The sequence below is a fragment of the Shewanella sp. ANA-3 genome, assembly GCF_000203935.1.
In the GTDB taxonomy this organism is placed as follows: domain Bacteria; phylum Pseudomonadota; class Gammaproteobacteria; order Enterobacterales; family Shewanellaceae; genus Shewanella.
The window spans coordinates 57,672-173,014 of record NC_008573.1 but is presented as its reverse complement, the minus strand read 5'-3'; the positions used below and the strand labels follow the sequence as shown (position 1 = coordinate 173,014).

Sequence of the window (115,343 nt, the reverse complement as noted above, 5' to 3'; positions counted from 1 at the left end):
CATAGAACTGCTCAGTCCGACATGAGCAAATGCTGAAGCACTCAGGAATAGACTTGTTACGACTAAAACGTTGTTAAATAATTTCATGATATTTCCTTTTATATTGTTTTTAACGATCGAAAAACGGTTTACATAAATGATTTAATATTGGCTTAGCTAACATCTTGGCGCCAAGCTTATAACTCAGTGTACGAACGAGGTCTTAGAACCACGCGCTAAAACCAATAACAAACTGGGTTTCTTGTGTATCTTCCCCTTCACTTCGGGCGTAATCGGCGGTATTACCGAGCTTCTGACGCCAATCAACACCGATATAGGGTGCGAACTCTCGAACAATCTCGTATCTCAATCGCAGCCCTGCACTGACGTCAGATAAGCCTGAGCCTATTCCAAGTTCAGCATCGTCCTTACCAAATAAATTAACTTCTACTTCAGGTGTGAGTATCAATTTTTGAGTGATTAACAGTTCATATTCCGCACTCAACCGCATAGCCGTACGGCCTTGTTCACCGATGAATAAGGCCGCGTCAATATCAAAAAAATATGGCGCTAACCCTTGAACCCCAATCACAGCCCAATTACGGTTCGGCGTCGGTTTGATATCGGTTTTAATACCGAATTGTACATCCCAGTATGGTGCGATGGGCTTACTGTAAAGAGCCTGAATTTCAAGGTCTTGCTTATCACTATTTGAATATTCACCTTCGGTTTTAAGCCACAACTTATTCAAATCGTAACCTAACCAGGCTTGTGCACTAAACTGGGTAGGATCTTGCGGATCCACGCCTTTTTCAAATTGATCCAGCATGACTTTTGTTAATAGAGGATCATCATTACCGCCGGCAAACACAGCTGAGCTAGCCAATGAGGCGCTCAGACTCAACAGTCCCAATGCCACTAAATTCGTTTTATTCATCTGTATACCCCTTTGTATACCCCTTATTTCACCACGACTTTTCTGAACATGCCTGGCATGTGGAATAACAAGTGGCAATGATATGCCCATTGCCCTTTTGCATCGGCGGTGACTAAGTAACTGATCTTAGAACCCGGCTGAACTAATACCGTGTGCTTACGGGGAATAAAATCAGGGTCGCCTGTCTCTAACTCACTCCACATACCATGCAAATGCATAGGGTGAGTCATCATCGTGTCGTTCACTAAGGTGATCCGCAGTCTTTCTCCGTATTCAAACTCTAATGGCGCGGCGTCCATAAATTTCACCCCATTCACAGACCACATATATCGGTTCATATTGCCGGTTAAATGCAGTTGAATTTCGCGGCTAGGTTGGCGCGTGTCGTAGGTAGGATGTAAGCCTTTAATATCGCCATAAGTTAATACTTTGCGATTAAATTGTTGTTGATGGTCACGCAATCCAATCCCGGGATCGTGTAAACCACTTTTTGGCGCATCTGCACGCATATCCACTTGTGGGCCGAACTCGGTGTCAATGTGTTTAATTTCATTGTTACTGCCAAAGCCTGCAAGCCCTAGTCCTGAGACTGTCGCTTTCGCAGCGTCCATGGCCATTTTGCTGTGATCCATGCCTGACATATCACCGCCACCCATAGCCATCTTGCTGTGATCCATGCCTGACATATCACCGCCACCCATAGCCATCTTGCTGTGATCCATGCCTGACATATCACCAGCGCCCATGTCCATTTTGCTATGATCCATACCGCTCATATCCATATCACTCATATCCATGCCCATATCACTGTGGCCAAGGACTGGCCTTGGATCCATTGGGGGAATAGGAGCATGTAAACTGGCATCTGAGGTAAGGTTACCTACCGTAAAGCCGGTGCGGTCAATACTTTGAGCGAAAATACAATAGGCATTATCAACCTCTGGCTCAATAACCACATCATAGGTTTCAGCAACACCGATTCGAAATTCATCCACAGATACCGGTTGAATGTTCTGACCATCACTGGCGACAACACTCATTTTGAGACCCGGTATACGTACATCAAATATGGTCATAGCAGAACTATTTATAAAGCGTAAGCGCACCTTCTCACCTTGTTCAAACAACCCTTGCCAGCCCTGTTGCGGAGGATTGCCATTCATTAAATAGGTGTAAGTTGAACCCGTAACATCAGATATGTCTCTGTCACTCATGCGCGCGTTATTCCACATCGAACGAGCGTTCCACGTATTGGCTAAGCCATTTTTATTCACGTCAGAGAAAAAATCCATTACCGTACGCTCACGGTAATTATAGTAATCGGCTTGTTTCTTTAATTTGGCATAAATGTTTTCAGGGGCTTCGTCAGACCAATCTGACAGCATGATCACATAGTCACGGTCATATATAACCGGATCGGGGGTCGCTGGATCAATCACAATAGCGCCGAATAAACCGGTTTGTTCTTGATAGCCTGAATGACTGTGATACCAATATGTGCCACTTTGCTGGACGGTAAATTGATACTCAAATGTTTCACCGGGTTTAATGCCATCAAAGCTAAAGCCAGGCACACCGTCCATTTCGGTGGGTAAAATAATACCGTGCCAGTGAATAGAGCTATCATGGTCGAGATTATTTTTTACTCTTAAGGTGACTGTTTCACCTTCTTTCCAACGTAATAACGGCGCGGGCAGTAATTGGTTTACCACAGTAGCTCGAGCAGATTTCCCGGTAAAATTAACCATTTTATAGTCAATTGTTAAGTCAAACACTTTGCCAGAGAGCTGGCTCAACGATTGGCTTAACGCATTGGCAACGGCATTTTTAGGGAAAGGGATCGACATCAATGCCAACATGGCGGATGCACCAAACACAAACCGGCGTCGGCTGTTGTTGAGTTCACTGTTTGTCATTTGAATCATGGGTTTTATCATGTATTGCGATTTCATTGTACAGACTCCTCAAGCGAGTTCACTTGGGCGTAAACTTCACTACTGCCATCTTTTTTCAACAGTAAGACTTGATATGGCATAAATTTATCTTGGTACTCCATGCCAGGGCTGCCCACTGGCATAGCGGGTACGGTTAAGCCGATAGCATCTTTAGGAGGGGTGGCTAAAAAACGACTAATGAATTTTGCAGGGACATGCCCTTCAAACACATAACCTTGAGATGACACAGCGGTATGGCAAGATTGCATTGAAGCAGGAATGCCCTTTGACTGTTTAAACTCATAAAGGTTGTTAATATTGTGGGCACTAACACTAAATCCACGCTCACTAATATGCGTTAGCCATTTCTCACAACAGCCGCAATTAGCATCTTTATAAACGGTGAGTAATGGCTCCGTAGTGCCGGGCTCTGCTGCACGGGCAATTAATATCCCTCCCATAGTTTGCAGAATAAAAATAGTACCTATGACACGAAAAAAACTAATAGAATTGCGATATAGAGCAGACATAATATTGCCTCCAAATCAAATTTCGTCACATTAAACAACGCGGTTTAATGTCAGTTTATTAACCAAAAGGTTAAAAAATTGAAACTACATGATTGGCTAGGACAGCTAGCAAAAAAAAGGCGTAACTGTGCCTATGTTAGGCAAATATTGGAGGACGGTATAAAGAAGAACGATACTGAGGCATTAGTGCTGAGGTAAACATTGTTGCAGCATTAACTAAATTGACTTCTGATTTAAGCGTTGGCATCGCCATCGTTAAAGCGACTGATAAACATGATCCGACAGGACAATGGCACGCTTGGGCGCAGCAACTATCATCCGCACCATCACTCATATCCATATCCATGTTCATGTTCATGTTCATGTTCATTTGCATACTAGCGTCATGACATGCTTTGCCATTTTCAGCAGGCATATTTGAAGTCGTCATTGAATTCATTGGCATAGTACCAGGCATAATCACAGACGCAAAAGTTTGACCGACAAACGTCAGTAAAACAAACATCATGATTAAGTGGATTCTACGCAAAATATATCTCCAACGATTTTCAAATAATAGTAGTGAAAAATACTGCATTTAGCAATGAAAATTTATTTGAAAAACATAATTCCCGATCCCGATTTCAGATAATAAGTGCGACATTCATGGAAAGGTGTAGAAGAGGAAGCCAACTGCTAAAAGTGGGACGCTCTTCTCGCCAAAGAAACAAGCAGTACTACCATGAATTATCAGCAGTTGACCGAAGGCAGAAGATACCAGATTTCTGCTCTTTTGGAACGGGGGATTTCAGTTTCTGAGATTGCTAAAACCGTTCAGTGCCATCGCTCCACGGTATATCGGGAGCTTAAACGTGGCAGCAAGGGCAGTCATTATTGCCCAAACGAAGCTCAGTCAGGTGTTATCACTCAAAAAACGCACATTAGCGCGTAAATACAGAATACCTCAGGAGCGTGTTGATTTTATCCGCCTCCTTTTAGAAGCGGATTGGAGTCCAGAGCAGATTTCCAGTGTATTAACTAAAGTCGGTGCCGCTGTCAGCTATGAGTGGATCTACCGATTTGTTGCGCAGGATAAACGCTCGGGTGGCAAGTTATATCGCCACTTGAGGCAAGGTCACAAGCGGTATCGTCGCGGTAAAAAAGAGAAAGCACCAGCGATCAAAAATGCGGTTTCTATCGATGATAGGCCAAGCATAGTTGACAGTAAGGAGCGATTTGGTGATTGGGAAATCGACACCGTATTAGGCAAGCACGGCACGGGGGCGATGGTGACTATTTTAGAGCGTAAAACACGATTTTACTTGGTGAAGAAAGTGCCATCCAAGTCAGCGGATGATGTCACTAGAGCAACCATAGAACTACTCATGCCTTACAAGGAGCATGTCCATACCATCACGGCAGATAACGGGAGAGAGTTTGCAGGCCATGAAACCATCGCAAAGGAGTTGGAGGCTGATGTTTACTTTGCCCACCCTTATAGTTCTTGGGAGCGTGGAGCCAATGAGAATGCTAACGGTCTTTTAAGGCAATATGTGAAGAAAGGAACCGACCTAACAACGGTAACAGACAGTGATATTGAATTCGCTTTATCGCGGATAAATTATCGACCGAAAAAGTGTTTAGATTTCAAGCAACCAGCGATTGTCTTTAAAGAAATGGTATTGGCTGCTTGATATTGGCGAGTGTCGCACTTCGCAGTTGAATTAGGGACAAACCTATCCAGTCGAACGAATTTCATTCGATTATGGATGATTTATATCAATCAATAATCTCGCATTAAGTCGACTTAAGAACAAAATAGCTAAATGTTAACAGAATTTACAAAGCATAATCTCACCCTGTGATACTCTGTGAGTTAGGGAGATATTTATGCCCGAACATGGATAAATGCAGCGTGTAACAACATCGGTGCAAAGGCAGCTTGCTAGCCACCTTTGGTTGACGAGCTAAGCGTGTAGCGAGATGTTATCACGTGAACCAGACTAGGCAAGTCTGATTCACTGAGCTAAAAAAATAATGATACAGGCACACCAAAGCGCTGACTGAGTGCTTCTATGTGGTGTCTATTAAGCTTCTTTCCTTCTGCGGGGCGTTGTTGCCTAAATGAATGAACCTTCCGTCTCAGATGCGATCAGATCCTGTGAATACCACGCAGAAACCGCTATCAGATGGGCAAATCTAAATCTCGCATTACCAATTGGCCGGAATATAACAAGGCGTTGACCAACCGAGGCTCACTGACTTTTTGGATAGACGAGCAGGCGCTCAACCTCTGGTGTCACACTGAACACCATGGTGGTCGAGGTCGGGGATTTCAATACAGTGACACGGCGATATAAACCGCCTTAATGCTCAAAGGTTTGTTTAATCTCCCCTTGCGAGCACTAGAAGGTTTTCTCAACTCAGTGTTTAGTTTGATGAGTCTGCAATTAACTTCACCTGGTTACAGCTGCATCAGCAAGCGGGCAAAGACAGTCAAAGTTAACTACCGCCCCCCTTGCCGAGGCGCGATTGCTCACTTAGTTGTCGATGCCACAGGACTGAAAGTATATGGCGAAGGTGAATGGAAAATGCGTAAACATGGTAAGGAAAAACGCCGAACTTGGCGTAAGTTGCACCTTGCGATAGATGCGGCCACACATGAAGTCATCGCAGCCGAAGTCAGTTTAGAGAGTGTGGCAGATAGTGAGGTTCTCCCAACGTTATTAAACCCACTAAGGCGCAAGGTAAAACAAGTGTCAGCTGACGGTGCTTATGACACCAAAAAATGTCATAAGCTGCTGAAACGCAGAGGGTGTAAACCTACGATACCGCCGCGAAAAAATGCAGGTTATTGGGAAGAAGGTCATCCCAGAAACGAGGCCGTCAGCGCTCTGAAAAGTGATGAACTCAAACAATGGAAACAAGAGAATGACTATCACCAACGCTCCCTGTCAGAAACAGCTATGTATCGTTACAAGCAACTGATTAGCCCGAAATTGAGCCTGCGGGACTACAACGGCCAAGTCGGCGAGGCACTGGCTGGTGTGAAAGTGATGAACAAAGTCATAGGACTGGGTATGCCTATTCGCCAGAGGGTCAATTAATACCAGGAACCCTTTTAGGAAAAGGCATACCTAAGATTGATTTAGGCAACAACGCCCTTATCAGATGTTGCTCTTCACTTCTAATATTTCAAATAAAAACTGTGCCTTCCCTTTTTGACCGCTCGCCGCGGGATACACCGAAAATTTAACGACTCCCGAAGTAGCCACCGGGTTTAACGTTACCGTTTGACCTGGCTTTACCACTTGACCAAGTACCTGAACACTTATTTCTGCGTCAGTGCGTAACGTAAATAAAGCATCTTGCGGTCCCGAAGCGAGCTGGCTTTCAACTGTTCTCAGATCATTAATGACGACTTCACTGACAGGTTTGTCTGCAGAGCTAGCTAAATCCCTAGATACTGCAAGAGTGGTTAATGAGCCTACATTTACTATGTTAGGCGGCTGATAAGTAAAGCTCTTGCTACTAACGCCTTGGTTGCCAAAAACGTCGGTAGCTTTCACCGTTAAAGTATAAATCTCACCGGATGTAAGTGATGGGAAAAGCCTTGGATATTGCAATGAATACACGTTATTGCCTTTACTTACAGTGGCCAAGTAAACCGTGTCGTTAGCTGAACCGCCGGAGATAATAACACTATCGATGGTGTAGCTTGATTCATCTGCAATGGACACTACCAAGTCATCTAGCCCGACAATTTCATTGAATACTGCACTACCGGAATTGGTAATGCTTATTGTTGGTGTGGCGTTTTCTACTTTGAATGTTTGAAGCGGGGACACAGTGGTAGGCCCGTGATTCTCGACCATCTCTAATTCTAGTGAATGGTTTCCAGTCGGCAGAGAATTTAAGTTAAAGACGTATTCCCAATTAACACCGTTGCGAATTGAACTAATAGGGTTTAAATATTTTGTACCATATTTAATTCTAGCGGCCTTCATGACTAACCTTTCAAACCAACTGCCTGCACCCGGTAGATAAACAAATGCAGTAAGAGTGTTAGTTGTCGTATCAACTTTAAAACTGGTCATTTGCGGGTATTGAGCATCGTTATAGGTTGATTCGCCGTAGCTGTAATTCGCGTAAAGTGTTCCCATCGGCAGGCCCACTGACACAACACCGATAGCATCGTGCAAATAGCCATATCCACCTTTGGTCATCTCATATGTTAAACCCGTTAAGCTACAAATTGACTCACCTGCTGGAATGTCGCAAGAATATCCACGAAAACTTGCGCGTTGCACGTAATCCCGCGGCTGCACCCGAAGCTCAAAATCAGTCATTGTAGCTGGCAAAATCGAATTATGATGCATGATCCCTGTCGTAATAGACATTCGAACGTCATTTAACAAAAATGTTGCTGACGTCAACACTGGGGATTTTGAAGCAGTTTCAGACAATGACAAATTGTATTGGATAGTGCCTGCCATCCATCGACCAAAGTCAACCCACTTAATTTGGTTTGCGTTGTTATATCCAAATGGCGCTGTCATATCAAAATAACCGTATTCACCATTAATTATAACATTTGTCGCTCCCACTGAGTTCGCGAGAGCAAGCCCCCCTTTCACTCCAGCGTCTCGAACGTTATCTACTGGTACTCTATATAACAATCGAACGGGGTTGGTTTTGACTGTCATGCCTGGAGTATAAGCTACAAAACCTACAAATGAACTAGATACACTTTCAGCCAAGTTTGCATCCGGGTCGAAGACTGCAAAAGGAGAAGATGGAGCCCCACCATAGTTGTCGTAATAGAATGTTTTGACAGTTGAACGAGTGATGTTACCTGCTGCATCATATAGCTGAGCCTGCATTGAATATGGATCAGAAGCGTTATTTGACGGTAATATATTTGATAAGTCTGTTTGTGCATTTATCACAGCTTTGAATGCTGCTTGGTCTATGACCATGGGTCTTGTTAATACGATGGAATCGGAATTTAGTTTTTGTACAATGACAGAACCTGAAACCGCACCTTTTACATCCGTTATCCAAATTTTCGAATCTTCGCCGGTGTTTTGTGTATTTAGCCACCAAATCTCATTCGACCCTGTTTCGGCACCATAATTGCTTGTTCCATTTCCATACCAGTCTCCAATGATAGGTCCCTCAGTATCAACTTCAACAACCTTTGTATACTGATCAATTGTTGTACCAGAACTGTTAATCGTTTCGATTTTAAGGCTATACAAACCATCCATCAATTTGGGGATAGTTATTGATTTTCCGTAAAATTCTCGTCCAGAAAAGCTTAACCTGTCAGAAACTCGAATAAAATCTGTGGTGTTGTTGAACACCGTCACTCCACTGGTGTTGATGACTGATAGCTTAAGTTTGTTATCAAGCCCTCCAGAGAGGTAAACCATCGCATCAGTTTGAGGGTTAATGAGCGAGCCCTCAGTGGTTTTCACTGTAGCGTTGGTGTCTGTATACGAAAAGCCTTCTACTGCCGCGTTAGCCATGCCAGAGCAGATGACGCTACACAGCCCTAAAAGTAGTGATTTATTAATTTGCATGGCCTGCCCTTTAATTGGTAGAAGTGATTTGCGGAATGTCGATCATGAAGCTTGCCTGCCCTTTCACACCAGGAGAAGCAGAGTAAACAGGAATAACAACTTCACCTGTGATGCTGGGGATGATCGTGATTTGTTTAGTTTCCCCAGGTTGCAACACGCTACCAAGGATATTGACGTTGATTTTGGCGTCACTGCGTAACGTGATAAATGCCGTTTGAGCACCGGACGCGAGTTGTCCTTCAGCCGTTCTGAGCACACCAGTTTTAATTGATGTAATTGGGTCGTTTTGCGTGTTCTGCAGTTGTTTATTAACAGCCAAAGTCGTCATTTGCCCAACTTGCAATAAGTTGGCAGGCAAATACAAGAAGGTTGAAGTTAACGTCGATGCGTTCCCTGCTGTATCTTGAGCGGTAATATTGATAGTGTAAGTTTCATTCGCTTCCAAACTAGGGAATAAACGAGGGTAATTCAGGTCGTAAATACCATCACCTAAATTATTTGTAGAAACATAAACTGAATCCTTAGCAGCCCCTCCAGATAGCACAACCGAATTGATATTGGCTTCACTATCATCAGTAATGCTGATACGTAAACTCTCTAAACCATTAATGGTGCTTCCGTTTGTGATTTGCGCTCCAGAAGGCGATTGCAATCGCAAAACTGGAGGCGTAGTGTCGTTTAGATAATTGGATAGAATCGACTGTGTTACCCGATTACCATAGGTGTCATCTGCGTAAAACGAAATATTTTGACGACCACTTGGTAATCGATTGAGTTTAAAAGTAACTCGATGACGGCCGGTGCCGGTGATCACCCAAGAATCGGGAGATATTGCGAAGCCTAAACTAGATTGCAATCGGAAAACCTCTGTCTTCCACATTCCAGAACGCCAATCGCTAGTAGTGTTCGTGTCGTACACGTTTACAGTTATTGAATCATCAGTAACATTGACCGATTCGATTGTGGGAGCAATAAAATCCCAATATGTATACCAATAATTAAATTGAGCACTAAAACGTCCATCACTGACACCGTTCACACTTGAGTAGACCACATAGCTGTAGGGTGTATAGCCAAAACCAGACTCAAATACTCTGTTGATTGTAACATCGCAATAGGTTTCACCAATTGGGATAACACAGGAGCCTAAACCTGAAACAACGGCTAATTGTTCATAACCCATTTTTTCACTGTTTAGACGAAGCCTTACCACTTTTGTGTATTTGCCAACACTGATTCTTTCGCCCCCACTGCCACCTTCCTCACTAAACCATTGTACAGTGTCAGGTTGCTTAGTAGGCGAACGATCAACACCTGGGCCTAGGGTGAACTTGAAATCAGAAAGGTAATTGACTGAGTGAATGCCACTTTTCGTCAGCGCAACCCAATATGGGTTTACTGTAGGATATGAGACAGTAAATTCGTTATAGACAAAATCACCCTCTCGATAACCATAACTACTCCAACCATAATCCCCGTTTGCTTCCAACGTTTCAGAATAGGGCCGTCTATAGCGGACTTTTATCGGATTGTTGTAGATGGTCATCCAAGATGTGTACGGCTTCCACGTAGCACTTGAAGCATCATAAATGTCGCTACGAACTGGTAAGGGATATGAGGCTTTTTCGATAAACGAGCGAGCAGTAAAATCTGAATAATTACCTGCTGCATCAAAGACCCTAAAACCAGCCTGATACCAACCTCTATCACTGGGTAAAACCTCAGATGGTAGGGACGAAAGGCTCGCAGTGGAAGTATCTAAATCCAATTGAGCATTAATCGAATTTATTAATGAAAGGCTCACATCATCTTTCACAATGTAGAGAACATTTTTGAGCCCAGCACCTGTATCTTGAATACCTGTGAGTTTTAATTGGCCGAAATCCATAGGGCTATATGAAGCTAAAGTTCCACCGAAGGATCTATAGTTAAAAGCTAAATCAGAACTATTGGCTGTTGGTGCTTGAGTATCTATTGTCACCGGAATAGACCAAGAGCCAATCACATTCCCATCAACGGTTAACAAGTCAGCCTGTAAGGTATAATTTCCCTGTGAATTAGGCGCAACTATAGAGATCTGTTTTCCGTAAAAGTCTTTTCCTTGAAATGTAATTCTGTCGGAAACACCAATCACACCCGTATTGACTTCGTTAAGCTTGACCCCACTAGAAAGCCAATATAGTTTTAGCTTTCGGTCAAGACCGGCAGACACATAAACATTCATTGAATGTTCAAGAACCGGGTTGATGGCCATAGCCGAAGCAGGTGTCAAAGTCGTCTGTTCTTGCATAACAGACGTAAAGGTCATACCTTCAATTTCCGCAAATGCAAAATGTGGCAAGGCTAATAACGCAGCCGCTAAAAGTTTGTAGCGATGCTGACTGAAATTCATAAGTAGCTCCTTCATCGAGAGCGATTACTTTAACACAGATAATTAAGTTTGCATGTTATTTAATCTAAGTTAAGATCTAACATAAACCATAGTTCTAGGTAGGAAATTCATGAAACTTATCAGACTGATTAAAGCCGTATCCATTTGTGCGATTGCTTCAGCTACGCTAAATGTCTACGCCAAAGATGATGGCAAGAAACGGCCAACCCTAAACGAATTGATGGCTGAAAATGCTTACATCGAACTTGCTGAACGTAATGAGCTCAGCAAGCCAGTTGTCTCTTCATGGGAACAAAAAACGATGAAATCAGAAGGTGGGAAAACCACGGAGGTTGTTGAGTCTTGGAAAGTCGAAACACGTATATACAGTAAGCCTAAGAGTGACAAACCTTAATCAGTTTTGCTAACTGCCCATGAACCTGCTCAGCTAATCCCCGCGAATTGGTAAGCACGATACTTTTGTCACTGAGAACCACGCGATAAGCGTTCATTGTACTTTCAATTTTAAGTTCATCATTGGCTAAGTTGAATTCTCGACTCCAAATGCGCCCCCCCCACAGTGTCAACTCGAGCAGGCAATCAGACTCGTAAAGATAAGACATATAGACCTTCTTCTTTAATCCAAGCGCCACCAACGCCCCCCCCCCAAGTACAACTATCCCAGCCCAAGGAGTTAATGAGTTATGGAGGTTGACGATCACAGACAACGTGCTGAAACCCACAATTGAGATCAACGAATAAAAAACTGAGCGAGGGTAAGGTGTGAATGAAGTACCAAACCATACTCGGATTTTAGGGTTGTTGTGACAAATTCTTATCGCATTCACAAAATTACATCTCCATATTTGAATTAGGATGGATTATAGTAGCGTCAATAACACAAATCTATAATGCTAAGGCATATGTAAATTGTTTATTTCATATTCAGAATTAGTGGACGAATGCGGTAAACGACTAGAGTCAGAAATGCCAGTAGTGCTAGTTCAAATTATTCATGCCCGAGGTCACAGCGCGGCCTACCATTTAAAACTGGGAGTTATCCCAGAATCAAATGACAAGATCATTGTTAAGTACCAACTTCCAAGCATGACCGATAATCCATCGGTTGCGCAGACGTGGATAGAGACTCTTCTGTCGCATTATCCTCAACTGGCTATCCACACCTACGGCGCTTTCAAAACTCATTCCTTGCCGATTGAAAACGCCTAGCACTACTGCTGGACAGGATAGTACGGCAGCTGTGTAAAGGTTTGAACGGTATTTAACAGGCAATGTGAGTCAATGTTAGGGTAATTTCGTGCAAATACATCCAATGCGTAGACCCCGAGTAAGTAAGCATCATCAAAGCTCACAGGAACAGCTTTTGGCTTCTTGCCACCCTCATTGATTGAGAAGAAAAACCCATTCTGTTGTCGCTTGACCGAGATGCTTTTGTTTTTCTGTGGGCCATGTGACTTAAACTCAATGAATGGAATGAATCCGAATAGCACGGCTAACAAATGCCGATATTCAGTCGCGGTGATTTGAATTATTGTCTTATCCTGCCAATCAAACTTTTTAGTGCCATCCCCCATTCCGTTTGCGCCTTCAATGTTCAAGGTGTGAAAACCTTTCTTAGTGACAGATGCGACGATGGTCAGCGCAGCGGCCTTACCGTGGATTTTTACCGATTTTTCAAATTCTGGAGCAGCTGCAGGCTGAACATTTTGAGCGCTTTGTGCGGATTGCTCTTCAAATCCGCGGCGATTGTCATGCTGGGGTTGGTACTGCTGATATTCATCATAATTTGCGGCCTCGTGGTGAGGCCCAATATTCATAGGGTTACCTTGGCGCGGTTGAAAATAATGCGTCTGCTGTTGCATTGGAGCAGATTGAGATTGGGCTTGTGGGGTTGCGTTGTAAGCGGGTTGGCTGTAATAGCTGTTATTCATTTTTAAATCTCCACTAATCATCATGACTATGATTAGACCAGACATTTCAAATGACGCAAAAATTGGCCTTTCGACTCAATAATACAACTCGACTTTACGCCACAACTTCAAATTGTCAGTATGACCGCTCATAAGTGGTGGCGAATACGAAGCCCCATAGCTAACGACGCTAATCAGTTCACTAGGCACCCCTTTGGTGACCAATTCGTTTTTTACTCGCTCCGCACGTTTGCGTCCAAGAGCAAGATTGTAATCAGCTGAGCCACTAATATCAGCATAACCAACAACCAGCACTCTACCGTGGGTTTTTAAAAGATAATCACGGTGCTTAGCCAAAACATATTGAGCCTCGGCAATATCGGAATAGCCGACAGCATCATACTCAAAATAAAGCGTTCTATCGGTGGGTTGGTGAATAATGATTTGGGCATCAGCATTGAATTGTTGCAGATCACGCTTTTCATCATTTGCAGCTGGCGCTTGCGTTGGCAGATAGCTATCACTGTAAGCAGATGAAACTGCTGCACGGTAAACATCACGATAGTAATTCATCATGGAGCTACGGCCATCATTAACAGCCGCATCTCTCGCCTTTTCCAATTCGAAAGCAAGATCGAGATCGCCTATTTTTCTCCCAGCATCAGCTGAAAGGTTCCGAACATCGTATCTTTGTTGATGCCTTACATTGATATTTTGATCATAAATTGTTTTACTACAGCAATCAGAAATTTCAGGTTTTTCAGTTGATACTGATACAGCACACGCTGAAAGCATCATGGCGAACAGTGATACTGTTGCTAGTTTGTTGATTTTCATCATATGGCCTACACAGTTTTCTAAACGCAAAGTTTTTAATATATAATAACATTTTTTTAGAAGAGTTCTAAGTTTTCAAATGAATCAGAAGAAAGGGAATTTCGGAATTTTACGAGGTAGACGGTGACTAACGCCGCATTCGACATTAACTCTTTTGATGTTTTGTACAACAAACTGACTCTTGAATTAATTGAACTAGCCAGTCATCTTCCTGATGCAGCTAGCAATCAGTCATTTTTTTATAAAATAACTCCTTCACCCCAAACATTTGATAAATTCAAAGTAGAACTATTTTCTGACATCAAAGCGCGAGGGTGGATAGCATCTTCCTTAACTCAAATGACGCTTTCTGAAGATTCAATCGGCAGAACCAGTATAACACCAGGTGTTATCATTTTCCCTCATTCAGAATATAACCATATAAATCAACTGATTGAAAAAATAAATAATACGAAAGATAACATTCAAGCGTTACTATCAACGCATGACCTACACAAGTTAAGAGCAACGTTAGCCCGGCAAAATACATTGTGCTCACTCGTTATGCTCACAAGAAAAATCCACGTTTTAAAATGCGAAGAAAAATCTACCATTTCAGTCTCTTGGTACATGAGAAGTGGAATGCGCGTTTTGAAAGAAAAGGATTTTTCAACAAGAATACAAAAAGCAGTGCAAAACAACATTCTGGAATTTTCAAAAGGAAATGAATATCTAGAAATTTTTCAAAAAAACCAAAAATCACATAGTTTTCGAATAAAAAGAAACATAATACCAACAACGATTTACAACATTTGGAAAGCTGGTAGTAGTAAAGAAAAACTGCAATACAACGGCCAAACACCTCTTTTCGTTTTCTCCGATTACGACATAAAGGTCAAACACTTAGAAAGTAATTACGGTACTAAGACACGTTCAAAACGCAATGATGCAACGCCTGACACGGATCTTCTCATTCCAGAATTACACATTTACATGTCAAAGATTAACAAGGAATAATTAACCTATAGAATATTTGAATTGTGTTTGTGAGAGATTTCGCACATACTCATAGATGAAAATCGTACTGAGTAGACAACTACCCTCTCAGGAATTTTACGAGCCTAGCCAGCGCGAAGCCGTCAAAAAATCGAGAAAACATCATGAATAGCAACAACGTACTTAAATTTCCGGTTACTGCACCACTAACGCACGTACCCAAGGATAACATCAAAAAACCAGAGCAAGTTGCTTCGGAGAAGATGATAACCTCACGGAAAGGGGTGCAGTTTTTATCTTATGAAGATTGGGTGGAGTATATAAAAGATCTCGGAGTTACCAGTCGTGCAGAATGGCTTAGATACGTCGAGGCTAATGAAATCCCTCCATATCTACCAGTGTCGCCATCATTATTCTATGGCCGTAGAGGATTATGGCAAGGTTGGGGGGTGTTGAACCCTAACGCACCTGTAATACCGCAATCGGAAGAAGATGACATTCATAGTCGCGGCGGCGTATTTGCTAGTTATGAGACATCTTCCGAATATGCCAAAGCATCTGGCATTAAAACAATGGCCGAATGGGTGGAGTATCACCAGAAGAATGAAAAACCTAAAAACATTCCTTCTGATCCTCGTTCTTTCTATACAAGAAAAGGTATGTGGCAATCTTGGAACCATTTCCTAGGAAATGAAGAACCTTATGATTACCACCAAAAAGGTACTCTTGAGAAAGTGAAAAGATGGTTTAAAGAAAATAACATCACCACTTCAACTCAATTTTTAGAAATGGCTGCAAATAAACAACTGCCTGACTTTGTGCCAGCAGCACCGACCATGTTATTCGGTGTCAAGTTCAAAGACCTTCTTGCTAAAAGACAAAAGTACGTCACTTTTAACCAAGCTAGTAAAGAAGTTAAGAAGTGGAATTGCAGCAGTATGTTGGAATTTAGAGCTAAACATCGCGAATTGAAAGCCAGTGGCAACAAACTAGCGACTCAAATTCCGTCTGCACCAGATCGCGTTTATAAAGACCTTTGGAAAGGCTGGACAAACTTCCTTCAAGGTTAATTTCCTAAAAAAAGCTGGGACATTCCCAGCTTTTTTATATCTTAATTTCAAAAATCTTCGAAAAGCCATTTTTAAAACGATTGTATATCAATAACTTGAAATCGTGTGTTCAAGATAAATTCCCAGCTTATCAAGCGCCTCAAAACTCATAAAGATCCTTGACATCTCTCCCGCATTTTTATGATTCATCGCTTTAGAATACTGGTCAAAAGCCTTTTGAAACTCCTGATTTTGCTCCAACCTCAAAACATTTTTATAAGCACGATCAATCACATCACCTCTCACTGTTATTGTTTTGCTGGCAACAATTCTAAATATCGGCTCCGACTGGCCTTCTATCACTCCTTGTTCAAAGGCTAAATCACTCCCGGTAACTTCATACGGGGACAAATTCAAAACCATCACAACTTCCCAAGGCTTTTCAATCTTGCGGCCTGACTGCATCAAAGCATCGTAAAGCGCATATTGAATCGATTTGATACTTCCTGTGTGCGCAAGCGAATCGGCGTCGTCGAATCCATGAACAATTAACCTGGACACACCATTACCACGATAATCAAACTCACCCGCAATGACATCTGTATTAGTTAACAACATAGTAATTATTAGCAGCGCGGCACTAATTTTTTGCATATAAAATCCATCCCTACTTCGACGGCATTGCCTGAATTGTTCCGCTCATACCTATGGGTACTTGCGTATTTTTCAAATTGTTGACAGATACGACCTTTTTACCAACTAAGATTAATGCTCCATCCATCCTTTTAATCATCTGTTGGTCAGGATATTTAATCTGTTGTTGAGGCTTATGTGACAGTACGGCATCAAAGACCTTATCTGGCCTTGAGCTAACATCATCTACCGTACCTAAAAAGGAACCCTTTACCCCACGGCGCCCGTAAGCGTCAGCGAGCATGACTTTGTATCGTATGACCCAATAATCCAAAAAGGTTTCAGTAGACACAAACTGATAGTCGGAGGGCATAGTGTTCTCATGATTGCCGGTGATCACAAACAAACTATTAGGAGTGCCATAAATTCTATCTTCTTTTTCTTTCAAATAGCGTCCATCAATCGGTGTCCAGTGGCGCCTATTCTGCGACGATAGATGAACATCCGTTTCCAACTGTTTTAACAGCATGGACTCGTCATAAGGACGAATGCTAACGGTTATATCTGCTTTAATCTCAATACCTGCAGGCAACACGTTATAGCCGAATTCAACACTATTTACAGAATACATATAAGAACTTGCAGTAACGACCTCATGCAATACCGATTCGTCATTAGATGATGACCTGATCAATACGCCCTGTTGTGCTGTAGGGTTTAATTTAGAGTAAATTGCTTTTCTCGCCGCTCGGTCAATTAGATCCGCCTTGAAATTGTTGAGTGACATTTTGCGGCCCACTGGTTTACCACTTAAATAACTCACACCCCATAAATCGGTTGCTGACTCTGTAACTGTTATCTCTTCAGCATTGGCAATACTGACTGAACTAAAACAAGCTGCCACTAATAGGCTAAATATCTTCAAAATTTTTCCCCTACCACTACATTTCCATCCATGCTACATCACTATTCAAAAACAACAAATTTCCCAAAAAAAACGGCGGTAAAAACCGCCGAATTTAAAACCTCAATCAATCAACGCTCCATCGTTGGCACGTTGCTATTGGAAGTGTCCATAGATGGTCCACCGCTACTACTGGAACCTGCGACAGAGTGACCGCTGGCCGCAACACCACCCACCAAATCAACACTGTTATAACTCACGTTTGAGGGTTGGACGTTGTTCCCAAATCCGCCCATTACAGAGAAATTGAATCCAGCTTGATTACCATCGAAGGCGAAAGGATTGTTCTCAACAACTGTACTTCCCGATTGCGTAGAATTTTCGGCAGGAGTTTCGACATAACGAACCTCTGGTTCACTTCTTTCAGGACTTGCTGTACTTACCGCATCACCCTGAGCCGTACTTGCTGGAGCTGCGCCTTGTTGGCTCACCGTGTCACCTTGAGCCGTGGCCGCTGGGGCTGCGCCTTGTTGGCTCACCGCATCACCCTGAGCCGTAGTTGCAGGCGCTGCGCCTTGTTGGCTCACCGTGTCACCTTGAGCCGTGGCCGCTGGGGCTGCGCCTTGCTGGCTCACCGCATCACCCTGAGCCGTAGTTGCAGGCGCTGCGCCTTGTTGGCTCACCGTGTCACCTTGAGCCGTGGCCGCTGGCGCTGCGCCTTGTTGGCTCACCGCATCACCCTGAGCCGTAGTTGCAGGCGCTGCGCCATGTTGGCTCACCGTGTCACCTTGAGCCGTGGCCGCTGGGGCTGCGCCATGTTGGCTCACCGTGTCACCTTGAGCCGTAGTTGCAGGCGCTGCGCCTTGTTGGCTCACCGTGTCACCTTGAGCCGTGGCCGCTGGGGCTGCGCCTTGCTGGCTCACCGCATCACCCTGAGCCGTAGTTGCAGGCGCTGCGCCTTGTTGGCTCACCGTGTCACCTTGAGCCGTGGCCGCTGGGGCTGCGCCTTGTTGGCTCACCGCATCACCCTGAGCCGTAGTTGCAGGCGCTGCGCCTTGTTGGCTCACCGTGTCACCTTGAGCCGTGGCCGCTGGGGCTGCGCCTTGCTGGCTCACCGCATCACCCTGAGCCGTAGTTGCAGGCGCTGCGCCTTGTTGGCTCACCGCATCACCCTGAGCCGAAGCCACTGGGCTTGATGGGAATTGTGTCTCACCTATGGGAAATTTTTCACTTGATGGCGATGAATTGCTTGCGGTTAATTCCATACCTCGCTCGACATTCGCCCTTACCGAATCTGGAAGAGAACCTAAAATTGCTGCTTTATCTTCTGGCGACATCTTATTGGCAATGGACTCAAGTTGCATGTTCGCACCTTGACCGTTAAATCGGGTGTTCTCCATCCTAGATTGAGTTGAACCTTCTCCCTCACCAATGCGGTGGAATCCATCCATTAGATGAATCCGTTCGCTTGAGCTTAGCCCACTCATTACCGGACTATTTTTGGTTGCATCGTCATAGTCAGTTGCATGGTCATAACTTGTACCTGTTCTTGTATGTGCGTCCGAGTTGCGTGATGTTGATAATTTCTGATCAAAGTCCTGTAAGCCTTGAAGCGTCTGAACTAATCTTTCTCTCACAGGCTCCGATAACCCTTCTTGTGCCATTGCTTGAGTCACAATATCTTGAGCACGATCAGTTACGAGTTTCATATCTAGCACTTCGTCTTTAGATGGATTGCCATCTCTTTGCAATCGACTAAATTCAGCGCTTGGTAATGGATTTTTAGTATCACCGTCTGCCGCAATTACTGATGCCAGAGCAACAGCTTTTTGAGTCTTCATATCCTTGTCGGAGCCCAACGTCGAAATAACTTGAGCCGCAGCATTACCCGCATGGGATTGCCGATCTACAATATCTTGACTAGCATACGCTTCGTTCACACGACCAAAGGCTTGTTGTGCATTTTGATATACTGACTTCTCGCTTGGGCTCAATTGACCACTGTCAATGGCCTTACCCAGTAATCCATCGGCCGCGTTAGCCATCGCAGCGATAACTGGCGCCACTTGAGATGCGTGATCGCCGGTGTAATAACTTGATTGTCTATTCGCAAAATCATTTAGCACCCTAGACAATTCAGCTGGAGACTCTGCAGCTGATTTCATCACCTTCATAACGTCATCAACAACCTTTGGCGATACCGCACCAAAAGTTCCCGACTTAAGCTCTTGCCCCAAAGTATCGATGATATTGTTCACACCAGCGGTTCCGCCGACCTTTTGGCTTTCTTCCAACTTCTTCCAAAGGTCATCAATATTCCTGTCTAACTTATCAAGTTTATGCTGCTGTTCAGGTGTCCATTTTGCAGGCGACTCTAGATGTTGATTATCGTAATCCTCTTTAGAAGGCTTAAAGTCCTTAGCTCTTTGTGCTGCCTCATCTTCTACCTTTTGACCTTCTTTGTTAATGCGCTGACCTGTTGCTCCAATACCTGCCTCTTGATCAGACTTGAACTTTTGTTGCTCGCTCGTTAGGGCTGGCTTGTCGTAATCCGATATTTGTGACTGACCAATTTGTGTGAATCGGTCACCTACAGCCATCGCTGTCGTGTTGGCAGATTCCGTTCCATTTACAGCGGCAAATCCGATAGCCGAACCTACGGTAAGATGTCGAACCGCGTCAGCCATCATAGGGTCTGATTGAGTACGTGACATTATATCCGATAACATACCGACAGATCGGTCAGCTATTGAGCCTACATCATTGAGAGGAATTGGTTTTCCATTCGCAGACATAAGAGTCTGCGAATTATTAACAATCCCCTGTAGAGCATTATTATCTCGAGCCACGTCATATAATGATTGATTAGCGGCATAGTCCTGTTTCATCGCATTCAACTTGGCTTCTTCTGCTGTCCCAGCCCCAGCACCAGCGGCTTTAGCATCTAAAGCACTCATTGTGCTTATAAAGTCGAGCGTATCCAAGCCATTCGTAGCAGCATCCCAATCGTTTCCATATTTGCCTCGCATCGCGCCATCAGCGGCATTCTGAGCAATTTGGCGTAACGTATCCGTTTTAGTAAATAATCCCGAATTATTGGTAGAAATCAGCTCGCCAAACTTAATGTTCGCACTACTACCAGCCGAACCTGACGAAGTAACACCATCACGTAATTCACGAGATCTAGCCTCTGCCTGTTGCAATTGTTCGCCTGTGGTTCGCTGCTGTGATACAGCTTCATCTCTAGACTTTGCATCTTGATAAACTGCAGAAGACGTATCTACTTGAGTTGAGTTGTAGGTCTTGCGGTTTGCCTCCGTATTTTGTTCTTGGTATGCCTTGGCGACGCTCTCTTTCTCTGCAGACGTTAAAGTGCTTGTGTTGGTTTCCCCCTCTGATTGAAGCTGAGACCTAATTGTGGATTGTGTTTGCGACCATGTAGCATCGGCTTTGGCATTAACACCAAGCGTACTAAGCAATGTCGATACCGGATTAATACCTTTAGCGCTTTCTGTTTTTGAACTTCCGCTATGGCCAAGCGCCAGTCCTACCCCAAAACTCGTCGCAAACTCATTGGCTTCCGTTTCATTCATAGACGCCAAGGTGTTCAATATTTTCGCTCTTACTTCGCTAGATCCATGTTCGCTTCCCTTTCCTATTAGAGAAGTTGCTGCGAAACCAAGAGTTTCTTCATACCCTAACCCTGCTTGAGCGCCATTTTGGAAGACATTTCCGGTTCCTACCGAAGTGATTAACCTTTCATTAGCAGCACCAACCGCTTGCCTTGCCGCTGTATCCGATTGTGTAATACTGCTAACGTCAGATATTGCTTTACTAAGGGCAGTTGCCCCTGCAGATAGAGCGTTATAGGTTGCCCCCCCCGTACTAAGCCCAGCCATATTTCCGGCACCCTGACGGCTTTCCATCCACTCACCATTCGATGTCATTGTCTGACTATAACCACCTGACGAAACGGTTTTACCATCGCTATTGACCGTCTGTGGTGATACGCCCTTGGCATCCATGTTGGCGCCCATTTGGGCTTTTTGTGTTGCCCCCATCATAGTATGCACACCGCCGAAGACAATCATCATAGCCAGCGCTGGCACCATCGTTTGAATGATTGCCGCTTGAGATACAAAAGTCTCAAGTGTGGTGTAGGCGCTATCCATTCCCCCCAGAGAATCGATACTCCAATTTCGCATGCTAGGCGCAATCATGCAGTTCTGAACCGAGCTCGAATCATTCCCTGGCAGAGAACACATCAGCTTATTGAAATAGTGGTTGGTATACATGTTGACGCCGACTTGGATAATCGGCCAAAAGTTCACAGCGAGTAGAAATGAATAGAGCTTTCCGGCCATCATGATCCCTTTGGAGCCGAAGGTCAGGAAAACCGGAAGCAGCGGAGCAATGAGGAAAATAAAACACTCAAACCAAGTGATAAGTGCAGGGGCAGTTTCCAAGAAAAATGAAGACTGAGCTGCTTGGCTTAAGTGACGCTGTTGAATCGCATCAAATTCTTGCTGAAACGCCAATCGTTCAGAGGGCTCTAACTCTACATAGCTAGCCCCAACTTTGGCCATCATTGCTTTTACAAAGTTGGCTCGATACAAATTTATGAGGTTAGCAGTATCCCCTGTTAAGGACTCGAAGACTTTCTCAACTTGAGACTCTTCTGCCATGTTATACATTATGGCGGCTCTCCCCTTCATTTCTTCGGCCCAAGGACTGCTGTCAGAGAGATCATTGCCTAACTTGGCATAAGCATCGGTACAGGTAATTTTGGTGTATGACTTGGTGTTAACATCATAGTAAGGCGTATACCAGCTTCCCGAGGTGACTTTTAATTTAGTGAAGTCAAACGCCCCAGTGACACTCTCGTCGTGATTTACCTCCTGTACCGCCTGTCCCGTCGGATTTTTACCGTTCCGAATGTCTTCGAAATAACAGTTTTTAAAGTACGCACCCAAATTTTCACCGACAGAACGATAACTCGCATCTGCCTCAGAAGTGCCGACAAATCGGGCTTTAAGTAACGCTTTTAGAGGGTCTATGTTGGTGCCTGGCTCGGTGTCATAATCAGGTGTTATACTGGCATATGCTTCTGACATCCCTTGAGCAAAACCACCACCAATCATGGTAGCTAATGCAGCTGGCGCCACAATCCCAAAGGGCAAAGTAAATGACTGAGACACTTCGCCCGTTCTGACTGACTCAACGTAAAAATCCACCTTCGGGGTGAACAAAAACATGTAAGTGAACAAGGCGATGAAAAACTCCTTTACATGGAATTTATCAGGGGCAAAAATTTGCTTGAAAGCAGACACTAGCAGGGTAATACCCAATCCAATCGCAATAAGATTGCTATTTGCAATGCCGCCATCACTGAATGCCAATTCCGCCGATTGCGCCATCTTTATCAATAAATCGAGGTCACCGAGAGAGTAGATAGTTAACATGAATTACTTACCTCTCATACTTGCACTAAAGTTGATCTGACTTAATAGTTCCTGCTCCATTTCACGTCTTCTGTTGGCCATTTCTTCCCTTTCGAGGCTCAGCGCGTCGATTTTCTCTAACAACTTTGATGAAAACGCGCCGCGCTGACCTTTATCAGTCGAAGCCATCTTACTCGCGGCAATTCGTAGTCCGTCAAGCAACTGCTGGGTTGCATCTATGGCCATCGCTTCGGAGATAAACTTACAATTACCTGTATTGATGACATTGACTGTTGAGGCTCGTTTAATAATGTCTTCAAATTCACTTCTCATATTGGCCATGATCTGTGCTTGAGAATCACTATAATTTCCTTTCTGAGCATAGATGGCCATGATGCTCGAACCGACTAAGTTAGAATCGACTAAGCCACAAATTGCATCACCATAAAATCGATAGAACGAATCCAAATAGCGTGGATCGCTAATTGGTACAGTCGCGACCTTAGCCGATAGACACTTGCTATCGGCAAATTGGGCCTGCTCACAGACCACCATTTGTTTAGCTACAGCCATTGATGTAGTCGCTTGAGGCTGATACAAGTCTTTCAATGAAACTTGTGGGCTAAATGACTGACTGACCGCATCACTTCCTGCTGAAGCCGATGCAGTTAATGTGCTGTCGAATTTATAAATTTCAGTCCCTAAAATAGTCATTAACATTTGAGCGACGACATGGCGGTCTGAGGATAGGGTTGGGACGGTAGTTTCAGACTGCATGAAGGTTTCATACACCGAGTTGAACTGCATCTCGTCGCCAGCCTGAGTCAACTGTGCAGCTTTCGAGTGGGAGTCTATTGAACTGCGCTCAACCGTCGATGAAGCGAATGAATCAAACCAAGCACCCGCCGAATCATTGTAGGCTTTCCACATTTTACGGTCACTTTGTACCTGAAGTGATGGCCACTGTTGCTCGGCCAGATCAGCCCATTCCTCGCAATCTTTGCTGATAAAATCATTTAACGCATTGAGGCGTTTCGCTAGGTCTGCGAGAATTGCATTACAGTCCGGGCATAACATTCCCATTGCTAATTGGAATGCGTACATCGGGGCGGCGGCGGCGATAGATCTTGCCATCTGAACAAGCTCTTCACGTTTTATAATGGACAGAGAGCCGCCGAAGAAGTCGATCCCCTTGCAGGATGATTGAAGGTAAGGAGCCCTAACCGCCACAATCTTTTCGTTAGTGGTTTTAATCCGTACCGACGCACTCCCCAGAGAAAATCCGTCACGTTTAGCGCCTGAATATGAAGTTGCACCGGAGCTGGCAGACAACATCTGATCCCATAAATTGTTTAACCCGCTTGCAGCTGTCGCTGATAACGGGCAACAAAGTAAAGCAACTATAACTTTCTTTTTCATTCTTGTTCACCCTCGCTATCAGGTTTTCCGAGCATAAAATTCCGCATCTTGTTAATGAGGTAGTCTGGGTCTTCATACACTTTTTGCGTGTCAACCTTGGCTTCTGCATCGGTCATATACAGAGCTCGTACCTGCTTCACATTATTAAGTTCTGCTTGGCTAATAATTTTCTCGCGGCTAGCGAGTTCGATGATCCTTTCACTGAGAGAATCCATGCCGATTAGCCCAGAACCCAACAGGAAGTAATCACCCGTGTTGTTGGTTAGATACAGTGTTGGTGTCGCCAAGACGTCGAAGCGCTGCGCCATGTCGGAAGTCGCCACTCGATAATCGCCTAATGCTAAAAAGTCATCATTTGGAACGGTGCCGCCATCGAGAGAAACGGGCATGATCGACCATCCATATTCCTTTGCCAGACGGATTAGGTAGGGAGTTTGCTTTGCGCAATACGGACACTGAGAGCCGTAGAAATAAATGAGGGTGGCTTTCTTGCCGATGGCTTCAATTAACTTCCATTGGTTTTCAGACTGAGCGCCTTTGAAAGTTTGCAGCGTCACGTCGTTTTCAGGACGGCGTAACCCTTCATCGAGGTAAGGGTCAAACATTTGTTCGGAAATATAAGTAGCGGCAAACTGGTTGGCGCGATCTATTGCGGCACGCTGGATGTAAAGGTAGCGTTTAACGTCTTCTGGTTTTCCAGTGTTAAGCGCCAACTCCTTTGCCTTGGGCAAGTTTTCTTGGAACCACTTAACGCTCATGGCCTCTACTGAATTTTTACTCGTTTCAGTCTCAGTTGGTGCAGAAGATGGCGTTGGCACTATAGGTTCTTCCTCTTCCTTTTCTTCGGGCTCAGGAATGTACTCGTGCCAATACCAGCCCTTTTCGCGTTGTTTATAGAAGTTACCACCATCATTGCTATTTGCAGGATCTTCTGCCACAACTGGCAGAGCCAGAGCCGCAAAAATCAAAGCCATCAATTTATTTACTTTCATTACGCCAACACACTTTTTATATTCTATAGGCTAAATATATCACGCCTCACTGGATGAAAAAAAGCCGCCTTAATTGCAGGCGGCTGATTTATTGTTTTTCACGTTTCTCGGGCGACAAAAAAATCATCACTAATATCAAAGTCATCTTCCATTGGACTTCGAGGTTCTGCATCTGCTTCCACTTTCTCCCTTTCACTTTCGACTTCTACCTTCGGCGCCAACACAGTGCCTAGATTAAATCCCTGCTGTCTCACCATTAATCCAAATTCCATCAGGGTCATCATCTCGCGGGTCAGTGCCTTTGGCCCAAACTGATCTAAATGAGCGAAAATTAGCGGGTGAGTATCATCGGCAATCCGAATGTGTCTCTCGATTGTTTTGGGCATCCCTCACCTCAGACTGCTTTTAACTTTTGATAATCGCCTCGCGCTATGGCTCCACGAATGAATTGCTCGCCTGCGGTTTGCAAGCCACGGGCAACAGCTGTCAGAGAGTCATCAACGACTTCGATTTTGTGGAAAGGGAATGCGCGCTGAATCGAAGGCAGGTATACCGCTGCGGCACCACCGGAGACAATAATCAGGTCAATGTCCTGACCATCACCTACTTTGTTGACGACACTTGTTAATGCTTCGTCAGTAACAGACCGAATCGCGCTAGTCACATCAAATAGATCGCACTTAGGGAATTTCATCGCTTTACCGTACAGCTTAAGCTCACCACTGATAAAGGCTTGGTCGATCAACTCAGGGTTAATCTGTTTGATGTTGAAACCTTCGAGTTGCGAGCGCAGCGCGACTTCGACTGCACCAATCACTTTGGACATCCCAGTTTCAGAATCACCAGAACGATTTGGACTGACCTTCAATCCTTTCGACGTAATGAAGTCGGTGGTCATATAACCTGGGTCAATGGATAACATGGTTTTATCTTTGCACTGGGCAAAGCGTTCATTTCCGCCTTGGCGCAAAAATGACATCAACGCACCAAGCGGTTGTTCAAAAACCAAGACCTGACGAATGGTGACCTTGCGACTCGGTGTGATTTGGTGAGTGCCGGTATAAATCTTGGCGAGTTCATCTTTCCTGAACATGACACTCACTGGCAGACCAAGCACTAACACATCTATATCGATGTGATTTGATTTGCCTAAAAATGACAGGGCGCCAAACAATAACGCTTTATAGCGGTCACTCGTGATAAACGATTCTGTGTTGAGAACGCGAACATTTCGCGAACCGACCGAGGTCCCTACGTCTGAACCAACCTCATAGGTGATTCCATCGACTTCCACGTTTGTTACATCGCGTTCCTCGCCTGCTAAACCCAGATTAATATCCGATTTAATCGGAATAGGCAGGGACGGGAACGTCTTCACTGAGTAATTGCCTAGCGATTCCTTGTGTACACAAGTCGTTGTGCCATAGCCAACATCGACTGTGATGATGACGGGATTATTCATAAATACCAACTCCACACCAAATGACCCCCAATCTGGGGTTTTAAGAGGGTTTTAAGAGGCTTCCAAAACCTTTCCAGCTTGCTCTTGAAGATTATTCTTACCATTCCAATACCAATCTGGGATCCATATAATACACAATATATTTGGCTCGTGTATTATTTATTTTGTGTGTATATTATGCACTTTGTTATCCATAACATGTCGCTAGTGAATTAATCAAAACATGAAATGGCTAACGAACTGAAGTGCAACTAAGTCTGGCTTAGTAGCGAAATTCCTACTCTGGATTCTTCGAAATTAAGCAGTTTTAACGGCTTCCAAAATCAGTAAATCAACGCTCTGAAAGCGCAAGTTGGCTCACGAACTGGGAAAAAACCTGAAGTGGCCAACTGAATCGCAGACGTGAGAAAGGATTTCTCAGGGGGCTTGCCCATGAATCGGTGTGTATATCACGCGAAAAGCATGAGTTGGCCAACGAACTGAAAATCTTCAAAGGATGGCCAACACCGGAGGCACCTGGGATTTATCCCAAACTCAACTGGCAGAATGACGATTAGTGAGCGACACGAGTTCGCCAACGAACTGGGTTTCTGCATGAGTTGTCCCCGTAGGCCGAAAACGGATTACTGAAGACGAACAAACAGTAGGTAAATGAATGAATGACTACTCAGGTACTTCGGGTAGCTCTGAGAACGGGAAGCCCGTACCCGCATTAGGGTTCCAGTTGGTGAATACCATCAGAAGCCTAGAGGGGTTGATTGAAGCCGCTCAGTTTCAGGCAAAGGTCATTGTCGATGATTACTGGCTGAAATGGAGATCTTCAAACCGTCAGTTGCGCAGTGATGACGGTGGGAAGTTTAGTGGCGGTGAGATGGCCCCCCGGGTCGTTGTAAAAAACGAAAAGGTGTATTTGGTCTGGACGAGGTATCGACCAGGGCGAGTTGGAAACATCAGCAAGTCTTGGGGCGATGACGTTAAACCGACCCAGCGCGGATACACCTTAGACCAGTTAACCCGCAAATCCCCAGAGTGGGAGGCGCGAATGATTGAAGACACAGAGAATCGATTGGCTCCGTTGAGAGAAACCCTTGAGTGTCTACATGAAGCAAAAGTCAAACTACGTCGCATAGAGCGAAAACAATCCTAGGAGGATTATATGAGTCAGACCAACGAGAACCCACAAGTTGCATCAAAGCGTACTCAGAAACCATCTGCAGTTCGTCAAGTTCAGCAGCGTAAATTCATTCTGAAGGAAATGGATTTCAAGAGCAGCGCCATCCAGCAGCTGTTTAGCAATGATGCTCGTCAGCAGAATATCAAATACAGCATTGCCCGTATCGCTGGTCTATTTGTGTTGACGTCTAACAACAAAGAAATCCGTGACCGTTTAGATGCGTGGTTTGTAGCTGAGCAAGAAGAAGCTGTTCGTCGCAGCACCCTTCTCAACACAATCCACAACAATGAGTTGTCTACCTCGCTTGGCAACAATGCCGATTTTGACGTGGTGACACCAGAATCGTTCAGAGTGACGTTCCAAATCGAGCACCCAATCTACTGGCGTGTAATCGACGTAATTTCCCAGATTGATGAATCTATCGCAGCTATTGAAAACCTCTGGTTAGCTGGCGTGATTTCTGAGTCAGTCAGCAACAATAGTCGCGGCATTGCGATGAACACCATGACTCGTTTCTTTGGTCGCATGAGAACTGTAGCTACAGATTCAGCTGACCGTAAGGGCGGAATTTATTCGTTAGACGCTTACAACAAAATCATGCAAACCATCACCCGCAACAATCCAGATGACCAGTCAGCCAATGACGACTCAGGGGCTGAAGAAATTGAGCAGGATTCCGGAAACCTGGTAGTGAACGCATAATGAAGAAAATAGCCAAGCTAGTTAGTTTGGCTGTTCGATCCTTCTTACTGGATGGCAAAACCCCAGATAAGAATGCGGTACGGATGGCTTTTGGTGGGATTGAAACTAAAGCGGTCAGCGAAGAGTTGGCAGAGACTTTCTACCCTCCCGTAGCTGACGGTGTAGCAGTCGTGAATCAAGCGAGAATCATTAAATCCAATAATGACCTAATCGATATGTCGATTCGTGAACTGGGTTTGACTGATATTCACCGTGACACGTTCAATCCTGCCAACCTATCTGAATACAATCAAGTCTATAACGCACAGACATTGGTTAGGGATGTGGTAGCGAATTTCCTTTCTTACGCTCACTTACTCCCAGCCTCAGAAAACCATCATCACGCAGCTGTTGGTGGTTTAGCACGTCACAGTCTTGAGGTGGCTCTGTTCTCCCTGCGTCACATGGCGTCGGTTGATATTAGAGAGACCAAATTTACCGACGAATTGCACGGAAAGAAAATCCGTTGGCAATATGCGGCGTGGGTAATCGGGTTAGTGCATGACATCGGTAAAGCGCTGCATGATATGACCGTGCAGGCCGATGATTCAGTCTGGAACCCACAACTCGAAAATATCTATGATTGGTCAGGGCGCAACCAAGTATCCCGTTATCAAGTGACGTGGAACTATGCAGACCGTCACGGCAAGCACATTGGGCTTGCATCATCCATGCTCAACACGGTACTGACCAAGGCAGCTAAGCAGTATTTGTTTGGCACTCAAGATGACCTTCAGGTCGCCATCTATGAAACCTTATCAGGCAGTATCGAAGTTAATAACTCACTGCGAGACAGTCTAAAAAAAGGCGAAGCGCGTTCCGTCCACAAAGACATGATGTGGCAATGGGACAGATTAACCGGTGCTCGCAAGATGCCACTGGAAGCAGCGTTTATTAAGCGCTTACAAATGATGCGTCGCGGCTGGAAGGTAAACGAAGAGAAAGCCGATATTTGGTGCCTGGGCGCCGAAGATGTGTACGTGTCTTACCCAGCAAGTTTCAACAAGGTGATGTCATCGCTCAAGGAAGATGGCTTTAACGTCCCAATGCAAGTCGGAAAAATGCTTGAGATGCTGGTAGAGCGTCAGCTATTTGAACCGCTGTTTGAGGATTACACCAGTGGCCACTTGCACCCTGTTACGAATCCAGAATGGACGGCAGGGCCAATCAAAGTCGTTAAGCCAAAATGGGCAGGCATCGTTTATGGCGAGGATATTCCGCAACGCGGCATTCATGGAAAAATCTCATTAACCCGTGACGATTCGCTGTTAATCCATTACGCCGATACGGGGCTAATCACCCTGACAGATACCCGTGAGCCAGACCCGCAAACTCCGGCTAACAACACGGCTGCACCAACCCAACCCGCTCCTGCGCCAACCCCTACTCCTGCGGTAGCACCGGTACAGCAGAATGGGTCGCAAACAAATCAAAGTAAGGCTCAGACAAAGAAACCGAAGAAGCAATCAGCTCGAGCGAGCACCAACACTCCGGCACCAGCACCAGCACCAGCAACAACGCCAAGTGAGCCAGCGCCAGAGAAATCGCAAGTCGAAACTCAGGTAGAGCCAGAACAATCCAATACCAGAGCTCCGGCGCCAGACACCAAGGGTATCGTGTTTAAGAACATGAATGACACTCCGATAGTCAGTGAGCCAGCGGAGGCGGCAGTAGAGATAACTGAGCCAATAGCTCAAGAAATGCCTGTAGAAGTGTCGAAGGAAAAGACCTGTATTGAGCTTTTAATCGAATACCTGTTAACGGCTAACAACACACTACACCGAGCAAAGCTGGATGGTGACGTGCTGACATTGAATGCCAGCCTATTCGAAGAAATTGACCAGCAAATGAGAGGGCTTGGTTTTGCCGAGGGCGCCGTGCTGAAGGATTTGATGGATAACAAGTTACTTATTCCAGACCCTAAAGCGCCGCGTAAAGTTATTCATGTCGTTAACAAACAAAAGTTCTACCAGCTGAAGCTAGCCGACGTTCTTGCCAAGCCAGTGGGTGACATGCTGACTGAGCTTCAAGCTAAGGCCGATGAACGCAAAGCTAGAAAGCAAAAGAATAAAGCCCTAACCACCGAAGTCATTACAGAGCCGAATAGCCTGCCCACGCAGGAGTCGTCTATCAAAGATGTGATAGATGGCCCGAAGACAGAAGTCCCGGAGCAAGAATTATCTCCGTTAATGCCTAACGAAGTACCACCAGAATCAAGCTGTCATAGCCTAATGGCAGAAGTCCCGGAGCAAGATTTATCTTCATTAATGACTGACGAACTTCCACCGTTGTCCGAGTACGCGCGGGAGATGTCTTTGGCCACGCCGGAGAATGAGCTGCCATGGTTTACGCCGGAAGAGCAATCGATGTTAACGACTGACATGGAACCTACCGTCCCCGTCGCTGAAGCGGCCATTGAAACTGCCGTTGAGCCCGCCACCACGTCTGCGAGCTTTACCCCTCCTGCCGAGCAGGTATCGACACTTTCACAGCTAAAAGTCGCCACGGGTAACAAGTCTCCGAAGGAAAAGAGCAAGTACCCGCCTGAGTTGCAAGTGTTCATTGGTTGGGCGATGGCTCGCGCAGGCAAGTCCGGTATAGACCTCCGCCCTGGGGTGATCCGAATCCAAAGTTTCGCGTTAACCACTTACGAGCAAGAAGTAGGGTTAGCAAAAAAAGAGGCGACTAGCCTCAAGCGCACAGCAGGCGACAACGCCTCAATTGCGACAGACAGTAACCAAGTTGCATGGATGGTATTTGAGACAGTGGGAATAGAGCATGAGTAAAAGCATCGAGACTAACGGCTTATTCATGGAGAACATGTATAGGCCGATTTATGAAATCCAATCCAGTTATGCTTGGGCTGGAGCCTCCTTGTTCACGGCAGGCTCGTGGGTATACCACGGGGTAAGTGGACACGATGTATCGATGGTCGCAGTTTCGGTTATAGCGGCCACAGCAGGTATGTCGGTTAAGCGCTTAAAAGAAGCCTTACCGCAAATACGTCGCCAGATTAAGTTGGTATATAACTATCAATACCTCATTGAATCTAGCGCTTTGTGGGAGCTGAGCAAAACCCAGAGGGATAAGGCCTTCTTTGGTCGCGGCTTTGAGTGGACGATCACCGAAGCAAACCGAGCTTATCAGCTGGTGGGTAAACGCCCAGAACACGCTAAGGGTTTCTTGCCTTGGGCAGTGCGAAGAGCACTGAAGAAAGTCGAAGCAGATACCGAGAAATTAGAAGGTCGGCCGTGGATTCAGGGGTGTGGTGACGAGCAGGATTTGTGGCTGGATGCGTCGCTATTCTGGTCTCACAGTTTCTACACCGGATTACCAGGTGCGGGTAAAACAACGATGTTAACGCTTAACAGTGTTGGCGCCCTTTACCGTGGTAACTCTGTATTAGTGTTAGACCCTAAGAACGATCCAAACTGGAAGAACAGATTACGCGCAGAAGCGAAGCGTTTAGGCGTCCCGTTTTATTACTTCAACATTGCTGAGCCAAGTCAGTCGGTGCGTATCGACCCACTGGTGAACTTTACAGTGACGACCGAGATTGCATCGCGCTTAGCTAACGTCCTAGAAAAAGGTTCAGGAAGCTCTGAGGGTTTTCGCTCCTATGCCTGGGACTCATTCTACGTCACGGCTGAAGCATTACGTTTTATCGGTAAGCGACCATCAATCAAGATGGTCGCTGATTACATGCTAAACCGCAAAAGCGAATTAGCCCTAGCAGCCTTAAGCAAGATTATGACTATGCATTACGGGCCAGATTGGTACGCGAACATGGCGACCCAAATTGCCGAGGAAGGCCGCGGCAGTTTGCTACAGGGTTTAATCATGCGCTACCAACAGGTGTTAATCCCTGACGACAAAGGTGAAGACGCGGTATCGAGTTTTATTGGTTTCTTAACGCACGACCAATCTCACCAAAGTAAGATGTTAGCGACCACCAAGCCGATGTTAACCCAGTTAACCGCTGCGCCGCTGGACAAGATGTTAAGCCCTGACCCGAATGATACGGAAGACGAGCGTCCTATTATCGACATCAAGAAATTCATTGATACGGGCGGCGTGTTGTACATCGCCACCGATTCATCGGGTAATCCTGCAATTTCAGCAGCTACATCGAAACTCATTATGGAGGATACCTGCGCGGCAGCTGCTTCACGTTACAACTACGAAGGCGGAAAAGGGGTGCGTGTGTCGGTGTTTGGTGACGAAATCCACTCTGCACTCTCCGACGGCCTAATTAACTTAGCAGCGATGGGTCGTGGTGCAGGCTTTGAATTGCACCTATCTACGCAGGGTGTTCCCGATTTGATTGATAAAGCCGGTGAAGCAGTAGCGAGCCGGGTCCTGTCTTTAACCGCTAACTGGTTCTGTCTGCGAGCTCGAGATGATATCACCAGGGAGCGATTTGCGGCGCTACTCCCGGAGTATCCAATTAAGTCAAAGCAATGGCAGTTAAGCTCTAACACCGATTCGACCAGTAAGCTCCATAACTTCTCGGGCTCGGTGGGTGAGCGGATTATGGAAGCTGACAAGCCAGCGTACCCTCTTTCATTGATGTCGGAATTACCTAAGTTGCAGTACGTCGCACGTCTGGCCAACGGTAAGACCTATCAATGTCGTATTCCGATTTTACTGTAGTGAGTGTTGATTATGGACGATGTAGTTGAGAGTAAGACCCTGCACGGCAGGTTGATTTTAGCGGCTGGGGCATTAATCAGTATTTATGTACTGATTTTCATGCAGCCCCAAGAGCATAACGAGATGTTACGAAAGGAAATCTCAAATATCGAAAAGGCCATTAGCACTGAGGCGACAAAGGTTGTGGTGTTCAGGGCGAAGAGTTGGTACGAAGCGACGATGGTGGAATCTGGTTTAGCCGCGTTCATCGACCAGTATCACCAAGACACTGGCTTAAAGGGGGACCAGTTGTGGCGTACACCGCTTACACGGATTGCTCAAAACATCAAAACCATTTGGTATCAGTGTTTACTGAGAGTATCCCTGCTGATTTTCTGGTTCTGGATGGCCATTGGTTTGATAGCCGCGTCAGCGGTTGACGGATTGATGCAGCGGAAAATTAAGCAGCATGAGTTTACGGCGCCTTCGACGGGTTACTTCAGGGTAGCGCTCTGGTCAGGGATATTGGTCGCAATTCTGTTAGAGCTTTACTGCATTACCCCTGCGTTAATCTCCAATGAGATATTCCCGCTATTTCCACTATTCGCCGCAGTCATTATCGGTTGGTTGTTGAAAACCACCTTGGCTAACAGCGCGAAGAACATGTAACCCCCTCTTCCGTGTGTCATCTTTAATATAGATAGCACGCGCCATACAAATAACGTGTTGACAGTAACAAGCAAACAGTTAAAATTTGACCGTCACATTTAACGGAGATCCACAATGAACCAAAGCGCTAAAACCGAAAAGAAAGGACTGATCCAGCAGTTTAAAGAAGCCCCTGTTGCCGTAAGAGCGTTTTTCGCACTTATCGTTGTCGCGGTAGCTTGCTCATTGCTGTTTGCTGGAGAAGCAAGTGCGGTATCAGCATCTGGCGCGACCCTACACACATTCTTCGACCAAATGTGGGACGAGGTAAAGGGTTTAATGACGGGTGCGCCTGCTAAGGCAATCATGGGTTTGTCGATTTTAGGCACTATCGCATTCTCAATGATTAAACCAAACCTAATTGGTTTCTTAGCATCTGTAGTCATAATTCTGGTACTGGCTAACGCGCCTACAACTATCGACGGCAGTTTAACTGTAACCGTAGAAGCGCTGAAAGCTGGCCTAGTGCACTAATAGCGACAATTTTTGCGGTATCAAGGAAGGGTGCAATCTTATATGCACCCTTTTTTTTCAAGGGGTGAGACATGAGTGAAGCGAGATTTCCTAAGCGTTGTAACGGCGCTATCAAAGTTGGAACTATCCACTGGGACTCAATCAAGCTGGCGGTGATTGTGATGGTTTTTGGTCTTGCATCAGGTCACATCAACTTAGGCATTATCGCGGCAATTACCAGCATGGCCGTAGTAGAAACACTGTTTAAAAAGTTTGGGCGTGGCGTATTAAAGCATCTGTTATGGGTAAACGGTTTGTGGATTTCCAAAGGGCCGGAAACCCTCATGTCACCAGCCATTCGTCGATTAATTAAGTAAGAGGTCAACATGCTTTGGAAATCGAAGATTAAAGAGAGTTACGACAATCTCAATATCTCTAACAAAAACATAGGTCGTTCTAATCTGGCACTAAGCATTAGCGTGGTACTTTTGCTGTTCATGGTGATGACCAAGCAGACCGAAGTCATTGTCATGCCAAACGACTTTAAAGAGCCGATTGTCATGAACGGCAATAGCGTGACTCAAGAATTCAAAATCCAATGGGGCCTGATGATTGCAACCATTATCGGCAACATCACCCCCAAGAATGCTAAGTTCGTCATCGACAGGGTGACCAAGATGATCCCGTTAGAACTTAACCCCGATGAAGCGGAAGCGACGATGGCCGCAGCTATCGAAGAAATGGCGCTTAGGGGTGTTAGTCAGAAGTTTGTCCCGTCTGACGCGATTTATTCATCTGTCACAGATTACGTATGGGTTGTGGGTGAACAAACCACAATCTCATTAAAAACAGGCGCAGCTGATACTACTGCGTACACCTTTGAATTAAAAATCGGGATCCGAAACGGCAATCCCATGATTCTGGATATTCAACAATATCCAGCTGCTGTTAACCCTGCTCAACGTGAGCGTGAAATTCTCCAAGGTAAAAACGCAACAACGGCCTTGGATAAAGACAGTGTGATTAAAATCGAGTCACGGTGAGACCTATGAATAAAAGACCCCTTTCAACTGCAATCCTTCTTTCATTAATGATCGCTCCTGCTTTTGCGGCTGACGATGACATTTATTCGTTACCGACTGAATCGGTGAATCCGCAACGAGTACCTGTTTTGGGTACTGATTTCAATCAAGCAGAAGAAAAGCTACAGGCTGAATTAAACAGCCCTTATGCGAATCAACCTCTGTCCATCGATACGAGCAAAGAAATTGGTACCCAAACTGCATTATCGGTTTCGCCCAATGAACAAGTGCTCTATCAACAGCCAGTGACCCAGCCGCCATCGCAGCAACCGATGCAACAAGCAGATCATCAACAAGTCCCCACTTACGGCGGCGCGAGCCCTGTTAATCCGACGGCGATCTCCCCTGCCAATGCCGGAGAAGTCATTAGCCGTCGTGATGACTCAATGGACTACTTACGCAAGCAGTACAAAAGCCATCAAGTGATTGCATTGAAAGCCGGTGGCACAACGACATTGCCAATTTCGCTGTCAACCACTAACCGAATCGCGACCTCTTTCAAAAACGCCAAAATAACCACGTCAGTACCGAGTGATGCGGCGCTGGTTTACGGTGAGCAAGGTTTTGTGTACGTCACACCTGGCGTTAACGCTGGCGCGATTGACTTGATAGTTGAAGAAGATGGCGCACCAGAGACCGCAGTATCACTCTACTTGGTGCCATTAAACGTCCCGCCAGTGCTCGTGGAGTTAACCGTTAGCTATAACGCGAGTCAACGCAATGCAGCTTTGCAAGCCGTGTCTATCTACAGCGAGAACGAAGCTAAGGAGCTGGAATCGGCAAAACAAGCAGAGCGTGAGCGTATTACTAATAACCAACCCGTCGCTGACAGCCATGTTGACGATGTAATGACATTACTGGAAGTTGTGGCTAAAGCCGAAGTTCCGGCAGGTTACGAACTGCTTGAAGGTGACACCATTCCGGCGGAAGTGCGTTACCCGTGCGATATTCGCCAAATGCTCCCCCTTTACCATGAAGTGAAACAACGCTTAATTGGCTCCAAATTGGTCGTTGACATCATGGAGGTCAGAAACGATGTCAATGGCTTACGTTCATTCCGCGACGAGGCCTGCATGGGGCCAGGTCGTGAAGATGTGATGGCCGTTGGTGTGTTAGATAAAGCGACATTAGGCCCAAGGGAAAGCACCGAAGTGTACATTCTGCGTGACCGCAGCTACTTCGAGCGCCAAATGAAAGTTCCACGTCGTAGTCGTGTAGGAGGTTAACATGCAAGCGTTACAGGATTTAAAAACCAAGTGGCTTGCGCTTCCATCGAATCAGCGCACTATCGCGTTAATCGTGATATTGGCAATACCTGCTTATCTTGTGGCTGAAGCCATTTTCCCTTCAGCGCCGAAAACCCCTGTCAGCTCAATCCCAGCCAGAGCGAAGCCTATGTTTATGAGTACCATGGGGAGCGAGCGCTTGGAGTCCACCCAGACTTCCGGCCAGCTCATAGCTATGCGAAAGAAAATTCAAGAGCGTGAAAAAGCGATTGATGCACAGTACACCGAGCAAAAAGCTAGTGAAAAGCGAATTCAGCAACAGGTCGATACCCTGCAAATGTCTCAGCTTGAATCACAAAAACGCCTCGAGACCATCGCGCATCAAATGCAAATGCTGGTTGAACAACAAAGCAAAAATGCCGCAACAGCTCGAGACAGTGTGAGCGCGAAAGGAGCTCGACCAGAAAATATCGCCCAGCAAGCACCTTCATTGCCAAGTACCGAGTTTAGCCTAGACCCAATGGCAAGCCTTAAGTCGAATGTCGCCATGACCCCGCCAGCGTCAAAGACTTTAACCATGAACCGTGGTGACGTGAGTTTAGGTAAGGCCGCTGCCACAGGTGATGAAGCAAATGTTGGTAATGCGTCAACAGCCAAAAACCAAGTCGCAGCCAAAGCAAAACAAGCGATTTCTCAAGAGAACACAGGTTCTATCAAGAAAACTGAAAAAGAGCCTGAGACATGGTTGTCAGCTGGCACAGTAATACCAACCGTCTTGCTTACGGGTCAACATGTACCTACCAGTTCATCGGCGCAATCAAACCCAGCTCCAGTGTTATTAAAAATCGTAGACGTTGGGGTGATGCCTAACGGTTTCACTATCGATCTAGTGGGTTGCACAGTGATTGGCGCGGCCCGTGGTAGTGCCAGTACCCGTCGTGTCGAAATCCGCGCTGAGAGTATCAGCTGTATCGACCAGAGAGGTCGTGCGATTGAACAGCCGTTCATTGCCGCAGTGCAAGGTCAAGACGGTCATAGCGGTATCCCAGCCAAGTTAGTAACACTCTACGGTGAAGTGGTGAAGCAATCCTTCTGGGCAGGCATCTATGGCACTGGCGCCCAAACCCTCACACAAGCCGCGACCAATCGAGTGTCTGGTGATGTGGTTTATGACGGCACCTATTTCAAAAACACGGCGACCAGCTCACTTGCTGGTGGCTCAAGTACCGCATTCGATAAGATTGCTGACTTCTACCTGCAGTTAGCCGACGAAGCCAGGCCGTATCTGGAAATGCACGGCGGCATTGAAGGTGTTGACCTCATTGTTCAACGCGGTGTTAGTCTCAAATATAAGGGTTAAGCAATGACAACCGAAAACGTAAATTCTGAAAAATTGGAACCGACTATCGGCGCTCTGGCTGAGCCAGAGCAAGCCGCTCCCGCTGAGGTTGCACAATCCGTCGCTGAGCCAACGCCAGCGACACCCGCGGCTCCGCAGGGCTTGTCCCCCGTCAAAATGATCATGGTGATGGCAGGCCTAGTGCTGCTATTTGGCGTGATGAAATTTGGCATGAGCTTCTTTGGCACGGGTGTAAGCGCCGAACAAACCAATACTCAATCCAAAATCGTAGTAGCAGATTTAGGTGAGATGTTTCAGCAATGGTCAAAGGAATCGGTTAACCAAGCGGATTTAAGCTCGGCGGCTCAAGAACTGGGACAGCTCTACTTTGACATGGGATACCTCGTCATAGATAGCAGTATGACGCTGCGCATTCCTGAAGAGTTCAAAATGGACATCCCAAGAGCAGAGGTGTTGCTCCGCATTAAGCAAATTCGTAGCGAATACCAAGACGAAGGCAAAGTACCGCCATCGCCACAGCAGCTGCTTCAGATGGCAGGGAATTAATTGTTTATGGCTGACATGGAAATCGCTCAAGCGTTGTTGGCAGCTAGTGAACAAAACCAGCTAGCCCAGATTATTGAGACTCACAATCTGGGTGAGCTCCCACACTCACTGCGATTAGCCATCAACATATTTGAGATTAACGCAGATAATATCCAGCAACACCCCGAGGCAGCGCAGTCCCTTCTGCGTTGCCCAATTCCAACGACATTTGGTGAGACTGAATCAATCAGGCGCACCATATTGTCACTGCTCACCCAAAAGCACAGTTAGGCAGGATGTATGGCCAGTAAGAAAGCAGCCAAAAAAATCACCGGCGATGACGAAAATGTTATGGGCTTACGCCAACAGCGTCCCATCCGTGTTCATTTACGTCGGCACTTTAGCGAGAGCAAATCAGAGTTAACTCGTGCCATTGAGCGGTCACAAGAGATCTATATAATCGCGCTTTGCTTAGGGGCGCTTGACTGCCTTTATTGGCAGGCTATGGGCTTAGGGGAAATAAAACTGGCCAAGGGCATTAGCCGCTTACTGGCTAAATCCTATCAACATCACCCAATACGGGTTAGCTCAACACCTATTTGACGTTATCAGCAAGGAAATCATGGACGTAGCAACATCTTTTATTCAACTTGACCAGCCTTTGTTTATGCCTGGGATCACCGGGACAACCAAGGCTTTATCAGCGTTAATAACTGACATCGATTGGCCAACCGGCGCGACATGTGCGATGCAGGAAGAGGACGGCGAAATCATTTTCTGGAAAGCGCCAGTGGAGACCGTCATGTCAGTGCCTGACGACGCGGAAAGCCGTGGGGCTCTGCCGTCACTTAGCTTCATTCATTTAGTGCTCAGCTGCGTGAGTAGAATATAGTTCCTCATACTGAGTATTAAAGTTTCTATCCTTGGGGTGACTTGTTCACCCCTTAACCTTGGTGATTGTATTTTCAAATTAATATGACTTAGCATTGTGCAACTGCGAGTCGAATTTGGGGAGTTTCAATCACCATGATCGTTAACGATTTTTGCATTCGAGAAGTTAAGGTTTATCGTGATCCTGAGCTAGCTCTATCGATCGATAAGGAAACTGGCGAAGAAATTTTAAAGTTAGCTGAACTTGAAAATCAGGAAAAAATAGCTGTTCACGTATTACTAGATCCTGAGGGACGGTTGGTAAAGCCCGCATGTTTATATCTCTATTGGAAAAAGGATGAAGAGCAGGCCAAGAGCACCGCTACAGATGCTAAAGCGCTGCTGCTCTATTTCAGATTTCTCCATCAAAACAACCTCAATTATTGGCAGTTTCCTCATTCAAAAAGTCGTAAGCAGACATTTAGGTTTGCTGATTTCTTAGTGAGTGCCATTCAATCTGACGACATAGCAATATCAACGGCTAAAACCTACCTGAGAGTGATAGTTAACTTCTACAAATTTTTGGGAAGGAACAATCTAATTGAGTTTTCAGAACGGAACAAACCCTTTGACTTCGAAATAGTGTCTTTACGTCAATCAGGGATGTTGGCCCACACTCAACGAGTCATCACCGTACAGACCACCAACTTGATGAAAAAGCTTCCCAAGGAACAGGCAAAGCACATTAGTAGGAAGCTTTCGCCTTTAACACAGGAACATTTGAGCGCATTTCTGGATACCCTCTCAACAATACCTGAAGACAAAGCTTTGGTTTTTGAAGTCGCTCTAGCTACAGGAATGCGATTACAGGAGGTGCTCACTATTCCTGAGTCAATAATTTTTAACCCTGAAAATACCTATCCAATTCCCATATCAATAGGCCCCCAAAACGGTGTAAAAACAAAATTTAGCAAACAGCGTTACGTCGAATTCTCTGCATCACTGATGCTTAAACTCCATCAATATATGTGGTCTTCAGTTAGACAGAGATATGTTTCTAAGGGAAAAAATAACGAAGGAAAATTGTTTATTAGTCGTCAGGGAACGCCATTTAACGCCAATACCATTGAAAAATCATTTTCGGATATCCGACGTGTTCTTTCGCAACGGTATATGGATTTTAACTATGCTATTCATGATTTACGGTCAACCTATGCAACCTATACTCTGCATCGACTTTGGGAAGAGAAAGGCAGTCTCCGAGCTGCGGCATCAATTCTTCAAGAACTGATGGGGCACAACAGTTTTACATCAACATTCAAATATGTGGAGTTTATTGAGGCGAATGCTTTGATGCTAGATCACGCGCAACATATGAGTGATGTATTTCAAATATTTGGTGGCAGTAATGACGAAAAGTAATTTGAGTGGCATTCGGCTTCTACACGTAAATCAAGACTCCGTAGCGGTATTCCCCACTTGGGAATATGAGTTAGTCATAGACAATTTGGCCGTTTCCGTTGACCTCCAAAGACTAATGAATCATCAATGTGATCCCTCAGAAAAGAAGGTAGACAGGCAGCAACAAATTGTACGTTACGCTCAGACCTTTCGACATGAAATGGATAGAAAATCAGCGCATGCAACCTTGTATAACAATTTTCTAAAGTTCAAACAATATTTGGTATGGTGTGATCAAAATAGCTTACCCCCTTTTACTGAAGCGACTTTGCGGCAATACCACAACTATTTATGGGAGCTTGTTCTGATAGGTAGTTCTTCTGTGCCAATTTGGCAAATGTTGGAAGGACATACCACTGGAGTAAAGGAGCGTACTGCAAACTACATCTTTTCCACAACAGAACAGGCATTAACATGGTGTGGTGAAACTGCTTTTCAGTGGGGGAAACAGCTCAAGCAATTACGTGTAGGCAAAGTAGAATCTTATGAAGCATACTCAGAAAATGAACTACCAGAGCTCCTTAGTCGGCTGTCTTCGTATTTTTTTCAGTTAGCCATTCCTTTATTGAGCGATACCCCGCCAGACATGGTGTCTGTTGAAATCAATCAAACGTGCTTTTATGTACCTGTCCGTTCCTGCAATACAAAAGGTCGATCTAAGGGCGCTGAGTTGAATGTCGATACAGCATTTAACCAAGCGATGGCATGTGGTTATTACCTTCTCAGTTACTTTACGGCATTCAACACGAGTCAATTAACTGATCTATGCCATCCTATAGAATGGCGAGAAGATAAGACCGGCGAATACTATAAATTGACAGCCTTCAAAAGAAGGGCCAATAAGGAAGTTCTCTCATTCGTGGGGGGAGAAATACATAAGAAGTCATTGCAGTTTATTCAAACGCTGATTGCTCTTTCGTTGAAATATACCACAGATGCAAACAGCAAATTGCTCTATTGGCGGGGTAGAGATGGTAACCAGCGCAGTATAAGTTCGATTTTATTGGGTAAAATTGAACTTAGTAGCCGTCTGCTAATGCTATCAGACAAGGCAACTCAGAGTATCCCATATCTAATGTCTATTCATAGCAAATTTACTGAAACAGTTCCAAAGGGGTTTGTTGAATTCGATGAGCTAAAATTTGTGGACAGAACACTCGTTAAACGCAGGAAAACTGTTCGTCGTTTTTACAACCGTCGAACAATTGCTCTCAGCTTTGCCCTCTTGTTCGCAATCATTAAAGCCAACCCGAAAAATGGCACTAATACTGTTAACCTGAAGAATGTAGTGCTGCCATTAAAAATTACCCGTACGGATGAGTTGCTAAAGATAGATTTTTCCTGTGAAGATGGAGGCCAAGGCAGTTTCTATGTTGATATTCAATATGAAGCGTTCTTAGCACGAGTAGAAGCTTATGCTGCGTTCAGGCAAAGTAAACAAACATCAGCTCACTATCTATTGCCTCTAGGTTCCGAGAGAGATGCTATTCAATGGCAAGGACTGGCACCAAGCATGGCTTCGCTAGCGGATTACGGAATTCGTTCTGGCGAGTTTTTTGTCAACTTGGCATCCAGTCGTTTTAGGGAAACAGCAGCAAAACTTGCTAGGCGAAAAGCCAACAGAACAGAATTGCAAATATCACAAATATTGAATAATCAGTATCGAACCGTACTCAAGCATTATAGTGAGGGGAATCATTACGATAACCAGTTGATAATCTCGCAGGGTTTATCCGTCATTGAAAAAATGAGTAAAGGTGGTTCCTTAGATCAATCTAAGGCTAAAGTTGCTACCGAGTTAGCGATTCCGGTCATCAAATATGATGAATTAATAGGTAGCCAAGCAAGTTTAAATGGCGTTGGTATGGCATGCTTTCAGAAATCACTGAGCACAGAAGAAAGCTATCTTGCTGCGAATGCTACCGCATGTTTTGACTATGAACGTTGTATCAAATGCCAGTATGCAAAGATCATAAATGATGTCGAACCACTCTATCGACTACTGTCCTTTTTGGAGTGTATGGAAGAAAGTTGGCTTTATTATCCAGAACGGTTTTCGAAAAATTTAGGGAAGGCTGTTGAATTATATAGAAAGGCGATTTCGAGTTCCCTATCACCTGACATCATTCAACGGGCGCGGTATAAATTAGATACTGTTGGTAGGCACATGCTGTGGGACAATCTAGAACTATCTTCTCTAGGTTTTAAAGGAATATAACAATGATTGCTGGAAATAATCGATTAGCCACAGCCATTGAAATTGACTTATCCAGAGAACGATTGCTCTACCTAGCACAGCATGGACTATGGACCGAGTTAGAACAGAAAGCGGTATCGTTTAAGCAGAATGGTTCCCCTATTTCAATATTCAATGACGATGTCTGGAATTTTGCACCATACAAAGTGGGAACAGAAATCGCATTGCTGAATTTTCAATTTCCAGATGGGGCGATGTACCCCCGATTTGTTCAAGAGCTGAAAGTTGTTGCGCTTGCTTACATATATCATTCACGTCACGCCTATCGTATTGGAACTATCAGATCAAAAATTGCTTGTTTGAAGCGGTTGGCTATCTCACTGTATCAGAATGAAATATTTTCATTTGATGGACTTACTATTGAGACACTAAAGAGCCTTACCAAGAAAAATCTGTATAGCCCTCGAGAAGTGGATGTTGGCCCAATTAATAGCCTCAACGATTTAGGTGATTTTTTACCTTTTGATGTTAACTTTTTCGAACGATTAACATTACAAAAATTAAGGGTAAAACAACCCTTAAAGGAGCAGCATCCTGTCATACCGCTAAGAATTTATCTAGCAGCATTAAACTCTTATACAAATGAAGTACAACTCTGGCATAAATATAAAGACCAGTTAGAGCAAGCGGTGCAAGCAGTCTTTGAGTATGAGCAAACACAAGCGAATCGCATGCTCCAGAACCTACGAAACGGGACGTGCAGTGTTGGTCAAGTTTTTAATAATGCTGATAAAAAATACTTTAGGTTCATCAATGAACTGAAGAAACATAGCGTGCCGTTAGTAGATCATGGAGAGTCGGAACAGTGGGATATATTATGGAATCAATGTGAGCCAGTAATTAGAACAGATTTCTACGAGCCACTTCCTGCCATAACGATCGGAAACCAGCAATTTTTTTCTGCTCATGAAATAAAAGAATTTTGTCGAATACTCGATAGCAAGTGCCGATATTTGGTTCTTTGTTTGAGTGGTATGCGTAGTAATGAATTGCTGCAAATCACCCCAGAATTTGGTGCACAAGTGATCACGTTGGATGGAATTGACATCCATCTTTTCCATACCAGACAACAGAAAATTACTCTTGGCTACCAAGGGCAGAATGATGTGTATGTGACGACTCGCAATGGTCATATAGCCTATGAATTGCTTAATGCAATAAACCGACCTGTCAGATGTTGGCACCGAGCAAACGGACGAAAGGAATGGCTGTTAAATTCATTTAAGAACTTTAGAACACCGAAAAGTGTTAACAGCTCTACCAGAGTTTTACATTCACTATCTAAACTATTTACCACCCAGAAAGAAGAGCAGTTGTCTGTAGTATTAAATTCAGATGACATTGAAATGCTCCGTCGTAGTGATCCAGAAAAGACATTCAATATAGGAGAACGGTGGCATCTGACCCCACATCAGCTCCGGCGGTCTCTAGCTTATTATCTGGTTGGAATGCAGCTCGCCGATTATCCTCAGTTGAAGCAGCAGTTCAGCCATTACTCGATAGCGATGACTATGTATTATGCGCGAAATGCCAGTTCGTTCAGAAAAATGTATCACGACCTAGAAAAAGAGCGACTAAGGCAGCAAGCTAAACTGTATTCTGATCTAACAACCAAAGTCATGCAGGGGGTAAAATTAGGTGGAGGTCAGGGTAAGCATATGTTCTCAGAGAATTTTGTCGACCGAGATATTTCACCTGCATACTTTGAGAAAGAGATTAAGTCTGGTAGAAAACATATTCATGCCATAGCGCCAGGAATGTACTGTATTAACCATACATGCAGTATGAGGATTGGCATTGATTTATCTGAGTGTACAGATTGTGACTGGTCGATCATTGAAAGCGTTGCCTACGCAAAAGCTGCAAGAAGCGAAAGCATCAATATCCTAGAAACTCTAAAACTTAGGAATGAGTTGTCAGCAGATATCGCAGCATTTCACACAGTTCGTATACGTGCAGCGGAGAAAATCATGGCTGATATGAATCAAAACTTTGAACCGTATCAGTCACCAGCAGAAGAATGGCTGATTTCGTCAACGGTGCAATGATATGGCTAAAGTGCGTAACCCCGAAGTAACTCAGAAAAAACTTTTAGATGCTTTACAACGCCTTGTTGATGGGCAACCAGAGCGATTGACTTCTAAGTACAAAGTTAACGTCAAATCTGTTCAAGAAGAAGCAGGATTAAGCCTAGGAGCAGCTTACCGCTACCCTGATGTCATGGATGCTATTGAAGCGGCCAAGCTTGAACAAAGCAAACGTTCGGGCAACTTGAGAAAGCGGAACGTAAATTCTGAGCTAGACAGGCTTCGAAAGGAAAAGGCAAAAGAAGTTGCTTTGAAAGAAAAATATAGGGCCGAACTAACTGAAGCCAATAGCCGATTAGATCAGCTCTACTCTGAGCAAACTATGCAGTTGATGGCCATGTTTAACTTGCTAGACATCAATGATAAAAACAAATTATTACAAGAGGTTAAGCCTAATATTGTGAGGATTAAATAAGGTGCAAACCTAGAATTTGACGTAATCACTCACGACCCGTAACGTATTGAAATAATAAATATAGTTATGTTTACTGGTTAATATATAATCTTCATAGTTTACGGTAACCTACTAAACAGAAGTAATTACAGGGAGTAGTATAATTTGTGGTCAGATACAGAATCCGATAAGGATTACCTTAATTTTGGAGAAGTCTCACAGCTCGCTGTCGACATTCTCACCGCAGACGACATGTTACCAGTTTCCATTGGTGTTTTCGGTAACTGGGGTGCTGGCAAGTCCTCCCTTCTAAAATTGATAGAGAAAAAACTCCAACAAGACCAAAAAGACTGGGTTGTTATCAAATTCGATGCTTGGCTGTATCAAGGCTATGATGATGCACGAGCAGCCCTCCTTGAGGTTATTGCTACAGCTCTTACGAAAGCAGCTGATGGAAATGCAGGCCTTGCAACAAAAACTAAAAATCTCCTCGCTCGAGTCGATGGGTTTAGAGCTATGGGTTTATTGGCCGAGGGGGCAGCCATATTTGCAGGGATTCCCACTGGAGGTCTGATTTCTAAAGGTGTTGGTGCCTTACGTAATCTTACTGACGGTATTCAAGATCAGGATGAATACGAAAATCTAGTGGGGACAGCTAAAGAAGTAAAGAGCCAGACAGGCGGCTTACTTAAACCTAAGTCGAAGAAAAGCCCTCCTCAACAGATTGATGCCTTCCGAAAGGAATATGGGGAGATCTTAGAAGAGTTAGGCAAACCACTGGTTGTGGTTATAGATAATCTCGATCGTTGCCTCCCTACCAATGCTATCAATACCCTTGAGGCCATCAGGCTGTTCCTCTTCCTAGAAAATACGGCATTCATTATTGCTGCTGATGAAGAAATGATCAGAGCCTCTGTAGCAGATTACTTTAAAGGTGCATCGGACCGACACCAGATAGACTACCTAGACAAACTGATTCAGGTTCCGATTCGAGTCCCTAAAGCTGGTGTGCGAGAGATCCGTTCTTACCTGTTCATGCTGTATGCAATCGACCTCCGCCTTCCCAAAGATAAGCTCGAAAAACTCCGAGAAGGCTTGGAAAATGCCCTGCAGCAATCTTGGAAAGACGAACCTATAACCCGTCAAGATGCACTAATGCTGACCAGTGAGTCTGAGGATAGCATATTGGCAAAGGCATTTGCCCGAGCCGACCGGATAGCGCCACTTCTGGCTAACTCACCCATTATCCACGGGAACCCCAGGATCGTAAAACGATTGCTGAATGTAGTTAAAATGCGTTCACAAATTGCACGACGCCGTACAATGCCTTTGGACGAAGCTATCATCACAAAGCTAGTAATCTTCGAGCGATGTGTAGGCATGAAAGCAACGGCCGATTTCTATCGTTTAGTTGATTCAGAAAAGGGAACTCCCGAACTTCTTAAACAGTTGGAAGCAGGTAGTGATCAGATACCCGCTGATGCCCCAAAGACTTGGACTGACAATCCAACGACTCAGTCCTTTATTCTTGAATGGGCCCAACTTGAACCACGCCTCAGTGGTGTCGATTTAAGGGCTGCAATTTACCTGTCTCGGGAAACCATGCCTATTGGTGCTTATGTAGTCGGACTATCCCCAGTAGGGAGAGAAATCTTAAGTGTTTTAGTTAATACGAAAAATACCAGCTCCCCAACTGCAGAAAAGCTTTTAAGTACTCTTCCGTTTGAAGAGCAGATACCTGTGATGGAAGGGATTATTAGTCACCTTAGACAGTTTACTGATTGGACTAAACAGCCGAAGGGATTTGCAGGAGCATGCCTGCTGGCACGGCACTCAGCCGAAGCAGCCAAAGTTTTCGTTCGATATTTACAGGAATTAAATGTGGGAGGTAAACCTCCCGCGTGGATGGCGGCTTCTCTAACAACTGAAAAATGGCATAAGGACGCTTAATGGGAACTTCACAATCCAGCTCTGGCTCTGGGGGCGATTCACCACTGGTACCACCATGGGCGGATGACCAACCACAACAACCATTGCCTCCACCACAGACGCGCAGGTTCGCGCCTTTTCGACAAACTCTAGGTAGCGCCGTGTCTAATGGTTATCGAGATGACTTTAGAAAAGCCATTGGACATTATGCTCGTACAGCCAGCGGCGGCAGTACGAGTGCATCTAGAAGAATGGGAAGTGTCGCTCAAGCTGGTGCAGGACTCTTCGGAGCTTTAACGGGAATTCCTGCAGCCCCTGGCGAAGCCAGTGTTGATCTTAAAAGTTTGGCTGGTCTACCTTGCGAACAGGCTATTTCTGCTATTTCTCAGGCCCTTATAACTGAGGACGGGGATTCTGAAAAGATCCGTGCGGCGATGAATTATGCTCTAGTCGAGGCGCTCGACGGTGTTGAGACCTTTGACCCTCAATGCATAACCGATGATGTGATAGCAGACACTATGATTAGCTATTTGGCGGAAAGCATCTTCCTACAGATGGTAATGGACTCAGGCAAAGCATGGAATAAAGCTGACACCCCTACTCAGGCGATGCATGCGGAAACAGAGTTACGCGAGCTAATAAAAGTTGTAGTCGACAAGCATATGGCTCCTAGGCTTACTGGTAATGTGAGGAGCTTAAGCCGTCAGCAAATGACTCAAATTGAACGTCAGTCCATCATTGACGCATGGAAGGAATGGGAGGCTTACCTGTGACACAATTAGTATTTCATCACAACCACCAGTTACTGCCTTCAGCATCCGAAGGGGTATTACCGGTGCAACTATATGGTTTAAGCGGCCAGATTCGTGGCGATATATCAGTCATCGGAAACCCTGTCATTGAGAAAGTTAAGCGTCTAGGAGTGCGCATTTCAAGCCAGACTATGGACTTCCTGACGATTGCGCTTGCGGTAACTGCTGCAGATACCTTTGTTCGCAGATCAGATGCAGAAGATGGCTGGACTCGCATATTCAAAATGCAATTACCCTTATATGAGCCTGCTAGATGGCTTCCATTGAAAAAGGAACTGGAGAGAGCTTTACACTTCCTAAGTGGCGACATGTGGGATTTTGAATTTCAATCTGGTGGCTATCCACCTCCAGACCCTTATCATAAGCGAGACCGATTCAAGCTAGTGAGCCTAAGAGGTATTGACTCTGTATGCCTTTTCTCTGGTGGTTTAGATTCCGCCATCGGGGTTATTGATCTATTGAAGGAAGGTCGCTCTCCACTGCTCGTAAGTCACGCTTATAAGGGAGATAAAACACACCAAGACCAGATTGCATCTGCGCTTAACGGGCAATATTCTCGGTTTGAGGTCAATGCGGATCCTCACCTGTATACAGGCGAGACGGATATTACTATGCGAACTCGTAGCCTCAATTTTCTTGCGTTTGCAGCTGTCGGCGCCAGTGCGGTAAAGACAGTTTCCCAACAAAATGAAATAGACCTTTTTGTGCCTGAGAATGGCTTTATTTCACTAAATGCTCCATTGACGCCACGACGTATCGGTACTCTGAGTACTCGAACTACACATCCACATTTTATTGAAAGTATCCAACGGATTTTTGAAGCGGCGGAAATTCCATGCCGAATAGTCAATCGCTATCAATTTAAGACTAAAGGTCAGATGGTCACTGAATGTCAAAATAAGCTCTTGCTGGCAAAAATAGTGGATAATACGGTCTCGTGTAGTCATTGGAAGCGTTGGAATCAGCAATGCGGAGTATGCGTGCCTTGCATTATTCGGCGAGCAGCGCTCTATGCCGGAGGAATTAGTGAAAATACAGAATATTCCTTTAATTTCTTAGCTGATGTTTTAAAGGAGACGGATCGAAGAGATGACCTTCTTGCCATGCGGATTGCTGTTACACAGAAAACAACTAGGAATGCAGGGGCTTGGATTGCAGATAGCGGCCCACTTCCCGTGTCAGTATTCGAAGATTTTAAAGCCGTCTTTCTGAATGGCCTTGATGAGGTAGAAACCTTCCTGAAAGCAGAACGTGTCCTGTGAGCATAGATATGCATTGCCATCTTGATCTTTATCCCGATCCATTCAAAGTGGCTCAGGAGTGTAAACATCGTGGAACCTACGTGTTATCCGTGACAACAACTCCCAGGGCCTGGGAAGGCAGTAAGAGGCTTGAAAATAATTACCATCGAATTCGCACTGCTTTAGGCCTTCATCCGCAAATCGCACATCAAAGATCACATGAGTTAGAACTTTTTGATGCATTACTTTCGGAAGCTAAGTACGTGGGAGAGATAGGACTCGATGGAAGTAGTGGTTTTAAAGAGCATTGGGACGTTCAGCTAAAGGTATTTCGCCATATACTCAGATCTGTTAATCATGCAGGCGGACGGATCATGAGCATTCACAGCCGTGCCAGTGCAGTAGAAGTATTGAATGAACTTACTGGTATTGACGGTATCCCTGTATTGCACTGGTTTACTGGGACAAAAAGCCAACTAATGAGAGCGATAGATATTGGCTGTTGGTTTTCAGTTGGGCCAGCAATGCTCAGTACTAAAAAAGGAGTTGAATTTGCTTCAATAATTCCCCGTCACCGTATTCTGACAGAGACAGATGGACCATTTGCTAAACATTTAACTAAACCACTTTTTCCTTGGGAAGTTGATTTGGCTACTAAGCAGTTAGCGGAAATTTGGCAGTGTGATGAAGTTGAGGCAAATGCTATGATCATGTCAAATTTTAATTGTTTGGTACGAACGTAAAATCTCACGAGACAAAAAGTAATGAGATAAATCTCGTGACGGTGGAGTGTTTTAGATAGCTGTTTTATGACCTATTAGGTTATATTTTGAACGATTCCAAATAGCTTTTATGACATAAAATATGACAACAATAAAGTAACGACAGAAGCCCATAGAGTAAGGGTTTTAAAGTTTAATCATAAATTAAGACGTACTTTTTGCCAAGGTTAAGTCACATACTTAAATGGCAACGATCAGAGTACGCGCCATTTCTAAAACGTTTACGTCCCTACCTAAGCCAGCGTCTCTCAGGCGCTGTTTGGACAGAAATCATTCAGAGCAAAAGTCTGGATTGTGTACTTTCCCGAAACAATCCCCATTCTAAATCAACCTAAACCGTTCACTTCCCATTCTAGCGCTGCCGAAGACGTTTGCACTTCCAAGATGAATTTGACACGACCATTGTCCAATAAACAGATAGCCAAATAAGTAATGTATTTTATAATCGATACACTCCCCCTTGCCGCGTATTAAAAAATAGATACAACAATCTTTATAATGTATGCGAAATTAGATACCATTATCACTGTAGCGTATTTAATTTGAGATACAAAATTATGAAAAAATCCGGTGTCTATGCCGTTGCACTCAAGCAAGTCAAAGCAAAAATCAGCGCTTTACTCGGTTTATCTGTGCCTAAACCGCCGAAAAATGGTTGGGTGCGCAGTATCCGTGAGGCCTTGGGGATGTCGGGCGCGCAATTAGGTGAACGTCTTAATCTCTCTCGTAATCAGGTCTCCATATTGGAGCGTAAAGAAGCTGATGAAACCATCACACTCAAACAACTTAAACAACTGGCGACCGGGCTCGATGCCGAACTGGTTTATGCGATTGTTCCGCGTCAGTCGATTGATGACATGATAGAAGCGCGCGCTATGGAGTTGGCCAAGCAGCGTTTGGCCATGAGCCACCAATCGATGTTTTTAGAAGCACAGCAGTTAACCTCAGAGCAACAACAGCAAGCGCTGGTTCAATTAGCCAATGAAATTAAAACGGGCAGCACCCGAGATTTGTGGAAAGTCAGTTTGCAGGAGAAATACCAATGAGTCTGTTTGTTGAACCAGAGGGTGCAACCCAACTAAATGCCGATGATGTTGCCGGGCTGAAATTTGATCACATCACGACTCGCGAAGAGCTTAATGAGCTTGAAAATGCCAACATACTACAAGGGTTGAGTTGGTTATCCACGACGCCTAAAACCAGCATGGATGACATTCTTTCTATGGCGTTTGTGGAAGAGTTGCATCAACGTTTGCTTGGTGATGTGTGGGAATGGGCCGGCAGCTACCGCCACCGAGAGTTGAACATTGGTGTCGATCCGCTGAATATCCGGCCAGATTTATACAACTTACTGGAAGACATCAAATGCTGGATTGAGTTTGAACACTATGACAGCCTAGAACTCTCGGCTCGGATACAGCACAGGTTAGTTAAAATTCACCCTTTTCCTAACGGCAACGGACGTCACTCGCGAGTGATGACGGACTACATACGAATGGTACTACTCAAACAAAAGCCTTTAGTTTGGTCCAATACAGATTTGGATAAACAAAGCCAAGAGCGGGGTGAGTACATTGCGAGCTTACGCCAAGCTGATGCCGGCGATTATGCGCCTTTAATTCAATATCTTCAGGCGAAAGGGAATGTGACTTAAACCAAGCGTTAAGAGCTAAATATACAATTACAGTGTGGATAGTTAAAAGAGGCTGGAACGTCAGCCTCTTTTCTTTGTACAGAGAGCAAGCTCACCAAAACAACCCCCAACACCACAACGGCAATTCTAAGTAACTTTGGGACAGAAATTACTTAGATCATTAGCTCTAATTTATTCCATTTTGATTACTATTTTTGACCGAAAAGAGCGGCTCGTTGATTTTTAATCAAATGAAAAGTGCATAGATATTCAAAAGGCAAGGTATAAACCTAGCCTTTGTTATTACTTATACCAGCCGTCAGCTAGAACCTCTGCTTGTTCTAACACAAGCTTGATGGCTTCCTCTGCGGAATCAGGTGGATATTTCCATCGACGCAGCAGTCGGCGTACTAGGTTACGCATACGAGCGCGAACGCTTTCGCGCTTTTGCCAGTCAACCGTTGCAGATTTACGAAGTTGCTGAGTAAGTTCAATCGCTAAGTTGCGTAAATCATCGTTGCCAAGCTCCCGAACTGAGGACTCGTTTTCAACCAAAGCACGGTAGAACGCCATCTCATCCACAGAAAGGTTGAGCTTATCTACCATCTCCGCATCTTCTTGCATCTCTTTTGCCCATTGAATTAGCTCTTCAATGACCTGAGCTGTTTCGATGCTACGGTTGTGGTACTTGTTTAATGTCGTCAAAATGCGGTCTGAGTATTTTTTCTCTTGCACCACATCGTTCTTCATCCGAGCTTTGACTTCATCACGCAGCAGCTTCTCAAGCAGCTCAACAGCAAGGTTCTTTTCTTTCATGTTCTTAACGTCTTCTAAGAACTCTTCAGAAAGCAAACCGATGTTAGGCTTATCTAAACCAACCATTGAGAAAATATCATCAACACCATCAGCGATCACAGCATTGTCGAGGATCTGCTTCAAAGCCGTATTGCGCTCTTCATCCGTACGCTTTTTATCAACGGTAGAGTGCTTCATAAACGCGGCTTTAATCGCAGAGTAGAAGGCAATTTCGTTCTTGTAACCACGCGTTTCATCCATGGTATTACACAATGAATACGCTTTACCTAACGCAGCCATCACATCGAGGAATCGACGTTTGCCATCGCGTACTTCTTTGCCTTTGCTATCTGTGTGTGACAAACCTGATAGATGGTTTACCGCACCGGGCAGTAAACGCAGCGCATCAGTTTCAAAGTCAGGACGATAGTTAAAAACCTTGCCATCAACTGGAGTCGCAAACATGCCACGAACGATATCAACCTTTTCCATCAGTACCGAAAAGGCTTCAGCAGTATCGACGGTTGGTTGCCCTTTACCTTGGCTATTGGTGTAGGTTTTGAGTGCGTTTTTAAGCTCATTAGCAATGCCGATATAGTCAACCACCAGACCGCCCGGTTTGTCTTTAAAAACGCGGTTTACGCGTGCGATAGCCTGCATCAGGTTGTGACCTTTCATTGGCTTATCGACATACATGGTATGGCAACACGGCGCATCAAAGCCTGTTAGCCACATATCACGAACAATCACCAATTGAAGTTCATCTTGAGTATCTTTATATCGCGCCTCAAAGAGCTTCTTGGTTTTCTTATCATGGATGTGCGGCTGCATCTTAGGTTTATCAGATGCGCTTCCTGTCATGACTATCTTGATAGCCCCTTTAGCAGGGTCATCGTTGTGCCACTCTGGCTTGATAGCAACAATCGCATTGTAGAGATCGACACAGATTTCACGACTCATCGCCACAATCATGGCTTTGCCGGGAAACGTTTCGGTACGCGTGGTAAAGTGATTCACTAAGTCCTGAGCTACTTGTTGGATACGTGGCTCAGCACCGACGAGCTTTTCAAGCGTTGCCCATTGAGATTTGATTTTCTCACGGCTCGCAGTCTCTTCATCCTCACCGATCTCATCTTCGATTTGGTCATTAAGCTGCTCGATTTCAGCTTGGTTGATATCAAGCTTGGCTAAGCGAGACTCATAGTAGATTGGCACCGTAGCACCATCATCGACCGCATCTTGAATATCATAGATAGAAACGTACTCACCAAATACGCCACGAGTGTCTTTGTCGTCCATGGCAATGGGTGTTCCCGTAAAGCCAATGAACGATGCATTTGGCAGCGCATCACGCATGTATTTGGAGTAACCATAAACAAACTTTTGTGAGATGACATTGCCATTAGCGTCTTTAACGTCCACTAACTTTGATTTGTTACCGTACTGACTGCGGTGCGCTTCATCCGATACCACAACGATGTTGGCACGCGTTGATAACACTGGGTGCTCTGTTTCTTCAGCAAGTAGGGCAAATTTTTGAATGGTGGTAAAGATGATGCCGCCAGATTGACGAGAGAGCAGCAGCTCACGCAGCTTATCACGCCCGTCCGCTTGCGATGGCACTTGTTTAAGCGTTTCATGCGCCATACCAAAGGTATTAAAAAGCTGACCATCAAGATCATTACGGTCTGTCACCACCACAATCGTTGGGTTGTTCATCGCAGGCTGTTGCAATAGTTTGCTTGCGTAGCAAACCATAGAGATACTTTTACCACTGCCTTGCGTATGCCAAACCACACCCGCTTTACCACTTCCGGGCTTGATTTTATCTAAGCCTTTTGTCGCTTGAACTTGGTATTGCCCCATGCTTTCAGCGACTAAAGGCAGTTCGCCATCGGCCTGTTTCGCTCGCACTGTGGCTTCGACTGCCGCTCGCACGGCATGGAACTGGTGGTAACCAGCAATTTTCTTGATGACAGTGTCGTTGTCAGTTTCAAACAAGACAAAGTAACGAATGTAATCAAGCAGTAAATCAGGCTTGAAGAAACCCTTAACCATGGTTTCAAGCTGATAATCCCAGAGCGGTTTATCGTCTTCACCAGAAACAGTTTTCCATGGTAAAAAACGTTCTTTGTTTGCGGTGAGAGAGCCAACACGCGCCGTCCAACCATCACTCACCACCAAAGATTCGTTGAAAACAAACAGATCAGGAATTTCATCTTTGTAGGTTTGCAGTTGGTTGTAAGCATGCCAAATGTCCGCATGTTCGTCGGCTGGGTTTTTCAGCTCGATAACCGCAATCGGCAAACCATTAATGAACACCACTACATCAGGGCGACGGTTGCCTTTTTTTCCTGTAATGGTGAACTGATTCACCACCAGAAACTCGTTGTTATCTGGATTGGTAAAATCCATTAAGCGTGCGTGGGTGTGCTTGGTTTTCGTTTCCCCGTCTTCATACACGGTGTACTCAACAGGTACACCTTCAATCAGGTATTTGTGGAAACCGCGGTTGCTTTTAATCAGTACTGGCGTGTCTGGCGTACTTACCGTATTCACCACCACATCCAAGCTCTCTTGTGGTAGTTCAGGGTTTAATACCTCTAAACGCTCAAGCAAGCGCTGCTTCAGCACGACTTGGTGGTAATCATCACGCTCTGGTGAATCGCCATCAGGGGCGATGTCGTAGCCATTTTTGTATAGATAACCTTGGTCTGTAAACCAGTCAAGGCAGAGCTGCTCTAGTTGGTCTTCTGTGATCATGACCACTCTCTTCCTTATTATTTATTCCAAGCACTATGAATCAAACGACCTGTTTGGTTGTAGATCCCAACCTGTTCGATGTAGTGATGAAAATCGCTATTCTCCGCGACAATTCTATTAGCCGACTGCCAATCTACGTTATTGCGTTCTTGGGCTGGTATAAGTATTTGGCTATCAAAAAGTGACTCGGTGTCGAGAATAAGCACGCCAATACCATGTAGGCTGGATAGCATTTGGAGTTCTGCTTCAACGTCACTGTTTAAGCCTGTTGCAACCAAGTAACCAAAGTTTGCCCAGCTAGAATTTGAAACCGCTTGGAAGAAGTATTTGCGCACGTTACCTTTCGTCAGGTGCTTTTAACTTCAAACGACCATAAACGAACCGAGCTATGATTGCCGCTACGTACACAACTGCGCACAATTTCATCCCAGCCTTGGTCGAGAGGCTCAAGAGCCACTACATCAGGGTGCAACCAATGGTTCCCGCCATTCCCATGTGAGTTTTTCGACTTTCGTTCATCAATGCGCTGGCAATACAGCCCAAGGTCTTTATTTAAAAATTCGATTAATAATGGATATAAATCATGTTCACTGAAGTTTTGAACAGCGAGAGGCGTATTCACTTCTGGAACATCGGTATCTTCACTATCTGTCGACAATTCGACCGTGTCCAGTTCAGGATTCGCATTCCAAAAATAAATACGAGGTCTCGGTTTATCCCTTGTTGCCACATTAGGACACACTTTTTTTGCGGCAACTGTGCGCTCACCACCGATTTCGGCCGCAAGTTGTGCGATTAACTTTTCAGTGGTGTCATATCTTGGATTGGTTTGCTTTTCTGCCATCTCGACTGGATAGCGTTCAATGAACACTTTGGCTAAATCCCGAGCAGTAAATTTTTGCTCAGGATGCGCCTTAAGCGTTTCTATAATCATTTCTACTCGGGTTGCCATTAGATAGCCTCAACCAATTCTTCGCTTGTTCCTAACTCGATTTCGCCGGAAAGCAATTTAGGAAGCAAGGTATCTCGTAGCTGCTCTAGCTCTTTAGACTGACGTTTCAGCGACTCCATCATCAAGTATTTAGTTGTTACTAATTCAGCATACTTCTCCGCTAATTCCACCGGAGGTAGCACAACATCTTTGATAATAAACTCAGACCAATGACGTCGATACTCTTGAAACTCTTGCTTTCCTTGGATCGCATAGTAAGTCCAAATCGTTGGTCTAACGCTACCCTTAAGAGGAATTACATTCGAGGATATATCGAACTTTGAACAAGATAAGTGTGTGATACAGGTGTGGTCACCAAAAATGAAAACAGGGTCTTCTGGAGAAGCATCAAAGCCTGCGTCATCGTTATGAAAACCTAGCAAAATACTTGCGCCTTGTTCATAAACAGGCGTTTTACCATAAGGCTCAACTTGCTTCTTGGTATAGCGTTTCTTTGGTTTTAATCGTTGTACGATGTCACCAACTTGAACCGCATCCCAACCTTCTGGAATCAAACCCAACTCAGACTCAACTAGCTTTTCAGGGAATAGCGAGGCAGTAGCCGCATCCATACCCTCTGGTTGCTTGCCATTCATTTTGGCTTTGACTGGATCAAAATCAACGAACCATGACTTGAATATGGCCTGTGCCATTTCCTCTAAGGTTTGATTGGTTTGTGTGTTTAAATCGATTTTTTTATCTAAATCAGACAACTGCTTCGCGATAGCTGCTTGAACTTGCAAAGGCGGAAGTCTTAACTCTAGGGAGCCTAACGCAGACGTATATAGGTTTTTTTGAACACTACCAACAGCAAGCGTTTCTATAACTCTTCTACTCATCAAAAGTACATAAAAAATGTACAAATTGTCACACTTATCTTTATCAACTTTGATGTTTATAACTGCGCGGTTACCACACATGTAGTCTTCGAGAATTCCAATACGACCAATAGTACCTGACTTGCTTATGGCTAAAGTTCCGGGTTCAAATAGTAATGCACTTTTTCCTGCACTTTTGAACCCTTCTTCAGACAACGTCCTAGAGGTATTGCGTATCGAGCCGTTGTTTAAGTCAACAGCACGAAGCCATTTTACAGGCCCATCAAAGTAATGTTCTTTTTTCTGAGTAGGATTTACATACCCTTCTTGAAATGATGCACACTCATCTAAAGTTACAGTAGGCCAACTACAGGTCATAACCCAACCCCGCTAGGTTCTTCTTGATCTCTGCTTCTAACGTGGCTGACTCGGCAAACTGATCGCTCAACTTGGAGGTTAGCGTTGCCATCTTCTCACCGAATGGAATGCCGTCGTCCAGCTCTTCTGTGGCACCAACGTAACGTCCCGGAGTTAGAACAAAATCGTGTTTCTTAATCTCTTCCAAAGTTGCTGATTTGCAGAAGCCTGCTTGGTCTTCATAAGCGATACCATTTACTTCCGCACCTGTTTTCCAAGCGTGGTAAAGGTCAGCGACTTTCTGGATATCATCTTGGGTGAAATCACGCAGAACGCGGTCTTTCATATAGCCAAGGTTGCGCGCATCAATAAATAACACTTCACCTTTGCGATCACGCAGCTTACGACCTGACTTATCGGTACGAGCCTTTTTGTTTTTGGCTAAGAACCAGATACAGGCAGGGATCTGGGTGTTGGTAAACAGTTGCCCCGGAAGCGCAACCATACACTCGACCAAATCGTTCTCGACCAAGGCCGCACGAATTTCACCTTCGTTGTTGGTGGTTGAACTCATCGAACCATTGGCAAGTAACAAGGCTTGAGAACCATCTGGTGCAAGGTGGTAAAGCATGTGCTGCATCCAAGCAAAGTTTGCGTTACCTGATGGTGGTGTGCCGTATACCCAACGTGGATCGTTATCATCAACACCAGTATTCCACTCTTTCATGTTGAAGGGCGGGTTCGCCATGATGAAATCAGCACGTAAATCAGGATGCTGGTCGTTGGTATAGGTACTGGCAGGCTCTTTACCGAAATCGTAATCCAAGCCACGAATTGCCATATTCATCGCAGCAAGCTGCCATGTGGTGTAGTTGTATTCCTGTCCGTAAATCGAGATTCTTTGCTTTTGCGTTAGCGGGTCGATTTCTTTTTGATTCGCTCTGCGCTCAATGAACTTCTCTGATTGCACAAAGAAGCCACCAGACCCCATTGCAGGGTCATACACTCGACCTTCAAACGGTTCAATCATTTCAACAATCAGCGAAACGATGGAGGCTGGCGTGTAGAACTGGCCGCCTTTCTTACCTTCAGCAAGCGCAAATTGGCCTAAGAAGTATTCGTAAATATGACCAAGAATATCTTTGCTGTTAAGAGACTTATGATTGAATGGAATAGTCGCGATTAGGTTAATCAACTCATTAAGTTTTGCCTGATCAATTTTTAGCGAGGCGTAGTGTTTGTTGAGAACACCTTTTAGTTTCTGGTTGTCGCGCTCAATGCCTTCCAGTGCATTATCAATCAGATGTCCAACAGACGTGATTTTTTTCGTCTTACCATCAATGACCAAATCGGCACCACCAATGACCATCGGGCCATTGTCTTGCAGGAACTTCCAACGAGATTCAGTTGGTAACCAGAATACGTTTTTCTCAGTGTAGAAATCGCGAACTTCCAGTTCGGCTGCGATCTCTTCTGCCAATTCGTCTTCAGAGAAATCAGCCGGATCAAGATAATACTCATGTTCTGGATTAGTGAGGTCAGCTTTAATCTCTTCCTGACGCATTGAGAAGGCGTCTGAGACGTATTTTACGAAGATTAGACCCAATACAGCATGTTTGTATTGCGAAGCGTCTAGCGTTGCTCTGAGCTTATCTGCGGCATTCCACAGCTTCTTTTCTAAATCTTTTAGGAATTCTTGTTCTAGTTCGTTCATTTCTGGCAACTTTTAAGACGTTTGAGTTAGAAAATCATACCGCGAAATTGGCACGTTTTCATTGGATTGTGCCTTACTTTAAATGTTTTCTATGAAAAAGAGGACATATTATGGAAGCGTGGAACAAAGGCCTACGAGTTGGGTAGAAAAAAGCACTTAAATTAGAGGATATCTGGCGGATACGAATCCGGCTGGAATTGGAAGAACGTTTAGAAGAACTGGCGCTGTTTAATCTGGCAGTAGACAGTAAGCTACGTTCTTGTGATTTGCTCAACCTTAAGGTTAGAGACGTTTATCGCAGCGGTTTGGTGTTATCCAGAACTACAGTCCGACAGCAGAAAACCCGGAGAGAAGTTCAGTTTGAAATCACACCAAAAACGCAACAACCGTTATCACAATGGATATTCATAAACGAACTTTAAGCAGCGGATTACCTGTTCCCAAGTCACCGCCGGAAAGGTCAGCACCTGTCTTATCACTATTACCTGACACTGGTAAATCATTGGGTTGGTGATATTGGCTTAGACATCAGTCAGTACGGAACCCATTCGTTACGGCGAACCAAAGCATCATTAATTTATGCCAAAACCAAGAACTTACGCGCTATTCAATTACTTCTTGGTCATGCTAAGTTAGAAAGCACGATTGAATACCTTGGTGTCGAGATCGAGGATGCACTAAGGATTTCGGAGAGTTGTGAGACCTAGGGTATCTTCCCAAGATTTAATATTAACTTCTCAGAGAGGTAGGTGTGCAGTGATACGCTCATTAAAATTAGCAAACGTTGCAACATACAATGCTTCAGGTGTTCATTTGTCTGACCTAAAAAAGATCAATTTCATCTATGGCGCTAATGGTTGCGGCAAAACCACTGCATCAACTTACTTAAGTCAACCCAATGATGACAAGTATCAGCACTGCCAAATCATATGGGAAAACGAGCGACCATTAGGCACTCTAGTTTATAACAAAGCATTCAGAGAAAAGAATTTTGGCTCTAGTGATATCGCTGGTGTTTTCACGCTTGGCCAAGCGACAAAAGAACAGATTGATTCCATCAAAGAAAAAAAAGCATCATTGCAAAATGAACAAGATCAGATTGCACGCCTTATTGTTAGTTTAAATCAGCAGACGGATGCCACTAATGATGCAGAGAATGATATAACTGAACGTTGCTGGAAAGTCTTTAAATCTTATGAATCCGAATTTCGCTCTGCGTTAACAGGCTCCATTGGTAGTAAGGCAAGATTCCGAGACAAAATGCTTTCAGAGCTAACTAACACGGGTTCTACAGCACTCTTATCACTAGAAGAATTACAAACAAAAGGCAAAACCTTACTGGGAGAGAGACCACCTGTTTACCCTTTACTCAGCTCTTCAACTAGCACAACCCTTCCAACGATAGAAGAAGATAGTATTTGGTCAAAAGTAATTATTGGTAAATCCGATGTTGCAATTTCAGAGCTAATCTCGCACCTCAGTAATAATGACTGGGTAAACCAAGGTAGAAATTACATAGGATCAGACTCTCGTTGCCCATTCTGCCAACAGAATACGATTGATGATGAGTTTAAAAAAGAACTTGAAAGATATTTTGATGACACGTTCTTAAGAGACATTGAACAGGTCAAAACATTGGAACGTTCATACCGGAGTATGACAGATAGTCTTCTTGAAGAATTTCAAAACACTCTGGATACGGAGAAGAAAAATACCGATACGAAGCTCGATACTGACCTATATCAAACTCATTTAACCTCCCTAAAGAACATCATAAAGTCTAATCACTTAGAGTTCGTTTCAAAATCTGAAAAAGCGAGCTTACAAGTAAATGTTACAAGCTCCAGAGCGGAAATAGCTAAACTTAACAGCTTAATTAAAGAAGCAAACGACACCCTGAATAAACATAACAAACTAGCCCGAGACTTCGACTCTTCTCTAGCTGTTTTTATTCAAGAGATTTGGCGATTCTTAACGAATCAAATAGAAGACGACTTAAAGAAGTACAACAAAGGAACTAAAGGACGAAATAAAGCTGTCACAAAGATATCTGAAAACCTTACCCAAAGAAGAACTAAGGAATCTGGGCTAACACGGGATATTAAAGATCTGAGTCGAAATATGACAAGTGTCCAACCTACAGTCGATGAAATAAATAGGTTGTTGGTTGGATTTGGCTTCCTTAACTTCAAAATATCCCCATCAACAACTCTTCCGAACCATTACAGTATTGAACGCCTAGATGGAGAACAAGCTCAAGATACTTTGAGTGAAGGAGAAGTAACCTTCATTACTTTCCTCTACTTCTATCAACTAACCCGTGGTTCGTTTTCCGAAGAAGAAATAGCTGAAGATCGGGTTGTAGTTATCGATGATCCAATATCAAGTCTTGATAGCAACGTACTTTATATTGTTAGTGCTCTGGTTAAAGACCTCATTCGAGAAATCAAAACAGATCAAGAGTCCAGTATAAAGCAACTTATCTTATTGACTCACAATGTGTATTTCCATAAAGAGGCTTCATTTCAAAATGGTCGTTCAAATGGCTGTAAGGACACAAATTTTTGGATCTTAAGAAAAGCTAACAATGTCACTAGTGTAAGCGCATACGAACAAAAGAATCCTATTGAATCATCATACGAATTACTCTGGCGTGAGTTAAAAGAACGAAATGCAAACTCCGGTATTACCATCCAAAACACGATGCGTAGAATAATTGAGAACTACTTCAAGATTCTCGGACGCTTTAGTGATGACGATATATTATCAAAATTTGAAAATTTGCAGGAGCAACAAATTTGCAACTCACTAATGTATTGGATTAATGATGGTTCCCACTGTCTCCCAGACGACCTTTATATTCAGCATCCAGATGACTCAACAGAGTTATATATATCTGTGTTCAAAAAAGTCTTTGATTATGCTGGCCATCTCTCACACTACAATATGATGATGGGAGAAGAAGCAGACTCAACACCTATAGAGTTACCGATGTAGCGCATAGCAAATGCCAATGGGTGACTCTTGCCTAAGTCGCTTCTGTCCCGAAGCGACTTACCAATCCAATTAAAATTTCACTCTCACCGCATAACTATTATTAACGTCACATGAGTTATATTTGGGTAAATTGCGACTGATTGAAATCGCAAATTTGTTAGACGAAACCAATAATGGGGCATCCTCGAAATAAAGCCAACCCCATCTGTGTTAAGCCCCAACATTAGGATTGCCTCCATTTTATTCGACTCTGCCATTTATTGAACAACAAAAACTATAGTATTCTTTACCTTAGTTATTAGGAGGGAAGTGATGATGGTCTTACTTATATCATCAAAAGTGGTGAGTTAAGAGAGGTTCTATATGACTGATGTACGCTTAGATAGAATGCACAAACTGGCTCAGCGTTTAGCTAAAAATGGCACGATGGATCAGCTAACCATGCGAAAAATCGATGCGCTCGCACTCAGCGCAAAGCTAGATGAAATGACAGCAGAGCGAATAAAGAATCTAAGAGAGCGTGAGCACATTAGCCAAGGTGTCCTAGCTACGATTCTGAATATGAGCAACGAGAGCGTTCAAAAGTGGGAACAGGGAAAGTCTAAGCCACAGGGTGCCGCGCTAAGATTGCTTAATATGATTGATAAGAAAGGCATTGAGTGCGTGCTTTCTTAAGAGATACAAGCCGCAGACGGAACCGATAGGTTCCGTTTTAGCAATTTCGCCGTAAACCCTCGCCCGATGAGGGCGGGGATATAAGGCGTAAGACGCGATAGCGTCTTAATCTGGAGTCGATTGACTCTCTACATAGGCTTTTAATGTTTCAATTGTTGCACCGCCAGCAGTGCAAGCAAAGTATGAACGAGACCATAGAGCGGAGCTTTTACTCTGTCTCGTAAGGTGCGTATTTTGTCGTCGCAACATGCGAGATGAAACTGCTTTCAAGTTGTTAACCATTACGCTAATTGAAAGTTTCGGAGGGTATGAGATCAGTAAATGAATGTGATCCTGTTCTCCATCCATTTCTATCAATTCACATTCAAGTTTTACACAAGCTGACTCAAAAGCCTCTCTTAATTGCTCGATCATAACTCCCGTAAACAACTTGCGTCTGTATTTCGTTGTAAACACTAGATGAACAACCAACTTGCTCACGCTGTGCCTTTTTTTAAGGTAGTCTTGAAGTAATTCTTTGTTGCGTACACTCACTTTACAAGTTCCATCTAAGCCAATATTATAATGGTATTATATAGATGAGCACTGAAATGTTAAGAGCAACGAAAGTACGCATTTATCCAACGCCAGAACAAGCTGAGTTTTTAATTGCTCAGTTTGGGGCTGTGCGCTTTGCGTATAACAAAGCTCTACATTTAAAGTCTTACATGTACCGCAAACATGGTGTCACATTGAGTCCAAAAAAAGGATATAAAGCCACTGCTTTCGGTTGCAAAGAAATCACGAAAATATCATTGGTTGAAGCAATATGATTCAATTGCTTTGCAGCAATCGGTGATTAATCTTCACCAAGCCTTTGATAACTTCTTTAATCCAAAGTTGAAAGCCAAATATCCACAATTCAAACGCAGACATGGAAAACAATCGAGTTACCATTGTGTAGGCGTAAAGGTACTCGATGGCGCAATCAAACTACCGAAAATGAAGCCAGTAGAGGCGAATATTCACCGTGAGATTGTGGGTACAGTTAAAAGCATCACCGTGAGCATGAGTAAAACAGGTAAGTTCTACGCATCAATCCTTGCGGATGATGCTGTGGACGCTCCTAGCCCAATTCATACTGTGAACAAAGTGACAGGTATTGATCTGGGTCTTTCTCATTTTGCCATTGAGTCAAACGGCAGAAAGACAGCCAACCCAAGATTTGTAAAACGTGCTGAGAAGAATCTCAGACGTAAGCAGCGTCAGCTATCCAGAAAAGCAAAAGGCAGTGCCAATCGTGCGAAAGCTCGACTGCGAGTTGCTAAATGCCATGAAAAAGTAGCTAATGCTCGTGCCGATTTTCAACACAAACTCTCTCGAACTCTCGTTGACGAAAACCAAGCAGTGATAGTTGAGACATTGAAATCGGCAAACATGATGAAAAACCGCAAACTGGCGAAACATATAGCGGATGCCTCATGGCATAGCTTTGTCGTTAAGTTGGAATACAAACTGAAAGAGCAAGGCAAGCATCTAATAAAGCTCGATCAGTGGTACGCCAGCTCTAAGACTTGCCATTGTTGCGGTCATAAAATGGATGATATGCCCTTATCGGTTCGTCAGTGGAACTGCCCATCTTGCGGCACTACAGATATTGATCGCGACTTAAACGCCGCCCTAAATATCCGAGATAAAGGCATTCTGGAATTAAAGGCGGCTGGACGGTCGTCTCTGCTTATGGAAGCTGCGTAAGTCTCGATACTATCGAGCAACGGCTAACGAAATAAGAAGCATCGTCCGATAGGGCGGTGAGAAGTCACATCTTCCATTCAAATTCCTACAAATTTGCACCAAGCTAAATCACACCTAACAACCTGAATGTAAAGGGTTAACTTTAATATTTTTAGCGTGATTCCACCGAATCAAAGATTGAATTTAGCCCTCCCCTACTTAAACTAATCGCCGCGTCCCCACTCAAAACACGTTAACGCCTTACTGAGTTGTCAGCCTAGGGAAATCATGTCCCGGAGCAGGAGATGTCCCGGACTAAAATACTCGTATCAATGTCAGTGCTTAACACACATCTCAACATCGCTTCATGTCTATCCGGGCATTGGCCAAAATCACAATTCCCATGTAATCGCCTAACAGAGTTGTCAGCCTGGGGTAAAGCGCGTCCCGGAGCTGTCGTACTTGAGCCATCAGAACAACATCAGTCCCCGTTTGAGAGATTCCCTAGAAATTTGTGTCGTTTGGAATCTGTGAGAGAAGCTGCTAGAAACTCAAAGCAGGAGCGTACAAGATGACGATGAATATCCTAGGGCCAGTAACAAAGAGCGAAGGTGACAGCACTCAATGCCTTAATCAATCCGGCAAGTGGGACTGTAGTTCTCTCTTCAATTGCTGTGATTGCGGAGTGAGCGAAGGTGGCGCAGGATGCGGTTGCCGATACTGTTTTAGCTGTAATGCTTGTGAGCATTGTCTACAAGAAGAATAAGCCTCTATTACACTGCTGGATTATTCAGAATAAGGGCGCGATTAAGCGCCTTTTATCATGCTTAATGGCAATAAAAAAACCGCACTAAGCGGGTATTAATTAGAAGGGATGCTCAAAGGCATTAGAGGTTTTCACGCGCCCAATCGAAGGCTTGGCGATGATTGTCTAACGTGACTAGGCTGTCAGCCAGCTCAGTAAAGCCTGCCGCTCGAAGTGCTTCACATTGTTCAAGGTATTTCCCCATTTCGCTTGCGCCATCAATAAACGCATCCTCTATCCTTTCGTAGTCTGAAGAAGAGCAGTTAGCAACATCTGACTCACCAGTGATTTCTTTAACAAACGCTTCTCTTGGGTCTACTGATTGAGTTTCCATCTATTTTTCCTCATTGGGTTAGTTACTGTGAATAGGCTACCAATGATTGAATTTCTGGCAAATTTCAGATCTGGTGGATTAGACTTTTGGAAAAATATAAGCGCGTTCTATCTCGAAGCAGTATAGCGGTACTTTGTTAGCCCCGTACTCAGAATTAAAATTGGCCGTAGTTTCAAAATACCTGACGCGTGATGTCCCTATCTGTGTATAAAAGTAATCGGCAGTTTGAGAGCGGTCATCGTTGTACCCGCTCAGCAAACTAAACTCACGATGAACACCACCAAAAGCCTTCACGAAGGGATAGAACAATCTTGAGCGACTGCCATCATCAAAATCAGACTGATAGCCGAGCTGTTTACCAACGGGTTTAGTCTCAGAGCAATCCAATTGGGTAAAAGATTTTTTCAGATCTATTCCACCGTCTGCGGCATAGGCACTGAGTGAACTCGCAAGAGCTACTGCACACAAAAATCTCACTTTCATTATAGGCTTCCTTTTATCCACAGATTTTGTGAATAACGCTTGGATATGCTTAATACAACATTTGCTTTCCTCTGTTTCATCAGCAATTTAACACAAAATCCCCCGATAGAACCAAATCTATCAGGGGGCTAAATTACATCTTAGGCAGCTGCTTAGGTGCCTTGATGAAACAGAATATAGGCTGCGCCATTATCAATGGCCTCTCGGACCGCCCCCCTGATTTCTTGCGGCACATCTTCGATTGATACATCACAATCTTCATCGGTAATGCAGCAGGTATTCACAACAAACTCCCAAATGCCGCAGTTATCCGCGTCATGGTTCTTGCGATGCGTATACGTCGCGTTGTCTTCAATCCATGCCCAGACAGGCGTTTGATCTGGCGTATCGTATTCAACGTATTCAGCCACATTGATGTCAGCAATATTCAGTATATCCACTACCCTTCCCTCTCAGAATTATTGAGCCATTTGACTCATGCTCATTAACTCATATCGGGAAATTCACGCAAAAATTTGGGGTTCCCAGGCTCGATACTGCTTACTCTGTTAACCTATCACTTAAATATTTCTGGTCATCAAATATGACTGTAAATTACGCACAAAAAAACCGCTCCAATGGGAGCTGTCTTTGAAGCGCTGGGTTATTTTCGTAATCGTCTAGCTAAGGCGAGGAAAACGAGACTGATATACCCTAATGACCCGCCACCACTAGATGATTCCGGCTCTGGTGTTGTTGGGGTGGTTGGAGTAGTCGAGGTAGTCGGCGGAGTCACCACAGGTAGTACATCGTCATTGTTGATAGTGATCGCCATCGTACTGCCCGTCACCTTCAATAGTCTTGGGGTAACAAGTTCCGCCACTAAACTACTGTTTTCAGCGGTTGAGGCATTGTCTATGATGCTTACTACAACAGATTTAGTGCTTTCACCGGCGGCAAACTTCACATCAATAAAATCTGAATCCAGCAGTGTTACCGCGTTATCAATGAACACTTTCACCGACGCTGACTTTGATAAATCGCCGTTACGAGACACAACAAAACTCAGGCTTTCATCGCCACAAACACTACCATTTACAATCACTTCAGGGGATGAATAATACAGTTTGGTGTCCGGAGATGATTGCCAAGTCATTACCGTATAACCGCCATCACAAGGGGAATCAGTAGCACGTTTAAATTTAGCGATATTATCGGTATTGCGGTGCGCTAGGTCATGATCGGCCAAGTACACATGCCCTATTTCATGCACAACGGTGTTCGGGCAGGTATTTACACCATGGGACGTAAGCTGTGCAGCGTTAAATCCAGCTGAGCCACAGAGTGTTTTTTCGAAATCACTGTATTCAGGCTCGGCTAAACGACCATAAATTTCAATGTCTGGGCTGTAATCTAACAGCATCTTGGTATCTTCTGGCAGAGTCTCAATACCCATTCGCCCACTTAAATAAAATGGTAAATAGTTCCACGACAGATTTAACATCCCTTCAGCGCCATAATAATACTTAGTCCACTTTTCACCTTGGTAGGTGTAGCTAGATGAACGATTGTTATAGGCATCGAAGCTGTTTGGCACTTCATCCAAACCCACAGCGAGTAATTCTTGGTATTTTTCTTCCCCGCCATATAAAGCCACTTCGAAATCTCGATAGCCAGCAAACGTCGGCTCTTCAAATGCTACCAGTTTGAGCTGTGCAGGAGTATTTTGAGCTAACACCCTATTTGTTGTAGCTATTTCTTCTCTGATTGCTTTAAATGCCTGCCCCTTCGATGGCATTTGCTCCATCCAACGAGGGTGATAAAAGAAAATCACATCTGCTACGGTCTTGGAGAGATCAACAGGTACAGTGGTGCAATCCTGAACCAGTGTTTGAGAGTATTTACCACGAGGATATGGCTTGCAGTTAATCTCTGCGTTCTCAGCATCAGCGTTTATATTGATGTTAGCCGCTGACAACGCTACCGCCTTTGCAATAATCGAAGGAGAACCCCCTGCTTGCTTGAGCTTTGTCTCTATAGACCTATCCAATGGAATAGAGTCAGCGGGTCTGTCCAACAACATCGGTAACTCACTTGCGTGGATTGGGCCAGCAAGAGAGACTGTGATGGCCAATGATAACATCTTGTATTTCAGAGAAACATCCTTATATAGCACTATAGAATAATTTAAGATTAATGTTTGCGGATAACATCGATTTCTTTCAAGCAAGCATAAATTCGCTTTCCTTTCTCCCGAAGCCATTAAACCCATATTCGAAAACCTTTTGGCTCCGACTTATTGGGATCGGCCAGTTAAAGGCACGGCGCCGCAGGCTTTATGAGCCCCTGTGGACAGAACAAAAGCCGCCCGAAGGCGGCTAGTTCAACAAACCCTAAAGGTTAACGGTGGTAGTTATAAGCCTGTTGCTGAGTATTTTGTTGGTGACCGCCCTGTGGTTGCGCCTGATAACCGCCTTGCTGCGGTGCATTTTGCTGGTATCCATGCAGCAGCGGTGCGTTTTGCTGGTAACCTTGCTGCTGTGGTGCGTTTTGCTGATAACCAGAGCTTTGGCCTGCATTATCCTTTGGTGAACCACCTAAAAGCTGTACTTGACCATCAAAGTCCACGACAACTTCTGTTGTGTAGCGTTCTTGGCCATTGGCATCTTTATATTTGCGAGTCTTTTGCTTGCCTTCGATGTAGACCTGACGGCCTTTTCCACCGTATTGATTGATAATCTCAGCCAGCTTGCCCCAAACAACAATCTTGTGCCAATCGGTCACCTCTTGCTGAACACCCTGTTGGTCTTTCCAAGTGTCACTCGTGGCCACACTGAAATTTGCTACGCTTGTACCGCTAGGAAGTGTCTTAAAATCAATTTCCTGACCGATATTGCCAACAATGATAACTTTATTAACTGAACCCATTTTGCTCTCTCCAAAGAAGTAATTAACGAGCACATTAAAACACAAACTCATAATCACACAAATTTTGTATATTTAAATATTTATTGCCACCAGTTCCACACAAAACGGTGATACCGCCCTACCTACTCGCTTAGAAATCGCTTTCATTAGCAGAGTAATCTGCACGTATGCGGCAATTAGCTTGCTACGACTCGGATCTTCTAGTCGTATCCAGAGAGAATGAAATGGGTCGTTTACGATGTTGCTTTGACAACCGTTAGCCAGCTGTAACAGATAACCCTGTACATCCAGCCCCGAACCGGACTGCAATGATGAATACGATTTCACAGTTAATGGCTGACGATCACCGGCATGGATACACAAGCGGAAATCCTGATTGTCGTGAGTAAACCCTGCATCGGCACCATAAAAACTAATTGCTTTTCCAATGGGGTCGAGATTACCGCTCGATAACTCTGAATAGACAGCCTGAACAAACAACGTCTTTTGAGCGGGAGTAATATCCGGCGTTGGCTGCTCGCATACTCTGGCGCCGTGATTAATTAACGTGTCAAACAATGAAAGCAGACCTTGTAAGGCGTTAACTTCGTTATTGGGCCAAACGGAAGACAGTAAATCGGTTAACTGGCTAGAACTGGATACTTTCATGAATGCCTCGCAATCGGGGAAAGATGGCCCGATATTGGCCTCTGAATCAATTCACGCAAATTTGCGCTCCCCTCCCTGCCACGATTTACTTCAAAATTCCAATAAATAAACCGTGTGAGCCCGAGATTTTACTCGTCTACTCATAGATTTTTCTCGTCATCTTTAGAGTGTCATTCACAGTTGGGTTGTAAAAATCAATGCTGATACACAAATATTTATATCGAAATCTATGTAAACCATTAAAAACCCTTTTAAAACAATACCTAACGATTTTTTTTAGACTTCATTTTGCCTTTAAATAATCTGATTCAAAAATTTAACATATTTGTGCAAAAAAAATACAGATTTTTACTTGCAAGATCCCGTTGTTCACCGCCTACATTTAACTCTTATACAACAATAACTTACATTTACAGAGTTAATTTTGATCACAATTTAAGACGAGTAAACTATTTGGATTACACGAATAAAATATAGGTATATGACGAGTAAAATATTGTGTGAACACGAAAAAAATATGGAGATACACGAAGAAAAGATAGGGATTGAAATTTAATAGTTGGGTCAACACGAAAAAAATATGGAGGGAATACGAAAAAAATATGGAATGAGAAAATGGCGAACGCTATATTGATGCATAGGGAGGATGCCATGACAGATAAAGCAAACAACAAACAGGTACTACAGGGTTCAGATGGGGTAACTACAACATCGAAGAAAGTCAAAACTGACAAATTCGATGTACATCCAGAAGCGCAATTACCGCAGACGTATAAGAAAAACCACAACTTAATCTACAGTCGTATATCGATGACGACCCATGAGCAAAATCTACTTGCCCTATTTCTGATCCAGATGCAAAAGACAGAGTGGAAAGAAGAAACCCAGCTCGAAATTTCTATCCCCGCCTCTAGGTTGGCTGATTGGCTTGAAGTTGAATCCAAAAGCCTTGCGGCAACAATTAAACCTGTCGCTCTTAGGCTTCAGAAACGAACGGTTTTAGCAGAGCATCCGACGACTCATGAATTTGAATCATCCGTCCTTTTCCCGACAGTGAAATATGCACGTGGAAAGTTAACAATGGTACCAAATTATGACTTGAGAGACTTTTTTCACGACGCGTCAAAAGGATACGCTTCCGTTAACGTGGCTAGATTCCTACGACTGAGGGGAAAATACTCTAAACCAATGTATGACCTATTATCGAGGTTCAAAACCCCTGAGAAGCAGTTGTATAAGACAGACGTTATGACTCTCAAAGGTATTTTCGGGTTAGTTGACGACAAAGATAACTATCTGCCAGGCAAGAAAACCATGAAGGACACATCGGTATTCGTCAATCAGGCGCTGGTAAAGTCGATTGAAGAAATAGAGGAGGCTTGTAGTGACGAGGTAATGTTTTTCAACACAGATCCTTCTGGTAAAAAACGTCATGGCATCATTGAAAACAAAACAGGCAACAAAATTACCAGCATTGAGTTCGAGTACCTTTGGATAGATCAATTCATCAAATTGCATCCAATGGATCTTGAAGCAGCAGCGGAAGTCGCAATGAATGCAGAGAATCGTCTGCGTATGAAAAAAGAAACGCTTACTCAAGAAGAGACTGAGCAGCTGGCCGTAGCTTACTACGTTCTCTCATCACACTATGAGAAATACAGACCGCGCTGTAGAGAATTATTTTACGACATTTACAAACACTACCGAAAAATATCGATTGAGAAAGCAGAAAACGAATCTGAACAAACTGAACGACCAAAACTGAAGAGTTCTGCACTCGATAAGTTAGATTTCTTGTTAAACGTCAATACCTGATCCCCCTCCCCTCCATATCAAACCTTTGGTCTTTCTCAATAGTTTACTCAAATACGAGTAAACTATTGGGTTAGTGCACGAAAAAAATATTGAGTTGGTCACGAATAAAATATAGACATGGGTACGAGTAAACTACAGGTTTAGGAGCGAATGAACTACAGATAAAGGAACGAGTAAACTAATGGTTATAGATGCGAGTTAACTATCGACATGTGAACGAGTAAACTATTGATATAGAGGCGAGTGAACTACAGACATATAGACGAGTAAACTATTGATATAGAAGCGAGTGAACTACAGATACTTGAACGAGTAAACTATTGATATAGAAGCGAGTGAACTACAGATACTTGAACGAGTAAACTATTGATATAGAAGCGAGTGAACTACAGACATATAGACGAGTAAACTATTGGTATCGAAGCGAATGAACTACGGACATATAGACGAGTAAACTATTGATATAGTAGCGAGTGAACTACCGACATATGAACGAGTACACTATTGGTCTATTTTTGGGTTATTTTAAAATTGGATGCGACAACGAACTGATTTTTCATAAATACGAGTAAAGTACAGTCTTTCACACGAATAAACTCTAGGGGTCACACGAATAAAACACATGAGAAAGTATAAAATTCAATCAATACAGGCGCATCTACTCTGTGTTTAGGGCAATAAACAACCAAAACTCTTTACTGTGGATAACTACACGAGTAATACTTATGGGTAACACGAGTAAAATCAGTGTATTAAACGAGTAAACTTTTGATCTGTCACGAGTTAGATCTTGGTATAAAGCGAGTGAGATCTGGGAACCTGACGAGTAAGATCTAGGTGTAAAGCGAAAAAACTATTTGAAAAACACGCATAACATATTGATTCAAAATAAAAAACCCTACCCTATAGATCTTTATATCTTTAATAGATCTTAATAAAAAGATCATATCTTTTTATATTCCCAAGCAGATAGATCTTGTTTTTGATCCTTTTAAGATCAAAAGAAGAAACAGGATTCTATTCGATTCTAGTTCAACTTCCCGAATGCTCCATAGCAAACAAGTAAACCTACAACCTACAGTCTTCACCTATAAAGCATCATTGCCCTTTCATGATATGAAGCTGAGTGTATATCTAATATCATCAGACACTAACATCCAGGTGAGGAAATTAGCACACCATTAAATAGGTGCGGATTTTAATGTACCAAATATTGAAATCCACACCTTTTAGCTGTAATCTTATACGCAATTGATAAATGGAGTTAAATTGCTATGAATGAACACTTCAAAGCTCGTATGAGAACGACTGCTGACAGGGCACGAAAAATGCTTAACACCATGTCTGACTCTATTACACAGCACAAAATCGAATTTGGTTTAGATACATTTCACCAGCGTTACTCAAAAGGCGCATTAGCTAACCTGAGAGGCCTCACTCGTAAGATCGTAGAAAAATCGATTAATGAGATGGAAGCTACTGGTTACCAGTTCGATAAGAAGCTAAACGGTAGCGTTGAAGTTTATGATCTAACGGTTGAGCAAGTAGTCGATATTTACAAGCATCGTGGACATAAAGCATTGCGTGAGAAATTTGAACGCGGCTATGTAGTATTCCTTTGTAACCTCAAAGGCGGTGTAAGTAAGACTGTATCAACCGTAAATATTGCCCAAGCGTTACGTTGCCATTCTGAAATGCTTCAGCATGATTTAAAAGTGTTAGTACTGGACATTGATCCTCAAAGCTCAGCCAGTATGTTCATGAGCCATAAAAACTCCATTGGTACAATTGATAACACTGTCGTTCAAGCCGTATTTCAAGACTTAACTCGTGAAGAGCTGTTAGACGAGTTTGTCATACCTACTCAAGTGCCTGGTGTTGACATCATACCGTCAAGCATTGCAGATGCTTTTATAGCATCTCAATGGGAAGCTCTATGCGCTCAGCGTTTTGGTTCGGAAATTAATCCGTTTGAGGCGTTATCTCGCAACGTCTGTGAAAAGCTAATCAACGATTACGACTTTATCTTTATCGACTGCGGCCCACACTTAGACTCACTTTTAAAAAGTGCATTGTGTGCAGCTGACGTTTTAGTGACTCCACTTCCGCCCTCAACCGTTGATTTACATTCAACATTGCAATACGTGACTCGTATCCCAGAAATGCTGGATCATTTAGAAGCAGAAGGCGCAACAACGAATTTGAAAGGCCATTTGGCTTTTATGTCTAAGTATTCGCAGAGCGAGCAAGATATTAATAGCTCAATGATTGCCAACGCTGTATTTGCTGAAGACATGATGATGGCTAGTATTCCTGAATTATCTGCCTTTAAGCGCTGTGCAGAAACATTTGATACCGTTGTGTCAGTACATCCTGGAAGCTACACAGGGGACTCAAAAGCTCTTAAAAAAGCAAGAGAGTCGCTAGACCAATTTACTTTGGCGCTATTCCAACACATTTCAAGAATTAGAGGTTCAGAATATGGTATCTAATGCTAAAGAAGCGCGTAAGCGCGTTCCATTTGGCAGAGCCTTAGTTGACTCTGCTGGTTTAAATAGTCAATTACATCCAGAAACTACTGAGTCTGCATTTGTTGCTAATACTGATGTACTGAACGACTCTGCTACTTCAATTAAAATTAAATTGTCCAGTGGGCGTACTCTTACATTCACTCGTAAGCACTTAACGGCGGAAGAACTCAAAACAAAGTCTTTCGTACACCCATTTAACCCGCGTCCAGCCGGTGATGTAAAACCAAATTCATTACTGCGGATCCGTAAAACTATTGCAAAGGTGCAATTTTCTGATGCGTTGGCAACACGGGATTCAACTGGTTATCACTTGTTTGATGGTCAGCGCCGACGTATGGCAGCAATCTTAGAGAATGCTGGATTAAATGTGCTGTATACCGATTTTGTACTAACAGAAGAAGAAGTTCACGAAATCGTTAAATACGTCCAAACCTCTGAAAAGTATAGTTATCGAGATGCGGGTTTTCAGATGAAAAAGGCACTCGCGAAAAACGAGCTCGAGATTGCCAACAACAAAACAGTTAAGTTATCTCTGAGAGAGCTAGCTGCTCAATTCGACGTATCTTATTCGTATGTAACGAGAGCACTTAAAGCCGCAGAAATTCCAGATGAAATTATTGAGTTGTTCCCCTGCCCTTCTGCTTTAAGTTCAACACAAATTATGGCTCTTTATGACATTACTCAAAAGCATCAACTTTCAGCTTTATTGAGCGAGCAGTTACTTGAGAAAATTGAAAACATTTGCATCGATGCAAATGAAGGCGAAACATCGGTAGCGGGACTATTTGATGTCGATGGCCAGAAAAACAGTCAGATACTGAAGGTGTTCGAAGACTTTGATAAACAATCAAAACCCAAAAAGCTGGCAAATGATAAAATTGCCGAGGGTGACGACCGCAATCGTTGGGCTAAATTATCGACCCAAAATCGAAAGACCAAGGTCGAAGTAACAAGATTGTCGGAGCAAGAGATTGAGAAGCTAAAACAATTCTTAATTGATTTAGTAGAAGCAAAAAACCAGTAGTAAAAGAAACTGACAGGCCGACCGCCAAGCCTGACCTGTCATGCACTAACAAACATACTTATTCGGAGTATTTATGTCAGCAGAAGTGATGTTAACACTAGCCACGGCCTTAAACAACGCGATTACCAATAAACTACCATTCAGACTTCCTGCAATGAAGTTCTATGAACTGGAAGAACTAAATCGTTGTAGCGCGAAAATGAGACAAACAGCCAATTAAGAAAGTAAAGCCAGCAGAGATGCTGGTTTTTTTATGGAGTGATTCGGTGGAATCAAGCGTTAAATTCTGAGTTTTTTAGCATAAAAACAATAATTTAACGAGGTTATAGCTTGGTGCTGCTTTTAGATGGAACGAAAATATCTGCACCAAGCATTTTTAATGGTAAAATGTTGAAGATAAAGAAAATTTTCGATTATTAAGCCCGTGATTCCACCGAATCAAGCACAGATTAATACTGTCTAGCGCTTACATACTTTACAGGAACTTACTTCAAATGATTGCGCTGTAATGGGTGATGTACCCTATGTGGATTATTGAGATGAGAGTTTGTTATTCAATTCCGTAAATTATGGTGTGTTATTGTTGGTATCCTCTCCGCCTTTTAGGGCGGGCATTCCTACCGCTAGACGATTATACCCGACAGTAAGCATGTTCTTGGCTGTTTCGGACTACTTGCGGGGATTTCCCTACAGCACGAACAAGTTTGGGTTGTGTAACTTTCGTTGACCTCTTCAAAAACAACACCTGCGTGAGCGCATTTGTATTCCATCATTGTTTTCAACATCCACCTGCCTGCATCCAACGCTGATTTGGCCAGCTTGGTTTTGAACATCGAAAGGGAATTGACGTTACCAACGAAGATGACCGCATTGCTATCGACTAGCTTCCGATTTTATTTGTGTAATTCGTTCTTTCGACGTTTGCGGATTTTGGGGTGAATTGCTTTGACACCCTAGTTTGGGTGAATCAAAAAACTAATTTTTCCCATTTCATAGACTTGAATCTTCTCGACTGAGTTAGCATCATGTGCGCTTTGCACTAATCGGCAAAGTTTAGAAATAGACTTTACATTGTGTGTAGCAATATTGTGTTGGAATCGTCTCAATTCACCCAATGTACATGCACGGTAAGCTCTCTCGATAATTTTGTTCTTTTCCAGAAGACGCTTTTTTTCCGGGGATACTAATTCCAAAAGTTGCAAAATTTTGCTTATTTTATCGCGCAAATGTTCGATAGCATCAATTTCAGTCTCTACACCATATTTTTTCCACACGGGTTCGTGATGGGAAACCCTGTTTCGGAATTCTCTTACGGTTTTGACTAGATCTTTTGTATTGATTAGCAGCTCTTTGGTCTTAGTTGTGTTCCATTCTCCTTTGAAAACGGTACCCAGGTGAGTTGGCCAAATCAAACCTGGCCCCATGAACTCTTTACTAAGAATGTACTCCCATGTGGAAAATTCAGTTTTTGCTATTATCTCTTGATGCATCGGAGTTGGATTGGCAATGTTATAACGTTTCTTTTTGTCTTGTTGAACTTGCTTTGTAGCCTTAGAGAAGTTTTTTCTGATAGCTTCGACTTCAAATGGAGGATTCTTATCAGGCTGTTCTGGGTCGAAACTTTTAAAATGGAGTTTGTTCTTCTTCCACCAAAAGTAACCTAAATCCGAAGAAGTTAGTGCAGAGTCAATTGCGTTGCGTAGCGCCACTTCTGTGGCACTAAGCAAAGGGTATATAGCAGAACAAACGTGGGTGTTCCATAAGTAAGCCCCGAGCAATTCAATATCGCTTTGAGTTTTAAACGTGACCTTATAACTTCTTAGACGTTCTTCTGTAATAAAATCTTCTATAATTTCCTTATAGCTAATTGTATGTGGCATTTATCGTTGCTCTCGAACTTCGTTGTTGACGTCGGCGTCAGTATTAAATATAATTTTTATCAGGTTGACGTCTGGCTCTAAGGATTATATCCAAGACCTTGCGTAAAGACCTAAAGAATTTGCCCCAGCCTTGAGCTGGGGTTTTCAATTTCAGGAAGCCTAAAATTCTTTTCAAGTCTACAATGTTGGATTTAATCTATATATCTGCACCAGCTGAAACTGTGAATAAGTTACTGATAATAAATTGTATTTTTCACTTTTAAACCTCTGATTCCACCGAATCAAGCCCGAGTTTTCTGCCCAGCCCAGGTATAGTGTTAAGCTCTGACGGATTTCGTTCCGCCCAGTCCCGCATTATTTCAATCAATGCTGGATTGTTTTGCTTAAACGCTGCTGCATAAGCCTCCCCTTTTAGCACAAACCCGTTTGCACCGGCATTTAGTATCGCCTTAGCAATCTCAGGCTGATTTGATGTAATTGCCGCACGCAGCAAAACACCATCTTTGAAGTTCAATAGATTACCCGTGAGCCCTGCTGAGATGTACTTGGCCACCAAGTGAGGTTTTTTGTCGTAAATAGCCTTAAGTGCTTTGAGTTGCAGATTCATATTCCTTCACCACCCTATCGAGTTGCAGCCAGAGAAGATTTGCGTCTTGCCAATTTGATAACAGACTTACCTTGTTCGGTGTAGCCTCGGTACTCGTTTTTCTTAATGCTATTTTTCATATTCTGAAGAATGATTGGCAGATCTTGCTCAGCGATAACCCAATCATCATCGTGAAGCTCAAACACTTCACAAATTGCACAATCACCCGTTTCAACGGTGATGAGTGGGAATAGACGCTCTGCATACTCGGTTTCTTTCAAATGTGGCTTAATCACTTTTAAGTAAAACACAGCTTGCAAATCGTAACGTAAGTCTGCGAACTGGTAGGCCGCTAACGCTGGGTTAGCACTGCGCGTGGTTTTCAAATCGCAAGGAACAATGAAATTTTTAACGGCTGTTAACCAATCCACTTTGCACTTAAGCATCAATCCGGTCTCAGGATCTCTTGTAAAGAATGCGACCTCCGCCATACCGTTTTTACGATTTAAAAATTTGTTCGCGTGAGCGTTGCGTTCAATGGCTTGATTGAGTCCTATAACGCTATCAAACATCTCCTTTGACACTGGCAGCTTAAGCGCCTTCATCGCGATATGTTGATTATCCTGAAGTAATTTAATGATTGCTGCACAGGTCACCGCTGACTGTAGTTCTGTATCACATAACGCAAAACACTCGTCACCAATGTTCGCTTTGATCCACTCCAATTGACGTGACTCAAACGGTTTTTGCGGAGCGTTGGCTTGCTCAAGGCGTTTGATTAATTCAGCAATGGTGCCGCTGGTTGTTAGTTTGTTGGCTGTGCAGGCATCTTTAAGCTCGGTTAATGACTTTGGATCATCTGGGAATTGCTCTGAGTCGAGCAGGGCAAATCTGCGAGCATTAAATACATCGGCTCCCTCTAGTGTTAATTCGTGGCTTAAAACACCGGACTCGCGGGATTTGGCGCTGAACTGTTTACCTTTACCGTTGATATACGCTTGTTCGTATTTCATTGGGCTATCTGCATAGCACTTAACCTGACTTGAGCTAATGGCATCTAATGAGTGATACACATCGTTTGGAATGTCTGAGTAAACACCTTCGATAAGTTCACCGGTGTCAGATAAGAATTGTGGTTTGCCGTCCACATAACCAGGCTTGACTAAATGCGTCAGGCTTGCAGGGATGATGCTTGAGGTTTGCTGGCAGGTGATGGTAACCGTGCTCACGCTGGCAGGGTCAAAAAATGCGTTCATAGCAGAATTTAACGCATCTAAATCAAAATCAAATGAACTCATGATACTCACTCCAAAAATCTAACTCTTCAATTGAAACCATCATTACACGGCTTCCAATTGAGGCAAATTTCTAGAAATGGAGCAAAAAAATGCCCGCAAGAGCGGGCTATTGGAGTGAGCTTTTAGCTATTAGCTATAAGTTCTAGTTGTTTTAATAATGACTGCATCATACCAATCAAATTTTATTGCGCAAGAAATTCACGAAAAATGACTTGAAAATTGACTTGTGGAGGCAAAACTGCTGAAATGTGCAACACACTTTTTAAATCGTAAGCGCTATGAGTATCAATAAAAAGGTAACCCAAATTGCGTTAGCAGTATCGCTTGGTTTGTGTCATCCGCTGGCTATGGCCAACAGTGGCTTAGATGCTTTGTTAGAGGCAAACAAATCAGCTAAGCAGGCACAAACACAGCCAGAGAAAATGCCGGAAGGTGAGGGTAAGGAGCTTATCAAGAATGCTTTCTCGATGTTAAACGACATCGTATGGTCTCAAGCGCTTCCCGTGAAAGGTATGGTGATGATGGTCTCTCGAGATGGTACTCAAGTGCTCGCCTCCACGGATGGCAGGATTCTCGTTAAAGGCGGCGAGGTATTCGATGGCTGGAACCGTTCACCTATAGCAACTGAAGCCAACGCAAAGGCGGCATGGCTTGCCAAGATTGATAAGGTCTTAGGGGTTTCTGTTAAGGATATGGCTGCATATTACATTGGTGATTTAGCAAAAACAGAGCCCGATCTAGTTGTATTTGTGGACCCTTTATCGAAGTTAAACGCAGACCTATTCAATAAGCTCCTTTCGATTAAAGGTAAGCAAATCGCGTTACTGCTTACCCCATTAGTGAATGGTAAAGAGGCTGCGATTAGAGCGAGGGAGCTGTGGTGCGCCAAAGACCAAAGTGAATCCCTACGTTTGCTAGTTAACAGTGATTTCACCACAGCCCCGGAAACCCTCGAAAACTGCGACATTAAAAAGCTATCCACCACGATTGGGGTTACTCAATTTCTACAGATCCGTCGTTTACCCTATTTCGTTAACGGACACGGACTGCACAACGTCGGATTACCCGATTCATTAACTGATTTCATTTCCCAAACGGAGAAATAATGATTACTCGAGCATTAAAATTAAGCATGGTCGCTGTTAGTTTGGCAACTATTTTTGGATGTCAATCGATGTTCGAAACGGGTGAGGAGCCTACGGTTTGTGTAAACACTCAAAACAGCGGATTACCCTGTACCACCACTAGAGAAATTCTGAAACTGGCTGATACGCCTGGCGGCATTGAGGCAGAAAAAGCGCGGCGAGCAGCTGAAAGCGATGAAGATTGCCCAGACTGTAAAGTACCTAAAAAGTCAGTGGCTAACTCCGGCGCCATGGCCGGCTATGGCTTGGACGCTAACGGCCAACCAATCACCCTGAATGAAGTCACTAATGCTTACATGTTTACGGCTGATAACAACCGTGCATTACCCGCTCCAGAGCCTATCGCTGTTCGGCAGGCGCCCAAAATGCTTCGTGTTGCATTTGCTCCATGGCAAGACGACAAAGGCCGTTTACAGAACGTCGGTTATGTCTATACCGAAATTGAAACCCGTAAATACACCTATGGCCGTGAAGCATTCAACATGCCTGCTCAAATCACTCCGCTTTATATTCGTCAGCAATCCATTGAAGAAGAGCGAAGGGGTAACCCAAGCGAAATTAACGGAGTTGGCATTAAGACAGGTAAACCTGGGCGTAATAATTTCAATGCTGATCTAGAAGCGGCAAAGGCCACTTTGGATCAAGCGCCAAAAGCTGTTCAAGAAGCGTTACGCGCTAACGGCAATTAACACGGGTGCGAAATGACAACTGTAAATAACTGGAAAAATAGTCTAGGCATTGAGAAATATTCCTCAATCATCCCAATCTTAGATGAATTTGTGAGTGAGGAAGGGGAACATCTTGGTTACATCCTAGAAGGGGGTTACCTTGGCGTAACGTGGCTATGCCCACCGTCAGGTGGTTATGGTGCGAGTACGATTTCCACGCTGGATTCGATTTTCAAAAAAGTCTATCCAGAAGGGACTGTGCTGCAATTCTCGCTAGTGGCTTCAGACGACTTAGTAACAGTGTTAGACAATTACCGACATTGCCGTGGCAAGCGTAATCGGTTCGATACGGTCATTGATAATGACAATATGACCGAATACATGGTTGATTATTATAAAGCGCTTGCTGATACCTCAATCCCTTCGCGAGATATGGAAGGTGTACCGCTTCGCAACTTCGAGGTATGGGCGTCAATCAAGGTGCCTATCAAGAAAGCCATGCCGTCTACAGAGGAAGTCGAAGATTTTGTCGATATGGCTAACAACCATGAAGCGTCATTACAACAAATCTTTGGTGTAGCGACCAAAATGCAACCGGAGATCCTAATTAACCGATTGCAGATGATCCACAACCCATCCCCGAATGCAGTTTGGCGCCGTGGAATTAAAGTAGATGGCAGACAAGGCTGTTACCGTTCTTCTCAGCCCATCCGTGCGCAGTTACTTGAACCTGGCACTGAGGTCAAAGTCGATGGTTCTGATTACATGGCGATTAAAGCGGAAGATGGTTCTAAACGATTTATTCAAAGTGTGAGCATTAAAGAGTTCCCAGATTCCATTTACCAAGGCACGTTACATTTAATGACTGGCGATTGGTTGAAAGGGGATGATGGCGCTATTCCCGGCAATTTCATGATCAACCTCGTGGTTGAAATGAGCCCTAAGAAAGTAGCTAAGGATTACTCCAAGCGCCGCCTAATGGCTAAACAGATAGGTGAAGGCCCGTGGGCTCGTTGGATTTCGTCTTTGAAATACGGCCTGCAAGATTTTGAATACTACGAGCATTATCTAGAGCGCGAAAAGGCTCAGCATTGCCGCTTTCATTTAAACTTTCAAATGTGGGGACCGACTTTAAAGTCAGTTAAGAACAGTACTAAAAAACTAATCACGCGCATGGAAGGCTTTAGTTGGTCAGCTGGCGTGGATAGCTTGATTGGCCGTTTCACTTGGCTAAATGGTCTGCCAATGTGTACCTCAAGTGAAGTCAGTAGTTTCATTGAACGCTTTGACTTTCTCCCGAGTAACTTGGTCAAGTTCTTCGTTCCTATGGTGGCATCGTGGCCAGGGAACGCAGTGCGACATCCTGTGCTGACATACATTGCCCGTGATGGTCAGTTAATCACCTTTGACCCATTAAAGTCAGACTCCAATTACAACATCTTTATAACCGCAACCTCTGGCGCTGGGAAGTCGGTCTCTGCTAACTATTTGATTGAAGGTCTACTTTCAACCGGAGAAAACCGTTATCCAGATGCACTTGGTAATATCCACGGTGATCCTGATGGTGGCCGCGTGTTCATCATCGACTCAGGCCGCTCATACGTTAAAACAACAGAGTTGTACGCAGGACAGTTCGTTGAGGTTATGCCGGACAACCGATTTGCGTTTAACCTATGTCCTTTTAAGAGTATCGACGAATCTCAAAAAGATACTGATGAAGGCGTTGTAGATAGTGACGCTAACAACTATTTAGGCGCTCAAGGTGAAATGCTGTTGAACGTCCTGAAGTTGATGGCTTTCCCACTTGGAGACTGTAACAGCTATCAATACTCTGCAATGTCAGTATTGCTCATGCAACTGTGGAACGAGAAGGGTAGGGAAACCAGTATTGACGATTTCGCTGATGCTTGTGCAAAACATCCCCGTGAAGAAGTGCGGCAAATCAGCGACCAATTGACTCCTTGGTGTTACTTACGCGGTGGCCAAAACAGTTGGATGTTCAACCCTAACAAGCCGCCCATTCAGTTTGAGAAGGATTTAGTGGTGCTAGAGCTTGACGGACTTAACGGTTCAGACCAGCTCAAAGCAGTGTGTATCATGCTGTGTATTCAACGTATTCAACAGGAAATGTTTAGGCATGACCAACTGCATATTGTGAAAGCCTTTATTCTCGATGAAGCGTGGGAGTTCTTGAAGGAAAACAAGGGTGTAGATGAGCAGACCCGTCAGGTTCTTCAAACTCTGGCAAAATTCCTCGAATCAGGTTGGCGTCGTTTCCGTAAGTACAACAGCTTGGGTGTGTGTATTTCGCAATCGATGAAGGATGCCAACGAATCGCCTGCGGGTATCGCGATGGCCAGTAACTCGGCTCACTTATTCTACCTCATGCAAAACGGTGAGGAACTGGCCCGACTCAATAAAGAGGGTAAGTTCATTGAGCAGGATTACCTTTTACTGAGGAATATCAAGACGGTTAGGCCGTTTTTCAGTGAAGTTCTGTTATGCAGTGGCGGAACAAAATCTGTAGGCAGGCTATATCTGCCAAGGGCTAAAGCACTGACTTACTCTACCGCTCCAGACGAGAAAAAACAGATTGAAATCATGATGAAAGACAAGGGGGTCGATATGTTTACCGCTTGCCAGATGATTGCTGAAAGGGAAGGAAAAGATCTAGTCGGGACATGGCGACGTCGATTCGACGCCGAAAATGAATCTTAGGACTGATGCTCGCAGGCCTCCCGAAAGTACTTAAAAGAATAGATTAGCGTTGATACTGGAAACAACTTCTATAATCTGTCTCTCAGGGAGGCTCGAATCTACTCCAGGGAAGGGGGATAACCGATGTTTATGGGCAACAGCGGAAATCGCTAATGCGATACTCGAATGATCATTGGCAAGATACAGCTCAATTGCTTGCAGTGTTTCTTCAGGGAATGACCAGTGTCGAATGAACACAGGAAGTAGTTCAAGGTTGAGTGCTGTGCATTCACCAATTGTGACATTAATACCCATGTGATCAGCGTAACCAGCTACCAGCATAGCTCCACCGAATAACGCAATGCCTGTGATATACGAACTGGGCTTGCGCTGAATGCTGTCGAGTGCGATGGCGGTATCGATTGAATAGTCTATGAGTTGTGTACTGACGTCATAAGCGGAGCTAGGCAACAGTTGTCTTAGCATGTAGGTAATGATCAGATTGACACTTCTGAGCGTTCCTAGTTTGGTGATTGCACGTTTTAAATCATCAAAGTTTTTAACGACGGGTAATGAAGCTGAATTTGCTACACGAAGGAACAACGCAGCGAGAGCAGCATCATTACGAACAAGTCGGTAAAGTTCATTAATGGGATCGTCGTGCTTCAAAATTTCCCTAATCTCCGGCACGGGAACATTTTTGATAAGTAAATCAAACTGAGCGCTTTGGGTAGCATCAGTTATTGATTTAGCCGAGAGGGTGTAGTTAACCATGAATCATCCATTAATTACCGCTTAGACTGAAGAGTATCATGAAACACCTGATTGAGTGTAATCGTACATCAGTATCTATAACGTACAAAAAATTAATTAGTAGAAACTACTTTAACTATGGGGGCCGCATGTTGCGAAATATAAATTATATGGTGTTAGGTTTGGTGCTGTCTGTTTTTTATACGTTCACGGCGCCAGCATTCGCATCACCTGCGCCTAATGAGGCTGAAAGCTGTGCTGTTGCTATGGCCCAGTTTCGCTATTACGCACATGGTTATGAGACAGGGGCTAAATGGATCCCTGGCAGTTTAGAGGCTCCTAAGTACGCTGAAAGCGAAGTCAATCCAGAAGGGGTGATTATTGATTATTACATTGCTAAAGAGTACACCGAGGGTAGCAATCAGATCCCTGTTGAAATTACTCGTCGATTAATTCACACGGCCTATAACAACTATCAATCGGGTCATAGCGCATCGTTTGGGAGCTACTGGACGTTGGCCTCGTGTATGGGGGTTATTAATAAGCCAATCGAGTTCCTAGGACGCTGTGACGAAAGAGAAGCGCAGCCGACGAAAAGGGGATTCCAAGAGTTCGTTCAGTGTGCAAGTCCCAACCGCTAATTCTCAAAATTTGCCTCAATCAAGAAGCGTGATCTAATGGAGACATAGAACACGAATCGGATTGGGGCATGACAGACACGTCTTTAGAGCAGTTATCCAAGTTTGGCATAACTGAGTTATGGCAAGTTGGACTTGTCATGCCTCTGCAATACAAAGATTTACGCCTTGTTCAATATGACTTGAATCCCTATCAACGCTTCTCTGGGATGACACTTTTCGGCGGTCATATTCACTCTGTATCTGACATCAAGTTAGGACGCACTAAAAAACGCAGTCCCTTCATCATTGTTGAGCTGACAGACCAACTGGGGTTTCGACTTAAAACCTTCGTTTACGACACAGCTGAAAATCTAAAGTCGTTGAGCAACGGGCTCGCGATGGCTAATCAGCATCACCCTATCTATGTCTATGGCTTACCGGAATATCAAAACCAACAACTGATCTTAAAAAATCAGGAGTTTATTGCCCCCGATGATTTAGGGCGTTTGCATGTGTGCTATGAACTGGCCAAGGGAAGGAGCAAAGCGGAACCCAATGTAATCGATTTTCTCAGCCGCTTACTGTCAGAACGTGATGTTATCAAGGAGTGTGCTGACAAGATTAGAGAGCTGCTTTCAGCTACCACCGTAAGTAACAAACGACTAAAGCAATTTCTGGGTGCAGCCCCGAGTGACAACATCGAGCAGATGTTACAGGAGATCCATTTCCCCGATTGTGTTCAACGAGGTTACGCACGGATTCGGCAAGTCAGTAAGTTAGCAGCAGTCCTCATTGGTGCGGAGGCAAAGGAATTGGCGTCACAGTGGGGAGTAAAGCGTGTCCCGTTGCATTTTGAGTCAGAGGCGATAGATAACCGCATTAAATCGTTACCATTCCAAATGACCGAGGAACAAAAATCCGCGGCATTTAGTATGGTCACGCAAATGACCTCGGCAGTATCTCAACACATGATGTTAATTGGTGACGTTGGCACCGGAAAAAGCTGTGTGATTGGCACCTGTGCCGCCTCAGTTGTGGATGCCGGTGGGCGAGTGGCCATTATGCTGCCTACTTCGAATTTAGCGCGTCAGTTACATAGAGAGTTCTCTGAGTATTACCCTGACATCAGCCCGACGTTAGTCATTGAAGGGGAGATCATTGAAGAGATTTCCCAATGTCGAATGTTGATTGGTACCACGGCGATTTTACACAAACAGTGGCCATTCACATTTGATCTGACCGTCGTGGATGAACAGCACAAGTTTTCAGTTGAACAGCGCGAGCTGTTTTGCGCTGACGGGGCGCATTTACTGGAATCGACAGCAACCCCAGTACCGCGAACAGCGGCTTTGCTAAAACATGGAGTGCTGAAGGTGTACGAGCTAAAGCATTGCTTCGTAGATAAGCGTATTGAGAGTCGTTTGTTAGAGCATTACGCAGGTCGAGACCTGGCAATAAGAGCGTTAGCGACGCTTCAAAGCGGCCAAAAGTTATTGATTGTTTGCGCCCTAAAAGATGAAAGCAAGTGTGAGGCATTTGCGGATATTCAGAATGCGACAGAGACATACGAGAAATGGTGCCGATTCATCCATAGTAATCGCCACGTCCTACCGGATGGTAGCGGGGTTGTTCTGGCGCATGGAGGGCTAACAAACGAAGAGAATGCAGCTGCAATCGATGCGCTCAATACGGGTGATGCAAACGTGCTGGTCGCGACGACATTAGTTGAAACTGGGCTGACTATTAAAGGGTTAACCCACTGCATTGTGATGAATCCAGACAGGCTAGGTCTTGTCCAACTCCATCAGCTTAGAGGGCGCTTAGCAAGGCACGGAGGGGTAGGGTACTTTGATTTACTGTTACCCCCTGAAATAAGCCCAAAATCAAAGGATAGGCTTGAATTAATTTCTCAAATTTCACATGGCGTGACGCTAGCGATTGAGGACATGAAACTGAGAGGATTTGGCGATTTAACCAAATCAGGTCGCTCGCAAACGGGAGTTAATCAGCGATATTTGTTCGGTTACAAAATCAATCTTGATGATTTAAACGATGCAATTGAGTTGATTGATACCTCAAGTTAGGTCAGAATCAACACAATTTTATTAACTCAAGAGCTTTATGGTTTATGGGTAAGGTATGAAACAACAATCGTTAAGTAAAAAATCGTTCATCGCATTTATTGTTATCTTGGCTCTTGCCCTTCTCGTTTGGGTAGTGAGCCAGTTCAACAGCTATAAAACATCACTACCAACGGGTGTCGCCAAAGATGGCCCTCCGGCCCTAGCAACTTTGTTAAGCAGTAACGCCAATAACAAAGTGATCCAGAAATGGAGTGTCACCGACGGTTCGCAAAATATCACGGGTTGGCTGGTGGATCTGAGTGGCCAAAAACAAATTTATTGGAGCACGGGCGACTTTGTTATTGCTGGTGGTCTGGTGGATGCGAATGGCGTCAACTTAACGGAGCAGTGGGCGACGACGCTGGGCATCTCCGAAGCCGATAGGAATCAGCCACAACAAGCAGGTCGAGCACAACGCGCACCTGTTGCACAGCAAACTTACACTGAGCAGGATTGGCAAAGTCTCACTGCGGCGAAATACATTCAACTGGGCTATGAACAAGCGTCAGCTGAGAAAGCGATTTATGTATTCTTTGAACCCTTCTGTAGTGCTTGCAGTAGCTTACTCGCACGTTTGAAACCCGAGATTGAAAGCAAACAGTTGGATGTGCGCTTGGTGCCGTTAGCGTGGATCAGCGCCAACTCTGTCCCAGCAATCCAAGCCATGATTGATGGCGGTAAGGACGCGGTGTGGAAGCACGAAGAGGCGAAGCAAACTAAAGCTGCTTATGCCACTGCAACCCCAACCCCAGAAACTAAGATGGCCATCATCCAAAACTCTGAGCTCATGGGTACACTGGGCATCCAAGGTACGCCGACGCTGTTTTATCGCAATGGTGGTGAAATGGTCAAAGTGGTGAATAACTTTGCCGCAATCTCCCAAGCCATAAACTCGCTACAACTCACCGCATCAGTCAATTAATTTCCCAACTCCATAAGGAGATCCCATATTGGGATCTCCTTGGTATTATAAGCACATTTGATTAATTTAATGTGTATTAATTCATCGCAAAATTCCCATTAATTGCTCAAAAAATGGGTAAATAAATTTATCCACTTATATAATTCTGATAACCTATGTAATCATAAGAAAATGTTGGGTTCAGAATGCGCGACTTAACTTTCAGTAAATCCGCTATAGCGCTACTTATACTAGCGCAATCGGCGTGGTCATTTAACGCTTTAGCTGTATCCGGTGTAACCATCACTGGTGAACTGTCTGCAAAAATGCCCGAAATCGTCTTGACCCCACCTTCAGGAGTGGTGGCAAACGTCCAGCAGGTGCAAATCAAACCAACTCAAGGATCCGGTGCGGGTTGTAGCTTAACGACGGATGTAGCGGCGGCAAAAGCCTTTATGCAATCCCAAGGTAACATGCTCTGTTTACTGGAGTGGAGCTTGCCATCAGGGTTAAGCACTTACAGCGATGGTATTCAGGGTTACTTGAATAACTCTGGCAATAACATCATCGGGTATACCGTAAGTATTTATTCTGGCAGTGGCAGTGAAAAAGTGCTGGTTGAAACAGGTTCGATGACTGTGGAAGCGGCGCAAGCTATTTCCCCAAACATCGTTGAAATCGTAAGTGACTTAACCACTGGTATCCAGTTAGGTTCGGACGTAACCAGCAACAGCAAGGGAAACATCCTCAAAACCGTCCAAGTTAAGACCGATTCAAGGCCATATACCCAAGTAGTTAATGCGCCGAGTCTCGGGGCGTGTACCATCCCGATTGGCAGCACATCATGTACCATGTCCACAGCTGGCACGACTATTGTTACCGACACTAGCAGTTCGACGGGCTCAACCAACTACAGCATGAGCGTAGATTCGGATAATGGCTATTTCAAAACCATCAATGGCCAATATCAGTCGCAATACAATCTCGCATGGGACTTCAGGACCGCGACACTCGACGATTATATGATGCAAGCGGTGGCCTCGGGTAACGAGGTGCCAATCACTAAAACATTTGCTGACGGCACGACACTAACTATCGATAACGAAAAAGCGCTATTAACAGTAGCTACCCCTCACGCGGGTAAATCCGGTACGTGGTGGCATCCACAGGCGACTATTACGCTAAAACCAGATCCACAGTATTCAATCAAACAACCAAGCTATAACCTGGCAGGAAATGACATTCTCTCTACCGATGTTATTACCTTACCTACGGGAGAACTTAAGCTGAGCCCTAAGCTCGTTGAGCAGCATTCCGATGTATGGGCATTCGAGTTTGACCTGTCTTCGCTTCCAGATGGCGTTTACATCCCATACGCGACGTTGACGGACGCTTACAGCAACACCTGGGAAGGTGTCGTAGGTGAGTCCAGTAACATCGATAGAAATCCTCCAACTATCAGGATTTACAACACTAACGGCGGCATTGTTAACGCAGCCGACCCTATTTATTTCTTTGATGATATTCTCGTTGCGGCTGTTGATTCCATGTCTGGTGGGGGGAAGGTGATTGCTGCGTCAGTCGATGGCCAATCAGTTCTTGGAGATGGTATTGATGAAGGGATTGAGTATTTAAAAATGCTCAAAACTCCAGATACTCCATTAGAGCCCAATACTGATAAATTACTATCTGTGGTAGTCCAGGATAATGCTGGTAACACATCAGTACAGGAAGTCTCAATTCGATATATGCCAGTAAAATGGCAGATAGATGACAGAAGCCAGACCTATCGAAGAGGTGTTCAAGCGGTCTCTATGCCACTCAAAAACACCGAGGGGGTTGGTTGTCGCATGTATGCGTCAGCTGAGCAGGCACGTAAAGCTGGTGGTCAGTTAAATTATCGCTGTTTTATTGAATGGCTACAATTCCCTGATGGCACAGGCTCTCAATGGTCTAACTCTCAGCAAGTCCTCGCGGGTACGTTCCAAAAAGCGACCAGTACATCCTCACTTAACGAGGCTAAGTACAAGGTTTGGATGATCAACCGAAAAAACTCAGAAGCGCTCAGCTTTGTGGGTTCGCAAGCATTTAAAGTGACTGAGCCGGAGCCGCCAGTAGTAACTGTTGCTAAATACCGTGAATTTAAACCTGACATTTTTACGACGACAGTTGATGGTGGGGTGATTACCACCACGTCAGCTGAGTTTATTAACGGTGATTTAACTTTTTCAATCACTAGCAGTGATGGCACTCAGGTGTCATACCCTTACACACAATCAGGCTCAGCTCAGTCTAAAAAGCGGATTGGTAAAGTTTTAAGTGTGGGGGCATCTGCCTTGTGGACCACAAGAGATATTGAGCTAAAAGCTCAGTACACTGGGGACAAAACCGCGTTAGGCACTAAGAAGGTTAAAGTTCTGACTGTGCCAGCTAATACTATTGTAGCGAAGCTAGAAACCCCCGAGGTACTTCAAAACACTCAGTCTACGATCACTGCTAAAGTGAGTATTGGCTCTCTGGACTTCTTAACTCGAAAAATGACTTACGATAAAGAGACTATGGGTGATTGGTCTGCGGTCATTGCATTGGAGTCGCGAAACAAAGAAGGTACTAGCTATCAAAACCTAACAGAGCCATTAAAGCTTAACAGTGAAGGTGTGGCATCTGCGGAAATCCCATTCAAGGACTTTTCTATCGGCAGTTCTCGCTTAGTGGCTCTGGTGACTGTGGACAGTAAACTGGCTGATTACCAAAAAACGATTAAGAGTAATTCTGCATTTTTCCAGATTTATAAAGGTGAGGCTATTGACGGAGATATCCTGATAAAGCGCATGGCGGGTAAAGCGCCATTCGCGGCTCAATTGCTATACGTACCTAATACACTAAATGACCGTCGTGCTAAAGGCGACGTGACTTGGGAAATGTCGAAAGATAGTGGCGGTACATGGGAAGAAATTGCCACTAACAAAGACTTTGTGCAAATCCTGTTATCTAACAAAGGTATCTATCAATTTAGAGCCCAGATTGCTAACAAGTACAGCGGTATTAAACAGACCACCGATTTCCAAGAGGTGTTGGTGTACGACCAACCAGAACTGAAGATTGAGGGTGTTAGTGCATTACATGCTGGCGAGATTGGCCAATATAAGCTGCTTGATAATGATGAATCAGTCGATTTGACATCAACCGAAGTAGAATGGTCGTTAGATGGCGTGAACTGGGTGAAAGGTGATGATAGTTTCACGTTAACGATGGACAGTGAAACTCGCTATAACATCTATGCTCGCGCAGCTTATGTGAATACTGATTTGGCTGGCGACGCCAGGTATGCGAAGGCTACTAAGATTGTACGTGCCGCACGTTTACAACCTGTGCGAATGGCATTGCCGGTGATCAAGGCGATGGAAGAAGGCGTTCCGTACACACTGGAAGCGACTACGAAGCTAGCGGATACCGCTGCGGGTACGCCAATCATCACTGAGTGGACATTACCAGACGGCACCAAGACGTTAGCGCCGTCCATCAGTTACACGCCAACGGCTGAAGATGTCACTAATAAACTGGTGAATATCCAAGTGCGATCATGGGCCGAAGGCTATCAGACTGAGACAGAAAACCTGAAGCGCTTAACTCCAGCAGCATGGCGTTATAGTTTCCCATCGTTTGAGATTATAAGTAAGACGAGCAGCAGCTATGCGCCGACGTCAGGCTCTATGTTGATTAACACTCCGACTGACCTTCCTCCGTACTACTCGGGAGTGACGTTCTCGGTTGAGTGGACAATTCCCGAGACATTTGAGGTGGTGCGCAAGACCGACAAACAAGTAGTGTTCAACGTAAAAGAAGCGGGTACAGAGAATGTGCAGGCGACTATTACTGACAACCGTGGTAACGCTAAGGTCGTTTCTAGCTACATCGGCACCAACCAAGCGCCGGAGCCGCAGTTGAACATTGAGCCACGTTATAGCAACACTATGATGCGTGAGCCACTAACCGTGATTGCAAACTTGTCGGGTAAAATGGGCCACCCATTAGACCGCATTAATACGGTCAGTTGGTATCTCGATGGCAAGCTGGTGGAGCCTACCAATCTGAGGGTGGTGGTAAGTGGCGTTGAAGCGGGTGTACATAGACTAAAAGCGGTTATGACATCTGTATTCAACATCCAACGGGAGTACGAAATGGAAATCCCCGTGGCCAAAAACGTAGAACCCAAATGTAACGTGAAGGAAAGCAATTATTCCAACATTCGCCGACTAGATCTGATGTGTACTGACGAAGATGGTAAGATGGCGAAATACGAGTGGAGCATAAACGGTGAAATATCACCCTACATTGGCTCTTATATTTACGTAAGTAAGTCGACTGGTTATAGCGCTGTGATTATCGCTAGAGGCGTGGATGACTCTGGCGCTTACTCAAATTCTATTGAGAAACATTACACAAATTAAACCGTTCAAATAAAGAATCCCGCTATTGTTGCGGGATTTTTTATAACTAGATTATCATGTGAGACATTAAAATTTGTCAAATGAGACTTGTAGTGCGATAATTATTCATAAATTTGGAATGCAGGAGTCATTGATATGGCAGTTCAACAATTACGTGAGTTCAGATTAAAACCTAAAGTACATCAATCTATCTGGGCTAAAGTGGGGTTGCCTGCTGGCGAAGGCCCTGTGCTAAGTGACGCAATTAATCATGGGTTTAGTATTGATGTTGTGAATCGCTTTGCCGAAGCCGTTTCCATGCCCGTTACGAACCTTGTCCAGTATGCCGGTTTAAGCCGGGCAACCTTCGCCCGTCGGGTAAAGGATAAAGAACATCGACTGAAGCCTAGTGAAAGCGAAGCGTTTGCACGGATGATACGAATGTATGAAGCAGCAACTTTGATGCTTGGTGGAAACAAGGCAGATGCTATTCAATGGCTCAATGAACCCGCAATTGGATTGAACGGTAAAAGACCAATTGAGTTAATGGGCTCTGAGTCGGGCACAGTAGATGTCATTCGTCTAATTAATAGATTAATGCACGGAGTTTACATGTGAAGCTCTATCGCATTGTATCAAAGCAGTACGTGGATTCTGCATGGAATGGACAAGGGGCTGCAATGTATGGGGGGCGCTGGAACTCATTGGGAGTACCGATGGTGTATACCTCTCCTACACTATCTCTAGCAATCCTAGAAGTCTTAGTGCATCTCAATTCACCCCGAAGATTCGATAACTTCGTCACGCTTGAACTGGAATTGCCCGAAAGTGAATTGATGATGTTGCCACAAAGCGAATTGGCCGAGGGGTGGCGATATAACGAAATCATGTCCAGAGGGCTTGGAGATTCGTTTATAGAGTCTGAATCGGCGGCTGGACTGATGGTGCCCTCGTTTATTGTGCCCTTGGAGCACAATGTGTTGGTCAACCCTTCCAATCCAGTTGTAATTGAGTCGGTTAAGAATGCCGTTGATTTAAAATATCAAATCGATCCAAGACTAATTTAAGTTGTTGATTAGCTAGCATAGACAACTCGAATTAAGCGGGTTCTCATTTTATTTATGACAAGTAAAATCTAACCCAACCCAAAAAAAACCGAGGTGGTTGAAGCCTCGGTTAAACGGGTCTAAACGGAAGATGGTTGTACATTATCGAGCTAGTTTGCTTAATGAATCGATCGAAATATCGGATATTGAATCATTAGCAGCATTTGCGGTTGCAACTTCAATTTGCATAAAGTAGCTAAGAACATAGGTATCATTAGGGCTGCTGGTGCTGTTGAATAAACTAAATGTGGGGTCTAAATAGTAGTCGCCACGCTTTAACCATCGATGATCTAGCGCGATTAAATTATCACCTATTGCGACAATCACGATCCCTTGCACTATAACGTCAGCATTCAATATGCTCTGAGTCCTACAGCAATTCACAAAACTCTTACCACATTCTACGTGTGCGGAAATGCGGTCCAACTCTTCAATTGTAAGACCTGTAATATTCACTGGGATCAGTGTTGTCGGGTCAATTCCTAGTTGATTCAAAATTAGCTCTAAGTCATTCACAGTAGATTTCATCGCCGATCTCGTTGTTGCTGAACTGCATTCCGTCTAGTAATATTCATGAACTGTGTGTTAATAGAAATGTGTAGATGATCAAATTCGACAAGGCTCACTGGCGTCACACGTATTTACTTCCATTTTGCATTGCTGCCGTCATTACAGCTGCTACTACGTGGTTTAGTCATAGCTATAAACTGATATTGGTACTCAACAGCGATAAATGCATTCCTGGTTCTGTATTCGTGGTAGACACACGACAAAAAACCGTTAATAGCGGCGAGCTGGTGATGTTCATGTCTCCTCAAACCGACATTCTTCCGTCAGGGATCAACATCATAAAGTTAGTGGCAGGTGTCGAAGGAGACCTCGTAGAAATAGGGAGGTTTAGTGTGACCAACAAAAAACACAGGTTCCCAGCACCTATCGACAATGCTGCGAATGCGCTGAATATCGATGTGCAAAAGCTCATTGGTACTAGGACTGTAGAGAATGGCGGGATCTTTGTGTTAGGCACAGAACCTGGCAGTTATGACAGTCGTTTCTTTGGTTCAATCAAAACTCAGCAGGTGATTGGTCGTGCTTACCTCATTATCTAATAGACAGTTTCTTGTTAGCTTGTTTGTGGCGGTATCGATGTCTGCCATTTATTTCGATGCAATGGCTACAGACGATAATCAGCAGTTTATTCTGGATGCAAAACGACAGATGGATGACGTCCGTAGCCAAATCGAGGCTATGAGGCAGAACAATACCCAGCAGCCCCAAGGTGGCCTCCCCGCTGCTTGGGGGCAGCAATCTTACATTTCACAAGCACAAATGCTCACCCAGCAGGCCGATGCGATCAGGTATCAAGTGCTGCCAAAGCCAGAACCTGTCACGCCTGTTGTGCAGCAAGAGATAGCCGCAAACGGAGAGGTATTCATTTTCGCTTCATTCGGTATGCCAGCATACACGCTGAAATCAGCGCTGAGAGCAGCATCTCAAAGCCAAGTTAAAACAACAGTCGTATTTAGAGGCCTGAAAGATGAATCTGAAAGCCTGCGTGATGCCTCCAACGCCATTCATAGAGCGATAGATGAAGCAGATTTAGATGTGACTCCAAGAGTTATCATCGACCCTCGTTTGTTTAATACCTATGCAGTCGAAGTAGCGCCAACAATGGTGTATCGCAACGGTGGCAAAGTGGTTACCGCGACAGGGCTACAGTCATTAGAAGATTTCGTTAAGCAGTCCGAAGGCTTGTTGCAAAGCGGCTCGCTCGGGAAGTTGTCAGACACTTACGACATTACTGAGATGGACATGCTCGAACTTATCCAACAGAAGCTCAAAAAAGTAGATTGGGAAGAGAAAAAGCACGAGGCCGTTAGCCGATTCGTTAACCGTAAAGAGGTTCAGTTGACAGAGAGCCTTAAAGACGAGGATGTGCGTTACAAAATTGACCCGCGTGTTCGCTTTACCCAAGACCAAACAACGCCGGATGGCCAGTATTTTGCCAAGGCCGGTGATGTTGTAGATCCTACAGCATTACTCCAAATGGAAACCCGCTTATTCATGATTGACCCAACCAGTGAGCGTCAGCTGGCGTGGATGAATGATGTACTTTCCGTGACAGATCACAAGCAAGTTTACGTGCTGCTATCAGCTCTGCCAGCGGGTAGCGATTTAACCGAATTTAACCGGTTGCAGACAAAACTAGGCCGTCGCTTGTACTTGATGCAACCGACGATGGTGTCTCGTTTTCAGCTTGAGCATTTACCCGCATTAGTTGATTTGTTTAAGGGAGAAATCCGCGTCACTGAGATTGGTCAACGAACTCTGAGTAATGCGGGATTACCGACACTATTAGTAGCTCCAAATGGCGGTGCCAAATGATGAAGAAGTTCGCAAAAGTAGCTGTTTTTCTGGCTTCCATGATGTCCGTAAATGTGAGTGCGAACAGTATGCCGGACTCGGTTTGCCCCGATGCTGGCTATTTCTCAAACCTGATTAACTCTTTTTGCTGGTCATGTACGCTACCTTTTAACCTCGCCGGATTCTCGGACAATGTGCCTAAAGGGGCTAATTCGAGTCGTTTATGCTCATGCTCGGATGCTCTGGGTGTGCCGGAGCTTGGGGTATCTCTGGGTTACTGGTCACCTGATCATTTAGTAGAAGTCTCTGCAACGCCATGGTGCAGTCCAACGCTGGGTGGAACCTTGCTACAAAATGACATGACGATGCGGGGGAGGGCATCCAACCCAGATACTCAATCTGCCGAAACGGTATCGTTCTTACATTACAACTACATCATCAATCCGGTTTTCAAGATGTTAGGTCTTTTCTTGTTGCCTGAGTGCGACACATCCCCTGGTTACTTTGACCTCGATATTGCGTACATGTCAATTCTCGATGTCACCTACGAAAACTCGGCGCTATCATTTCTGTTCACTCCTGACGCAATTCCGATTGCGAATCCTGTTGGCCGCGCCATTTGTGTTGCCGATGGGATGATCACTGCTAGTAGCGGCAGTGCTAACGAGGCACTGTGGTTCTGCGCTGGCTTAGATGGTCCCTTGTATCCATTAACCGGCTTTATTGGGGCCGACAATGATTTTATCCGCAATACCCAGTTAATCACGACTCGTTCACTTGCTGCGCTACATCGCAGGGGGTTAGCACGAAAAACTTACGGTAAAGAGGCGATGTGTAACGCCGAGTACAGTCCAATGATCCCTAAGGCGCAGTACAAAATTTCTATGATGTATCCGTCTCCTGAAGCGAATCCTGCAGCAGCATCAGCCGTGAAACCCACGAAGGCTTTTAATATTGAGGATCTACAAAATCCTGAAACTGGCGATTACGACAACAGCGAAGATAAAAATAAATCAACCCTAGATGGTTCATGGGATGAATGTTGTCACCCTCTCGGTTGGCCTACGATTTGGTGGGGTTCAGGTAGAAAGTCTCCTGGTAATGGAAAAGACCAACACGCGGTTTATTCAATTTTCAGATACACCGATTGCTGTGTGAGGGTTCAATAACAATGGAAGATAAACTGGTTACGTGGTGGGAAAAGGTAATCTCTTACGGAATAGGAAGCATTTACTTATTCAATATTTTAACTATGAGTTTTCTGGCGCTATTTCTCACAAGTAGCCCTGCATTTGCAGATCTCCCATTGCCAGTATCTCTTCAGTATTCCTGCCCAACAGGGTGGAGCTATTCCAATGGCACCTGTATTAAGTACACTTATGCAGCCCCGGTAGTGTCATGCTCGACACCGGGCTATTCACTCACCACGGTAAATGGCTTACAAACATGTGCCAAAAACGAGTCCCGGACAACGATAAACAGTTGCCCCACTGGGACAAACTGGTTGGACTCTCAACAATCGTGGAACTATCATGACCCTCTGTATCCTAACCTTTGTTCAGCAAGGCAAAGCGCTTCATCTCGGGCTAGTTGCCCCACAGGGTACACAACATTTAGCAATGGAATTTGTTTTAAACTGCAGACCCCATTGGGTAAAACTTGCCCGGATGAAGGTGGGGCGGCAGAAACAGTAGAGCAAATTTGCCCACAAACCTATGTAGACCTCAGACTCTGTAAAAAGGACGAGACGGTCTCAGTTACATTGCCTGATCAAAGCTGGCAAAAGCAAAACGAATCAACCTGTAAGCGAACCTTGTATGAGGGAACCATTTCCACTTGTCCAACTGGCTACACGCCTGCCGGTGATGACAACTGCCAGAAAGTCGAAACCACTGTATCAACTGTAAGCTGTCCGGCAGGCTACTATCAAGATGGTAGTCAGTGTATGCCTGGGACTGCCCCGAGCTGCCCGGCAGGTAAGACGTTAATGAACGGTTCATGTGTTAATTCCTCGGGTTCTGTCGCCAGTTGTCCAACTGGAAAAGAGTTAGATCCCTACAGCAATACCTGTATTACGGCGAAGGGAAACTTATCAGATCCTGATTACTTTATGCAGATGGGCCGCGATTTTGGCAAATCCGCGGTAGGCGCCATTGAGCTGCCAGGAGGCACAACTAACAATATTAAGCTTAATTACCGGAATGTTGGTCAAACAGATATGACCACATCTAATATGACCAATGCTGATATGCTCGGGCTTGACTCCAATAACGGTTACAACGTATCTGCAACAGGTACTTATCAGGACGAAAAGGCGCAACAAAAATCGATTAAAGAGGCCGTTGAGCGAAACACGGCTTATGGAAAGTCAGAGCCCGTTGTAGGGGCAAATCAAGATGAAACGAATGATGCGCAAGATCATAGTGCCAATGCTTACCTGACATTGCTCGATGCTCAAAACAAGAATCCTCCACACACTATTGGTAAGGATGCCTCATTCCTTAAATCGGGAGCACAGGAACAGCAAAACATTCTTAATGGTAGTGGAGGACAATTTTTCGGGGATTGTTCGACGGACACTGTCACTAAAACTACTATCGATGACTCACTGATTAAAAATACTATCGAAGAGTGCTTTAAGCCAAACAGAAACAATCTTTCAAGCTGTAATAGAGAACGAATTTTAACGCCACCAAACGAGAATAAAATCTTTGGCAGTGGGTTTGGGTATTGCGGTAAACGCTGTATTTCAATCATTTTGGGAGATGAAACGGATAACGCTCTGCCAGACAATGATGATGGTACGTGTAAAGTCTATCGCAATGCTTCATCGTTCAGATTGCTTGACGGAATAAACATTGTTTCCGCGACTATAGGGAAATCGAGATATGACGATTATTTTAAATTATCAGTTAATGACACAATTCTTAACCAGTCTTCGACTTTCCCACTAGATGGACAGTCTTGCTCCGATATTGGTAACACCATAACTGCGTCCCCCATTGATGTGACTGTGCCATTCCAGACTGCATTAGCAAAGAATCGCACTCTGACCGTCGAACAGTTGCTATCCGTAAAAAATTTGGGGGAAGGGTATACCAGTATCACTATCAATTTCGATCAAGACTTGCTTGCAAACTGGGTTGAGGACATTGTTGAGTCACCAGAAGGATGTGAGGCATCGTTGTCAACGCCAGACAGTTTTTGTACGGCATCTGATTGGAAATGCGATGCTAGATTAGATTCTGAGTTAATCAATAACGGTGGTGTGCTAAATCTTTCGGATATAGATGGTGCTCCGGGGGTTCAGGCGGTGTCTGGGGCAAATGACGTAATATTAATGGTTATGCGTAGGGATTTTGACCCAAGTTTGGCAAATGGGACTAAATCAAACTGCGGCAACATAGTTGGTACCACTGATGATGAAGGTGACAATAAGAACGACGACGGTCTATGGGTATGCAAAGAGGGAATTGGGTTTCAAACTCATAGTATCTACAGTGGCCCAGGTATGTATGGTACAGAGTTTGTAAACGTCCTACCCAGGCGGAATAAATGGTCTGTATTTGCTGTCAAAATAAACAACGGTGTTACATCTCGGTTTTACAATGAGAATGGCCAGATTTTTGATGCTAAGCAGATGTACGGTGGAAGTTTTGACTCTTTAAAGCAACGTCGAATTATCATTGGGCGAGGGAATACCTCAGAAGATTGGACCAAACGTGCTAACGCACCACTTTATCTCGCTCATTGGGAAGTACTGCGTGATATATCCTCAGACCAACAAGTTATCGATGCGTTAGAAAAAACCAAGGATATGTTTGCACTTGTCAATCTAGATCCTTTATACGAGGGGGACGATGGCCTTACTCCTTGCATGTATGCGCACATGGAAGATTATGTGTGTGATCCTCTTAAGGGTAATCGACTACCCTTTAATGGTGGAACAGTTGGGTATTCTGACATTCGGACAATGGGTGATCAGTGCAGTCAGTATACGTCAGATGAAAAATGCAGTATTGAGTCATCTACGTGCGCGGAGGGGTGGCTTGATTCGGCAACTAATACATGTTTTGGGTGGGATGTGACTTATCGCTGCGAGAGCGGTTCGGTCATAACTAAAACTGAAATAGTAGAGAATAATACCTGTTTTACCGATATTTCATGTGTGAATGGCAATTGCGAAACAAAAGCAAAAGAGACCAATACAGACTTTGTTCAAACTGCTGCGATGTACGCGGCTATAAACGAATTAGACAATGGGTCATCATGTACTGACCCTACTAATCCTGATACCTGCCAAGTGTTCGTTGGCAGTGTTGAGCAATGTAGCTGGGATCAACTCAAGGTAAATGATTGCTGCTCCACCAAAGGCACCGATACCACATCCAACCTATTTAAACTGTCATTAATGACCTTCAAAGCTGGGCAAAACGCAGTGTCCAGTGAGAACGCGTGGGTGAATGAGTATTTAGGCGGGGAATATGCCAAAAAAGGCTGGAGCATGGTAAAAAGTGGTTGGAATGATGCTGTTGATTGGGTATCTGACACAACTAAACCAGCGACGGAGGCCGCAAAAGGTGCATGGGATTATCTTGGTAAATCCTTTTCTTCCGAAGCTACGGCTACAGCTGGCAACGCAGCAACCACAGTTTCTGGAGAAGCCGGATCCGTTGTTACTGACTTTTTCACTGATTTGGCTACCTCAATCGATACGGTAAAAACTGAAATCTACCAGTGGGTATATGATGTCATGCCTGAGGCGATGCAGGAAGCGATTCTCTCAGGAGCCGAAGCGCTTGGGGTTGAGATGGCTGGGGAGGAAGCAGGTGCTCAAGCGATGGAAGGGATTGTCGGCAACCTCATCGCAGCACTTTCTTTCGTTATGATGCTTTACACCATCTATAACATGCTGAAATTGCTTTATACGATATTGACGGCCTGTGATGACGAAGAGCTGAAAATGGGTACAGAGCTGAAAGAACGAAAGTGTTTCTTTGTCCGTAAGGTTCCTTGTAAAAAGACATTAGGGATATGTACCGACAAGGCCCATAACGAGTATTGTTGTTTCAAGAGTACCTTGGCCAGAATAATTATGGAGCAAGTAATTATTCAGTTAGGTCAAAATCCGGTGTCATGGCATGACAACGAAACGTGTCGCGGATTGACTCTAGACGAGCTAGCAAATATCGACTTGGGTAAAGTGGATTTCAGCGAATGGGTAGGGTTGATGACTGAATCAGGTATGTTCCCTGAACCAGACATGGAAAAGACGGGTGAAGACGCTGTGGTTAACCGAGAAGCTCGAGATAGTGCCGATGACAGGATTAAAAATCAGTTAGGGGTTGACACTGGTGTTAAAGTTCGAGAAGCGTTCCAGAACGCATCTCCTGCAACTAACTTAGATTGTTCAGGTTTCCCAAGACCGCCAAGCTGTCCTGTATAAAAACAAAGGCCGTTACAGCGTTTATTGTAACGGCCTTTTTGTTAGGCTTTAGGTTTGATGAATAAATGGGTCTGTTTTTTATTCAGGTCGATTACCTGCTGATATTTTGCTCTCAAATTATCAGCATCGGGGCAGTCTCTATTCGCAACAGCATCCACCGGAGGCACATATAGGTAAGTTGGATAAGTGGTCGAGATAGCATTTAACTTATCTAGCAGCACTAGCTCTCCGCAAGTGCTCACTGACGTTGTAACTACTAAATAGTCTCCAACCTCAAATGATTGATCAAATAAGGAAGATGCCTGTTCAGCATTTAATGATGTCGCTGGGGTGGCGACGCCATAAGTTAACCATGCCCAACCTGCCTCTTTCTTGTTTGGCGCTAACTGGGCTTTAGAATCCTTAACAAACATTGGGTGAGTCATTTTGCTCCCAATTTTTACACTTCCTATCTTATATTCAGTTCCAACATCTTTGCCTAAATAGTCGGCTAATTGCTGAGAATGTCCTACCAAATCTGCGGCAGGAATCACTTGAATAAGATTAAACTTTGCTAAAGGCTTTTTGTTCGTGGTTCCGAGAAAGAACAAGCCTGCATTCATTAAACCGCCACTTAATCCACTGCCACCGAATGCGCCAATACCAGCAGTGCCTGCAGCCATATTCATCGCCATGACAGAGCCTGAAGCACCATTAACCTTTTGCCAATCTTCCGCAGATAGTTCAATGTCTTGAGTGTTTTTATCGCCTCCAGCTGCTTTTAGCACTTTTAGAGCAAACGAATCGTCTGATTGAATAGCTAATTGATCGAATGACTTTGTTTCAGCAGCACTTGCTGTCGCTGATACAAATACTGAACTAGCGACTAATGCTGATAATGCGATGATTGATTTTTTCATGTCGAACTCCTACCTGAATTACCAACAATGTTAACACAGGCCTAATACTTGGCAAATTTCTTGAAATATAAGAAGAGTGGTTAAAAGGTTGATTGTTTAGCTTACGAAACTTATCATTCGCGCAACACATAAATTTAATGGTGAAGTTTAAATGGGCTCAACAAAAGATCAGGGGTTAGTCATCGAACGTGACGACAATACCCTTGTTTGTGCATTACCTGGAAGTGGTAAAACCTATGTTTTGGTAGAGCTGACTAAGCGTTTACTGTCCAGAGATGGCGCCTATTCTGTCCATTTACTTACGTTCACGGATGCGGCTCGTGTTGAGCTCACTGAGCGAATGCTTCACGCCCTTACCCCACGAGCTATGGAACGGGTAACTATCAGTACCTTTCATTCAACTGCGTTAGCGATGACTCGCGGCAAACTTAATCGCCGGTTATTAATGGCCAATGAGTTAATGCTGTTCGTTAAGTCGGTGCTCAATGAAGCTGACCATTTAGACCTCATTGATAAGTTCAGATTTAAGGTGCCGGACGTTGTTAGGCTGTTTGATGAAATGGGCCGAAGCCAAGACCTGTCAAAAGAGTATAGTGGCACAGAAGTTGCCTTGTACGAGCTTTACAAAGATATGCTGATTAAGCAGGGCAAGACGGATTTTAACGTCGTATGCCAATTGTCCGTGAGCTGGCTGGCGCAAAGGGAAATCCCTCCTGTGTCGGCTACGCATATTCTGGTAGACGAATTTCAAGATACCGATGCACTGCAATACATGTGGCTACGTGAACACGCGCTGCTTGGTAAAAAGCTGGTGGTCGTTGGTGATGACGATCAAGCTATCTACTCGTTTAGGGGTGGCCAAGGATACGACAATATGGTGGCCTTTCAGTCAGAGTTTAACGCAGATGCTTACGTGTTAAGAGACTGCTTTAGATGCTCAAAGGAAATCCTGAATCGAGCGGGGATGCTGATTAAGTTCAATAACCCCGATAGGATTGATAAGCCGATGAATGCGGTTAGGGAAGAGCAAGGTACTGTCAAAATCATTAAGTCTGGCACGATGGATAACCAGCTTAACCAGATTTTAGATGCGGTGAGCAAAGAGCCTCATACGTGGGCAGTAATTGCGAGGAACAATGCCATCCTTGACCGCGTTGAAACGGTTATTCAGGGTCATGGCATTGAGTACAATCGACGCGGCGGTAAGTCGTTTTTTGATGGCGTAGCACCCTACAGCTTGATTCAAATTGCCTCTGTGATTTCAGGCAAACATGATGACCATACCCTGCATCGGGCTTTGGCGGCTTTGTCAGTGCCAGAGGCGGAAACGGCAAGAATTATTGGTTTATGCCGGACGGCGAAAACGACCTTTGGCGGCCTTAAACATGCGGAGATTGGTCATCATGCTGACCTGCAAAAGTTCCACTCATTAGCTGAAGCCTGGCATGACATACCTGCAGGGCGTGAGGATGCTAAGCGAACCTACATGCAATCTATCGTTAAATTGTTAGCCATACACCTCGATAAGCGCGACCAAAAACATGCTCAAGTCGTCGGTGATGTCATTGCTGGACGTCACTGGGAGAGCCTGGGCGAAAGTATTGCGCAACTGAAGTCTTCGTTAGACTGCAAAAAGCGTAAAGACCAATCAGAAGAGGCCGCACCTAAGCTGTCATTGATCACTATGCACTCTTCAAAAGGTTTGCAGTTCGACAACGTGTGGATTGTGGGGAGCGACACAGGAACCATCCCGAGCAAAGAGGCGTTAGCAGAGGGTAAGATAGCGGAAGAACGTCGATTAATGTATGTGGCCATGACCCGCGCTATCTCGTCGCTCACTATGAGTTACACCAGTGAGCCCAGTGAGTTTCTGTACGAGGTTAACAAAGAAAGGGTTGTAGAGCTGGAGTCTGGATATGAAGACGATGCTGACGATTTTGACGCCGCTTGACATCCTCCACCCCCTAAAGAAGTGTGGGGTTTTACGCTTAAACTGACAGATTGACAAACCAGTGAAATTAAAATAATGTGTATGTGGGCGGATGCCCTTCGCCTTTCTAAGTGTTCTACTTTTCAGTAGGCATTCTTTTCAGGGCCATGATGTACACACCTGTTCATGGCTTTCGTATCGGTGGCTTTAGCTATTTCTGATTTACCTCCAGTTTCACTAGGAAATAACGATTTCCTAGTGCAATTGCACAGCCGAACCTCCCACCTAAACGTCTGGCTCGCTGAATATCAGCTTTCCATTTCTTTACGAAAAATCTATCACTGAAAAATTCAGTTAGATAGATTCGGCGTTTAGTTCAAAAGGTGTTGCTACGCAGCAACCAAAAGTCTCCGTTAGCCTCGGACTCAGACTCAATTCAGATTAGCGACCTGAAACCAGATGTTTAGATTTTCTAAATATCTTCCCTTGTGGGTGAATATTCCCCCACAGGGATTGTTCACCCAATTTTTAATTATTGGAGTGAACTATGAATAGTATTTTTTCGGCCGAGAGTGTTCTGCATCAGATCACCCTTAATCAAAAAATCACACTTTGTGACGCTGAAGGCGAGATTCAAACTGCTTCAGCTCAGATTGCCTTGCTTAACGATTCTCCGTTTCGTGATGTCAATTCAAAAATTCAAAAAAACGCCAAATTCCATGCTGATTTAGCTGGTGAGTTGTGTGGGACCCTTTATTTATCTGCGGCTGAATCTTTGAAATCAGAGATGGTTGCGACATTTAAAGAACTAATGAATCGACTCCCTTTAGAGCTTCAAGACAGTTTTACGTATGCCTTGCTTGACTCTGGCGCACGTACACGCTTGGCCAAACGGAATCTATTCAACTTGTTACATTGATTAACAAACCTACCTTTTTGGGGTGATGAATTGCCCTAAAAGGCGTTCTCACCCCTTTTCTTTTTTATTTTATTAAAACTGGAGTGAGACTATGGACGCTATCGTATTTGCGGCAATCTTTATGGGTTTTATGACTATCTATCTGTTTTTAGTTAGACCTGTATTAGAGAGATTGGGCCTAGTTTGGTAATGCCAAATTAACCACTGTAAATCGACATCACTTAAGCGTCCTCTAGGACTGTTTATGGGGTGTCACTAATGCTCTTTCGCAATAGACAGCACTAGCGACACTCTATAAACAGGAATTTTACTTATGTCTACACTATCTGCGATTTTCTTCTCTGATCTGAATGTGCTCGTTACCGCGTCTGAAAAATGTGTTGCTATTACATCAAGCAAGGTTGGTTTTGATGTGAGCAGCAGTGATCATGGCGAACTGGCTGAGCGTTTATCAGTTTGGGCAAAATCTCAAAACATTCTGTCACCAGAGGAAACTCTAGGTGTTATCTAACCGGCTAGTAAGACCGTCTTACGGACGTGTCAGCCAATCAGTGCCGGTGCTGATTGGCACAACTAACCAAAGTGGGTTTTTTCAAGCCTATTTTGCTTAGTACCACTCCATGCTTCCTCACAACAACTCCCAATTAAGCGCTGAACATCAGTATTCCAATCGCCTACGCGAAACTGGAATTTAATTGCCGAGTTGTTGTTTGGTTGTGGTGCGTCTACTAGAGCATCTAGTTTGACCATCACAATCTCCCGAAAGGGCGCTTTGATGCTGCGTTAAGCATTTTTTCCCTTGTGGGTTCTGCCCACTAAAGGGCCGTACCCGCAACTTATTTATTTGGAGTGGGTATGGCTAAAAAATATCAAACCCGCGAGAAATCGTTGGGTGAATTAGGCATTCATGAATCTGTTGATTGGAGCGCTGAACAATGTCGCGCTTTTTGGGACGGAATCATTTCTGCAAATCTGGAGTTACTGAGAGATTCGGTGACTGAAGCGGAAGACATTCTTGACTGGGTGTTTTCAGAGCAGTTTCTAGTTGCTTGTCGTTATGCTGGTTTAGATTGTGATTTACTGAGGGATGGTGTCTTAGACGTCGTTGACCCAGTTGAAATCGTCAATGCCAGAATAAAGCTCAACAACGAAACTTGGTCTAAAAAACGCACTAAGCAGCAATCGCAATTGCGAAATGGCGAAGGCGTTTGGCAGACTATTTCTTGGGGCGAATCATTGGCACTATTTTGAGTCAGTATCGCTCCAGCATATCCAATTGCATCAGTAAAATCCGAGCCATAAAACGCCAACGGAGTTTGACTGCTGCAGCTGGTGAACAAATCAATTTATTAACCCTTGGGGTGAGTTTTGTCCCCCCGGGGCAGACTCACCCTTTTTTTATGCCTAACGGGCATATTTGGAGTGAGTCATGAAATTTAATACCGCAGGTAACATCGCTGCACGTCAGGCCAAAATTGCTTCATTGCAAGGCCAAAAAGGTCTCCATCTGTCTTTAGATTTCTCGTCCTTTTCGGGCAAGAAGTCAGAGAAATCATCAAAGGTATTTGATGATCAAGGTGGGGACGTGTCAGAAGTCACAGAGAAGCCTCGTAAGTTCTTGGTTGATAAATCAGCCCTTAAATTCGTCAGTAAATATTACATGAGAGCTAAGCGACTCATGGATACTGCTGGCATTCCTGTTTGGGGTGGGTGGTTAGTCCCTGAGAGTGAGTTCGATACCTTAAAAATTCGCTTTGAAGCAATTCAGCGTGCTTTTAATGAGGAAGCAGAAGCCTTCGTGAAAGATTACGAAGAGCTGCTGGATAACCAGTGTGCGGCACATCCTGAAGCGGCAAGATTCATTCGCCGTGATGCGCCTACTGTCAGTGACGTGGAATCACGCTTCTATATGAGCATGAGCCCACCAATGTCTATCGTTATCGGTTCTATGTCCGATGATGAATCGGCTGCTGCTGATACTCACTTGGATAAAAAGCTGCTTCAAGAATTTGCGGATTTGTCAGAGGATGTGTTGAATAAGATTGGTCGCGGCGACGTGATTGGTCAAAAGGCAATTTCATTCCTTGCTGATATGGAAGCAAAGGCGGCGAACTTCAGTTTTCTTTCTGATACTTGGGTCGGACTTGCGGCATGTCTCAATGAGATGCGCAACTCGTTCCCTAAGAATGGGCAACTGGATAGCAAATCGTTAGGTTTGTTACGGCTGTTACTAACGTCATTAAGCAACAAAACCGCGCTTGAAACTCTGTTAACGTCATACGACGAACTAGGCTTGGAAGCGATGGTTGAGCCTGAAATTGTTAACGAGCCTATGGCTGAGATTGATGAAGATGTCGCTCAGTTGCTACATGCGTTACGCGGATCCACAGAAGACAGTGGTGAAACGGAAGTTACAACGGCAAAAGTGACTGAAGAAGTGGAGCACTCGGAATTAAGTGCCGAGTTAGATGCCGCTTTTGCTGCGTTTTTTAATTAATTTTTAAACCCTTGGGGGTGAGTTTTGTCCCCATGGGGCAGACTCACCCTTTTATTTTAATGCCTTACGGGCATTTCTAAAATTTTGGAGTGAGTTATGTCTATTAAAGCTAAACAAGTATCCGGTGCAACAGTATTCCCATTATGCCCAACTTTAAGCGGTAAAATGGTCGCTGTTTTTGAAGGTATGGCTAACGTGCCAAAAGTGAACCCCAAGTACAGACCAAACGAGCGTAATTTGCTCATTGCGCTGACTTGGATGTTCGGAAAGAGCCGTAACATGTCACTGGCTTGTTATGGCGAAACAGGTACGGGTAAAACGGAGTTTGTCGCGTTTCTTGCGGCTTCTCTTGGCTTATCTCTGCACCGAGTATCCGTGAGTGAAACCATGCGCCCCGAAACGCTGAAGGGCAACATTGGTATCAAAAATGGTGAAACCGTTTTTGAAGAGAGCGTGGTGGTCAAAGCGTATCGCGAAGGCGGTATTCTGTTGCTGGACGAGCTGGATAAAGGCTCATTCGACCTGCTAGCTAGTCTTCACCCAATCCTCGAGGGCAAACCTCTTGCGATTGAGAAAACTGGCGAGGTGGTAAATCCTCACCCGCTCTTTAGAGTAATTGCAACGTGTCAGACCCCAGGTATAGCCGACATGTCTGGCCGTTACGGTTCGATTTCATCCGATATGGACGAGGCGGTTAAACGTCGCTTCCTTTGGATTGGCTTTGAATATCCAGCAATTTCTGTGGATACAGATATTCTCGGTGATATGACTAAGCTGTCTTATCGTATTCGTCTTGCGATGGCGAAATTTGCCAAAACGGTACGTGATGCGATGAACACCGATGCTGTCAACGGCAATTCTCAGCACTGCATTCAATCAGCACTATCAACTCGTGTTTTAGTTGATTGGGCGGTAATGTGGGAGTTGTTGCCTGACTTCACGATGCAGGAGGTGTTTGAGATTGTGTTTACAGCCGCTTCAACTCCTGAAGAGCGTCTAGCGCTTAATGAGTTGGGCAAGCTGCATTTAGCTGAAATGTTTACGCAATCGCTAACAGCTGCGAATGCTTAATTTAACCCTTGGGGGTGAGTACGCCCCCAAGGGCTTTCTCACCCCATTTTTTTTTACCTTACGGGTGCAATTGGAGTGAGAAATGAAAAGAAATACTGAACAAGCGTCATTCTCGATGCTGTCGAATGCGTTAACTCGCAAAGGCGTTAACGTCACGATTGCTGGTGGCAGTTCTTACACCAACGGTAAAAGAATTGTCATTGGGGTTGGCCCGTGGGATCAGATGGTTTGCTCGTTACTTCACGAGTCGGCCCATCTCAATCACACCAACTTCAGTGCAATCGGAAACGTCATGCAGCAGACCAGTACAGCGTTGAAAAACGCAATCAACGTGCTTGAGGACATAAGAATCGACTTGCGCAATATCAGGGAATTTCCTGGCGCAATACAGTCTTATCAATCAAGCCGAAGAATATTGGTAGACATCATTACCAAGCGTGAGTTTACAAACTGTCTCGACGACATTTTGTATTACGTACTTCTAGTCGGAAACCTTGAAAACGGGATTACTGCGATCAAACCAGCATTAGCTGGATTTGATTGGGTAACACTGGAGCTTGATAAGTTGTGTTTGAAATACGCACAGCTTGCACAAACGGCGAAAGACACCTTAGAAGTGCGTGAGTTGGCAGAAAACCTTCTGTTAGAGCTTGCGGCAATGCAACAGGCTAATCAGCAAGAAGCTGAAGGTGAAGCTGAAGGTGAAGGTGAAGCTGAAGGTGAAGCGGAAGGTGAAGGTGAAGCGGAAGGTGATGCTGAAGGTGATGCTGAAGGTGATGCTGAAGGTGAAAGCAACGGCAAGCCAAGCGGTAAGGCTCTTAGCAATAGCGCAGGGTTCAACGAAATCGATTTGGAGCAACCTTTCGAGGACTTGGACGTAGGCAAACTGTTAGAGGCTCACCGAGATCAGCAAGATATGAGTAACTATTCTCGTGTTCCTAAACCAATCAAAGTCATTCCTTACACTGTGCAGGAGTTGTTGCGTGGTAATCCAAACAGTGTTTTCCCTGCGGCAAATCTGCAGGTGAATGGCGCTGTCACCAATGCTATTAAGGTCATGTTTCGACAACGAAACATGAAATTATCCGGCGTGACGCAGTTTGGAGAGTTAGACGAGGATCGGTTGGTCGATGCTTATCTGGGTAACCCTGGCGCCAAAAACATCCGTCGTGATGTCGCGGCAAACCTATCTGTAGGTGTGTTGCTTGATGCTTCAGGTTCTATGGGGTATCCGGATGACGATACACACCGCTCTTGTGTAGCAACAAAAGCGGCAATGGCAATGACACAGGCTCTTGAAAAACAGAGTGGTGTTTTGACGTCATTATCGCTGTTTGGTGAGTTTTATCTTGAGCTAAAAGGTTTTGCTCAGAAGAAAACACCTTCGGTCTTGCCCTATTCAGACCTCGGCGGCACAAGCACTGGAGCTGCGATGATGGAAATGGGCAGCAAGCTCATTTTACAGTCATCGCAAAAAAAGGTGATGTTTGTGATTACCGATGGTCAACCAGACTGTCCGCATGAAGTGGTTGGTTCACTCGATTGGTTAGCTCAGCATGGCGTTGTGGTTTTGCCTGTCATCATTGGTCAGGTGGACGTAAGGTTTACTGGTTTTAAAGACCTGAAAGTAGCCTGTATCGACCACGTCAACGAGTTACCGAAACAGTTAATGCAGTTGCTTAAGCAACACATTTAACACAATTAATCCCTAGAGGGGCGTACTTCCCCTCTAGGGAGAAGTGCGCCATTTAGCGCATGAATACGCAGTTTGATTGCTTCCCTGCAATCGCTCTCTCTGTGTGTTCGTCCTAGATTTCCCTCGGGGGATCTTTGATGCGTTCTCTAGTTAGTGGGTATCAAAGATCCCCTGAGTAAAGGAGCATTTATGGACGCAATACAAAAAATCCAAGCTATTCGGTCTAGCGTTAATCCGTTAGACATTTACGGCAAAATTCCGGCGCTCAGCGAAGCGCTACGCAAGAAACCATCTCAAGTACCTGATCCTCGGACGGGGAGTGGGACAACCGTGTTTCGAATTGCATCCAATGGTTCTACTTACCTCAACGGGGTTGGTTACATGGATGTGATTGATACGGTGGCATACGTACTTGATCTACCGAAGATGAAGGCCTGCGATGAAATCAGTCGTTTGGCTAATCTGAAATTAGATTCTGAGTACGTGGCATCGGGTTCCTGCAAACCTGCCGAGTACAAATTACCTCCTGAAGATGTTGCAAAACGTACCGAGTCATTACGCAAGGTGTGGTCAAAATCCGTTCTCGCAATGGAAGCTGATTATGTGAAGGCTTATCTGTCTAAACGCGGTTTAGATGTATCTGACTTACCCAATACACTGCGCGGTATTAAATCGTGTCTGAACGTCAGCAATGTCGATGGGAAAATAGTGAAAAGCTGGACTCCAGCGATGTTAGGCGTTTATTTCGATAAAGAAGGAAAGCCCCTGACATTGCACCGGATCTACCTGACACCCGAAGGTAATAAGGCCAATGTGGAAGACGTCAAAAAGATGATGTCACCACCAGGTGATATAAGAGGTGGAGCTATCCGCCTTGATTATCATCCTGGGGAACACTTGGCTGTTGCTGAAGGCATTGAGACTGCTCTGGCAGTGCGAGAGATGTCCGGTTTACCGACGTGGGCGTGTTACAGCGATAGATTGTTAGAAGCTGTTCACATACCATCGAGTGTAAAACGAGTCAGCATTTTTGCTGATAAAGACGTTTCTGGCGCAGGTCAGGCGGCAGCGGAAAATCTCAGGAAGCGGTTAGAATCGCATGGTGTTGAGGCTCGGGTATTTTTCCCAAAGCAAGCAATACCAGCGGGTTCGAAAGGAATTGATTGGCTTGATGAATACAATCAACTATCAAAACCGACAGCGGCTTGAGTCGTAAATGAATACCTTACAAAAGGTGTTCATTTTAAAGTGGATTAATAACAGTCTGCTTTGAGATGAACACCTAAATACCACACACAGCGAGGGCGAAAGCCCTCAATGGGAAGCCCTCACTCTATAAACTAATGGAGTGAATATGAGTCAAAACGGCTTTCCAAACTGCCCAACGAACTACGTTGATGAAGTGAGCTTTTTCCTTGAGTTTCAGCCGATACCGAGCCAGAAATCTACAGGAGAAGAAATCCACATCAACGGAAAAAACTACCTGCACCCCAGCGTGAAAAAGGAGGAATCCTTTAGCGTATGGCGGTTCATTGAGACAGATGGTGAGCGAATGATCACAAGCTCTCACACCGATTGCGGTGAAGTGCTTGGATACGTTCTTAGCCGGAAGTCACCCCCCGCAGGTATCACTATCAGGGTTCCCTTTGATAGTTAATTCCAAAGCCCTGCCAACGCGGGGCCGTTACCGAGTGGCCAACTTTGATGACTACTCGGTAACGGCCTCAGTGCTAACCGAGCAACCCTTCCAACCTTGTTTAAGACCGTCGTAAATCGACTACTTTAAATACAGTTGGATTTTGCATGACTAATGTACTTGATGATTCTTGTACTGCGGTCATGTATTGGCGAAAGCCCGTCGAACCTACGTTAAGGTCTAACAATGCTTTAAGTACCGCTTAAAGCCAAAACCCTTGAGGTGTGCATAGCCTCAAGGCCTGCGCACCATTTTACTTTTTTACTAATTAATTTTTAGGAGTGAGTTATGGGCGCAGGTCATTTTTGTCTAGCAAACGCAAGTACCGTACATATCGAATTACCATTTGATGAAGCTTGGGAACCTTGGGAGTTGCACGACGAGACTCAGTGGTTTATTGAGAACGTAAAAAAGACAGTTCAGTCTCTTTTACCGAAATCATTCACTGAGCCAACATTTAATGTTCGCACTAGAGATGGAGAAATTATCGCTGATAACGGCTTTTATAAAGTGCTGTTAACCAGCTGGTGTAGCTACATCGCTATCAGCGTACAAATCAAAGAAGCGAATTGGTCAGAACCTTGGGAATTTAATCCTTTGGCTCTTTTCCATCATGCTTCTGCAAGTACAAAACTTTTCGATGAGTTAAGTGAGCAATATGAAGTCCGAATCGCGACAAGCGCTTGGACTTCTGGTGCTTACATTCGAGAAGCCGCATAAATATAAATCAACATAGATTAACCATCCCTAGGGAATTTTGCCCTAGGGCGGATTCCCTTTAATTAACTTTATAGGTATCCGCTATGAAAAAATTCATTTGTGATGGTGAGAACTCAGCAAGGGTGATTGATGCCACTTCACTGAAAATGGCTCAAGAATCTTTTGAGTTAGCTAATTATGTTTAGTTGTTCCACAGGAGAATATTCATGTTACAACAGAACGTGCTACGATGCTCAAGTAAACTTTTTATACGAGTATCTAACATGCCATCAATCACAATTCGATTTGATGATCGTGACACTCTTCTTGCAGAATTGGAGGCCAAAGCTTCTCAGCTCGGTATTACAACTGAGCAATTGGTTCTACGTTTCGTTTCAGCAGGAATGCAGAGTGACTGTTCGCCATCGATCGCAGGAGAGTCCATTGAGGATTTCTTCGCGAGAAATGGGGTATTCAGCAAACCATAATTCAATCAAATTATTTCCTACAACTAGGTCGAGGTTCCTATGAGTAACCCTACGGCCCTAGTTGGGGTCATTCTATTTGCCTGGTTCCCTTCGGATGAACATCCTAATCGGCCAGGCCCCAAATTCCGTCCTGTTTTAGTTGTTGATGCAGACCCGTCTGGTACACAGTTGCGCTTGGCTTACGGCACAAGTCAACGAGTGGACGAAAACCACCGGGGAGAGCTCACTTTTAGAAGTCACGAGATGGAAAAATTAGACAAAGATACAAAATTTTGCCTCGGAAGAACTCGCTGGGTTCCTGTGACACCGGAATACTTTGTCAAAGATGGCAAACAAGTGATCATCGGCACCATACCTAAAAATCGCGTTAGAGACCTCTATTTGCGAGTACAGGAAGTGCTGTAACCTTAACGAATTTGATTTTTAAACCCTTGGGGGTGAGTTTTGTCCCCATGGGGCAGACTCACCCTTTTATTTTAATGCCTTACGGGCATTTCTAAAATTTTGGAGTGAGTCATGCAATTACAGAAAATCAGTTTCAAAGAAGCAAAACAACTTGTGGCTTTGACGGCACCACATTTGGACGTATTGATAAACCAAAAGCGTCAAACAATCGTGCTGTTTTACAAGGGGATGGAAGACATCCTTTATGTAAAAGGGTCTCAAGTCATCGTTGTAGATGATATAGAAAACCTGACAGGTTTTGGATTAGTTAATTCAATCCAGAACCTGAACAACATCATAATGAGAGCAGACTTTGATGATTACATATCCCTTATGAATTGGGCATCTTCGGAGCATCTTCAAGATGCAGAGAAGGTGGTCAATCAAGACAGGATATTGGAGTTTCATCAGAATGCCTCCCGCACTGCATTATTAGCCGCTTCGATTTATGAAAATCTTAAATTGATTCAAGCCGAAATGCGTAAATTCGAAACAACAATGGTTTGACACCTTTCAAGCGAGCCCAGCGCCGCTTAGTGAAAGAGCCTTTGTAGTCGATATTTAACCCCCAAGGGTACACAAGTGCCTTTGGGCTGCGTGTACCTTTAATCAGTAGTGAGGACACGCTATGAGTAAATTAGAAGGTGGCAGTAAAAGCGAGATTATGGATCGTCGAGAGCAGCGTTTTTTTGCGATTTTCGATGCTTCTTTTTTAATAACTGGGCTTTTTGGATATGTACTGCTTTTTAATGCGACCAAAGAGGATTTAATCGTTTTAATTGGGGTCGTTAATTCGTATGTGCTATTGAATCAGCTTGTTAAGGCAAGTTTCAACTTCAATTACATCCTCAAAGTGGCAGTTATATCTATCGTCTTTAGCGCGATATACCGCTTTTTAGCTTCACTAGCAATTTAACCAAGACAGTTAATGCTGCCATTGCAGCTTAACATCAAAATTTAACCCTTGGGGTGAGTAATGTCCCCTAGGGCCATAGCTCACCCTTTTTTGTTTTATGCCTTACGGGCATTTATGGAGTGAGTCACATGGCAACAATCATTAATACTAAAATTGGTGATTCCAAAGGCCGCGCTCGTGTGTGGGTCGAGGGTTCCAAGCTATCACGAGAAGGGTGGGATGCAGGTCGAAATTACACTATTCACGCAAACGGAAATGAAATCCGCTTAGCGGCAGATGAACAGGGTAAGTACACCGTAAGCCGTCGCAGTAAAAACGGTAATATCACACCCATTATCGATTTAACCTGTAAAGCGATTACAGAGGTTTTTGAAGG

Annotated in this window: 94 protein-coding genes and 5 pseudogenes (2 of these 99 cut by a window edge); 64 read left to right on the top strand and 35 right to left on the bottom strand. The window is 44.4% G+C overall.

Annotation, left to right across the window (positions count from 1 at the left end; all coding sequences use genetic code 11):
* The 5 genes from SHEWANA3_RS22440 to SHEWANA3_RS22420 all read right to left on the bottom strand — a co-directional run.
* Positions 1 to 87: the beginning of a copper resistance CopC family protein gene (locus SHEWANA3_RS22440; protein WP_011711625.1), read on the bottom strand. It extends 336 nt beyond the left edge of the window; 87 of the gene's 423 nt are visible here — the first part of the coding sequence; the start codon lies at positions 85 to 87; its stop codon lies beyond the left edge, outside the window.
* A gap of 115 nt (positions 88 to 202) precedes the next feature.
* Positions 203 to 916 carry a copper resistance protein B gene (locus SHEWANA3_RS22435; RefSeq protein ID WP_011711624.1) on the bottom strand — a complete coding sequence of 238 codons (714 nt, stop codon included), beginning with the start codon at positions 914 to 916 and terminating at the stop codon, positions 203 to 205.
* 23 nt (positions 917 to 939) lie between these two features.
* The gene (locus SHEWANA3_RS22430) at positions 940 to 2,868 is read right to left on the bottom strand and encodes a copper resistance system multicopper oxidase (protein ID WP_011711623.1); all 1,929 of its coding nucleotides are present in this window, start codon (positions 2,866 to 2,868) and stop codon (positions 940 to 942) included.
* Positions 2,865 to 3,380 (bottom strand): DUF411 domain-containing protein, encoded by a 516-nt coding sequence (locus tag SHEWANA3_RS22425; RefSeq protein WP_011711622.1) that lies wholly within the window; start codon positions 3,378 to 3,380, stop codon positions 2,865 to 2,867. Before SHEWANA3_RS22425 ends, SHEWANA3_RS22430 begins: the two co-directional genes overlap by 4 nt.
* A gap of 136 nt (positions 3,381 to 3,516) precedes the next feature.
* A complete protein-coding gene (locus SHEWANA3_RS22420; RefSeq protein ID WP_244096630.1) occupies positions 3,517 to 3,888 on the bottom strand; it encodes a hypothetical protein in 372 nt (123 codons plus the stop codon).
* A gap of 213 nt (positions 3,889 to 4,101) precedes the next feature.
* Here SHEWANA3_RS22420 and SHEWANA3_RS22415 point away from each other — a divergent pair.
* Both SHEWANA3_RS22415 and SHEWANA3_RS22410 read left to right on the top strand, forming a co-directional pair.
* A pseudogene (locus SHEWANA3_RS22415) lies at positions 4,102 to 5,053 on the top strand (IS30 family transposase).
* Positions 5,054 to 5,548: 495 nt separating this feature from the next.
* Positions 5,549 to 6,466, top strand: a pseudogene (locus SHEWANA3_RS22410) (IS5-like element ISSpu16 family transposase).
* Between the two features lie 60 nt (positions 6,467 to 6,526).
* On the opposite strand, the gene SHEWANA3_RS22405 reads toward SHEWANA3_RS22410, so the two are convergent.
* Both SHEWANA3_RS22405 and SHEWANA3_RS22400 read right to left on the bottom strand, forming a co-directional pair.
* On the bottom strand, positions 6,527 to 8,944 hold the full coding sequence (locus SHEWANA3_RS22405) for an Ig-like domain-containing protein (protein ID WP_011711617.1): 2,418 nt from the start codon (positions 8,942 to 8,944) through the stop codon (positions 6,527 to 6,529).
* Positions 8,945 to 8,954: 10 nt separating this feature from the next.
* Entirely contained in the window at positions 8,955 to 11,336 is a 2,382-nt protein-coding gene (locus tag SHEWANA3_RS22400) for an Ig-like domain-containing protein (protein ID WP_011711616.1), read from the bottom strand.
* Between the two features lie 109 nt (positions 11,337 to 11,445).
* Here SHEWANA3_RS22400 and SHEWANA3_RS22395 point away from each other — a divergent pair, with 109 nt between their 5' ends.
* Positions 11,446 to 11,730 carry a hypothetical protein gene (locus tag SHEWANA3_RS22395; protein ID WP_037431062.1) on the top strand — a complete coding sequence of 95 codons (285 nt, stop codon included), beginning with the start codon at positions 11,446 to 11,448 and terminating at the stop codon, positions 11,728 to 11,730.
* On the opposite strand, the gene SHEWANA3_RS22390 is transcribed toward SHEWANA3_RS22395, so the two are convergent.
* Positions 11,711 to 12,163 (bottom strand): hypothetical protein, encoded by a 453-nt coding sequence (locus SHEWANA3_RS22390; protein WP_011711615.1) that lies wholly within the window; start codon positions 12,161 to 12,163, stop codon positions 11,711 to 11,713. The two genes, SHEWANA3_RS22395 and SHEWANA3_RS22390, sit on opposite strands and share 20 nt — an antisense overlap.
* 82 nt (positions 12,164 to 12,245) lie before the next feature.
* Here SHEWANA3_RS22390 and SHEWANA3_RS22385 point away from each other — a divergent pair, with 82 nt between their 5' ends.
* Complete coding sequence (locus tag SHEWANA3_RS22385; RefSeq protein WP_086904783.1) at positions 12,246 to 12,545, top strand: hypothetical protein; 300 nt, start codon at positions 12,246 to 12,248, stop codon at positions 12,543 to 12,545.
* Positions 12,546 to 12,547: 2 nt separating this feature from the next.
* On the opposite strand, the gene SHEWANA3_RS23845 is transcribed toward SHEWANA3_RS22385, so the two are convergent.
* Positions 12,548 to 13,267 (bottom strand): hypothetical protein, encoded by a 720-nt coding sequence (locus tag SHEWANA3_RS23845; RefSeq protein ID WP_011711614.1) that lies wholly within the window; start codon positions 13,265 to 13,267, stop codon positions 12,548 to 12,550.
* Positions 13,268 to 13,342: 75 nt separating this feature from the next.
* Entirely contained in the window at positions 13,343 to 14,086 is a 744-nt protein-coding gene (locus SHEWANA3_RS23080; RefSeq protein WP_011711613.1) for an OmpA family protein, read from the bottom strand.
* A gap of 120 nt (positions 14,087 to 14,206) precedes the next feature.
* On the opposite strand from SHEWANA3_RS23080, the gene SHEWANA3_RS22370 reads away from it, so the two are divergent.
* Positions 14,207 to 15,079, top strand: coding sequence for a DNA replication terminus site-binding protein (locus SHEWANA3_RS22370; protein WP_011711612.1), 873 nt, complete (start codon positions 14,207 to 14,209; stop codon positions 15,077 to 15,079).
* Positions 15,080 to 15,222: 143 nt separating this feature from the next.
* Positions 15,223 to 16,128 carry a hypothetical protein gene (locus SHEWANA3_RS22365; RefSeq protein ID WP_011711611.1) on the top strand — a complete coding sequence of 302 codons (906 nt, stop codon included), beginning with the start codon at positions 15,223 to 15,225 and terminating at the stop codon, positions 16,126 to 16,128.
* 87 nt (positions 16,129 to 16,215) lie between these two features.
* Here the strand turns inward: SHEWANA3_RS22365 and SHEWANA3_RS22360 are convergent, their stop codons facing one another.
* The 7 genes from SHEWANA3_RS22360 to SHEWANA3_RS22330 all read right to left on the bottom strand — a co-directional run bounded on the left by SHEWANA3_RS22360 (position 16,216) and on the right by SHEWANA3_RS22330 (position 26,958).
* Complete coding sequence (locus SHEWANA3_RS22360) at positions 16,216 to 16,761, bottom strand: hypothetical protein (RefSeq protein ID WP_011711610.1); 546 nt, start codon at positions 16,759 to 16,761, stop codon at positions 16,216 to 16,218.
* A 13-nt stretch (positions 16,762 to 16,774) separates the two neighbouring features.
* On the bottom strand, positions 16,775 to 17,665 hold the full coding sequence (locus SHEWANA3_RS22355) for a hypothetical protein (RefSeq protein WP_011711609.1): 891 nt from the start codon (positions 17,663 to 17,665) through the stop codon (positions 16,775 to 16,777).
* A 110-nt stretch (positions 17,666 to 17,775) separates the two neighbouring features.
* Positions 17,776 to 23,106 (bottom strand): conjugal transfer protein TraG N-terminal domain-containing protein, encoded by a 5,331-nt coding sequence (locus tag SHEWANA3_RS22350; RefSeq protein ID WP_011711608.1) that lies wholly within the window; start codon positions 23,104 to 23,106, stop codon positions 17,776 to 17,778.
* Positions 23,107 to 23,109: 3 nt separating this feature from the next.
* Entirely contained in the window at positions 23,110 to 24,504 is a 1,395-nt protein-coding gene (locus SHEWANA3_RS22345; protein ID WP_011711607.1) for a conjugal transfer protein TraH, read from the bottom strand.
* Entirely contained in the window at positions 24,501 to 25,496 is a 996-nt protein-coding gene (gene traF, locus SHEWANA3_RS22340; protein ID WP_011711606.1) for a conjugal transfer protein TraF, read from the bottom strand. Before traF ends, SHEWANA3_RS22345 begins: the two co-directional genes overlap by 4 nt.
* Positions 25,497 to 25,594: 98 nt before the next feature.
* Complete coding sequence (locus SHEWANA3_RS22335; protein WP_011711605.1) at positions 25,595 to 25,882, bottom strand: hypothetical protein; 288 nt, start codon at positions 25,880 to 25,882, stop codon at positions 25,595 to 25,597.
* A gap of 8 nt (positions 25,883 to 25,890) precedes the next feature.
* Complete coding sequence (locus SHEWANA3_RS22330; RefSeq protein ID WP_011711604.1) at positions 25,891 to 26,958, bottom strand: hypothetical protein; 1,068 nt, start codon at positions 26,956 to 26,958, stop codon at positions 25,891 to 25,893.
* A 655-nt stretch (positions 26,959 to 27,613) separates the two neighbouring features.
* On the opposite strand from SHEWANA3_RS22330, the gene mobI reads away from it, so the two are divergent.
* The 24 genes from mobI to SHEWANA3_RS22210 all read left to right on the top strand — a co-directional run bounded on the left by mobI (position 27,614) and on the right by SHEWANA3_RS22210 (position 52,346).
* Positions 27,614 to 28,105 (top strand): conjugative transfer protein MobI(A/C), encoded by a 492-nt coding sequence (mobI, locus tag SHEWANA3_RS22325; protein ID WP_083848305.1) that lies wholly within the window; start codon positions 27,614 to 27,616, stop codon positions 28,103 to 28,105.
* Between the two features lie 9 nt (positions 28,106 to 28,114).
* On the top strand, positions 28,115 to 28,834 hold the full coding sequence (locus SHEWANA3_RS22320) for a hypothetical protein (RefSeq protein ID WP_011711602.1): 720 nt from the start codon (positions 28,115 to 28,117) through the stop codon (positions 28,832 to 28,834).
* Complete coding sequence (mobH, locus tag SHEWANA3_RS22315; RefSeq protein WP_011711601.1) at positions 28,834 to 31,659, top strand: MobH family relaxase; 2,826 nt, start codon at positions 28,834 to 28,836, stop codon at positions 31,657 to 31,659. Before SHEWANA3_RS22320 ends, mobH begins: the two co-directional genes overlap by 1 nt.
* Positions 31,652 to 33,526 (top strand): conjugative transfer system coupling protein TraD, encoded by a 1,875-nt coding sequence (traD, locus tag SHEWANA3_RS22310; protein ID WP_011711600.1) that lies wholly within the window; start codon positions 31,652 to 31,654, stop codon positions 33,524 to 33,526. The genes mobH and traD overlap by 8 nt, the downstream gene beginning before the upstream one ends.
* 12 nt (positions 33,527 to 33,538) lie before the next feature.
* On the top strand, positions 33,539 to 34,174 hold the full coding sequence (locus SHEWANA3_RS22305; RefSeq protein ID WP_011711599.1) for a DUF4400 domain-containing protein: 636 nt from the start codon (positions 33,539 to 33,541) through the stop codon (positions 34,172 to 34,174).
* A gap of 114 nt (positions 34,175 to 34,288) precedes the next feature.
* Positions 34,289 to 34,687: a hypothetical protein gene (locus SHEWANA3_RS22300; protein WP_083848304.1), complete on the top strand. Its 399-nt coding sequence runs from the start codon at positions 34,289 to 34,291 to the stop codon at positions 34,685 to 34,687.
* A 71-nt stretch (positions 34,688 to 34,758) separates the two neighbouring features.
* Positions 34,759 to 35,043, top strand: a complete 285-nt coding sequence (locus SHEWANA3_RS22295) for a type IV conjugative transfer system protein TraL (protein WP_011711597.1) — start codon at positions 34,759 to 34,761, stop codon at positions 35,041 to 35,043.
* 9 nt (positions 35,044 to 35,052) lie between these two features.
* Entirely contained in the window at positions 35,053 to 35,709 is a 657-nt protein-coding gene (locus SHEWANA3_RS22290) for a TraE/TraK family type IV conjugative transfer system protein (RefSeq protein WP_011711596.1), read from the top strand.
* Positions 35,710 to 35,714: 5 nt separating this feature from the next.
* The gene (locus SHEWANA3_RS22285; RefSeq protein WP_041413324.1) at positions 35,715 to 36,974 is read left to right on the top strand and encodes a type-F conjugative transfer system secretin TraK; all 1,260 of its coding nucleotides are present in this window, start codon (positions 35,715 to 35,717) and stop codon (positions 36,972 to 36,974) included.
* A gap of 1 nt (position 36,975) precedes the next feature.
* A complete protein-coding gene (locus tag SHEWANA3_RS22280; RefSeq protein WP_011711594.1) occupies positions 36,976 to 38,334 on the top strand; it encodes a TraB/VirB10 family protein in 1,359 nt (452 codons plus the stop codon).
* Between the two features lie 3 nt (positions 38,335 to 38,337).
* The gene (locus tag SHEWANA3_RS22275) at positions 38,338 to 38,880 is read left to right on the top strand and encodes a hypothetical protein (protein ID WP_011711593.1); all 543 of its coding nucleotides are present in this window, start codon (positions 38,338 to 38,340) and stop codon (positions 38,878 to 38,880) included.
* 6 nt (positions 38,881 to 38,886) lie between these two features.
* A complete protein-coding gene (locus SHEWANA3_RS22270; protein WP_037426906.1) occupies positions 38,887 to 39,150 on the top strand; it encodes a hypothetical protein in 264 nt (87 codons plus the stop codon).
* Positions 39,151 to 39,159: 9 nt separating this feature from the next.
* A complete protein-coding gene (locus SHEWANA3_RS22265; RefSeq protein ID WP_011711591.1) occupies positions 39,160 to 39,462 on the top strand; it encodes a hypothetical protein in 303 nt (100 codons plus the stop codon).
* A gap of 19 nt (positions 39,463 to 39,481) precedes the next feature.
* On the top strand, positions 39,482 to 39,751 hold the full coding sequence (locus SHEWANA3_RS22260; RefSeq protein WP_041413322.1) for a hypothetical protein: 270 nt from the start codon (positions 39,482 to 39,484) through the stop codon (positions 39,749 to 39,751).
* 134 nt (positions 39,752 to 39,885) lie between these two features.
* Positions 39,886 to 41,151: a site-specific integrase gene (locus tag SHEWANA3_RS22255; protein WP_011711590.1), complete on the top strand. Its 1,266-nt coding sequence runs from the start codon at positions 39,886 to 39,888 to the stop codon at positions 41,149 to 41,151.
* Positions 41,138 to 43,408 carry a hypothetical protein gene (locus SHEWANA3_RS22250; RefSeq protein ID WP_011711589.1) on the top strand — a complete coding sequence of 757 codons (2,271 nt, stop codon included), beginning with the start codon at positions 41,138 to 41,140 and terminating at the stop codon, positions 43,406 to 43,408. Before SHEWANA3_RS22255 ends, SHEWANA3_RS22250 begins: the two co-directional genes overlap by 14 nt.
* A 2-nt stretch (positions 43,409 to 43,410) precedes the next feature.
* Positions 43,411 to 45,495: a site-specific integrase gene (locus SHEWANA3_RS22245; protein WP_011711588.1), complete on the top strand. Its 2,085-nt coding sequence runs from the start codon at positions 43,411 to 43,413 to the stop codon at positions 45,493 to 45,495.
* Position 45,496: 1 nt separating this feature from the next.
* Positions 45,497 to 45,949 carry a hypothetical protein gene (locus SHEWANA3_RS22240; protein WP_011711587.1) on the top strand — a complete coding sequence of 151 codons (453 nt, stop codon included), beginning with the start codon at positions 45,497 to 45,499 and terminating at the stop codon, positions 45,947 to 45,949.
* Positions 45,950 to 46,093: 144 nt separating this feature from the next.
* Positions 46,094 to 47,878, top strand: a complete 1,785-nt coding sequence (locus tag SHEWANA3_RS22235) for a P-loop NTPase fold protein (RefSeq protein ID WP_011711586.1) — start codon at positions 46,094 to 46,096, stop codon at positions 47,876 to 47,878.
* A 140-nt stretch (positions 47,879 to 48,018) separates the two neighbouring features.
* A complete protein-coding gene (locus SHEWANA3_RS22230; protein WP_244096635.1) occupies positions 48,019 to 48,630 on the top strand; it encodes a hypothetical protein in 612 nt (203 codons plus the stop codon).
* Positions 48,612 to 49,931 carry a Qat anti-phage system QueC-like protein QatC gene (qatC, locus tag SHEWANA3_RS22225; protein ID WP_244096634.1) on the top strand — a complete coding sequence of 440 codons (1,320 nt, stop codon included), beginning with the start codon at positions 48,612 to 48,614 and terminating at the stop codon, positions 49,929 to 49,931. Before SHEWANA3_RS22230 ends, qatC begins: the two co-directional genes overlap by 19 nt.
* Positions 49,928 to 50,653 carry a Qat anti-phage system TatD family nuclease QatD gene (gene qatD, locus SHEWANA3_RS22220; RefSeq protein WP_208170391.1) on the top strand — a complete coding sequence of 242 codons (726 nt, stop codon included), beginning with the start codon at positions 49,928 to 49,930 and terminating at the stop codon, positions 50,651 to 50,653. The genes qatC and qatD overlap by 4 nt, the downstream gene beginning before the upstream one ends.
* A gap of 596 nt (positions 50,654 to 51,249) precedes the next feature.
* Positions 51,250 to 51,738 carry a mobile mystery protein A gene (locus tag SHEWANA3_RS22215; protein ID WP_011711582.1) on the top strand — a complete coding sequence of 163 codons (489 nt, stop codon included), beginning with the start codon at positions 51,250 to 51,252 and terminating at the stop codon, positions 51,736 to 51,738.
* Positions 51,735 to 52,346, top strand: a complete 612-nt coding sequence (locus SHEWANA3_RS22210) for a mobile mystery protein B (RefSeq protein WP_011711581.1) — start codon at positions 51,735 to 51,737, stop codon at positions 52,344 to 52,346. The genes SHEWANA3_RS22215 and SHEWANA3_RS22210 overlap by 4 nt, the downstream gene beginning before the upstream one ends.
* A gap of 282 nt (positions 52,347 to 52,628) precedes the next feature.
* On the opposite strand, the gene SHEWANA3_RS22205 is transcribed toward SHEWANA3_RS22210, so the two are convergent.
* From SHEWANA3_RS22205 to SHEWANA3_RS22190, 4 genes and pseudogenes are all read right to left on the bottom strand, one after another.
* The gene (locus tag SHEWANA3_RS22205) at positions 52,629 to 55,883 is read right to left on the bottom strand and encodes a type I restriction endonuclease subunit R (protein WP_011711580.1); all 3,255 of its coding nucleotides are present in this window, start codon (positions 55,881 to 55,883) and stop codon (positions 52,629 to 52,631) included.
* Positions 55,884 to 55,900: 17 nt separating this feature from the next.
* Positions 55,901 to 56,835: pseudogene (locus tag SHEWANA3_RS22200) on the bottom strand (HrgA protein).
* Positions 56,835 to 58,070, bottom strand: coding sequence for a restriction endonuclease subunit S (locus SHEWANA3_RS23075; protein ID WP_011711577.1), 1,236 nt, complete (start codon positions 58,068 to 58,070; stop codon positions 56,835 to 56,837). The pseudogene SHEWANA3_RS22200 and the gene SHEWANA3_RS23075 overlap by 1 nt, the downstream one beginning before the upstream one ends.
* The gene (locus tag SHEWANA3_RS22190; RefSeq protein WP_011711576.1) at positions 58,060 to 59,763 is read right to left on the bottom strand and encodes a class I SAM-dependent DNA methyltransferase; all 1,704 of its coding nucleotides are present in this window, start codon (positions 59,761 to 59,763) and stop codon (positions 58,060 to 58,062) included. The genes SHEWANA3_RS23075 and SHEWANA3_RS22190 overlap by 11 nt, the downstream gene beginning before the upstream one ends.
* Before the next feature lie 170 nt (positions 59,764 to 59,933).
* Between SHEWANA3_RS22190 and SHEWANA3_RS23385 the strand changes: the two are divergent.
* From SHEWANA3_RS23385 to SHEWANA3_RS22180, 3 genes and pseudogenes are all read left to right on the top strand, one after another.
* Positions 59,934 to 60,470 (top strand): annotated as a pseudogene (locus tag SHEWANA3_RS23385) (tyrosine-type recombinase/integrase).
* 49 nt (positions 60,471 to 60,519) lie between these two features.
* Positions 60,520 to 62,760 (top strand): AAA family ATPase, encoded by a 2,241-nt coding sequence (locus SHEWANA3_RS22185; RefSeq protein ID WP_011711575.1) that lies wholly within the window; start codon positions 60,520 to 60,522, stop codon positions 62,758 to 62,760.
* Positions 62,761 to 63,123: 363 nt separating this feature from the next.
* Entirely contained in the window at positions 63,124 to 63,435 is a 312-nt protein-coding gene (locus SHEWANA3_RS22180) for a helix-turn-helix domain-containing protein (protein WP_011711574.1), read from the top strand.
* 105 nt (positions 63,436 to 63,540) lie between these two features.
* On the opposite strand, the gene tnpA is transcribed toward SHEWANA3_RS22180, so the two are convergent.
* The gene (gene tnpA / locus SHEWANA3_RS22175; RefSeq protein ID WP_011711573.1) at positions 63,541 to 63,969 is read right to left on the bottom strand and encodes an IS200/IS605 family transposase; all 429 of its coding nucleotides are present in this window, start codon (positions 63,967 to 63,969) and stop codon (positions 63,541 to 63,543) included.
* A 56-nt stretch (positions 63,970 to 64,025) separates the two neighbouring features.
* On the opposite strand from tnpA, the pseudogene SHEWANA3_RS22170 reads away from it, so the two are divergent.
* Positions 64,026 to 65,169, top strand: a pseudogene (locus SHEWANA3_RS22170) (RNA-guided endonuclease TnpB family protein).
* 866 nt (positions 65,170 to 66,035) lie between these two features.
* Here the strand turns inward: SHEWANA3_RS22170 and SHEWANA3_RS22160 are convergent.
* The 6 genes from SHEWANA3_RS22160 to SHEWANA3_RS22135 form a co-directional block, all read right to left on the bottom strand.
* Positions 66,036 to 66,287 (bottom strand): hypothetical protein, encoded by a 252-nt coding sequence (locus SHEWANA3_RS22160; protein WP_011711570.1) that lies wholly within the window; start codon positions 66,285 to 66,287, stop codon positions 66,036 to 66,038.
* A 78-nt stretch (positions 66,288 to 66,365) separates the two neighbouring features.
* Positions 66,366 to 66,770 carry a hypothetical protein gene (locus tag SHEWANA3_RS22155; RefSeq protein ID WP_037426890.1) on the bottom strand — a complete coding sequence of 135 codons (405 nt, stop codon included), beginning with the start codon at positions 66,768 to 66,770 and terminating at the stop codon, positions 66,366 to 66,368.
* A 152-nt stretch (positions 66,771 to 66,922) separates the two neighbouring features.
* Positions 66,923 to 67,210, bottom strand: coding sequence for a hypothetical protein (locus SHEWANA3_RS22150; RefSeq protein ID WP_011711568.1), 288 nt, complete (start codon positions 67,208 to 67,210; stop codon positions 66,923 to 66,925).
* Between the two features lie 203 nt (positions 67,211 to 67,413).
* Positions 67,414 to 69,021, bottom strand: a complete 1,608-nt coding sequence (locus SHEWANA3_RS22145) for a hypothetical protein (protein WP_011711567.1) — start codon at positions 69,019 to 69,021, stop codon at positions 67,414 to 67,416.
* Between the two features lie 128 nt (positions 69,022 to 69,149).
* Positions 69,150 to 69,677 (bottom strand): single-stranded DNA-binding protein, encoded by a 528-nt coding sequence (locus tag SHEWANA3_RS22140; protein ID WP_011711566.1) that lies wholly within the window; start codon positions 69,675 to 69,677, stop codon positions 69,150 to 69,152.
* Positions 69,678 to 69,749: 72 nt separating this feature from the next.
* Positions 69,750 to 70,325: a hypothetical protein gene (locus SHEWANA3_RS22135; RefSeq protein ID WP_011711565.1), complete on the bottom strand. Its 576-nt coding sequence runs from the start codon at positions 70,323 to 70,325 to the stop codon at positions 69,750 to 69,752.
* A 651-nt stretch (positions 70,326 to 70,976) separates the two neighbouring features.
* On the opposite strand from SHEWANA3_RS22135, the gene SHEWANA3_RS22130 reads away from it, so the two are divergent.
* The 3 genes from SHEWANA3_RS22130 to SHEWANA3_RS22120 all read left to right on the top strand — a co-directional run bounded on the left by SHEWANA3_RS22130 (position 70,977) and on the right by SHEWANA3_RS22120 (position 75,695).
* Positions 70,977 to 72,140: a replication initiation protein gene (locus SHEWANA3_RS22130; RefSeq protein ID WP_011711564.1), complete on the top strand. Its 1,164-nt coding sequence runs from the start codon at positions 70,977 to 70,979 to the stop codon at positions 72,138 to 72,140.
* 1,274 nt (positions 72,141 to 73,414) lie between these two features.
* Complete coding sequence (locus SHEWANA3_RS22125; RefSeq protein ID WP_011711563.1) at positions 73,415 to 74,632, top strand: AAA family ATPase; 1,218 nt, start codon at positions 73,415 to 73,417, stop codon at positions 74,630 to 74,632.
* Positions 74,622 to 75,695, top strand: coding sequence for a hypothetical protein (locus SHEWANA3_RS22120; protein ID WP_011711562.1), 1,074 nt, complete (start codon positions 74,622 to 74,624; stop codon positions 75,693 to 75,695). Before SHEWANA3_RS22125 ends, SHEWANA3_RS22120 begins: the two co-directional genes overlap by 11 nt.
* A gap of 623 nt (positions 75,696 to 76,318) precedes the next feature.
* Here SHEWANA3_RS22120 and SHEWANA3_RS23940 read toward each other — a convergent pair.
* The 4 genes from SHEWANA3_RS23940 to SHEWANA3_RS22105 form a co-directional block, all read right to left on the bottom strand.
* A complete protein-coding gene (locus SHEWANA3_RS23940; RefSeq protein WP_226060198.1) occupies positions 76,319 to 76,465 on the bottom strand; it encodes a transposase in 147 nt (48 codons plus the stop codon).
* Between the two features lie 183 nt (positions 76,466 to 76,648).
* Complete coding sequence (locus SHEWANA3_RS23375) at positions 76,649 to 77,575, bottom strand: Abi family protein (RefSeq protein WP_011711560.1); 927 nt, start codon at positions 77,573 to 77,575, stop codon at positions 76,649 to 76,651.
* Between the two features lie 259 nt (positions 77,576 to 77,834).
* Complete coding sequence (locus tag SHEWANA3_RS22110) at positions 77,835 to 78,182, bottom strand: hypothetical protein (protein ID WP_011711559.1); 348 nt, start codon at positions 78,180 to 78,182, stop codon at positions 77,835 to 77,837.
* A gap of 14 nt (positions 78,183 to 78,196) precedes the next feature.
* The gene (locus SHEWANA3_RS22105; protein WP_011711558.1) at positions 78,197 to 79,459 is read right to left on the bottom strand and encodes a PD-(D/E)XK nuclease-like domain-containing protein; all 1,263 of its coding nucleotides are present in this window, start codon (positions 79,457 to 79,459) and stop codon (positions 78,197 to 78,199) included.
* Positions 79,460 to 79,737: 278 nt separating this feature from the next.
* Here SHEWANA3_RS22105 and SHEWANA3_RS22100 point away from each other — a divergent pair, with 278 nt between their 5' ends.
* Genes SHEWANA3_RS22100 through SHEWANA3_RS22090 form a run of 3 tightly spaced genes read left to right on the top strand, consistent with a single transcriptional unit; the run spans position 79,738 to position 83,990 of the window.
* A complete protein-coding gene (locus SHEWANA3_RS22100) occupies positions 79,738 to 80,565 on the top strand; it encodes a hypothetical protein (protein WP_011711557.1) in 828 nt (275 codons plus the stop codon).
* Positions 80,565 to 81,293, top strand: coding sequence for a TraV family lipoprotein (locus SHEWANA3_RS22095; RefSeq protein WP_011711556.1), 729 nt, complete (start codon positions 80,565 to 80,567; stop codon positions 81,291 to 81,293). The genes SHEWANA3_RS22100 and SHEWANA3_RS22095 overlap by 1 nt, the downstream gene beginning before the upstream one ends.
* 12 nt (positions 81,294 to 81,305) lie before the next feature.
* Positions 81,306 to 83,990: a TraC family protein gene (locus SHEWANA3_RS22090; RefSeq protein WP_011711555.1), complete on the top strand. Its 2,685-nt coding sequence runs from the start codon at positions 81,306 to 81,308 to the stop codon at positions 83,988 to 83,990.
* Between the two features lie 30 nt (positions 83,991 to 84,020).
* Here SHEWANA3_RS22090 and SHEWANA3_RS22085 read toward each other — a convergent pair whose 3' ends face one another.
* Positions 84,021 to 84,743, bottom strand: coding sequence for an HDOD domain-containing protein (locus tag SHEWANA3_RS22085; protein ID WP_011711554.1), 723 nt, complete (start codon positions 84,741 to 84,743; stop codon positions 84,021 to 84,023).
* A 128-nt stretch (positions 84,744 to 84,871) separates the two neighbouring features.
* Here SHEWANA3_RS22085 and SHEWANA3_RS22080 point away from each other — a divergent pair, with 128 nt between their 5' ends.
* From SHEWANA3_RS22080 to SHEWANA3_RS22055, 6 genes are all read left to right on the top strand, one after another.
* Positions 84,872 to 85,363, top strand: coding sequence for a hypothetical protein (locus tag SHEWANA3_RS22080; RefSeq protein WP_011711553.1), 492 nt, complete (start codon positions 84,872 to 84,874; stop codon positions 85,361 to 85,363).
* 68 nt (positions 85,364 to 85,431) lie between these two features.
* A complete protein-coding gene (locus tag SHEWANA3_RS22075; protein WP_011711552.1) occupies positions 85,432 to 87,426 on the top strand; it encodes a helicase-related protein in 1,995 nt (664 codons plus the stop codon).
* Between the two features lie 55 nt (positions 87,427 to 87,481).
* Positions 87,482 to 88,387 carry a thioredoxin fold domain-containing protein gene (locus tag SHEWANA3_RS22070; RefSeq protein WP_011711551.1) on the top strand — a complete coding sequence of 302 codons (906 nt, stop codon included), beginning with the start codon at positions 87,482 to 87,484 and terminating at the stop codon, positions 88,385 to 88,387.
* A gap of 185 nt (positions 88,388 to 88,572) precedes the next feature.
* A complete protein-coding gene (locus SHEWANA3_RS22065; RefSeq protein WP_011711550.1) occupies positions 88,573 to 92,817 on the top strand; it encodes an Ig-like domain-containing protein in 4,245 nt (1,414 codons plus the stop codon).
* 135 nt (positions 92,818 to 92,952) lie between these two features.
* Positions 92,953 to 93,414: an antitoxin Xre/MbcA/ParS toxin-binding domain-containing protein gene (locus tag SHEWANA3_RS22060; RefSeq protein WP_011711549.1), complete on the top strand. Its 462-nt coding sequence runs from the start codon at positions 92,953 to 92,955 to the stop codon at positions 93,412 to 93,414.
* Positions 93,411 to 93,863 carry an RES family NAD+ phosphorylase gene (locus SHEWANA3_RS22055; protein WP_011711548.1) on the top strand — a complete coding sequence of 151 codons (453 nt, stop codon included), beginning with the start codon at positions 93,411 to 93,413 and terminating at the stop codon, positions 93,861 to 93,863. The genes SHEWANA3_RS22060 and SHEWANA3_RS22055 overlap by 4 nt, the downstream gene beginning before the upstream one ends.
* A gap of 141 nt (positions 93,864 to 94,004) precedes the next feature.
* Here SHEWANA3_RS22055 and SHEWANA3_RS23370 read toward each other — a convergent pair whose 3' ends face one another.
* Positions 94,005 to 94,430 carry a hypothetical protein gene (locus tag SHEWANA3_RS23370; RefSeq protein ID WP_011711547.1) on the bottom strand — a complete coding sequence of 142 codons (426 nt, stop codon included), beginning with the start codon at positions 94,428 to 94,430 and terminating at the stop codon, positions 94,005 to 94,007.
* Positions 94,431 to 94,504: 74 nt separating this feature from the next.
* Here SHEWANA3_RS23370 and SHEWANA3_RS22045 point away from each other — a divergent pair, with 74 nt between their 5' ends.
* The 4 genes from SHEWANA3_RS22045 (at position 94,505) to traN (ending at position 101,712) form a co-directional block, all read left to right on the top strand.
* Positions 94,505 to 95,011: a S26 family signal peptidase gene (locus SHEWANA3_RS22045; protein WP_011711546.1), complete on the top strand. Its 507-nt coding sequence runs from the start codon at positions 94,505 to 94,507 to the stop codon at positions 95,009 to 95,011.
* Between the two features lie 37 nt (positions 95,012 to 95,048).
* Positions 95,049 to 96,287 (top strand): TrbC family F-type conjugative pilus assembly protein, encoded by a 1,239-nt coding sequence (locus SHEWANA3_RS22040; RefSeq protein WP_166485397.1) that lies wholly within the window; start codon positions 95,049 to 95,051, stop codon positions 96,285 to 96,287.
* 41 nt (positions 96,288 to 96,328) lie between these two features.
* Entirely contained in the window at positions 96,329 to 97,435 is a 1,107-nt protein-coding gene (locus tag SHEWANA3_RS22035) for a TraU family protein (RefSeq protein WP_244096633.1), read from the top strand.
* 593 nt (positions 97,436 to 98,028) lie between these two features.
* Entirely contained in the window at positions 98,029 to 101,712 is a 3,684-nt protein-coding gene (traN, locus tag SHEWANA3_RS22030; RefSeq protein ID WP_244096632.1) for a conjugal transfer protein TraN, read from the top strand.
* Between the two features lie 41 nt (positions 101,713 to 101,753).
* Here traN and SHEWANA3_RS22025 read toward each other — a convergent pair whose 3' ends face one another.
* Positions 101,754 to 102,611, bottom strand: coding sequence for a hypothetical protein (locus SHEWANA3_RS22025; RefSeq protein WP_011711542.1), 858 nt, complete (start codon positions 102,609 to 102,611; stop codon positions 101,754 to 101,756).
* Between the two features lie 151 nt (positions 102,612 to 102,762).
* Here SHEWANA3_RS22025 and SHEWANA3_RS22020 point away from each other — a divergent pair, with 151 nt between their 5' ends.
* The 14 genes from SHEWANA3_RS22020 to SHEWANA3_RS21950 all read left to right on the top strand — a co-directional run.
* Positions 102,763 to 104,562, top strand: coding sequence for an ATP-dependent helicase (locus tag SHEWANA3_RS22020; protein ID WP_011711541.1), 1,800 nt, complete (start codon positions 102,763 to 102,765; stop codon positions 104,560 to 104,562).
* A 526-nt stretch (positions 104,563 to 105,088) separates the two neighbouring features.
* The gene (locus SHEWANA3_RS22015; protein ID WP_037426830.1) at positions 105,089 to 105,460 is read left to right on the top strand and encodes a hypothetical protein; all 372 of its coding nucleotides are present in this window, start codon (positions 105,089 to 105,091) and stop codon (positions 105,458 to 105,460) included.
* A 313-nt stretch (positions 105,461 to 105,773) separates the two neighbouring features.
* The gene (locus SHEWANA3_RS22010; protein WP_037426827.1) at positions 105,774 to 105,971 is read left to right on the top strand and encodes a hypothetical protein; all 198 of its coding nucleotides are present in this window, start codon (positions 105,774 to 105,776) and stop codon (positions 105,969 to 105,971) included.
* A 344-nt stretch (positions 105,972 to 106,315) separates the two neighbouring features.
* Positions 106,316 to 106,711, top strand: coding sequence for a hypothetical protein (locus tag SHEWANA3_RS22005; protein WP_011711540.1), 396 nt, complete (start codon positions 106,316 to 106,318; stop codon positions 106,709 to 106,711).
* Between the two features lie 178 nt (positions 106,712 to 106,889).
* Positions 106,890 to 107,957: a DUF3150 domain-containing protein gene (locus tag SHEWANA3_RS22000; RefSeq protein WP_011711539.1), complete on the top strand. Its 1,068-nt coding sequence runs from the start codon at positions 106,890 to 106,892 to the stop codon at positions 107,955 to 107,957.
* A 96-nt stretch (positions 107,958 to 108,053) separates the two neighbouring features.
* A complete protein-coding gene (locus SHEWANA3_RS21995) occupies positions 108,054 to 109,028 on the top strand; it encodes an AAA family ATPase (RefSeq protein ID WP_011711538.1) in 975 nt (324 codons plus the stop codon).
* A gap of 82 nt (positions 109,029 to 109,110) precedes the next feature.
* Positions 109,111 to 110,724: a hypothetical protein gene (locus SHEWANA3_RS23685; protein ID WP_041413313.1), complete on the top strand. Its 1,614-nt coding sequence runs from the start codon at positions 109,111 to 109,113 to the stop codon at positions 110,722 to 110,724.
* A 189-nt stretch (positions 110,725 to 110,913) separates the two neighbouring features.
* Positions 110,914 to 111,933: a toprim domain-containing protein gene (locus SHEWANA3_RS21985; protein ID WP_011711536.1), complete on the top strand. Its 1,020-nt coding sequence runs from the start codon at positions 110,914 to 110,916 to the stop codon at positions 111,931 to 111,933.
* 145 nt (positions 111,934 to 112,078) lie between these two features.
* Positions 112,079 to 112,381 carry a hypothetical protein gene (locus tag SHEWANA3_RS21980; protein WP_041413312.1) on the top strand — a complete coding sequence of 101 codons (303 nt, stop codon included), beginning with the start codon at positions 112,079 to 112,081 and terminating at the stop codon, positions 112,379 to 112,381.
* 327 nt (positions 112,382 to 112,708) lie between these two features.
* Entirely contained in the window at positions 112,709 to 113,140 is a 432-nt protein-coding gene (locus SHEWANA3_RS21975; protein WP_011711535.1) for a hypothetical protein, read from the top strand.
* A 506-nt stretch (positions 113,141 to 113,646) separates the two neighbouring features.
* Positions 113,647 to 114,012 carry a hypothetical protein gene (locus tag SHEWANA3_RS21965; RefSeq protein ID WP_011711534.1) on the top strand — a complete coding sequence of 122 codons (366 nt, stop codon included), beginning with the start codon at positions 113,647 to 113,649 and terminating at the stop codon, positions 114,010 to 114,012.
* Positions 114,013 to 114,123: 111 nt separating this feature from the next.
* Positions 114,124 to 114,558, top strand: coding sequence for a hypothetical protein (locus SHEWANA3_RS21960; protein ID WP_011711533.1), 435 nt, complete (start codon positions 114,124 to 114,126; stop codon positions 114,556 to 114,558).
* Between the two features lie 121 nt (positions 114,559 to 114,679).
* On the top strand, positions 114,680 to 114,967 hold the full coding sequence (locus SHEWANA3_RS21955; RefSeq protein WP_011711532.1) for a hypothetical protein: 288 nt from the start codon (positions 114,680 to 114,682) through the stop codon (positions 114,965 to 114,967).
* A gap of 128 nt (positions 114,968 to 115,095) precedes the next feature.
* Positions 115,096 to 115,343: the 5' portion of a DNA cytosine methyltransferase gene (locus tag SHEWANA3_RS21950; RefSeq protein WP_011711531.1), read on the top strand. 1,126 nt of this gene lie beyond the right edge of the window; 248 of the gene's 1,374 nt are visible here — the first part of the coding sequence; it begins with the start codon at positions 115,096 to 115,098; the stop codon falls past the right edge of the window.

Bases quoted from the DNA above. Each gene is read 5' to 3' on its own strand.
- SHEWANA3_RS22435 (WP_011711624.1), bottom strand. From the start codon at position 916: ATGAATAAAACGAATTTAGTGGCATTGGGACTGTTGAGTCTGAGCGCC.
- SHEWANA3_RS22430 (WP_011711623.1), bottom strand. From the start codon at position 2,868: ATGAAATCGCAATACATGATAAAACCCATGATTCAAATGACAAACAGT.
- SHEWANA3_RS22425 (WP_011711622.1), bottom strand. From the start codon at position 3,380: ATGTCTGCTCTATATCGCAATTCTATTAGTTTTTTTCGTGTCATAGGT.
- SHEWANA3_RS22420 (WP_244096630.1), bottom strand. From the start codon at position 3,888: ATGATGTTTGTTTTACTGACGTTTGTCGGTCAAACTTTTGCGTCTGTG.
- SHEWANA3_RS22405 (WP_011711617.1), bottom strand. From the start codon at position 8,944: ATGCAAATTAATAAATCACTACTTTTAGGGCTGTGTAGCGTCATCTGC.
- SHEWANA3_RS22400 (WP_011711616.1), bottom strand. From the start codon at position 11,336: ATGAATTTCAGTCAGCATCGCTACAAACTTTTAGCGGCTGCGTTATTA.
- SHEWANA3_RS22395 (WP_037431062.1), top strand. From the start codon at position 11,446: ATGAAACTTATCAGACTGATTAAAGCCGTATCCATTTGTGCGATTGCT.
- SHEWANA3_RS23845 (WP_011711614.1), bottom strand. From the start codon at position 13,267: ATGAATAACAGCTATTACAGCCAACCCGCTTACAACGCAACCCCACAA.
- SHEWANA3_RS23080 (WP_011711613.1), bottom strand. From the start codon at position 14,086: ATGATGAAAATCAACAAACTAGCAACAGTATCACTGTTCGCCATGATG.
- SHEWANA3_RS22365 (WP_011711611.1), top strand. From the start codon at position 15,223: ATGAATAGCAACAACGTACTTAAATTTCCGGTTACTGCACCACTAACG.
- SHEWANA3_RS22360 (WP_011711610.1), bottom strand. From the start codon at position 16,761: ATGCAAAAAATTAGTGCCGCGCTGCTAATAATTACTATGTTGTTAACT.
- SHEWANA3_RS22350 (WP_011711608.1), bottom strand. From the start codon at position 23,106: ATGTTAACTATCTACTCTCTCGGTGACCTCGATTTATTGATAAAGATG.
- SHEWANA3_RS22345 (WP_011711607.1), bottom strand. From the start codon at position 24,504: ATGAAAAAGAAAGTTATAGTTGCTTTACTTTGTTGCCCGTTATCAGCG.
- traF (WP_011711606.1), bottom strand. From the start codon at position 25,496: ATGAAAGTAAATAAATTGATGGCTTTGATTTTTGCGGCTCTGGCTCTG.
- SHEWANA3_RS22335 (WP_011711605.1), bottom strand. From the start codon at position 25,882: ATGCCCAAAACAATCGAGAGACACATTCGGATTGCCGATGATACTCAC.
- SHEWANA3_RS22330 (WP_011711604.1), bottom strand. From the start codon at position 26,958: ATGAATAATCCCGTCATCATCACAGTCGATGTTGGCTATGGCACAACG.
- mobI (WP_083848305.1), top strand. From the start codon at position 27,614: ATGAATGACTACTCAGGTACTTCGGGTAGCTCTGAGAACGGGAAGCCC.
- SHEWANA3_RS22320 (WP_011711602.1), top strand. From the start codon at position 28,115: ATGAGTCAGACCAACGAGAACCCACAAGTTGCATCAAAGCGTACTCAG.
- mobH (WP_011711601.1), top strand. From the start codon at position 28,834: ATGAAGAAAATAGCCAAGCTAGTTAGTTTGGCTGTTCGATCCTTCTTA.
- traD (WP_011711600.1), top strand. From the start codon at position 31,652: ATGAGTAAAAGCATCGAGACTAACGGCTTATTCATGGAGAACATGTAT.
- SHEWANA3_RS22305 (WP_011711599.1), top strand. From the start codon at position 33,539: ATGGACGATGTAGTTGAGAGTAAGACCCTGCACGGCAGGTTGATTTTA.
- SHEWANA3_RS22300 (WP_083848304.1), top strand. From the start codon at position 34,289: ATGAACCAAAGCGCTAAAACCGAAAAGAAAGGACTGATCCAGCAGTTT.
- SHEWANA3_RS22295 (WP_011711597.1), top strand. From the start codon at position 34,759: ATGAGTGAAGCGAGATTTCCTAAGCGTTGTAACGGCGCTATCAAAGTT.
- SHEWANA3_RS22290 (WP_011711596.1), top strand. From the start codon at position 35,053: ATGCTTTGGAAATCGAAGATTAAAGAGAGTTACGACAATCTCAATATC.
- SHEWANA3_RS22285 (WP_041413324.1), top strand. From the start codon at position 35,715: ATGAATAAAAGACCCCTTTCAACTGCAATCCTTCTTTCATTAATGATC.
- SHEWANA3_RS22280 (WP_011711594.1), top strand. From the start codon at position 36,976: ATGCAAGCGTTACAGGATTTAAAAACCAAGTGGCTTGCGCTTCCATCG.
- SHEWANA3_RS22275 (WP_011711593.1), top strand. From the start codon at position 38,338: ATGACAACCGAAAACGTAAATTCTGAAAAATTGGAACCGACTATCGGC.
- SHEWANA3_RS22270 (WP_037426906.1), top strand. From the start codon at position 38,887: ATGGCTGACATGGAAATCGCTCAAGCGTTGTTGGCAGCTAGTGAACAA.
- SHEWANA3_RS22265 (WP_011711591.1), top strand. From the start codon at position 39,160: ATGGCCAGTAAGAAAGCAGCCAAAAAAATCACCGGCGATGACGAAAAT.
- SHEWANA3_RS22260 (WP_041413322.1), top strand. From the start codon at position 39,482: ATGGACGTAGCAACATCTTTTATTCAACTTGACCAGCCTTTGTTTATG.
- SHEWANA3_RS22255 (WP_011711590.1), top strand. From the start codon at position 39,886: ATGATCGTTAACGATTTTTGCATTCGAGAAGTTAAGGTTTATCGTGAT.
- SHEWANA3_RS22250 (WP_011711589.1), top strand. From the start codon at position 41,138: ATGACGAAAAGTAATTTGAGTGGCATTCGGCTTCTACACGTAAATCAA.
- SHEWANA3_RS22245 (WP_011711588.1), top strand. From the start codon at position 43,411: ATGATTGCTGGAAATAATCGATTAGCCACAGCCATTGAAATTGACTTA.
- SHEWANA3_RS22240 (WP_011711587.1), top strand. From the start codon at position 45,497: ATGGCTAAAGTGCGTAACCCCGAAGTAACTCAGAAAAAACTTTTAGAT.
- qatC (WP_244096634.1), top strand. From the start codon at position 48,612: ATGGGAGGCTTACCTGTGACACAATTAGTATTTCATCACAACCACCAG.
- SHEWANA3_RS22215 (WP_011711582.1), top strand. From the start codon at position 51,250: ATGAAAAAATCCGGTGTCTATGCCGTTGCACTCAAGCAAGTCAAAGCA.
- SHEWANA3_RS22210 (WP_011711581.1), top strand. From the start codon at position 51,735: ATGAGTCTGTTTGTTGAACCAGAGGGTGCAACCCAACTAAATGCCGAT.
- SHEWANA3_RS22205 (WP_011711580.1), bottom strand. From the start codon at position 55,883: ATGATCACAGAAGACCAACTAGAGCAGCTCTGCCTTGACTGGTTTACA.
- SHEWANA3_RS23075 (WP_011711577.1), bottom strand. From the start codon at position 58,070: ATGACCTGTAGTTGGCCTACTGTAACTTTAGATGAGTGTGCATCATTT.
- SHEWANA3_RS22190 (WP_011711576.1), bottom strand. From the start codon at position 59,763: ATGAACGAACTAGAACAAGAATTCCTAAAAGATTTAGAAAAGAAGCTG.
- SHEWANA3_RS22180 (WP_011711574.1), top strand. From the start codon at position 63,124: ATGACTGATGTACGCTTAGATAGAATGCACAAACTGGCTCAGCGTTTA.
- SHEWANA3_RS22160 (WP_011711570.1), bottom strand. From the start codon at position 66,287: ATGGAAACTCAATCAGTAGACCCAAGAGAAGCGTTTGTTAAAGAAATC.
- SHEWANA3_RS22155 (WP_037426890.1), bottom strand. From the start codon at position 66,770: ATGAAAGTGAGATTTTTGTGTGCAGTAGCTCTTGCGAGTTCACTCAGT.
- SHEWANA3_RS22145 (WP_011711567.1), bottom strand. From the start codon at position 69,021: ATGGGTTTAATGGCTTCGGGAGAAAGGAAAGCGAATTTATGCTTGCTT.
- SHEWANA3_RS22140 (WP_011711566.1), bottom strand. From the start codon at position 69,677: ATGGGTTCAGTTAATAAAGTTATCATTGTTGGCAATATCGGTCAGGAA.
- SHEWANA3_RS22135 (WP_011711565.1), bottom strand. From the start codon at position 70,325: ATGAAAGTATCCAGTTCTAGCCAGTTAACCGATTTACTGTCTTCCGTT.
- SHEWANA3_RS22130 (WP_011711564.1), top strand. From the start codon at position 70,977: ATGACAGATAAAGCAAACAACAAACAGGTACTACAGGGTTCAGATGGG.
- SHEWANA3_RS22125 (WP_011711563.1), top strand. From the start codon at position 73,415: ATGAATGAACACTTCAAAGCTCGTATGAGAACGACTGCTGACAGGGCA.
- SHEWANA3_RS22120 (WP_011711562.1), top strand. From the start codon at position 74,622: ATGGTATCTAATGCTAAAGAAGCGCGTAAGCGCGTTCCATTTGGCAGA.
- SHEWANA3_RS23940 (WP_226060198.1), bottom strand. From the start codon at position 76,465: ATGGAATACAAATGCGCTCACGCAGGTGTTGTTTTTGAAGAGGTCAAC.
- SHEWANA3_RS23375 (WP_011711560.1), bottom strand. From the start codon at position 77,575: ATGCCACATACAATTAGCTATAAGGAAATTATAGAAGATTTTATTACA.
- SHEWANA3_RS22110 (WP_011711559.1), bottom strand. From the start codon at position 78,182: ATGAATCTGCAACTCAAAGCACTTAAGGCTATTTACGACAAAAAACCT.
- SHEWANA3_RS22105 (WP_011711558.1), bottom strand. From the start codon at position 79,459: ATGAGTTCATTTGATTTTGATTTAGATGCGTTAAATTCTGCTATGAAC.
- SHEWANA3_RS22100 (WP_011711557.1), top strand. From the start codon at position 79,738: ATGAGTATCAATAAAAAGGTAACCCAAATTGCGTTAGCAGTATCGCTT.
- SHEWANA3_RS22095 (WP_011711556.1), top strand. From the start codon at position 80,565: ATGATTACTCGAGCATTAAAATTAAGCATGGTCGCTGTTAGTTTGGCA.
- SHEWANA3_RS22090 (WP_011711555.1), top strand. From the start codon at position 81,306: ATGACAACTGTAAATAACTGGAAAAATAGTCTAGGCATTGAGAAATAT.
- SHEWANA3_RS22085 (WP_011711554.1), bottom strand. From the start codon at position 84,743: ATGGTTAACTACACCCTCTCGGCTAAATCAATAACTGATGCTACCCAA.
- SHEWANA3_RS22080 (WP_011711553.1), top strand. From the start codon at position 84,872: ATGTTGCGAAATATAAATTATATGGTGTTAGGTTTGGTGCTGTCTGTT.
- SHEWANA3_RS22075 (WP_011711552.1), top strand. From the start codon at position 85,432: ATGACAGACACGTCTTTAGAGCAGTTATCCAAGTTTGGCATAACTGAG.
- SHEWANA3_RS22070 (WP_011711551.1), top strand. From the start codon at position 87,482: ATGAAACAACAATCGTTAAGTAAAAAATCGTTCATCGCATTTATTGTT.
- SHEWANA3_RS22065 (WP_011711550.1), top strand. From the start codon at position 88,573: ATGCGCGACTTAACTTTCAGTAAATCCGCTATAGCGCTACTTATACTA.
- SHEWANA3_RS22060 (WP_011711549.1), top strand. From the start codon at position 92,953: ATGGCAGTTCAACAATTACGTGAGTTCAGATTAAAACCTAAAGTACAT.
- SHEWANA3_RS23370 (WP_011711547.1), bottom strand. From the start codon at position 94,430: ATGAAATCTACTGTGAATGACTTAGAGCTAATTTTGAATCAACTAGGA.
- SHEWANA3_RS22045 (WP_011711546.1), top strand. From the start codon at position 94,505: ATGATCAAATTCGACAAGGCTCACTGGCGTCACACGTATTTACTTCCA.
- SHEWANA3_RS22040 (WP_166485397.1), top strand. From the start codon at position 95,049: ATGTCTGCCATTTATTTCGATGCAATGGCTACAGACGATAATCAGCAG.
- SHEWANA3_RS22035 (WP_244096633.1), top strand. From the start codon at position 96,329: ATGTCCGTAAATGTGAGTGCGAACAGTATGCCGGACTCGGTTTGCCCC.
- SHEWANA3_RS22025 (WP_011711542.1), bottom strand. From the start codon at position 102,611: ATGAAAAAATCAATCATCGCATTATCAGCATTAGTCGCTAGTTCAGTA.
- SHEWANA3_RS22020 (WP_011711541.1), top strand. From the start codon at position 102,763: ATGGGCTCAACAAAAGATCAGGGGTTAGTCATCGAACGTGACGACAAT.
- SHEWANA3_RS22015 (WP_037426830.1), top strand. From the start codon at position 105,089: ATGAATAGTATTTTTTCGGCCGAGAGTGTTCTGCATCAGATCACCCTT.
- SHEWANA3_RS22010 (WP_037426827.1), top strand. From the start codon at position 105,774: ATGTCTACACTATCTGCGATTTTCTTCTCTGATCTGAATGTGCTCGTT.
- SHEWANA3_RS22005 (WP_011711540.1), top strand. From the start codon at position 106,316: ATGGCTAAAAAATATCAAACCCGCGAGAAATCGTTGGGTGAATTAGGC.
- SHEWANA3_RS22000 (WP_011711539.1), top strand. From the start codon at position 106,890: ATGAAATTTAATACCGCAGGTAACATCGCTGCACGTCAGGCCAAAATT.
- SHEWANA3_RS21995 (WP_011711538.1), top strand. From the start codon at position 108,054: ATGTCTATTAAAGCTAAACAAGTATCCGGTGCAACAGTATTCCCATTA.
- SHEWANA3_RS23685 (WP_041413313.1), top strand. From the start codon at position 109,111: ATGAAAAGAAATACTGAACAAGCGTCATTCTCGATGCTGTCGAATGCG.
- SHEWANA3_RS21985 (WP_011711536.1), top strand. From the start codon at position 110,914: ATGGACGCAATACAAAAAATCCAAGCTATTCGGTCTAGCGTTAATCCG.
- SHEWANA3_RS21980 (WP_041413312.1), top strand. From the start codon at position 112,079: ATGAGTCAAAACGGCTTTCCAAACTGCCCAACGAACTACGTTGATGAA.
- SHEWANA3_RS21975 (WP_011711535.1), top strand. From the start codon at position 112,709: ATGGGCGCAGGTCATTTTTGTCTAGCAAACGCAAGTACCGTACATATC.
- SHEWANA3_RS21965 (WP_011711534.1), top strand. From the start codon at position 113,647: ATGAGTAACCCTACGGCCCTAGTTGGGGTCATTCTATTTGCCTGGTTC.
- SHEWANA3_RS21960 (WP_011711533.1), top strand. From the start codon at position 114,124: ATGCAATTACAGAAAATCAGTTTCAAAGAAGCAAAACAACTTGTGGCT.
- SHEWANA3_RS21955 (WP_011711532.1), top strand. From the start codon at position 114,680: ATGAGTAAATTAGAAGGTGGCAGTAAAAGCGAGATTATGGATCGTCGA.